Below are 115343 nucleotides of genomic sequence, written 5' to 3' on the forward strand. Positions count from 1 at the left end.
CAATGAAGATGTGATTGAGAAATACTTAGGACGTTAAGGAGCCGACCATGTTAGAAGTCAAAGACGTCAATCAGTTTTACGGTGGCAGTCATATTTTAAGAGATGTTTCATTTCAGGCCCCTGTGGGAGAGTGCTCGGTGGTGTTGGGGCGGAATGGTGTTGGAAAAACCACCTTACTGAAATGTCTGATGGGGATTTTACCGATCAAGTCGGGCCAAATTTTACTTGATGGCAAGGACATCTCGAAGATGAATCCTGAACAACGTGTTCGTGCAGGTTTGGCTTACGTGCCACAAGGCCGTGATATTTTTTCGACCCTAACTGTTGAAGAAAATATCCTGATTGGCATGGCCAAGTTTAAGGGGGCTAAAACCCGAAAAGTACCTGAACATTTGTATGAAATATTCCCCGTATTAGATGAAATGAAACATCGTCGTGGTGGAGATTTATCGGGTGGACAGCAGCAGCAATTGGCGATTGCGCGTGCTTTAGCGTCAGAACCGCGGGTGTTAATATTGGATGAACCCACAGAAGGCATTCAACCTTCTATTATCAAAGACATTGGCCGAGTGATTCGTAAACTGGCGGATGGTGGTGAGATGGCGGTGGTTTTGGTTGAGCAGTTTTATGACTTTGCCGAAGAATTGGCTGATACATATACCGTTATGGCCCGTGGGCAAGTGATTGCACAAGGGGCAGGCAGTGAAATGCCTGCAAAAGGTATTCGAGAATTGGTGGCGATTTAAGTCTCGTTATTTTCCCCTCTGTTGAACAAGTGACAAAAAGCCTCCCTGCTAAAGGGGAGGTTAGTACATTGAATGTTAGATATGGATCTTATTCTACTTTTAGAAATACACCGTTTGCTGAAACATTGTGCCCAAAACCACAGCTCATGGTATTGGTTTCGCTGACACGGATGGTATGTCCAATTTTGGGATCGAAGGCAAACTTTAAATTAATTTTACAGTCATCGACCTGATATTGCGCTTGAGTTCGATTGAGCGGCATGGTGGTTTCAAACTCACCCATATTGGGTCCATAGATGAGACTGCGTATTCCCATATAAAGACCATTAAATTCAATTTGATATACATGCTTAAGCGGTTTTACCTCAATCTGATTCCACTGCCCAAAGCCTGCATACTGTACATATTTGCCCGCTAGTGTTGCTGATTTTTTAGGCGGTGGTAGTTGCTTTAAATTAAATTGACTAGATTTAGACTTAGCATCATGCAAAAACCACGCTCTAGCCCAAAGCGGTTTTCCCAACTTGCTATAACTTAAACCGACATTGTTGTTGGCAATTTCGACATCACGTTCAGTAAGGGATACACCACTTTCGGGTTGATTCATTAAACAAAAAGAAGACCACGTCGCTTGATACTGAAATTGCTCTAACGCTTTTTGATATTGTTTTTGATCATAAAATTTCTTACCAGCATTGGCAGAGATTTTGACTTTGGCGCAACCTTGGCGAAGTTCTTGTTCAAAGGTCTCATCTGCTGAAGCGAGTGTGCTTACAGTCAAAAGTCCAATCAAGAATGGATACTTGAGCATGATTTGATCCCATTTTCGTTATGCTTTGAATAGAACATAGGGAGCTATTCAAAGTAAAGGGACAATATTTAGGGGTTTCCCGACTCTTCGATAAAGAGAGGTGATGGAAACTGAAAAATATCACAATTATGTCCAGTCCCAATTCGATCAATAACGGCAAAATCACTAGGAGATTCCAGTGTTAAAAGTGGATGGTGCCATGTCCCTATATGATAATTCACACCCTGCGAACCATCTGTAATAAAAGCCTGTAATTTACAAATATCAGGTCGATCCGTATCCAAACTTGGCGCAACCAACACTAGAAATTTTTGACCGTGCATCGGGATGAACGCTTGAGAGCCTTTGGGGTGACGTTCCAACATTGAAATTTCAACAGGAAGTGTAGTGGTCTGGATATTTCGAAAGATACTAATACCAACTTTTGCATGGCCCATAATTTCAGTTTCAGCCAAGGCATGATAGCGCTCAGTGTGTGCATCATTAATATGGAAAAAATCATGCCCTCGGCAGCTAATCACATCACCAAACTCGGCAAAATTTTCATTGCTAATCGGTTGAATCAAAATATGATGTGGCATGGGTTTCTTCCAAATGAAAACTGTATTTTCAAAACTGATGCATATATGAAAATATAACAGCATAAATCTAAAATAATAATTGAGCTAATCATGTCAATTTGAATATAAATTAGACAATTTTACCCCATAGACGAATGCGGCTAATGCCACCGTCGGGAATCATATTGACCCGAATATGGGACACTTTGTTCTGTGTTAAAATTTCATTGGCATAACAATGGATATGATCCATTTGCATGGTTTTCGCCTCTAATAAAAAGGGCCAAAACATACTTTGTGGAATCAGTTGTGGGTCGGTAGCATCTTCAATATAAATGGCTTGAACTGAAACTTCAGCTGGGTAATTGCCTTTAAAATGTGCAGTGTCAATTTCAATTTTTTCAATAGAGCCTGCTTGCCCCAAGGCTAAAATGCACCAATCAAAACCAGGTGCCCGACGACGTTTAGTTTCCCAGCCATCGCCCATATTGATCCCTCTACCAGGATTAATTAAATTACGGGGATGTCCAAAATGGGCATCACTATATGCAATGACGCGTCCTCCATTTTCCAATGCCAACAGATCTAATATTTGATTGTGGCCGGTAATTTGGGTTTGCACATCACCATAAACACGAAGACGCGCGATGCCACCATCAGGGTAAATGTTTAAACGAATATGGGTATACACCATTTCAGTTTTAACCTCAAAAATATGGTGCTGGCTAGGTCCCAATATACTGTTTGGTAAAATTTGGTGCCATTCCACATCTTCAAAGTTACCCTTTGGTGCATAACAGGCTTCAATAGCCGCGGAAGCAGGATAATTGCCAGTAAAGAATGTCGTGTCGATATCAAAAGCTTTAATTTTTCCTGCGACTCCAAGTTTGACTATGGCCCAGTCGTAACCTGCATGGCGCTTACGCCGTGTTTCCCAACCATCCATCCATTTTCCGTGATCGTCAAATTTATCCTCCACAAAAACTGGAGCGTCAAATTGCAACATGCGTTTGGCTTCAGCAAAAAAATCATCCGAGCATTCAATCACTTCAGCCCCAATACGCAGATCTGCCAGATTGGTCAATTGTTGTATATTCGTAGGAAGCTCAAAGCTAGGTGCAAATAAGGTTGCCATGAAATAGGTCCGTGTTTAGGGTCATCAATAGGTGATTTTTCGTTTTAAAAATAAAGAAATTTATCTGCCAATTTTACGAAAATGAAATTACTTTCTTTCCTTTATGTAGCACAGCTTATGCCAACTTTTGATGGACATAAATGAAGGGCTCAAAGATGGCATGCTTTTCGCTTTTTCAATCTGAATGATACAAATTTGAAAAAGAGGAACAGATGGAAATTGCAATTATTGGTGCAGGGATGGGTGGTTTAACGACAGGAATCGCATTGAAGAAATTTGGGCATCGAGTCACCATTTATGAGCAAACAGAGCATATTTTACCTGTAGGTGCAGCCATTTCATTGTGGTCAAATGGTGTGAAGTGCCTGAATTATTTGGGCTTAACCCACCAAGTCGCACGCCTAGGTGGGCAGATGGACCATTTGGCTTATGTTGATGGTTTAACGGGGGATGTCATGACCCAGTTCAGCTTGTATCCTTTGATTGAAGAGGTTGGACAGCGACCGTATCCTGTTTCGCGTGCCGAACTACAAAACATGTTGATGGATGAATTTGGGCGTCAGGATATCAAGCTCGGTAAAAAAATGCTGTCTTTAGCAGAGCACAATGATATGGTCACAGTTCGCTTTGCAGATGGAACAGAAATCCAAACAGAATTATTGGTTGGAGCAGATGGAACTCACTCTTTGACTCGAGCGTATGTTCTTGGTGATCAAGTTGAACGCCGTTACGCTGGTTACGTCAACTGGAATGGTTTAGTTGAAATATCTAGTGATTTAGCACCAGCAGATCAATGGACGACATTTGTTGGCGAAGGGAAGCGTGCTTCACTTATGCCAGTTTCTGACAATCGCTTCTATTTCTTTTTTGATGTGCCTCTACCAGTTGGTTTGGAAAATGATCGAAATCAATATAAAAAAAAGTTGAAAGAGTATTTTCAAAATTGGTGTGCGCCTGTGCAAAGCCTCATTAATGCAATGAATGAACAGCAGACTAATCGTGTCGAAATTCATGATATTGAGCCATTTACTGACTTCTATAAAGGTCGTGTGGTGATCGTCGGAGATGCAGCACATAGTACAACGCCTGATATTGGGCAAGGCGGTTGTCAGGCGATGGAGGATGCTATTTATTTGGCACGCGCACTACAAATTAATACTTTGGGCTTACAAGACTCGTTACGTCGTTATCAAAATAAACGCAACGAACGCACAGGAGAAATGGTGCTACGCGCACGTAAACGTTGTGATGTGACCCATATGAAAGATGAAAGTGTAACCCAGGCATGGTATGAGGACTTACGTACTGAGCAAGGCCCTCATATCATGAAGGGAATTATTAGTAATATTGTGGGTAATCCGCTGGATTAGGGGATATTTTTTGTGGCGTATTTAAGCTCGGAGTAAAGGACCACTGTCCTTTGCGTTTTTGTGAAAATTACTCATACAAATTGATTGAGCAGTTGGATTTCAGACGCGTTAAGCTAATGGAAAGTAACAACAATAAGAGCAGCCATATGGACACATTATTATTAAGTATTCAACCCAATGCTTTAGAAATGCTGATTTTAGAGTCGACTGATGTGCAAGATGTATTGGATTCGCAACAGCTTGAATCACGTCTGCTTTTAGGCTCAAACTGGAAGATCTTACAAACGTTGTTGCAGGGGAGTTTTAAGTCTGGAACTTCCTTACTGGCTTTGAGTGTACAAGCTGAACATCATTTATCGGAACGTCAGAAACAACTCACAGAGGTGCGCTATAACACGGCAGTTCGTGTAGTTGAAGTCGAAGAAGCATTAGGGAAACTCGATATTGATGACTTTAAAAAGCATATGCAAACTACGTGTTTAAAGCGCCTAGAGCAGGAGCATGGGATTCGGACTGAGTCGATAGAACTGCAATTTGCGGAGTTGAGCTTGCTGTTTGCTCAACTCAAAAATTTTTATGAACAAGCAGCAAAGCATAATTACGCTGTGATCAGTGTAACCAGTGACAATTTAACGCCAATCTCACTGATTTAACATCAATTGCATCAGTACTAGATCACGCCATTGGCCAAATTTTTGTCCTACTTGTGGCATATAGCCTGTTTGTACGAAGCCGAATTTTTCGTGTAATGCAATTGATGCAAGATTGGCATGGTCAATTCCTGCAACCATGACATGCATTTGCTGTATTTTTGCTTGTTCAATCAAATAGGCTAAAAGTTGTTTACCTAAACCCTGACGTTCATAGTTGGGTGAAATATAAATAGAATGCTCAACGGTAAAACGATAGCCTGAAAAATTACGGAAAGTGGCATAGTCTGCAAATCCTGCAATCACCTTTTTCTCTTGGTCTTCCATTACACAAAATGGAAATTGCTGATTTTTAAAGTGTTGTAACTGTTTTTGAAAATGCGCTAAATCATATGCATGTTCATTCCACGTTGCCATACCATGTAGAACTTCAGCATTGTAAATATTTTGAATGGCAGGCAAATCGTGTTCAGTAGCAGGGCGGATGATAAAAGACATGGAAGGCTGAGTCGTTGTATTGGAGCTTTATCATGCTGCTTTTACATAAAAAAAAGCAAGACAGAAGTCTTGCTTTTGGATATTCACAAAAGTGAATTAGAAGTGGTATTTGATTAATGCACTAACGTCATTTTGGTCTAAACCTTTGATGCCGTATTTGTTGTTCCATACAGAGTGTTCAACACCCACATAAAGACGTGTATCTGGAGAAATGTGTTTACCAACATTCCATTTCCATTGTGTTGTCCAGTTTAATTCACTTGCATGACCTGCATTTTCACCTGTTGACCAGTCAAGGAAGCCATCAACAAGGAAATCTTCAGAACCTAATTTCACTGGAATACCATAGACAGCAGTCATTTGGTAGTCATCAGTTGTTCCTTTCTCATTATCCGCTTTATAGAAGTTCAACTGTGCATATTGGAAATAAGGAATAGCAAGATCAAAACCAATACCATAGAGGTAGTTGTTGAAGTCTGCACCTGAGTAATTCGAGCTGTTTGCTTCCCATGTTCCCGCAATTAAAATATCTTTAATTGGACCAGCTTCTAGTTTAGTTCCTGTAACAGCACTTAAGCTTAGGCGAGGCGAAAGCTCGAAATATGTGCTGTTTTCGAAATCATTGTGAGCACGGTCAGCGAAGCCGAAAAAGTCACCATATTTCAATTTAGCTGTATATTCGACAGTAGCCGTTGTTTGCTGGTTATTGTCATCCATATTTACAGGATGCGCATAGTTTTCACCGTATAAAGCAGTGAGGCTAAAGTCTTGCCAGATCGGCGCAGCTTGAGAAATTGCCGCAGCAGAAGATAATGCTACGAAAGCAGCAATTTGAGTCAGTTTCATGAATATTCCCCAAAAAATCGGATACAAGGATACCGATTATTAAGCAAAAATAAAGCCAAATTTGACGAACGTGATGGAGATGGATCATAAAAAAAGGTTATTTATTACACTTTTTTTACCAAATGGTTTAGTGGTGGGCTTCCTGAAGTATTTTATTTTTAGTGACAGACTTTCTTTTTGAAGAAGGAAGATGATTGAATAATAAATTTAATAATATCGCCATGATACAGGTCGAACTGATCCCAGAATGGAACAGGGTTTGCACCCATTTGGGGAAGTTTATAAAGAAAGAATAATCTATGATTGGAATCATGCCTGCTGCAATTGAAGTTGCAACAATAATTAGATTTTTTTGCTCATTATAGTCAACTTTAGCCAATGTTCGGATGCCACTAGCAGCTACTGTTCCAAATAAAACTAAACCTGCCCCACCTAAAACTGGGAATGGAATAGCTGCAATCAAGCGCCCCATAATCGGTAATAACCCCAAGATCACTAAAATGCCACCACCTGCAGCCACTACAAAGCGGCTTTTAATTCCTGTAATGGCAACCAGACCGACGTTTTGCGCAAAAGCACTTTGCATAAAGGAACCTAAAATGGGTGCTGCCGCACTCGATAGCATATCTGCACGTAAACCTGCTGCAATGCGCTCAGAATCAACCTTCGTTCCAACAATTTCACATACTGCAATAATGTCGGCAGTGGTTTCCGTCATAATGACTAAAGTCACAATCAGCATTGAAAGAATTGCGGTGAATTCAAAAACAGGAAGCCCAAAAGCAAAAACACTCGGGGCTTGAATCCAAGTACCATTGGTGATGTGGCTAAAGTCACCAAAACCTAGAATATAGGCGATGCATGTACCTAGAATGATTGATACTAGAATCGACAACCGGCGCATGGTCGGGCTTTGAAGCATATTCAGTCCAATCACGATTGCTAAAGTTAGGAGAGCCAAACTGATATTTTCAACACTTCCCCAGTTCGGTGCCGTTTTATTGCCACCCATCATCCAACGGACAGCGACAGGCAGGAGGGATAAACCAATGATGGTGATGACGGAACCTGTGACGACAGGGGGAAAAAAGCGAATAATTTTGGAAAAATAAGGGGCTAAGAAAAAGCCAATCAATGATGCAACGATGACTGCACCATAAACTGCGGGCAGCCCTCCACCTGTAGTGACAATCGCCACCATGGTAGCGACCCCTGCAAAAGAAACGCCTTGCACCAAAGGAAGTTGCGCCCCAATGTACTTCACCCCTATGGTTTGTAAAATAGTGGCTAAACCGCCGACAAACAACGCCGCAGCAATGAGTAAACCAATCTGTGCCGCGTTTAAGCCTGCTGCAGTACCAATAATCAGTGGGGGTGCAACAATTCCACCATACATAGTGAGCACATGTTGCAAACCGTAAGCTACACTTTTAGTCGCCCCCAAATACTCATGTTCTGGAGAGAGGCTTTTATTGAGTTTTGTCATATTGTTTTTCCCCATATTCTGTTGGTTTGTGTTGTGCTTAGCTTCCACGGTAAGTGGAATAAGCAAAAGGGCTGATCAGCAGAGGAATGTGATAGTGTTGCTCGGTATTTTGGATATAAAAATGAATCACAGCTTTGGGGAAAAATGTTTCAAGGCCTTGTTTTTCGAAATAATCCTTTGTATTGAACTCAAGTGCATACTCTCCAGAAATGAGTGCTTCTAAGCCAAAATCTGCTGCTTGAATACGACCATCTATATTGGTTTGTGCACAAGCCAATAATTCGCCAACATGATTGAATAATCTCACATCGACCTGAGCTGCAGGTTGACCTAAAGCAGTATCTAAAATATGGGTGCTGATCATGCGGTAAGCTCCTGTGTAAGGCGAAGGATGGCAATTTCAGATAACTGCTGTTTGACGATGCGTTGTTCCGTTTCAGGGTCGTTTTTTAGTCGATAGTTCAGTGCCGTTAAAATATCATTCACATTTAAACCTGAAGCCTTGATTAAGAAGATGTAGCCATATTTTTTTTCATAAGCGATGTTGGCGGTGATCAATGCCTGTTGAGTCTCTTTATTGCTTTGGAGTTGGGCCTGTTCACGTTCTGAAAAAGCTTGTTCGGTTGGGCTAAGTTCAGTTTTGGCTCGCTTCTCTCCAATCCTTGGATGCATATCTAGAGCAGATTGAACCTCGTCCCATGTCCATGTCTGGCTGAGTTGAGCTGCGTAATCAAGTACCTTTTGTATAGATGAAAAGGGGCGGGCTGCAATAATGGCTTGCCCCCAACTTTGAATAGGCACGCAGTGTTTTAATCGGTTTTCGAGTTCGGCAGGGGGGGATTGATTAAATTCGTTCAGATGCACTATTTTGACCTGATGTTTAAAAAGAATAGCTAAAACTTTGCAATATCAGTGCCAAATACAGACAAATTTACACCCCAAAATAGCTAAATAAGCGCCCAAAAGAGGCTCCTATTTACATGATGCTTCACATATTAGGGGCATGATGTTGATACCAATGTTCAGCAATCTCTGAGCGACGACAGATCCAAACTTTTTCATGGCTCTGAACGTAATCGAGAAAGCGTTGTAAGGCTTTAAAGCGACCCGGACGACCGAGAAGACGGCAGTGCATGCCAATCGACATCATTTTCGGACTGCTTTCACCTTCGTTATACAACACATCAAAACTGTCCTTTAAATATTGGAAAAAATGCTCTCCTGTACTAAAGCCACCTGCGGAACTGAACTTCATATCATTGCATTCAAGTGTATAGGGAATAATCAGATGCGGACGTGTGGTGCCATCGGTTTGCGTTAATGTGGTCCAAAACGGTAAATCGTCGCCATAGTAGTCCGAGTCATATTGAATCTGTGGAAACGCTGCGAGCAATTGACGTGTATTGGGGCTGTCTCGGCCCGTATACCAGCCGATGGGAGTTTGACCCAATAATGTTTCAAGTACGCTCAAGGCCTGATCCATATGTTGATACTCGGTTTCAATATCGACATTTTGATAGTGCAACCAACGTTGTCCATGAGAGACCACATCGTATTGGGCTTGTTTGATTGCTTCGACAATAGGTGGATTACGTGCCAGTGCCATACCTACCCCAAAGATGGTCATCGGGAGTCCACGTTTTTGAAACTCCGCATGGATGCGCCAAAAACCTGCTCGTGAGCCATATTCATACATGGAATCCATGGAGCGATGCTGAGCAGGAAAACTCGCTGCACCGACCAACTCAGATAGGAACTGCTCAGAACCAGCATCACCATGCTCAACATGGTTTTCAGCCCCTTCTTCATAGTTCAAAACAAACTGTAGTGCAATGCGTGCTTGATTGGGCCAGTGAGCGTGTGGTGGGGTTCCTGCATAGCCAATTAGGTCACGTGAATAGGCAGAAGTTTGAATAGAATCAATGAGTTCTTGGCCACGTAAGTAAGTGCTTGTCACAATAAGTATCCTTTTCATATTTTTTTTAAAATATCACTTGCATAATTTTGAGTTAGGCCCGATATTCAAAGTAGAAGGACACAGATCTGCAGACTCAAAAGTGTTCATCATTCAATCAGGGGAGGTTGCTTTCCAATAGAAATTGAAGATGGTCGTATGCTGTTAAAACAGTAAGCTACAAGTGTGCCAAGATAAAAAAGTTTTGCACAGAAAAGAGTCAAATAAAGAGAGGATGTTATTTTATGAACATAGAAATCCGTACAGATAAAAACATTCAAAATAGTGACCGTTTAATTAGTTATGTACGTGCAGAGCTCAATCAAGAATTCCAACGTCACAGTGAACGTATTACCCATTTTTCAGTGCATCTGAGTGATGCCAATAGCCATAAAGGCGGAGATGACGACATTCAATGTATGATTGAAGCTCGTCCTGCAGGTTTAAAACCCGTGGTTGTAAATCATAAAGGTCATAATGTCGATACGGCGATTCATGGTGCGATTGATCGCCTCAAACGTAGCCTAGAACATACCTTTGAAAGGAATGATAAACCACGTGCTGGGCAACCTGTTTATGCAGATCAGGATGATGGCCTAGAGGATGAGGAAGAATAAACCTCACGGAATTTTAAAAAGCCCCAGATTTGGGGCTTTTTTCATGTTTGGCACTCACTTTTATCCAACATTACGGATAACAAATGTTCCGTTTATTCGGCATAATAGAATAAAACTGAATTGAAGAGCGTCCTCTCCATGTTAACCGCGCAACAACAAGCTTTCGTGCAAGCACTTGAAGAATTAGATCTTCAGCAAGTTCAACGTTTATTAGCAGATGGATTAAATCCAAATTTTATTGACTCTGAAAAAGGACCTGTGATTTCAGTTTGGTCAGATGGCTTATTTAAATGGTGGGAAGCAATTTGCGAAGCGTATGAAGCGGGTACACCTTTATCAGAACAAGAAAAGCAAGATAGCCTAGCGGTACATTTAGAGATTTTAGAACAGTTAATTCAAGCAAAAGCGAATTTACATTTGTGGGATACAGAGGAAATTTATGGCCCACTTTGGGATGCTGCAAGTGCTGCATGTGCGCCCGCAGTCAAACGCTTATTGGATGAGAAAGTCGATCCAAACACCAAAGATGAAGATGGTTTGACTATTTTATCTTCGATTAGCGATTTGTTCTTTGATTGTGAATTTGATGAAATTAACTGGGCCGAAGCATTAGCTGAAGAAAAGCAAACTTTAGAGTTGCTTCGTCAGCACGGTGCAAAAATGTCAAAAGAATTAGCCTAAACAGCGAGAAAATCATGATGAAATTAAAACATTTGGGTTTATGTGTCACAGCTGGATTCAGTATGAATGCGATGGCTGCAGATTTTTCCTTTGACCGCCCTGGCTCGGGTATGGGCACTGGCATTACGCCTGTGGGTCAGTTGGCATGGGAGCAGGGCTTAGCCAATGCAAATTATGTTGAGTCCACCACTGCCGATGGGGAAAAAGTAAAAACCACCAACTTAAATGCAGATATGTTGTTCCGCACAGGTCTAGCAAAAAACATCGAATTACAATTGGGTTGGGCAGGTCCGTCGTGGCAGCAAGTGAAAGTGGCGGGTAACAAGTCTGAAACAGATGGTTTGGGTGATGTCAGTGTGGGTGTAAAAGCGGCTATTCCACTGGATGATGAACGTTTGAGTATGGCCGTATTAGCTGAAGCGGTTATTGCTACAGGCAATGATGGTTTCACCAATGAAGATGATATTTATAGCCTGACTTCTGCTGTGTCTTATGATTATAGCGATCTTGTGACAACATCTATCACCATGCGTTATGAAGTTCAAAATAGTGATTGGGCAATTTCTGCAATTCCGACACTCGAGTACCAATTTACCGATAAACTCAGTGGCTTCTCTGAATTGGTTTACCGTAAAGCAGAAAGCCAAGACAATGAATATGCGCTGGGTACAGGTTTAATGTATGCGGTCAATCAGCGGATGCAACTGGATGCAAGTGTTGGCGTTGACTTAGATGGTTCAGATAAAAGCTATTACTCAGCCCTTGGCATTTCATACTTATTTTAATTAGAAAAAGAAAACATTATGGAAAAGCATCTTCATCTGGAACAGGGGAAGAACGGAAGAACGTGGTATCTGGTGCTATCAGTATTGATTATCAATCTGTGTATTTGGGCCAGTATTCTAAACGTTCATGCAGAAACTCCACTGCTTTCAGCCAAGGATGCGTTTCCGTTTACAGTGGAGTCCACAACTGAGCATAGCGCTCAGCTACATTGGGATATCCCTGAACACTATTATATCTATCAGCACAAATTTGAAGTGAAACAGGCAGGACAGGTGCTTAAGTTAGAGCTACCTCCAGCCCATGATTTATATGATGAAAACTATGGGCATACCCAAGTTTATTATCAACACGTACAATTTGATTTAAATACACAAGCTTCGCAAACCTATCAGGTGACTTGGCAGGGTTGTGCCAAAGATCGTATTTGCTATCCACCACAAACCATTGAATTTAAAACTGATGTTAATGGCTTGATCAGCCTGCAAGATCAGGCCAGTGGTTCAAAACGGCTGTTAGATTTGGCAGCGCAGTCGAATACTCAAGCGCAGTCCTTAGAGACAAATGTGACATCTGAACAAGTAACATTAAGCGCTGATGATTCCGCAGCCCAAGACCAAATGTGGTCAGAGGAATTGGCTAAGAGCTCGTTGGCTTATGGCTTATTGTTGTTCTTTGGGCTCGGCATCCTGCTCGCGTTTACACCGTGTTCTTTACCCATGTTACCGATTTTAACTTCTCTCATTATACGAGACAGTAAAGGTCTTAAAGCATGGATGATTGCTTTGGTCTTTGTCTGCAGCATGGCGATGGTTTATGCCATTTTGGGGTTGGTTGCATCCTCCGCAGGTTTGAATTTTCAGCGTTGGTTGCAGCAGCCTTCAACCCTCATTGCTTTTAGCCTGCTTTTTGTCTTATTCGCGTTAAATTTATTTGGACTATTTGAGCTTAAACTGCCTCAAGTGCTGGTCAATAAGCTTGATCATATTCAGTCCATGCAAAAAGGGGGTAGTCTGATCAGTGTGGGAATCATGGGTATGATTTCTGCCTTGTTGGTTGGCCCTTGTATGACAGCCCCTTTGGCTGGTGCTTTATTGTTCATTTCACAAACGCAAAGCCAGTGGCAAGGTGCAGTTTTATTGTTCACTTTAGGCTTTGGGATGGGAACGCCACTTCTGCTTGCCAGTATATTGGGGGCTAAAATCTTGCCACGTGCAGGGTTATGGATGAATCAAATTCGGGTGTTATTTGCTTTTATTATGTTGGCTTTGGCGCTGTATTTTATTCGCCCAATGCTTTCTGAGACATGGATGCAACTGCTAAGTTTAGTCCTAGGCTTAAGCTTTATTGGTTATGTGTTATATCGTTTAATGTGGAATAAAACCCAGTTACGTGTGTTATATATCGTGGCGTTGCTGATTGGCGGGTCTTATATTGGCTATAGCCAATATCAACAGAGTCAACGTTTTTTTGAGTCACCAGTGACAGACTCTGCGCATTGGCATGTCGCAAGTACGGCGGCAGAGTTTCAGCAGTTATTAGCACAAGCACCGAAAGGCCAAAAAATCGTGATTGATGTCTATGCGGATTGGTGTATTGCCTGTCAGCCGATTGAACACCGTATTTTAAAATCTGCCACAGTACAACAGGCACTTGCGCCGTATTATTTAATTAAACTGGATTTGAGTCATTATGATGCAACCCATCAAGTGCTCTTAAACCAGTGGGATATTTTAGGGCCACCCACCTATTTATTTTTAGATGCCTCACAACAAGAAATTCGCGGTTTACGTTTAACAGGTGCATTTACTGAGGCTGAACTTTTAGCTCAATTACAACGTTTTTAAACCTGAGGGAGAAGGGTGATGCAACGTTTATATATTGCCAATAAAAACTCCTCCAGTTGGTCAATGCGAGCGTGGTTGGTTTTAACCGCATTTAACATCGACTTTGAAGAGGTACTTGTTCGCTTTGATGCGACAAACCCCAGTTTTAAAGAGCAACTATCCCATATTCATGCCAATGCTCAAGTACCTGTTTTAGATGTAGGAGAATTTAGAATTTGGGACTCTTTAGCGATTTGTGAATATTTGGCTGAGCAACATCCAGACTTAGCACTTTGGCCAAGAGCTAAAGCCTTAAGAGCGCAAGCACGAAGCATCAGTGGTGAAATGCACAGTAGTTTTATGGCACTGCGTGAATTGTGCCCAATGAATCTTCAGATGCAATACAGCACAGCCGAAGGTCAAGCACTTTGGAAGAAGCATGCGGCATTAAGAGCAGATGTTGCGCGGATTGAACACATTTGGGCTAAACGTGCAGACGCGCATGCTTTTTTATTTGGCAATTTCTGTATAGCCGATGCCTTTTATGCACCTGTGGTGATGCGTCTCAAGAGTTATGCATTGCCCGTATCTGAGCAAAGCCAGCAGTATATGCAACAGATAATCAAGCATCCTGCTGTCAGTGCTTGGATCCATTCTGGATTAGAAGAAGCTGTCTAATGACGTGGAATATGAGGGTTATCACGACATTTGGACTCGTATTCAATTTCAGAAGCACCGATTTCAAAATAGCATTTAATTTGATTCCGTCCTCCGGCTTTCGCTGCATAAAGTGCTTTGTCAGCTTGGTTTAATAATTGTTGGGGTTTTAATTTATGTGCAGATAGGGCAATACCGAAACTGGCGGTGATACGAATTGAACGTCCATCTTCATTTTCAATAACCAAAGATTCAATGGCTGCCCGACAACGTTCTGCAATACGGCGCGCACGATGTTGCGAAGAACGCTTTAAGATTAATATAAACTCTTCGCCGCCATAGCGACCTACGATATCCTGTTCACGTAAATGCTCACTCAATTTTTGACCGACTGCAATTAAAACTGCATCTCCCATATGGTGTCCGAACTGATCATTGATATTTTTAAACAGATCGAGATCTAGTAGCACAATTGCATAAGGAGAATGTTTCTCATGACCTAAGTTTTCTAAGTTTTGGCTAATACTGCGTCGGTTAAGCGTGTTGGTGAGGGGATCAATCTGACTTAAACTTTGGATCTGTTGTTCACGATGACGCCACTGGCTAAGTAAAATTTCAAATAAAATTAAGCAAGTGATTAAGATCGGAGTAATGAAATACAACATCGAAAATAACCAGAAGCCATTAAGAAAAAGCTTCCCATCAATGATAAAAAGAGGGGAGTAAGGGACAACGTCAATAAAACTCAGATATCCTGAAAAAACTAAAAAACTCGTGGCAGGAATCAGCATCATATAAATGATTTTGCGTTTAAACAGCACTAAACCCAGCGTCAGTAAACAAATGTAGGCAATCATGGTCATTGGGCTTAAAACCCCAACAAAATAGCTGTCTTGGCAAAGTGAAATCACAAAGATACCGATGGCGACATAAGGTAAAAAGCGTTGCACCCATGCGCGATCCTGTAAAGCATAGCAGGGGTAAATCAGCCCTAAGAGCACCAAACAAAAAATAGAATTCAGCACAAATTGAATGCGAACAAACTCGATATTGACCACCTGCCAGTATTGAGGGTTCATTAGAATAAACGTATCCCAGCCTAGCCAAGCAATATGGATGGTACAGGCTAAAATAAGCATCAAAATACATTTTTTCAATGTACTCCAATTCATAATGACTTCCTCTTCAAGTAGATAGCGAGAAAGTTTATTTTTCGTTAATTTTTTAGAGGCAACGGCTAGTGAATTCATTCAATATTCTTATCCTTTTATTTTCGTATTATTTTTTAATTTAAATATCATTATCATTAATTTTAAAATTGAAATACAAGATAGCACCTAAAATCATAGTAAAAACATCCCTACAAAAAGGGAAAAGTGTTCTATTTTTGAAACATAGTGTTTTACTGAAGTGCATTATTCTGGTAGGGCAATTCTTTTAATATGCTCCTATTAAAGAAAGATTAGTCTGGAATATCCCATGAAAGTTTTACACATTGATTCAAGTATTATGTCTGATGCTTCTGTGTCTCGTCAGTTAAGCCAAGCCATTGTGTCGCAACTTATAGAAAAGCATCCTCAAGCCCAAGTTGAGTATTTGGATTTGGCGACACAACCAATTCCACATTTGGATGCGGAAATCTTGATGGGGCAAAATGCAGAGCAATCGGCTTTAGGTGAACGCATTATTCAACAGTACCTCGATGCAGATGTCGTGGTGATTGGCGCAGCAATGTATAACTTCGGGATTACTTCAACATTAAAAGCATGGATTGACCGCATTAGTGTTGCTGGTCGTACTTTTAAATATACAGAAAATGGTCCTGTAGGTTTGGCTGGTGACAAAAAAGCATATATCGCCAGTAGTCGTGGTGGTGTTTATGGCGACAACAGCCCTGTTGATTTCCAAGAAGGTTTTTTGAAAACAGTGTTTAACTTTACTGGTGTGACAGATGTTGAAATCATTCGTGCAGAGGGTGTGAATATGGGGCCAGAGTTGAAAGATCAAGCCATTACAGCGGCATTGGCACAGGTAAAAACCATCTAATCACAATAAAAAGCAGTTTCATGATTCCTCACTCGGTCAGCCTTAGGCTGACCTTTTTTTCTTGAACTAATGATATCTAGTCTTGGTCGAGTGATTGAGCAAAAGTGGCAATATCGTCCAAGGCCATTTTGGCTTCGGGAAACCATGCATTAAACATTTGGAAGTTATGCCACATGCCCGTGTAGAGTTTAAAGGTCACGTCCACACCGGCTTTTGTTGCTTTATCTCTAAACCGTTGTGCATCATCTAACAGAATTTCTTTTGAACCGACTTGCACGAGAGTCGGAGGCAGATCGGATAAATCATCAAATAATGGAGAGACAAGTGGGTCAGCAGAATCAATTTGCTTGGGTAGATAGTACTCGATGCCTGTTTCAAGGGCTTCAATGGATAACAGCGCATCTAACTGGCGGTTATAGCGAATAGATTCACTGGTTAAACTTAAGTCCAAGAAAGGCGAGAGTAGAATGAGTCCACTAACCTGTGAGAGTTGTTCATCGCGAATACGCAGTGCTAAAGCCAATGCTAGATTTGCACCACAAGAATCGCCAGATAAAATAATGTCTTTGGCTTGTATCCCTTGTGCTAATAAAACTTGGTATACATCTAATAGTGCATCAATGGCCTCAGGATAAGGATGCTCAGGTGACAAAGGATAATCCAGATGGATCACCTGCATGTGCGTGCTTGCAGCAAGGTCTGAGACAAATGCGCGGTGGGTATTCATTGAACCTAAAAAGAAAGCCCCGCCATGAATGTGCAAAATGAGCTGAGTGGCCTCGGTTTCAGCTTTCAGTTCTTCCGCACGCAAGCCTGCAAGACGCAGAGGGCGGATTTGAACGGATTTATTGAGTGGGAATGCACGACACATTTGTTCAATGAGAAAACGCTGACTACTGGGAGAGAGGCTAAATCGACTCGGGGTTCGAATCGTGGTTTTTAAAAACTGCTCTGTAATAATTTGTTTCCATGGATCGGCAATCTTCATAGTTATTCCATTTTATTATTTGTTTTACCTTGAGTTTGTGTATTTACCAACATAATTTACAAGGTTACACTAATTAGTCACATTGAAAAATTGAAAAATTGTTGTGACTTTTTAATAATGATAGTCGTCTATACTAGACTAGGGAAATGACAAAAAATGAAAAAAATTGCACTTGCATTAAGCGTACTGGGATTGGCCGCTCTAACTCACGCAGCAGATCCACTTAATGGCACAGTTTGGAAAACGATTGATGACAAAACGAAGCAACCGCGTGCGGTTGTGAAATTCACTGAGCAGAAAAATGGAACTTTAACTGGCAGTATTCAAAGCATTTTGACACCTGGTGAAGAAAATGCATGTACGAAATGTGAAGGTCCGTATAAAAACAAATCATTGAAAGGTTTGACAATCGTACATGGTCTAAAAAATGTCGGTGGTACAAAATACGATGATGGTAAAATTTTGGATCCGAAAAATGGTAAAACTTACAGCTTAAAAGGTGAGTTAACTTCGGGGGGTAAAAAGCTTGAACTCCGTGGTTATCTTGGCGTTGCTGCTTTAGGTCGTAACCAAACATGGATTCGTGTGAATTAATATATAGTCTAAAAAAGCCGAGCAATTGCTCGGCTTTTTTGTTTTTGTTATGCCTTTAAGGCGCGAATCGCATCTTCATCGAAACCCACAACGAAACCATTTGCTGTCGCAATGAAAGGGCGCTTAATCAGGCTGTGGTGAGTGGTGAGTGCATCAATCAACCCTTGCTCTGAAGCTAAAGCGGTCTGTTGTTCTGCTTCGGTCAGTTTACGCCAAGTGGTGCCTTTTTTATTCAGAACGAGATCAGCACCTAGTTGATCCAGCCATGTTTTTACGGTTATAGCATCAATCCCTTGCTTTTTATAATCATGAAATTCATAGGCCAAACCTAATTCACTCAGTAGGTCGAATGCTTTCTTCATCGAGTTACAATTTTTAATGCCATAAACCTTCAACATGGGAAACCCTTTTGCTTTTAATCTGGGTTTAGAGTAGCTGAAAAAAGAGGATGGCTCTAGTGCCGTGTTTTAATCTGAAAACGTCATGTGTTTGTCATAAAAGGTATTTAAAATAGAAATCAAGAAGAAGAGAATTGTTAAAATGCTAATCTAAGAATAATAATTAAAAAAGAAGAGACTAAAAAAGAGAAAACCCGCATTTAATCATCCTGATCATGCGGGTCTCATTACAACGTCCATTGTCACATCCTTGAGAGCAAACTAAAACTATAGCTTGTTCAATTTCATCCTACGGCTTCCTGTCCTTGTGCTGTCATCCTGACATCGTCCCTTTGCCGTGGAAACATAATGCACTGATTGATTGATCAGAAAAAGACTCAAAAAACGGCAGATAATGTAAGTTAAAAACCCATACTCAGTAAACACTTGTTCACTGAGTATGGGTGAAAAGTGGATATTTCACTAGATTTGATAGTCAATAATAACGGGTGCATGATCGCTAAACCAAGTCTCTTTATAGACCCAAGCATTGACTGTACGGGCTTTCCAGTCAGGGGAGCAAGCTTGATAGTCAATCCGCCAACCCACATTTTTGGCACGGGCTTGCCCACGGTTTGACCACCATGAATAAAGTTCTGCTTCTTGACGAACTTCACGGAAAGTATCGACATAGCCAAGTTCATCATAAATGTGATCAAGCCAAGCACGCTCATGCGGTAAACAGCCTGAGGCTTTTTGATTGCCTGACCAGTTTTTAATGTCGATGCGTTTATGCACGATGTTGTAGTCACCACAGACAATCACGGACTTATTTTCTTCACGCCATTGTTTCAAAATTTGTTTGTATTCTTCTAAAAAGTGATCTTTACGTACTTGTGCTTCTTCGCCAGAAGAACCCGAGGGTAAATAGAGTGAACAAATATGTGCGGTTTGGCCTAAACCTAAGTCAAATTCAGCGGAAATAAAGCGACCTTGAGAATCGGCCAATTCAAAACCAAGCCCATCCGTGACTGAAACAAAGGGTAGACGGCTATAAATGGCAGTGCCTGCATAACCTGGACGTTCGGCAGGGAACAGGTGGGTATGCCAACCTTCAGGTTTAAATTTATCCGTCCATTGTTCGTGAGTGATACGAGATTCTTGCATGCAAATCACATCAGCATCTGATGTGGAGATCCAATCAAAAATCCCTTTTTTTTCTGCAGAACGTAGACCATTTACGTTAATTGAAACCACACGTAAAATTTTTTGATCACTTGGATAGCTACTCTTTGGTATCATGCGCAAGTCTTACCTCAATTTGAAAATTCGGAGCACCGCATGACAACGCAAGCGACATTTAACCCTCAAGCTTTTATCGAACTCGCATTATCACGTGGCGTGCTTAAATTTGGTGAGTTTACTTTAAAATCGGGTCGTGTGAGTCCTTATTTTTTTAATGCAGGTCTACTCAATGACGGAGAAGCCTTGTCTCTCTTGGCTTCTGGCTATGCAGCCAAACTGACAGAATGCAACAATGTTGAGGTGGTTTTTGGTCCTGCATATAAAGGAATTCCTTTTGTTGCAGCGACAGCTGTGGCGTTGTCGCAAAACCATGGCGTGAGTGTGCCTTGGGGGTTTAACCGTAAAGAAGCCAAAGATCATGGTGAAGGCGGGGTCTTGGTTGGTGCATCTGTTGCAGGCAAAAAAGTCTGGATTATTGACGATGTGATTACTGCGGGCACAGCGATCCGTGAAGTGGTCACTATTTTGAAAAATGCAGGTGCGCAGATTGCAGGTGTGTTGGTGGCATTAGACCGTCAAGAAAAAGGTCAAGGTGATTTGTCTGCGATCCAAGAAGTGCAAAAAGAGTTGGAAATTCCTGTACATGCATTGGTGACCATGAAAGATTTGATGAATTATTTAGAGGCTAAAGGTGAGACTGAAGCGTTAGCCAAAATGGAAGCCTACCGTGTGAAATATGGCGTCTGAACGTTGAAATAAAAAAAGGAAGCTACTGCTTCCTTTCTTATTCGCTCTCTTTTTCGGTTGATGTTTGGCTATGCGCACCTTCCCAGCCAATCATCGCAGTTTTACGTGTTGTTCCCCACATATAGCCACCACGTTGCCCTGAAGACAGAATGACCCGATGGCAGGGAATTAAAAAGGCAACAGGATTGTTGCCAATGGCTGTTCCGACCGCTCGTGAGGCACGTTCTTGCCCAATCTCTTGAGCAATCTTTGCATAACTGCTGAGCCGTCCCATGGGGATTTTAAGCAGACTTTGCCAAACCTTGAGCTGAAAGTCAGTGCCTTTCAGGTGCAGTTTAATCTCTGATAGGCTGTTTTGATCTTGCTGAAAAATTGCGAGCGCTTTACGTTGTAATTCATCCTGATCTTCAATAAATGTCGCGCGTGGGAACTGTGTTTTTAGATAGATCAATGCATCTTGATTTGTTTCGGTAAAGGCCATATGGCAAATACCTTTAGGGGTTGAGGCAATCATGACTGAGCCAAAAATGGTTTCGGCAAAGCTATAGTGAATGTGGAGTGCTTCACCGCCATGTTTGTATTCTGCGGGCGTCATACCTTCGATTTGAACAAATAAATCATGCAATCTGCTGGTACTAGAAAGGCCCGTGTCAAAGGTTGCTGCAAAAATATTATGTTCTGTGTGGTTTTTCAAAACAGACTTGGCATATTCCACACTAATATATTGCAGAAATTTCTTTGGACTGACGCCTGCCCATTCGGTAAATATGCGTTGAAAATGGGTGGGACTTAAATGTACGTGTTCTGCAATCTCGGTCAAACTGGGTTGCTGTTTGAAGTTTTGTTCAATGTATTCAATCGCCCTTGCCACACGTGTGTAGTTGGTATGTTCTGTCATGATTACTCACGGAAATCATTTAACTTAAGAAAACAGTAACAAATCGAGTGAGACCTGAAAATCCGTTTCTTGCGCTTTATAACAAAAGGCTCAAAGTGTGTATGGATTGGCTCAGTCGTCCTTCGGCAAGCATAAAAAAACGGAACAGTGACCTGTTCCGCTTGAGTTAAAACTTTATTGAAGGCAGTTTAGAACTGGTAGTTTAAACGCATCAAGAAGCTACGTGGTGTACCTGGCATAGAGTCTGAACGCCAGTATTCTTTATTGGTCAGGTTGCTGACAGCTAAGGTTAGGTTCCATGGATCAGCACTATACCCAATGGCAGCATCGACACGATTGAAACCATCCATCTTGGTCAAGTTGTTGATGTTTGGATAGTAAGAGCCAACATACGTTACACCAACTTCACCATAGAGCTTTTCGGTAGGTAAGTAGCGCACAAACAGGTTGCCTGTATTTTTAGAGGTATTAGAAAGAGTATTTCCTACATTTTCAGGCTTTTCTTTGTCCTTTTTGACTTGAGCATCGGTGTAACCATAACCACCACGGACAAAAAGATTATCCAATACGCGACCAATAAAGCTAAATTCTAAGCCTTTGGATTGATGTTCGCCACCCACAGCCCATACGTCTGGAACATCTGGGTCTGGACGGTAACGGATATTCTTTTTACGAATGTCATAAACAGAGAACTGGGTATTGAGGCGTTCATCGAACCAATCACTTTTGACTCCCATTTCGTATTGTTCGTTATATTGTGGCTCAGCATTAAAGATGTTCATATCTTGGCTTGCTGATGAAATTGGATTGACACCCATAGAGCCGCCAAAGGGCGCAAAACTTTTGCTGTATGATGCATACAGACTTTGATGTTCATTTGGTTGCCAGACTACGCCGACATTTGGGCTAAATGAATCATCATTAATAGATCGTTTACGTTTATCTGCAGCGACATTTGGTAGTTTATTGGTGGTAGAAAAATCATAGCTGTCGTAGCGCATACCAAGCATGATTTTGAATTGTTCATTCAAGCTGATTAGGTCTTGGGCAAAGAAGCCTAAACTTGTGCCTTGATTATAATTGTGTTGACTGATTTTAAGTGGGCCTGTACCGCGACTAGATTGGCGCTCACCTGTGATTGGGTCTACATAACCATAAATTGCAGAACCGTTTTGGTTGGTATTGGCTAAACGTGGTTCTCGTTGTTCATAGCTCCAGTCACTGCCGAATACAAGATTGTGTTTAATTGATCCTGTATTGAATTCACCTTTAATATCAAAGGTGTTGCTGGTGGTTTTATTGTCTGTTTGTTGCCAATAATAAATTTGAGAGATGTCACCTACATGACCTTGGCATGTACCTGCATTACGGATTACAGTAGTCGCTGTTGCACAGTATCCACCTAAATAAAAATGATCAAAATTTTGTTCTGCTTGTCTATAGCTTGCAGCCCAATGGAAAATCCAATTTGGCGCAAATTCATAGCTTAAATCTGAGCGAATGACTTGTAATACATCGTCGACATAATCGCCATTTTGTGCAAAGCCTGTTTTAATGGATGTTCCACTAGGCAAGATACTATAACTTGGACCACGGTCAGGTACTCGCCCTAATTTGTCATAGGTATATTGTGTGGTCCACGTGAGGGTTTCCTCATCATTTTTATACGTGAAACTTGGCGAGATCATCTCAATTTTACTGTCGATGCCTGAACGGAAACTATCTGCTTCGCCGTATTCACCTGTTAAACGGACAGCCCAATTGTCATTTAATACTTGGTTAATATCTGCTGTCGCGCCATAAGTGTCATATGAGCCAACATAGGTACCGACTGAGCTTTTCGAGTCAAAATTGGCGTATTTACTGACCATGTTGACTACACCACCGCCCGCACTACGACCATATAACACCGAGGCAGGGCCTTTTAAAATTTCGATCCGTTCAATATTGGCTGTGCTACGGCGGACTTGACCACTTTCACGAATCCCATCACGGTAAATATCACCCGAATCGGCAGAGAAGCCACGGAGGGTGATGCCATCACCGCGCATATCGTAGCTGGTGGATACCCCTGGTGTGCCTTGTAGCATGACACTGAGGTCATTAGAGCCGTAGATTTTATATTTCTGTACATCAATGGTGTCAATGGTTTGAGGGATGTCTTTTTTCTTTAGACCATTACGGGTGACATTGGCCTGATCATAATCGACATAGCTTTTGATTGGATCAAGTTCACTCATTGCCTCAATTTTTAAGGTGGGTAGAACTGCTGCTGTGCCCGATTTGTTTGTCATCGCTTGAGAGGGTGGGTTCTCATTATTTTGTAGTATTGCTTCATCTGCATAGGCTGCATGTGCACTTAAAATCATAAAGCTGAGTAAGCTATATTTGAATAGAGCGGAGCCACGGAGTGGGTAGGCTTGAAGTTTGGTCATGGGGAAGGCTCAGAGAGATTAAATGGGTAATAAAAGTGAGAATTATAATCATTTACTAAAAATGAACAAGACTTCGTGGAAAATTCATTTTTCCTACATAATTGGATTGGGTTTAAAAGAATGGCTAAAGGTGCTGTTTAATTATTTTAATTAGTTGATAAGTAATAAATTTAAAATCAGAAGGACATTGGAAAAGCGTTATTGAACAGGATTTTCCAGACATTTCTTACAGTTTAAAAGAACGCCGATTTTTTCTTGGCGTCCGTGCTCAGTTAGTACCCACGGGCGGTTTTGCCATGGTGGCGTATGGCGGACATGCTGTGTGTGACCGCAGGCAAGCTCCGCTACCCAATGATGTTCTTCATCGAGATGAAAACCAATAATGGCTTGTTGCATTAAGCATCTCGACCAGCGTGTTGGGTCTGTTCTAAACCATTTAAAAAACGCTGACACAGTTGATGGATAGTCGCCAAATCATGAGGATCTAGACCTAAAGAACATGCCAGTTCAAATGGAATCGCCATAATTTTGTCTTTAGCTAGGAGTGCTTTTTCCAGAAGCACGACTTTTTTCATACGTTCATCTTCCTTGACTGCGACACGCTTTAAAAATTGTTTTTCTTCTAGCTTCTTAATAATGGGGGTTAAGGTGCCTGAGTCAAAAAAAGTTTTTTGTCCAATTTCAGTCAACGTCACATTGTCCTGCTCATATAGAGCCAATAAAACAATAAACTGCGGATAGGTCAGATCATAGGCTTGTAGGCGTGGGCGGTATTGACGGACCATGGCATTGGTTGCGGAATACATGGCAAAACACACGCGGTTTTCTAAAAGTGGGGTGTCAGCCATGTTGCATGTCCTTGAGGATTAGTAGTTAGAAAACAGTATAAATGAAATGGAGGTGGAAGTATATTGCGTGTAATAATCTTGCACACAAGTTAATTGTGTGCAATATTGTTTGCCGCTATAGGTCAACCCTTGAAGCGACTTTAACGAATGATATTTTGATGAATGGAAGAGATGTAATGACGACAATTTATGATTTTCAGGCCGAGCTGTTGGAAGGCGAGCAAAAAAATCTAGCCGACTATCAGGGCAAAGTTTTATTGGTGGTGAATACCGCGAGCCAATGTGGTTTAACCCCACAATTTGAAGGTTTGGAACAGTTATATCAGGACTACCAACAACAAGGTCTTTTAGTTTTAGGTTTTCCATGTAACCAATTTGCGCAGCAAGACCCTGCGAGTAATGAAGAGATCGGCAGTTTTTGTCAGCGTAATTATGGGGTTTCTTTCCCGATGTTTGCTAAGGTTGATGTGAATGGTCCTACTGCGCATCCGCTGTATCAGTATTTAACGTCTGAGGCGAAAGGCATTTTAGGCAGCCAAAGGATCAAATGGAATTTCACCAAGTTTCTGATTAATCAAAAAGGGCAGGTGGTGAAACGTTATGCGCCGATCGTTAAACCTGAAAAAATTGCTCAGGATATTCAACGCCTTTTGGCTTAAGTTGAAGCCATTTGCGAGGAAGGTGGAAATAGCAGTAGATTTACTGTTTCTTTCCACCAAGTAAGCACTTTGAATTTATTTAATAATGCTAATGTATTGTAGCTAATTGAATAAAATAGATTTTTTAATATTTAATTAATACACAACTTGTTGTGCCCAAAGCTGAAAACTTCGCTATACTTTTTGCCAAGTTTTAAAAATATGAGCGTGAGACTTATGCGTGTACTGGTAGTGATGGACCCGATTGAAACGGTGAATCTGAAAAAAGATTCTACGATGGCAATGTTATGGGCAGCAAGCCGTCGCGGGCACGAGCTGGGTTATGCATTACAACACGATTTATATATCGACCAAGGCAAAGCCTTTGGTCTGATTTCTCCCTTAAAAGTGTTTGAAGATTACGATCATTATTATGATTTGGGCGAACCACAAAAAGAGTCCTTGGCGGATTACGATGTGATCTTGATGCGTAAAGATCCACCGTTCGACATGAACTTTGTGTATACCACTTATATTTTGGAACAAGCGGAACGTGAAGGCGCGTGGATTATCAATAAGCCACAGTCTTTACGCGATTGTAATGAAAAATTGTTTGCCACGCAGTTCCCAGAACTCCAAGTCCCTACACTGGTGACTTCACAACAAAGCCTGATCCGTGAATTTATCAAAGAACATGGTGATGTGATTGTGAAGCCCCTCGATGGGATGGGTGGCATGGGAATTTTCCGCTTATATCAAGATGGTGTGAACATCGGCTCAACTCTAGAAATGCTGACTGAAATGGGTACACGTCCGATTATGGCGCAGCGGTATATTCCTGAAATTGTTGAAGGAGATAAACGCATCTTGCTGATCAATGGTGAACCGATTCCCTACTGTTTGGCGCGTATTCCGCAAAACGGTGAAGTGCGTGGGAACTTGGCTGCAGGTGGTTTGGGTCAAGCCCGTCCCTTGACTGAAAATGATAAGGCGATTGCCGCGAAAGTGGGACCCTTCTTACGTGAAAAAGGTTTGGTTTTTGTTGGACTCGATGTGATTGGCAACTATGTGACCGAAATTAATGTGACTAGCCCAACCTGTATTCGTGAGATTGATGCACAATTTGGTACTTCGATTGCCGATACTTTATTTGATGTCTTGGAAGCAGGTAAAGCCAGCTAAATCCACAGAAAGAGGAACCTGAAAAGGTTCCTTTTTTATTTCAATGAATAGGCAAGTTTTGAAATAAGGACATGGCTTACCGCAAAGTGTATAAATTGGGTTGAAGATAAATCACACAGTGCTACATGGCATTACAAATTTTCATTCTGTTCAAATGTTTCAGCTCAGAGGGTATTTCTATTTGCTAAAAATGAGGTTCCCATTCTTTTAGAGTTATATTAAATAATTGATTAAAATCATCTTCAATGTTTTATTTTTAGATATAAAACATGGTGCTGTCGAGCTTAAATGTGTGTGATAGTTTGAGTAAAAATGTATATCTGATAACAAATCTAGTTTAAACTCGAAAATCAGTAGAAAAAAACAATCAAATGCCTGTTGAAAAAAAGTAAATAATCTTTCGCGGTTATGCGTTTGTGATTACAATTGATCGCTTAAAATTGAATTTTGTTTCCATATTTTAGAATTGAAGAATTAGACTGTGACCGAAGCAACACAAACAAAGCCGAAACATGTAATGATGATGGCTGCCGGAACGGGTGGACATGTTTTTCCAGCACTTGCTGTGGCTAAGGAATTACAGCAACAAGGCTGCCAAGTCTCATGGCTTGCTACGCCTACAGGTATGGAAAATCGCCTACTTAAAAATCACGATATCCCGATTTATCAAATTGACATTCAAGGTGTGCGTGGCAATGGCTTAGTCCGCAAAGTATTGGCACCCTTTAAAATTTTAAAAGCCACGCTAAGCGCAATGCGCTATATGAAGCAGCTCAAAGTCGATGCGGTTGCAGGCTTTGGGGGCTATGTTGCTGGGCCGGGTGGATTGGCTGCGCGTGCACTGGGTATTCCAGTGATTATTCATGAGCAAAATGCGATTGCGGGTTTTACCAATACGCAGCTATCACGTATTGCAAAAACAGTATGTCAAGCTTTTCCAAATACCTTTGCTGTACAAGATAAAATTGTGACCACGGGTAATCCAGTCCGCAAAGAAATTACGGAAATTTTAAATCCGTCTTGGCGCTATCAAGAGCGTCAAAAAGCTGGCGTGCCACTGCGTATCTTAATTGTTGGCGGTTCGTTGGGCGCACAAGCATTAAATGAACGCATTCCTGAAGCATTGAAGCAACTCAATGTGCCTTTAAGCGTTTATCATCAGTGTGGTCAAAACCATGCAGAGGCGACACAAGCGCGCTATGCCGATGCACCTGAACAGCTTCAAGTTGAGGTTCAACCTTTTATTGAAGATATGGCTCAAGCCTATAGCGATGCTGACTTAATTATTTGCCGTGCTGGGGCGTTAACCGTGACTGAGATTGCCACTGCTGGTGTGGCTGCAGTGTTTGTTCCGCTGCCGAGTGCAGTGGATGATCACCAAACGGCCAATGCAAAGTTTTTAGCCAATATCGGTGCAGCCAAAATTTGCCCACAAGCAAGTATGACGTCCGAAAGTTTAAAAGAATTATTATTACCCTTGATGAACCGTCAGTTATTGTCTGAAATGGCAGTGAAAGCACGTCAGCAAGCACAACCCGATGCAACCCAACAAGTGGTTCGTTTAATTCAAGCATTGTAAACCGAGTATTTTATGTCACCATCTACACCTGCTGATCAAGCAAAAAAACTTATTAAAGTGCCAGAAATGCGTCGTATTAAGCACATCCATTTTATTGGAATTGGTGGTGCGGGCATGTGTGGTATTGCAGAAGTACTCAAGAACCAAGGCTATAAAGTCTCAGGTTCGGATATCAAGGCGTCAAAGACAACAGCACAGCTTGAAGAAAATGGCATCAAAGTTTATATCGGTCATACGGCTGAAAATATTCAAGGTGCCAACGTGATTGTGGTGTCAACTGCGATTGATGCTGAAAACCCTGAAATCAAAGCAGCACTTGAAACCCGTACACCAGTGGTCCGCCGTGCAGAAATGCTGGGTGAGCTGATGCGTTACCGTCATGGGATTGCTGTTGCGGGAACGCATGGTAAAACCACGACCACAAGCCTAGTCACTTGTATGTTGGCAGAAGAAAACCTTGATCCAACCTATGTGATTGGTGGTTTATTGAACCGTACTGGTGTGAATGCTGCGCTCGGTGCGAGTCGTTTTATCGTGGCTGAAGCGGATGAATCAGATGCTTCATTCCTGCATTTGCAACCGATGGCCACCATCGTGACCAACATTGATGCAGACCACATGGACACTTACGGCGGTAGCTTCGATGTTTTAAAAGATACTTTTGTACAGTTCTTACAAAAACTTCCATTTTACGGCTTGGCTGTGGTGTGTGGCGATGATGCCAACATTCGTGAAATCATGCCGCGTATTGGTCGTCCATTGATCACCTATGGTTTTAATGAAGACAATGACATTCGTGCCGTGGATATTGAACAAGAAGGTATGCAGTCGCACTTTACCGTCTTGCGTAAAGATCGTGAGCCTTTGCGTTTAACCATCAATTTGCCAGGTTTGCATAATATTTTAAATGCACTAGCAGCGATTGGAATTGCGACCGATGAAGGTGTATCTGATGCTGCGATTGCTCGTGCGTTGGAAAGTTTCAGCGGTGTGGGTCGTCGTTTCCAAGTACAGGGCGAATTTGACATTGAAGGTGGCAATGTGAAATTGGTGGATGACTATGGTCACCATCCAAAAGAAGTCGAAGCAACCATTAAAGCTGCACGTGCAAGCCATCCAGACCGTCGTTTAGTGATGATGTTCCAACCGCACCGTTTTAGCCGTACGCGTGACTGTTTCGATGACTTTGTGGATGTACTGTCACATGTTGATCAGTTGTTGCTACTTGAGGTCTATCCTGCGGGTGAAAAACCGATTGTCGGTGCAGATAGTCGTTCACTGGCACGTAGTATTCGGTTACGTGGCGATGTAGAGCCGATCTTGATTGATCCCGTTGAAGGTAATCTGCAACATGCCTTGAAAAAAGTGTTACAAGCAGATGACTTGTTATTGACGCAAGGCGCAGGTAATGTGGGTGCTATCTCGATTGAGCTGGCAAACAATCATTTGTATTTAAAATAATCACGCTTTGTGATTACTCAATCAATAAAACAGTTATAAAGTTTAAGGATATCAACGTGTCAAATGCTTCAAAATTCGGCAAAGTTGCTGTGTTGCTTGGTGGTAAATCTGCTGAGCGTGAGGTTTCTCTAGATAGTGGTACTGCTGTACTTGACGCATTGGTTCGTTCGGGCGTGAATGCTGAAGCTTTTGACCCGCAAGAACGTAGTGTGACCGAATTGGTGGGGTATGATCGTGCGTTTATTGTGTTGCATGGTCGCGGTGGAGAAGATGGTCAAATTCAAGGCGTCTTGGAGTGGTTGAATATTCCATATACGGGAACTGGTGTGCAAGGTTCTGCAATCGGAATGGATAAAGTGAAAACCAAGCAAGTTTGGCAGGGTTCCGACTTACCTACAGCACCTTATCGCATTATTAGCCAAGAGTCAGATTTGGCTGAAGTAGTGGCGAGCTTGGGGCTTCCGTTGATTATCAAGCCAGTACATGAAGGCTCAAGTGTTGGCATGAGTAAGGTTGAAAAAGCAGAAGATTTGGCGGCTGCAATTGCCAAAGCGACGCAACACGATGCTGTGGTGATGGCTGAAAAATGGATTACGGGACGTGAGTTCACCATTTCATTCTTAAACGGTCAACCGTTGCCTGTGATTCGCCTGCAACCGCCTGCGGATGTGGCGTTTTATGACTATGAAGCAAAATATCAACGTAATGATGTGGAATACGGAATTCCGTGCGGTTTAAGCATTGAAGAAGAGCAAAAGTTGCAAGCGCTTTGCCTTCGTGCATTCCAAGCGGTAGGTGCAAGTGGTTGGGGCCGTATTGATGCGATGCAAGATGAGCAAGGCAACTTTTGGCTCCTTGAAGTGAATACTGTACCGGGTATGACCAGTCACTCTTTGGTGCCGAAAGCGGCAAATGCAGTGGGTTACAGCTTCGATGCGCTTTGTGTGCAAATTTTAGAGCAAACACTGACAGGTGCGACTCACTAAATGGCGCAATTACCAGCTTCTATGCGCCGCAAACGCGCAGCGATTACGTCGATACACGATAAACCACCAACGCGTAAGGAAAAGCTTGCGAATTTTGGTGGTTGGGTGATGTTGGTCGTTGCAATAGCGGTCTTGTTGGTTGGTATTTATGGCTTATATCAAGTCATGACAGATGCACGCGTGGCTGAACTCGATGTGGTTGGCGTGCGTTCTGACGCGGAAAAGAGTCAGGTCATGGGGCATGTGTCACCGACCATCACCCATAACTATTTCACCTCAGATTTAGAAGACATTCGCGATCGAACTTTAGAGTTGGCTTGGATTGATCGTGTGGTGGTTTCGCGTGCGTGGCCGAATGCGATTCGCGTTCGTGTCATGCCAAAGCATGCTATTGCACGTTGGGGGACAGGGCGTCTCTTAAGTGATAGTGGTGATGTGTTTAGCGAAGTGACACCGAAAAATAATCAAAATTTACCGTTATTGCATGGCCCAATCAGTCAATCAAAAATGATGATGCGCCGTTATAATGAAATTAATCAGTTATTCCAACCAGTCAACCTGCGTTTAAAAGAATTATATTTAACGGAGCGGATGACTTGGTTTATGCAGTTCGATTCGGGTTTACGTGTTATCGTAGATCAGGATCAAACCATGAGTAAACTACAACGCTTGAGTTATTTGGCTCAAAGTGATTTGAAGCCAGTTTGGGACAAAGTATCCGCTATTGATTTGCGTTATCGGAATGGCTTAGCCATTCAATGGAAGAATACTGCTGCACCAAAGATAGCAAATGGTCATTTTGTTGTAACGATTGATGACACAAGCATTGCAGGTGGAGTGGCAGCAAAGCCATAATACTTGGCTTTAAAACAGAGGCATAAAGCCATAAATTAAACAAACATGTGATGGTAGTAGTAAATAATGAATGAAGCGGTTCCCTCAGTTGTTGCGATTGACATTGGGACGCACAAAGTTTCAGTTTTGATTGGTAAGGTACATGCGCCAGATAATATCCAAGTGATAGGAATGGCAACTGCTCGTAACCGAGGCATGAATAAAGGAAAAATGGTAAGTCTTGATAAAGTCATTACAGCAATAAAAAATGCCGTGCAAGAAGCAGAAGATATGGCCGAATGCCGTGTCCATTCCGCATGGGTATCTATTCCCAGTGCAGAGTTAAAGAGCTTTTATGCATCGGGACGAACACCAGTTGAAAATACTGACCATACAATTACAACAAGTGAAGTGGTTCGTGCATTAGAGTTGGCCAAAGCTAGCCACATGACCTCGGATCATTATCTGGTCAGTGCGGTTCCGTTGGGCTTTGAGCTAGATGACTCACCAGAATGGGTACAGAACCCAATACGTATGTCTGCACATAGTATGATTGGTCATTATCAACTGATGATGTTACCAATTAGTACTATGCAAAACCTTGATCGCGCACTTAAAGGTGCCAATATCGGGGTGGAAAAGTTGGTCGTATCTTGTTTGGCAACGGCAGAAGCAAGTCTGCTCAAAGATGAAAAAGAGTATGGCGTCTGTTTAGTTGATATTGGTGCAGGTACCACCAACATTGCGGTGTATTTAGATGGGCGTTTAGCACTGACGCATACTTTACAGCGTGGTGGTGAGCATGTCACCCGAGATATTGCTGCTGTGTTACAAACAACCACTGAAGAAGCGGAACGAATTAAACTACTCTATGGTTGTGTTGATATTAAATCGGTTAAACCAGACCATATGATTCAGATTCAAGGGATTGATGGTCCGCAAACGATTAGCCGTATTGAGTTGACTGAGATTGTGGTTGCACGTTATGAGGAAATCTTAGGTCAAGTACGCCAAGAACTTGAGCGGAATGGTGCAATCCATGGTTTGTATCATGGTGTGGTCCTAACCGGTGATGCCAACCAAATTGAAGGCATGGTGACGTTGGCACGTCGTATGTTGGGCGTATCAGCACATTTGGGTAATCCGCCTGTGCATGTGACAGCAGACGAGCAAAATATTGCAGCATTACGTCGTTCGCAGTATGCCACAGCAGCGGGTTTGTTGATGTTTAGTCAAAGTGAAACACAAGAAACGATTGTTGAGCCTGAAGATACAGAAAAACTATCGCTATTCAAACGCGTTGGGCGTGCTTGGTCTGGACTCAATGACAAGCTGAAATCTGTTTTTTAAGTTGAATTTTTTTGGAATATTGTTAAGAAGTTGTACAACGCATCGCTTAAACTTGACAAGCTATGGCTTGCACAGCATGCTTAAAAGCAATTTTGTTTATTAAGATCAAGGCAGTATACGGGCTTAAGTGACTGCCAATAACGAATTAGGAAATCTATAGGTCATGGCCTCATTTGAATTTTTAGAAGATGATCAAACCGATAGCAACGGTCAAGCCCGTTTTACTGTGTTTGGTGTTGGTGGTGCAGGTGGTAATGCCGTACAACACATGCTTGAGTCAGACATTCAAGGTGTAAAATTTGTATGTGCCAATACGGACAAGCAAGCGCTAGACCGTATGAATGCACAATTCAAAATCCAGTTGGGTGAACAAAGTACTCGTGGCTTAGGTGCTGGTGCCAATCCGAATGTGGGTCAAGCAGCGGCTGAAGAAAGCCGTGACTTGATTCGTCAGCACCTTGAAGGCACTGATATGGTGTTTGTGACTGCGGGTATGGGCGGTGGTACAGGTACAGGTGCAGCACCAGTGGTTGCTGAAATTGCCAAAGAAATGGGTATCTTAACCGTAGGCGTGGTAACGACACCATTTAACTTTGAAGGTAAGCGTCGCCTTCAATCTGCTGAGCAAGGGATTGAAGCATTAGAAGCGCATGTAGATTCCTTAATCATCATTCCAAACCAACGCTTGTTGAAAGTTTTCCGTGACATCTCAATGAAAGATGCCTACAAAAAAGCCGATGATGTTCTTCTTAATGCGGTACGTAGTATCTTTGATTTGGTGGTACGCCCAGGTCATATTAACCTTGACTTCGCTGACTTGAAAACAGCGATGAGCACACGTGGTTATGCCATGATGGGTGCTGGTTTAGGTCGTGGTGAGAACCGCGCACGTCAAGCGGCTGAACAAGCGATCCGTAGCCCGTTGCTAGATAATGTGACCATCATGAATGCCAAAGGTATTCTGATCAATGTAACGGGCGGCGATGATGTCACCTTTGGTGAAATCGAAGAAATTACCGATGTTGTGAACCAAATTGTCGATCTAGACGAAGGCCAAGTGTTCTACGGCACAGTATTTGATCCAGATGCGCGTGATGAAATCAGTGTCACTGTGATTGCAACTGGCTTGACTCGAAATTCAGCAGATTCTGCTGAGCCCGTGAAACGTCCAAATGCACATGTGCAAGTAGCACAACATGGGCATACAACGCAAGCGGTAGTTGAAGATGATGATGTACCAGCAATCCAGCGTCAGAACCAAGACGCGGCTGCGACAGCAAATTCTGCATCTGCTGTGAGTGCGGCGCGCCCAACACCAATGAGTATTCAAGATTATTTGAAAAATCAACAACGTAAGTAGTGCTTGCCCGTGTGGTAATTCCGCATTATTTGAAGAAAAGGTAGTCTCTGACTACCTTTTTGTTTTTTATCAATGGCTAAATATGCTAACGTATAGCGGTTTAGTGGTGAGATGATATGAAACATGTTGAAACAAAGAACTTTACAACGTGTCGTAAAAGCAAGCGGTATTGGTCTGCATAGTGGGCAAAAAGTTTTAATTAACTTTGTGCCACATCATGCGGACGGTGGAATTGTATTTCGTCGTATTGATCTTAACCCACCTGTAGACATTCTTGCCAATGCAATGCTAATTCAAGAAGCATTTATGTGTTCTAACTTGGTTCAAGAGGATACCAAGGTCGGTACCATTGAACATGTCATGAGTGCGATAGCTGGTCTGGGCATTGATAATCTGATTATTGAAGTGTCTGCATCTGAAGTGCCAATTATGGATGGTAGTGCTGGCCCTTTCATTTACTTGCTCATGCAAGGCGGCCTAAAAGAACTAGATGCCCCTAAAAAATTTATAAAAATTCTAAAGCCTGTTGAAGCACTCATTGACGACAAACGCGCCATTTTCAGCCCACATAAAGGGTTTCAACTGAATTTTACTATTGATTTTGATCACCCCGCCTTTAAGAAAGAATATCAATCAGCCACTATTGATTTTTCAACTGAAACCTTCGTTTATGAAGTCAGTGAAGCCCGTACTTTTGGTTTTATGAAGGATTTGGATTATCTCAAGGCCAATAATTTGGCTTTGGGGGCCAGTTTAGATAATGCAATTGGGGTTGATGAAACAGGCGTAGTGAATGAGGAAGGTTTACGCTTTTCGGATGAATTTGTTCGTCACAAAATATTAGACGCCGTCGGTGATCTTTATCTGCTTGGTCACCAAATTATTGCTAAATTTGATGGATATAAGTCAGGCCATGCTTTGAATAATCAGTTATTACGCAATGTTAAAAGTGACCCAAGTAGCTATGAAATTGTAACATTTGATGACGAAGATCAGTGTCCAATTCCATACGTGAGTGTGACTTAAGTCATTGTCTTTGCTATGTGATGTTATATTGTAACTTTTGATATTGTGATGTATTTCACATTTAAGTAATTGGGTTTAGACCGTATTCAAAGCTGGGTTACTTTTTTTTGCTTGCCAAACGGCGCATTGCTTGGCTAAGCTTAGGGTCGCTCACAAAGTCAGCAGCACCTCGAATTAGATCTTGAGTTTCGGTGCTGAGCGATCTTGAAATAGATTGTATTTTTGCGGGTGTTTGGGATGGGATTCTCAAACGAACTTGGAGTTTTTGTAAGTCCTTAAACTCGTCAAGTTGCGACAGTTGTGCAATATATTGTTTTTGAAGGTAACCAAGTTGACTAATCATCGCTTGATTTTCGCCGGTAATCGTCAAAATACCATATTGATAACAAACAACCTGCCACTGCTCTGGTTGCGGTAGGATAGGTTGGATCAGTTTAGTGAGTTTCTGCCATGCAGCAACTTGCTTTGAGAGAAACGTTAAGTTTCCTGTTTTTATGTGTTTTCTTGTTTGTTGAAAGAGATTCACTGGTTCGGACATACATATTTCCTTCATGTTGATGTCTTAATCTTATGCGTTCTTTTCAGTAGATATCAAGGACGAGATCACGCAAGAAATGTTTGTAAGAACAGTTTGAAGAGGTTTTTTTATGCATATGCGACGTATTTTGTTGGCTTTTTCTTTTGCGGCATCGGCTGCGTCTGTGGCCTTCGCCGATTTAGTTGAGCTCAATACAAATAACGCATCTTCGGATCGAATTGAGCAACTGACACGCACTTTGTCAGAAGGTGCTTATACTGCAGATGATATTGATCTTCCTGCTGAAACGAAAATGTCAGTGCAGCTCCGTGAGAAAACAGTTGAGCTTAACAATGCTTCACTGGCTAAAAAATACGGCTCAGAATCTTCTTCAAAAGGTTTTTCAAACAACCCTCATTCATGGCTAATTGCGCATCCATTACCAAGCGCACGGGTCAGTTCAAATTATGGCGGTCGTACGATGAATGGTCGTGCAGAACGTCATTCAGGCCTTGATCTTGCTGCACCAAGTGGTACTCCAATTTACGCAACAGGCCCAGGGATTGTGACCAAGTCTGGTTGGGGTACAGGTTATGGGCAATATGTTGAAATTAACCATGGTAACGGGTATATCACACGTTATGCACATGCCTCACGTTTAATCGCTCGTGTTGGCGACCGTGTAGACGCTGGTGAGCATATTGCCAATGTGGGCTGTACAGGTCGTTGTACTGGCCCACACTTACACTATGAAGTAGTTAAAGATGGTCAACGTAAAAACCCATCGACTTATCTCGCAATGTTGCCTTAATCCGTTTTGAACGATGATCCAAACTTACCGTTGGCCTGATGTTTGAAAAGGAATACAGGTCTGACGTAACCTAAATTAGCATCAAAAAATCGCATTAAATGTATAAAAAACCGCCTAAATTGGCGGTTTTTTGTTAACTTGGGTAACGAATGGTCAATGACTATTTAGCTGCTAAATAGTAGGGGTGGGCCATATTCAGCTGTAGCGATACTCTTATAGGACGAAAGTATGATACATATTAACTCATAAGATTAGGATATCGAAATAGGTGAATTATGGCGTTTTATGGTGATACTGACGCGCAAGAAACGCAAGAATGGCAAGATGCGTTTGACTCCGTTTTACAACACATGGGGACTGAGCGTGCAGCTTTTCTACTGGAAAAACTGTATCAACAAGCAATCGCTAAACATGTCCCTATTCAGCGTTTAAACACGCCTTATTTAAATACAATTTCAGTGGCTGAAGAACCTGCAATGCCAGGCGATCAAGACATGGAGCGTCGTATCCGTGCGTTGATTCGTTGGAATGCTTTGGCAATGGTACTTCGTGCCAACAAAACGGGTGATGACTTAGGTGGTCACTTGGCCAGCTTTGCATCTTCAGCAACTTTATATGATGTCGGTTTTAACCACTTTTTCCGTGCCAATAATGACAGCTTTGGCGGCGACATGATTTATTATCAAGGTCACTGTGCACCGGGTATTTATGCACGTTCATTCCTTGAAGGTCGTTTAACCGAAGAGCATTTGAATAATTTCCGTCGTGAAGTTGGTGGGATTGGTTTACCTTCGTATCCGCACCCATACCTCATGCCTGATTATTGGCAGTTCCCAACGGTATCTATGGGTCTAGGGCCAATCATGTCGATCTATCAAGCACATATTCAAAAGTACTTGATGAACCGTGGTTTAATTAAAGAAGAAGATCGTAAAGTCTGGGCATATCTAGGCGATGGCGAGATGGATGAGCCTGAAAGTACAGGTGCAATTTCATTGGCTGGTCGTGAAAAGTTAGATAACTTGATCTGGGTGGTGAACTGTAACTTACAACGTCTGGATGGCCCAGTACGTGGTAATGGTAAAATCATTCAAGAACTAGAATCTTTATTCCGTGGTGCGGGCTGGCGTGTCATTAAGGTGGTATGGGGTCGTCATTGGGATCCGTTACTTGCTAAAGACAGCACAGGCGCTTTAAAAGCGGTAATGGAAGAAGCGGTGGATGGTGATTACCAACGCTACCAAGTCAAAGGTGGTGCATACACCCGTGAGAAATTCTTTGGTAAGTATCCTGAAGCAAAAGAATTAATCAAAGACCTGAGTGATGAGGATATTGATAACCTCAACCGTGGTGGTCATGATCCGTACAAGGTATTTGCTGCTTATGCAGAAGCGATGAAAGCCAAAGGTCAGCCGACGGTCATCCTTGCGAAAACGGTGAAAGGCTATGGTTTGTCTGAAGAAATTGAAGCAGTCAACAAGACGCACCAAATCAAAAAGATGCAGATTGACTCTTTGAAATATGTACGTGACCGTTTTAACTTGCCATTTACCAATGAGCAGCTAGAAGAAGTTCCATTCTATCGTCCAAGCGAAAACTCTCCTGAATTGAAATACATGAAAGCACGTCGTGAAGCTTTGGGGGGATATTTACCTGCACGTCGTAAAGAAAGTGAACAGCTCGCGATTCCTGCATTGTCCGTATTTGATGCGGTGTTAAAAGGTTCAGCAGGTAAAGAACAGTCAACCACTATGGTAATGGTGCGCTTGATTTCTTCACTCTTGAAAGAAAAAGCGATTAAAGACCGTGTTGTGCCAATCGTTCCTGATGAAGCGCGTACCTTTGGTTTAGAAGGTATGTTCCGTCAGTTGGGTATTTATGCCGCACACGGCCAAAAATACACACCTGAAGACCAAGAACAATTGATGCATTACCGTGAAGCCAAAGACGGTCACATGTTACAAGAAGGGATCAACGAAGCGGGCGCGATGAGTGCGTGGGCGGCGTTGGCAACCAGTTATTCAACCAATAACTTGCCAATGATTCCAATGTACATGTATTACTCAATGTTTGGTTTCCAGCGTATTGGTGACATTGCATGGGCAGCAGGTGATGCACAAGCGCAAGGTTTCTTATTGGGTGCAACAGCGGGCCGTACCACGCTAAACGGTGAAGGTTTACAACACCAAGATGGTCACTCACACATTTTAGCCAACACCATTCCAAACTGTGTGTCGTATGACCCATGTTTCGGTTATGAGTTAGCGGTCATTGTGCATGATGGTTTACAACGTATGTATGTCAACCAAGAGCGTGTGTTCTACTACTTAACAGTCATGAACGAAAACTACGAGCATCCTGAAATGCCAGTAGGCGCTGAGGAAGGCATCAAACGTGGTATGTACTTGTTCCAAGAAGATGAAAAAGCTACGGTTCAGCTCATGGGTTCAGGCGTAATTCTGCGTGAAGTCATCAAGGCTGCGAAAATCTTACGTGATGAATACCAAATTCACTCAAATGTGTGGAGTGTGACCAGCTTCAACGAATTAGCACGTGATGGTATGGCATGTGAAGAATACAACCGCCTACACCCTGTGACTGAAGATGTGAAAGAGTCTTGGGTATCTCAGCAGTTGCGTGGGAAAGAGGGTATTGTAGTCTCTGCAACCGATCATATGCGTGCTTATAGCGAACAGATCCGTGCGTATTTACCAGATGGTCGTCCATTTGTAGCATTGGGTACAGACGGTTACGGTCGTTCTGATACACGTGCGAACTTACGCAGCTACTTCGGTGTAGATGCGGCGCACATTGTGGTTGCTACCTTGAAGAAATTGGCTGATGAAGGTGAAGTAGATGCACGTTTAGTCAAAGATGCGATTTCTAATTTTGAATTAGATACGGATCGTCCTGTGGCGTGGGCACCGCAAGCAACACCTGAGATTCACGCTGTTGCAGACTACAAAGAGGAGAAATAATCATGCAAATTACGACTCCTGATATTGGTGTAGATAAGGCGACCGTCGCTGAAATCTTAGTGAAAGTTGGTGATCGCATTAGTGTCGATGACAGCATTATTTTACTGGAATCCGACAAAGCCTCTGTTGAAGTGCCGAGCACTTCAGCAGGTGTGGTGAAAAGTATTTTGGTGAACTTAGGTGACTCGGTTGCCGAAGGTGCAGCGCTGATTGAGCTGGAAGCCGAGGGACAAACTGAAGCGCCAGCGGCACAAGCACAGGCTGAAGTTGTACAAGCTGAAGAAAAGCCTGTCCCTGCTGTTGTTGAAACGGTTGCACCAGTTGCGACTACAGCATCACAAGTGATTGATGTGCAAGTGCCAGACATCGGTGTAGAAAAAGCAACCGTTGGTGAAATTTTGGTGTCGGTTGGCGATCAAATTGACGTCGATCAAAGCATCCTTGTGGTTGAATCAGACAAAGCCACCGTTGAAGTCCCGAGTACGGTTTCAGGTACAGTGCAATCAATTAGCATTCAAGTGGGTGACAGTGTTAAAGAGGGTGTGGTGATTCTGACTGTAAAAACAGCAGTTTCAATTACACAAGCGACTGCTGAGCCTACGCAAGTTGCAACGCCTCAAGCCACTGAAGCTCAGCCTGCTGAAGCGGCACCACAAGTTGCTGCTGCGCCTGTAGGTGCAGTTGAAATTGCAGTGCCTGACTTGGGTGTAGACAAAGCGGCTGTTGCTGAAATTTTGGTGTCAGTCGGTGATACGGTTGAAAAAGACCAGAGTATCATCGTGGTTGAGTCAGACAAAGCAACGGTTGAAGTACCAAGTACGACAGCAGGTGTGATTAAAGCGATTCATGTTGCATTGGGTCAAAATGTCTCAGAAGGCGTGGCTTTGGTGACTATTGAAGCTGAGGGGCAAGCCTCTGCACCAGTAGCTCAAGCTGTTGCTCAGACACCAGCGAAACCTATAACTGCTCAAGTTACAACTGCGCCAGTAGAGACGCCTGTTGTACAGACTGCACCACTAGTTCAAGGCGCAGATAAGCTAACCAAAGAGCAAAATGCAGCCAATGCTAAAGTCTATGCGGGTCCTGCGGTACGTAAATTGGCGCGTGAGTTGGGGGTAGTACTGGCAGAAGTCAAAGCCTCTGGTCCACATGCACGTTTAATGAAAGATGACATTTTTGCTTATGTGAAAGGTCGCTTGACAGCACCGCAAACAGCGCCTGTTGCGGCGGTTGCTGCCACTGCGGGCTTACCGAAACTGCCGGACTTTAGTGCGTTTGGTGGTGTAGAAGAGAAAGTGCTGACACGTCTGCAACAAGTCTCTATTCCTCAGTTGTCTTTAAACAACTATATTCCGCAAGTCACTCAGTTTGATTTGGCGGATATTACTGAGCTTGAAGCTTGGCGTAATGATCTTAAAGGTAACTTTAAGAAAGATGGCATTAGCTTGACCATTATGGCTTTCATTATTAAAGCTGTTGCGCACCTGTTGAAAGAAGAGCGTGATTTTGCAGGTCACTTGGCTGATGATGGCAAGTCTGTACTGTTGCGTAATGAAATTCATATGGGCATTGCTGTAGCAACACCAGATGGTTTGACTGTTCCTGTACTGCGTAATCCAGACCAAAAGTCTATCAAAGAAATTGCGGTGGAGCTCGGTGTATTGGGTCAAAAAGCCCGTGATAAGAAGCTTTCGCCGAAAGATCTTCAAGGCGCAAACTTCACCATTTCAAGTCTCGGTGCAATCGGTGGCACAGCATTTACGCCATTAGTGAACTGGCCGCAAGTTGCAATCTTGGGTATTTCACCTGCAACGATGCAACCGGTATGGAATGGGCAAGGTTTTGATCCTAAGCTGATGTTACCATTGTCCTTGTCTTATGATCACCGTGTGATCAATGGGGCAGATGCAGCACGCTTTACCAATAAACTCACCAAGTTACTAAAAGACATCCGTAGCTTGTTGATCTGATATGATTTAAATTTAGAAAACCTCGCCTAGGCGGGGTTTTTATGTTTTGGGATAATAATAAGTGTGATTTTATTGATTCAGGCTTTCTTTTAAAATAATTTTAGACTGATAACGATTCTATTTGAGATGAGGTGCAAGGATGCTGGTGATCTATCGAATTGTATTGCCTATATTATTGATTGTTTTTGTATTAATGGGTTTGTGGGTAAGTTTCTTAGATTTTTCATCAGACTGGGTGATGTATATCGTCATGGGGTTGGAGGTGCTTGCGGCGACTATGGTTTTGGCCATGGAGTATCAAGCCCAAAGTGTTGGTGGTGCAAGTGGCTGGGGTATTTTTGGTTTTTTTTGTTTAAGTGTAAATTTAGCATTTATATTGGGTATTGCTCGTGTGTTGATGTGGACTTACCAAAAATTTTGGATATAGAGATTCAAAAAGTTCTGATTGTTTGGTAAAATGCTATCACTTCATTGGGGAGTAGCCGCTCTTTACGCAAAGTAAAGGGGTGATGATCAACATAATTGTTCAACAGAACATGGTCATCATAGCAAAGAACCAAAAACGACTTTTCAGTCGTGCTTTTGTTGGCAAGACCTTTGATTTACCACTCTGCATCAATCTATTTGATTTTGGCTAGCAGGAGGGGTAGGTCATCGGTATATTTTGCTAGCCAGAGCATTCAACTATGTATGAATTCCTCATCTCCACTTCAATTGTTGCCCTTGCTGAAATGGGTGATAAGACCCAATTGCTTGCGCTTTTACTTGCAGCGCGTTTCCGTAAACCCATCCCGATCTTAATTGCAATTTTACTTGCGACGACGATCAATCATGGTATCTCTGCGGTGTTGGGCCAATGGATTACGACAGTACTTAGCCCCGAAATTCTATTGTGGATACTTGCACTTGGCTTTCTTGGGATGGCGATCTGGATGTTGATCCCCGATGAATTAGGGGACGAAACTGAAAGCATTAATAAATGGCAAAAGTTTGGGGTATTTGGCGCAACCTTTATCTTATTTTTCTTAGCGGAAATTGGCGATAAGACTCAAATTGCGACAGTAGCTTTGGCTGCACGTTTTGACAGTATTTTTTGGGTCATGTTGGGTACGACTTTCGGTATGATGTTGGCCAATGCACCCGCTGTGTTTATTGGCGATAAATTGGCAGATAAATTACCGATTTCGTTGATTCATAAAATTGGTGCAGCGATTTTTTTAGTTGTGGGTATTTCTACACTAGTACAGCATTATTTCTTCTAATTCACTATAAAAATCACCAATCCCGACTTAAAAAATCGGGATTTTTTATTGTTAAATCATCCTCAATTTATTGATATATCAAATGATATTGGTCGCAAATGCATTGTAAGTTTGTGTAAATCCATATATGTTGTAGGCATTAAAAAGTCGTTTAAGAAAAACAGTATTTTGAGGGGATTGGTATGGCATTTGACCGTACAACGTCACAGGTTTTATATGATGATGGCACACATAAATGTATTAGCTTTACCAGCTTGGTCAAAGGTGAAGGCGTTCAGGCGAACCAGTTTTTAATTATTGACCATGAACGTGCTGCAGTGTTAGATCCGGGTGGGGATTTAACCTATGTACCACTCACGATGGAGTTGAATAAATATACTCGTTTGACCAATCTTGATTATGTCATGGCTTCACATCAAGATCCGGACATTATCACCTCAATGCCACGTTGGTTAGTGTATACCGAGGCAAAAGTTGTGGCTTCTAAACTGTGGGCACGTTTTTTACCGCATTTGAACTCTGCATTTATGAGTGAGCGGATGAAAGGCAACTGGTTAGATCGGTTGGTGGAATTGCCTGATCATGGTCAAGTCATCACTTTGGGTCAATCTTCCATTATTGCTGTACCTGCCCATTTTCTACATTCGGTAGGCAATTTTCAGTTTTATGACCCGATTGCCAAGATTTTATTTTCAGGTGATATGGGGGCATCAATGGTGGATGATGCATCTAAACCTTTGGAAAATTTTGCTGCACATATTCCTAAAATGAAAGGCTTCCATCAGCGTTATATGTGTAATAACAAAGTGATCCGTTTATGGGTCAACATGGTCCGCACGATGGATATCGAAATGATCGTACCACAACATGGGACTCCTTTTATTGGTCAAGAGCAGATCCATCAGTTCTTAGACTGGATTGAAGGTTTGGAATGTGGCACAGATTTGATGGACGAGAGTGTATTTACCTGTCCCACTTAAGTGACAAAATAGTCGTAAATTTTGCTTGTTTGGCGACCACAATTTTTTTAATATTTTCTTCCAAAAAAGTTTTTTGAAAACGAGAATATAAAGGATGTTGTCTCAAGTTCCGACGGAAGATGCCTGTTTAAGCTGTGGGGCATGTTGTGCCTTTTTTAGAGTCTCATTTTATTGGGCCGAAGGTATTCCCATGCCTGAGCACTATGTCGAGCCTGTGACGGCTGTGTACTCATGTATGGTGGGAACGAATCAAGCAAACCCGCGTTGTATTGCACTAGATGGAACCATTGGTGAGCAGGTGAGTTGTGGTATGTATGAGCAACGGAGTTCATCATGTAAAGAAGTTCAGATTGCTGACGATCAATGCAACAAAGCACGACGTGCACACAATATGATTCCTTTTGTGCAACTAGACGCAGGCTTATCGGTCAATGATGAAGGGTTTAATCAGGTATGCTAATTGCAAAAAGTGGAGCTAAGGCTCTACTTTTTCATTTTTAAATATGACCTAAATCCTTTGCAAAATAAGAAATAAAAAAAATAAGCGTGAAAATGATAGCTCAAAAATAAAATACGTGTTTTATCATATTCTTTTCTAAGACAAAAAAATAATTTTTGCAATTGCAATGAAATTTAAGGCTATTTTTGTTTATAATAGCGCACGGAAATTACCAGTGAGACTGTTATGTTGACCATCGTTCAAGACGCGTTAACTTTTGATGATGTCCTATTACTCCCTGCCTACTCTACTGTTCTCCCAAAAGATGTCTCTTTAAAGACACGATTCACGCGCGGCATTAATTTAAATATCCCACTTGTGTCAGCAGCAATGGATACGGTGACTGAATCGCGTATGGCGATTGCGATGGCGCAAAATGGTGGTATTGGTATTTTACACAAGAACATGGATATTGCTGCACAAGCTGCAGAAGTCCGTCGTGTGAAAAAATTTGAAGCAGGAATGGTGAAAGATCCAATCACTGTAACACCTGAAACCACAGTGCGTGAATTGATCTCGATTACTCAAGCCAACAATATCAGCGGTGTACCTGTTGTGAAGGATGGCAAAGTAGTTGGTATCGTGACTGGTCGTGATACACGCTTTGAAACGAACCTTGAGCAACCTGTAAGCAATATCATGACGGGCCAAGATCGTTTGGTGACAGTGCGTGAAGGCGAATCGAAAGAAAATATTCAAGCATTATTGCAAAAGCATCGTATTGAAAAAGTTTTGGTTGTGGGTGAACACAACGAACTTAAAGGCTTAATTACGGTTACTGATTTCCGTAAAGCGGAAAGCTATCCAAACAGCTGTAAAGATGACCTCGGCCGTTTACGTGTGGGTGCTGCAGTTGGTACAGGTGCAGAAACACCAAGCCGTGTTGAAGCACTGGTTGAGGCGGGTGTGGATGCGATTGTCGTGGATACTGCACATGGTCATTCTGCGGGTGTAATCGAGCGTGTACGTTGGGTAAAAGCGAATTACCCGCAAGTCCAAGTGATTGGCGGTAACATTGCCACTGGCGATGCCGCTTTGGCTTTATTGGATGCAGGTGCTGACGCAGTTAAAGTCGGTATTGGCCCAGGTTCAATCTGTACCACTCGTATTGTGGCTGGTATTGGTATGCCGCAGATTTCTGCGATTGATAGCGTTGCCAATGCATTGAAAGACCAAATTCCATTGATTGCAGATGGTGGTATCCGCTTCTCTGGCGATATGGCAAAAGCGATTGGCGCTGGTGCGAGCACGATTATGGTTGGCTCACTCCTTGCAGGAACTGAAGAAGCGCCAGGTGAAGTTGAATTCTTCCAAGGTCGTTACTATAAAGCCTATCGTGGTATGGGTTCATTGGGCGCGATGGCAGGGGCAACAGGTTCTGCGGATCGCTATTTCCAAGACTCTAAAGCAGGTGCGGAAAAGTTAGTTCCAGAAGGGATCGAAGGTCGTGTGCCTTACAAAGGCCCGATGGGTAACATCGTACACCAAATGATGGGCGGTTTACGTTCTTCTATGGGCTATACGGGTTCATCTGTGATTGAAGATCTTCGTCAAAATGCGAAGTTTGTGAAAATTACATCTGCGGGCATGTCTGAGTCACATGTCCATGATGTGACAATTACCAAAGAAGCACCGAACTACCGCGTTGGCTAATTCAGCTATACCAATTGTTTAATGTAAAAGCCGTCATAAAAATGACGGCTTTTTCGTTTTGGTGTAAAGTATTTCACAATGAAAAAGGATGATGCAAATCACCCATTAAGAAGTGAGACATACATGAGTTATTTTGGTACCGACGGTATTCGTGGAAAATTTGGCGTTCTCCCTATTACTCCTGAATTTGCGCTGAAGTTAGGATTTGCCGCAGGTAAAGTGATTAAGCGTCATAGTAAAAAAGCTAAACCGGTGGTGGTCATGGGAAAAGACCCGCGTTTATCTGGTTATATTTTGGAATCTGCACTTCAATCGGGTCTTAATGCTGCGGGTGTGTATGTACATTTATTGGGGCCTCTACCAACCCCTGCTATTGCTCATTTGACTCGTGCTCTACATGCAAATTTAGGGATTGTCATTTCTGCTTCGCATAACCCATATTTTGATAATGGGATTAAGTTCTTTTCCAGTGAAGGGAAGAAACTCCCAGATACGCTACAAGAAGAAATCAACCTTGAATTAGAAAATGATATTTTAATTGAAGATACTGAAAACCTAGGTAAAAGTGTTCGCGTTGATGATGCACAAGGTCGTTATATTGAATTTTGTAAATCGTCCTTTCCATACCACTACGATTTAAATGACTTAACGATTGTGGTGGATTGTGCCAATGGGGCTGCTTATCATGTAGGACCAGCAGTTTTTCGTGAATTGGGTGCGAAAGTCATTGCTATTCACAATGAACCAAATGGTTTAAATATCAATAAGGGTTGTGGTTCGACCCATCCAGAAAGCTTACAAAAAGCTGTTGTTGAGCATAAAGCTGATTTGGGTATTGCATTTGATGGTGATGCCGATCGGGTTATTTTGGTGGATAAAACAGGCAAGTTGATTGATGGAGATCATGTCCTCTATATCCTCGCAACGCAAACGCAGAAAAAGCCAGCAGGAATTGTGGGTACTCTGATGTCGAATATGGCCTTAGAGCTTGCCTTAGAAAAAGCAGGTGTTGAATTATTACGTGCCAAAGTGGGAGATCGTTATGTCCTACAAGGTCTAGAGGAAAAAGGTTGGGTTATTGGTGGTGAGCCATCTGGACATATTTTAACACTAGATAAAAGTACGACAGGCGATGCCATCATTGCAGCGTTGCAAGTGTTGACGGTGATGGTTGAGCAGAAGAAAGCCCTGCATGAACTGGTTGCTGAATTTAAGCTTTTACCGAATGTGTTGGTGAATGTCCGTTTAGAGGCGATGTTTGATCCTTATGCAGTGCCTGCTTTGGTGGCTGAATTTGATAAAGCAGAGCAACAACTCAAAGGTCGTGGTCGTTTGTTGATCCGCAAGTCAGGGACTGAACCTGTGATTCGTGTCATGGTGGAAGGGGATGATCTCGATGAAGTTAGTACTTTAGCTCATACATTGGCTGATGCCGTACGTGCGAATGCAGCTTAGAAAGGAGTTGAAAAATGACTGATTTAATTAAAGATCTCAGCGAACTTCGTTTAAGTTACCAAAAAGGTGAGTTGTACGAAGCACGAGTAGAAACCCATCCACATGCCCAGTTTTTACTTTGGTTCAACCATGCACTAGAAGCACAATTGCATGAGCCTTATGCGATGTCGCTGGCAACAGCGAGTGGGCAGGGTCGTCCACATGTGCGGACTGTTCTCTTACGAGGTGCAACCGAAGCTGGATATGATTTTTATACCAATTATGATAGCCAAAAAGGCAATGATTTGGCTGAAAATCCGTATGCAGAGTTACTTTTCTATTGGCAGGAGCAGGAGCGTCAAATTCGCATTGGGGGTAAAGTGGTCAAAATTTCTGAAGCGGAATCGACAGACTACTATCATAAGCGTCCACGAGATAGCCAAATTGCGGCACATATCAGTACACCCCAAAGTGGCGTAATTGAAAGTCGTGAGGTATTGCAACAACGTTTTGAGCAATTGCAAAGCCAAGTTGAAGGTAAATCGGAACTGAATAAACCACTATTTTGGGGTGGCTACCGTCTTGAGCCAGACTACTATGAATTTTGGCAGGGGCGCCCGAACCGTTTGCATGACCGCTTAAGTTATGAAAAACAGCACGATGTTTGGGTGTTGAAGCGTTTGATGCCATAAATGTCATCCATTCAAATTAAGCAAAGACCCTTCATTAGCCGTCCTGAATTATTTCAGGATGTTCCTGCGTTTATTGCAGAAATTTTAGCTCGTCGTGGTGTAGCGTCAGCACAAGAACTGGAATTAAAGCTTAAGCATCTACTAGCACCTAATATGAAAGGCTTAAACGAAGCTATTCAGTTGATAGATGCTGCAATGGATCAGCATCATAAAATCGTCATTGTCGGCGATTATGATGCAGATGGTGCAACCAGTACGGCTTTGATGGTCTTGGCTTTGCGTGAGATGGGGGCACAGGTAGAGTATCTGGTTCCAGACCGCTTTAAATATGGTTATGGCTTAACCCCAGCGATTGCAGATTTGGCATTTACCACCTTTACACCTGATTTATTGATTACGGTTGATAATGGTATTTCCAGCCATGACGGTGTGAAACAAGCGCAAGATCATGGTATGCAAGTGATTATTACCGATCATCACTTGACCACTAAACCCACACCGAATGCTGAAGCGGTAGTCAATCCAAACCAGTTGGGCTGTGGTTTTCCAAGTAAAGCTTTGGCTGGTGTGGGGGTTGCCTTTTATGTTTTAGCCAACTTATCGAGCTATCGTAAAAAACTCAATAAGTCTTCGGCCGTCATGAGTCAGTATCTGGATTTGGTGGCCTTGGGAACTTATGCCGATGTTGCCAGTCTTGATTACAATAATCGTATTTTGGTCGATGTCGGGCTGAAAAGAATTCAGCAGCATTTATGTCGTCCTGGCATCAGTGCATTACTCGAGATTGCAGGGCGAGAGGCTACAACTTTAAAAGCGCAAGATTTGGGATTTGTACTGGGACCACGTATTAATGCGGCAGGTCGCATGGAAACCATGGATATCGGGATTGAATGTCTATTGGCACAGGACTTTGCTACTGCTTATCCATTGGCGGAGCAACTGAATCAGTTGAATGTGGAGCGTCGTCAGGTTGAAGCGACGATGAAGCAGGAGGCTTTAACAGCCTTAGATCAGATTCAACTGGATGATACGGCTTTACCTGCGGCCTTACTGATGTTCGAGCCACATTGGCATCAGGGGGTGATAGGCATTGTTGCGGGGCGCTTAAAAGAACAGTTTCACCGTCCAAGTATTGTGTTTGCAGCAGATGAAGACGGGATACATATCAAAGGTTCAGCGCGCTCGATAGAAGGGATTCATATTCGAGATGCCATTGAGTGTGTTGCTGAGCAATATCCATATTTGGTCAGCCACTTTGGTGGTCATGCAGCAGCAGCAGGATTAACCATTCAAAAAAGCCATTTTGAAGAGTTTAAACAGGCTTTTGAAGCACTGATGGCAGCTCAGGATGAACGTTTATTTACAGCCACTTTATGGACTGATGGTGAGCTCCCTGCGCAAAATATTCAGGTTGAGACGGTCAATATTTTGCAACAACTCAGCCCATGGGGGCAAAAGTTTCCAGCCCCGATTTTTGAAGGAAATTTTCAGATTTTAGATTTCCGTTGGTTGAAAGAAGTGCATTTAAAATTACGCCTTGCTTTAGATAATGGTCAGGTGGTGGATGCGATTGCCTTTAATGCGGCGGACAAATACCAGTTCAATGAGATGAACCATCAAGTTCGTTTGGTCTATGAGTTGGATAAAAATGAATTTCGTGGCAATGTCAGTGTACAACTTCGCATTTTGTATTTAGAACAACATTAAAAAACCGCTCTATAGAGCGGTTTTTTAAATACATTTTTGTTTCAATTAGAAGCGGTAAGCACCACGTAAACCGAATATATTGCCTTCATCAGCAAAGTCAATTGCACTTTCTAGGCTAACCTGTTGTGTGAAGAATTTTTTCGCACGAATGGTAAATATGTCAGCATCTTCTTCGTCTGTATCAGAAAAACCGAGACCAACGCTCAAGGTTTTATCTAAATATAAGTCAGCAGCTAAGTTATAAGCATCAATATCGCCAAAAGATGCACTACCTTCAAAATTCATGTCATAAGCCCCCACTTGAGTAACATATTTGGCACGTAAGGTTGGATCGACATCGTCGCCATAATCATTATCATATCCGAATAAACCGACTGCAACCAATAGGCCTGGAACGGGAAGGTAGCCAAGCTCAGCAGAATAAATTGTTGTATCTAGATCTTCAACATCATCCATTTCATGTTTGGTTTGTCCAATATTCCCGTTGATATAAAAATCTGAGTTTGGCACAAAATATTCGAGTCCAACATTAAAAGCAGTGACTTCATAGATATCATAGTCAATATAAGAAACTGCGCCATTGAGATTACTGGAGCGGTTTAAAAAAGCAGCTTCATTCAGCGGATTGTTTTTGACTTGAACAGGGTTGAAGTAGTAGATGCCATCTACACCAAAACCTGTTGCAGTATCCCCATGATCAGGATCAACGACAGCAATGGTGCCACCAATTTCACCTTGGTAAGCATGTGCAGTCCCGAAGCTCGCAATCAGTGCTGTAGTAAGCGCAAGTTTTTTAAGCATTTTAGAGATTCTCTCTTTGTTATAAGAATAATGACTGTTCTATGACAGTTGCAACGCAGTGTACAAAAAAGTAGCAGAGAGTCAATCTTTATTTATAACAATGCTTTATAGAAATGAAAAAAGCCCATTCGAGAATGGGCTTTTGTTTTCAAACCTTAATTGAGTGGTTTTAGAAGCGGTATTTCGCAGCTACACCGAATTTGTTGTAGTCGTTGTTGCCGACTTCACCAAAACCAACACGGCCTTCAAGGCTGACTTGTGGAGTGAAGAATTTACGAGCATTGATACCGAATTCATTGGTATCAGTGAGATCATTGCTGTAATAGTCAGCCCCTAAGCTTAAAGTTTTGTCGATGAAATAATCGCCTTTAAGGTTGTATTCATCAAGGTCTCCGAAAGCGGCACCTGCTTCTAAGTTTATGTCTTTACCATTACTGAGTGTTGTGACATATTTGGCACGTAAAGTTGGGTCTACGCCATCGTCATAATCGTTATCATAACCCTTTAGACCCGCAGCGATTAATAAACCTGGAGCAGGTAAATAACCGACTTCAGCACTATAGACTGTAGTATCAAAGTCACCGCCATTATCAAAAGAATAATCATCACGTCCAACTTTACCACCGAGGTAGAAGTCTGAGTTCGGAATGAAGAATTCTGCACCAATGCCATATTGCTGACGTTCATCATCACCAACTTCATCGTATTGGTATTTGGCATTTACATTACTGGCACGATCTAAGAATGCTGCTTCTGCAAGTGGCGCATTACGAGTTTGTACGGGGTTAAAGTAGTATGTACCATCCACACCAAAAGAGCCGCTTGAACTACCATTGTCTGGATCAATTAGGCCAGCAGAAGCACCGACTTCTGCTTGGTAGGCATGCGCAGTACCTGTGATTGCCAAAGCTGAAAGAAGTGCTGAAGCAATTGCTAATTTTTTCATGGAATGTACCCCTCGAAAGTGGACCGATATTTAAATTTTTTGTTACAACTTCAGTCTAGGTCAAAATAAAAAAGCGTCAACCAATGGAAAGTTAATGCTCTGTATCCATGGTTACATCATGTAATTTTTCATATTTAAATAATTGATAATAAATTATATTTTTATAATGTTTTGTTTTATTAAAATTGTGTAGATTCTGTGGATCTCATAATTTTTGTCCATATTTTATACAATTTTAGGTCAAAATGTTTAGCCCATTTGTCTGCTGAGAAATGCTCTCAGATTTGTTTTATGTGGTTGCTGAAGCATATAGAGATTTGCTTGCTCATTGAAGTAATCACTTTCTTGACTGAAGGTTAGCTTTCCATCTTATGAAGAAGAGCCAGTTGTGTCGGGTTTGAGATGAATAATCACAGCCACTGAGTGTGCTATAATCAGCGACTATTTTTTCGCTTTATATTGATTGAGAGTAATTCACGTGGAAATTAATCCGTATCTAAACCAATTAAAAGACTTAAACGACCGTGGTCTCACATTACGGGGGTATCTTTGACTACGATCTGAAAAAAGAGCGTTTAGAAGAGGTTCTCCGTGAATTAGAAGATCCAGCGATTTGGAATGATCAAAGCCGTGCGCAAGCGATGGCCAAAGAAAAAGGCGAACTTGAAAACGTCTTAAACGTGTTAGATGGTTTGGCAACACAGCTTGAAGACGCAGAAGCGATGCTCGATTTGGCAGTCGAGGCCGATGATGAGAGTCTGCTGGCTGATGTTCAGGCTGAATTGAATTCTGCAGAAGAAGAATTAGCGAAGCTTGAATTCCGCCGTATGTTCAGCAACCCAATGGACCCGAACCCATGTTATGTGGAAATTCAAGCAGGTTCAGGGGGTACAGAAGCGCAAGACTGGGCTTCAATGTTACTGCGTATGTACATGCGCTGGATTGAACGTCATGGCTTTAAGGCTGAATTGATGGAAGAGTCAGACGGTGATGTCGCCGGGATTAAGTCAGCAACGATTCGTGTGGAAGGTGAATATGCTTATGGTTGGTTGCGTACTGAATCGGGCGTGCATCGTTTAGTTCGAAAATCGCCATTTGACTCAGGTAACCGCCGTCATACCTCGTTCTCTGCTGTGTTTGTGTCGCCAGAAGTTGATGACAATATTGAAATTGATATCAACCCATCTGACGTGCGTACAGATACTTACCGCGCTTCAGGTGCTGGTGGTCAGCACATTAACAAAACAGACTCTGCGGTACGTTTAACCCACGCACCGACAGGGATTGTGGTTGCATGTCAGAACCAACGTTCACAACATGCCAACCGTGATCATGCATGGAAACAGTTACGTGCGAAGTTGTATGAGTTGGAAATGAGCAAACGTAACGAAGCGGCTCAAGCACTTGAAGACTCGAAGTCAGATATCGGTTGGGGCAGTCAGATTCGTTCTTATGTTTTGGATGACTCACGTATTAAAGACTTACGTACTGGTGTTGAAAATTCCAATACAGGTGCAGTACTAGATGGTGACCTTGATAAGTTTATTGAAGCCAGCTTAAAACAAGGTTTGTAATTTAAATAATGAATGAAAGCAAAGCGTTAAAATTTATTTTACAATATATCTAAAAAATTCGATATTAAAATCGAAAAAATACGATATATTAGATAAAAGAAACTGAATCACGCTTTGCTGCCCATTAAACGTGTCTTGAGTATGGATATAGATTTAATTTTTAAAGCCTTGGCTAATCCGACGCGTCGTCAAATTTTGGAATGGTTAAAAAAGCCTGAACAATTTTTATCGAGCGACGAATGTGGTGACTTTAAACGGGGCGTATGTGCAGGTCATATCGAGCGGTTGGGCAATGTGTCGCAATCGACGATGTCGAACCATTTATCTGTGTTACAGCAGGCCGGTTTAATTCAAGTCGAGAAAAATGGACAGTGGTCATATTTTTCGCGCAATGAAGCGTTGATTCAGCAATATATCGAACATTTGCAACGTTCACTTTAATTGAGAAAAGTGGCGATCGAGGCGACTATGGCTGAACTGAATACTCCTTTAACTTTGGGTGATTTACACTTAAAAAACCGCGTCATTATGGCTCCATTAACGCGTAGTCGTGCAACAGCAGACCGTGTGCCCACAGCCATGATGGCAGAGTATTATGCACAGCGTGCAAGTGCAGGTTTGATTATTTCTGAAGCGACCGTGATTTCGGAAGAAGCCAATGGCTATTTGAATACACCGGGGCTATTTAATGAAGCGCAAGTTGAAGGCTGGAAACAGGTGACTCAAGCGGTACATGACAAAGCGGGCTTAATTGTGGCGCAGTTGTGGCATGTCGGTCGTGTATCGCACCCTGATTTATTGGATGGCGAAACCCCAGTTTCTGCAAGTAGCGTACAACAAAAGGGTTATGTCAGTTTATTACGTCCAAAACGTGAATATGTGCTGCCTCGTGCATTAGAGATTGCTGAAATTCAAAGCATTGTTGAGCAGTACAAGCAAGCAGCGGTTTATGCCAAAGCGGCGGGCTTTGATGGTGTGGAACTGCATGCGGCCAATGGTTATTTGATTGATCAGTTTTTACAAAGCTCAACCAATCTACGTAAAGATCAATATGGTGGCAGTGTAGAAAATCGTGCGCGTTTGTTGCTTGAAGTGGTGGATGCATTGATTGAAGTCTGGGGTGCAGGTCGTGTTGGGGTGCATCTAGCCCCACGTGGTGATGAGCATGACATGGGCGATGATGATCCACGTGAAACCTTTGGTTATGCACTAGAGCAACTGGGTCAACGTCAGATTGCGTTCTTCTTTACCCGTGAATATTTGGCTGATGACAGTATCAGTACGTACCTCAAACAACGTTCGGGTGGTGTGCCATTGATTGCCAATATGCGTTTAAGCCGTGAAGATGCGGTTGATCTGTTGGCATCGGGTCAGGCCGATGCAGTGTCTTGGGGTAAAGATTATATTGCCAATCCAGACCTGTATGAGCGTCTGCTGCAAGATGCACCACTGAATGAACTGAAACTGGAAAATATGATTGGAACGGATGTCGCGGCAGGCTATGTGGACTATCCGACTTTAGCTGAAATGGAAACTGCTGCGGTTTAAATTGCTTTTCCGTTAAATTCGCGACAAGATAACAGCGCAATTCATTTCATGGCATGAGTTGCGCTGTTTTATTTTTGCATTGATTTTTGGAGCACGTATTTGGCTACTCCTTTTTGGTATAACGCAGCACTTGCGCTGATCAAACCGCTGTATAAGTCTAAAATAAAAAAACGTGCAGAGAGTACAGAGCAGTTTCAACAAGAATGTCTCGAACGTTTCGGGCCATTTCAACCCGTTAAAAATCGCCAAGCGATTTGGTTCCATGTGGTGTCGGTGGGTGAAACCAATGCAGCGCAGCCTCTCATCGAGCATTATTTAAAAGCGGGTCATCCAGTCTTGGTGACCAATACCACCAAAACGGGTCAGGCACGGGCTAAATCACTCTTTTTAAAAGCACCTTATTTAGACCTGTTCCAAGCGGTATATTTACCTGCAGATCAAAAGCCCTTAGTTCGTCAGTTCTTTGCATTGTATCAGCCTAAACTCTTGGCTTTGGTGGAGACGGAACTGTGGCCAAATTTAATTGCCCAAGCGGGGCAGAGTCAGGTGCCATGTATTTTGATGAATGCTCGTCTTTCTGAAAAATCAGCCAAAGGCTATGCCAAAGTATCTAGCCTGACGCAACCAATGTTACACGGACTAGATCAGCTCTTGGCACAAGATCGTGCAACTGCGGAGCGCTTTATCCGGCTCGGTGCAGTTCAGTCAAAGACGCAGGTGGTGGGGAGTATTAAGTTTGATATTCATGCGCCTGAATCATTTGTTAAACAGGCGGCTCAGCTCAGGCAAGAATGGTCATTGGCTGGACGTAAGATCATCACTATGGCCAGTACTCATGCACCTGAAGAACAAAAATTGTTAAGTGCGTTTAAGCCATATTTGGATGCACAGCCTGAACTGTTGTGTATTGTGGTACCGCGTCATCCAGAGCGTTTTGATGAGGTCTTTAATGTCACGCAAAGTTTAAATTTAAACACCACTCGCAGAAGTACGGGACAAAGAATAGAAGCAAAAACTCAAGTCTATTTAGCCGATTCAATGGGAGAGATGTGGTTATGGTATGCCTTATCGAATACCTGTTTTGTCGGTGGCTCGCTGAATGAACCCGGGGGTGGGCATAATATTTTAGAGCCGATTGCGTTAAATGTGCCAACAGTTTTGGGCAAAAACTATTTTAATTTCCAAAGTATTGTTGATGAGTTTGTACAAGCCGATGCAGTGAAAGTTGTTGATGATGCTGAACAGGCTGCCGCAGTGTTGATGACACTGTTAGAGGATATTGAGCAAGCGAATACACTGAATCAATCTGCACAAAAGATTATGCAGTTGAATACGGGTTCTTTGAAAAAGCATATTCAAGTGATTGATGCTTATTTATAAAATTTGAGTGAGTTTGTCATTACTATAAATACTGTAGATTTTATGGATGGCTTTGCGTAAGTGGCTCCTACTTTTCAAAGATGAAAAGTAGCAAAAATCTTTTGCTGTGCTGAAGGTACATCCTGTACCTCAGCACAGCGGGCGACATCCTTGTCGCCGTTCACGATGGCATGTGCTGATTAGGCCTTCACTGTTTGGATTCTTTCTATTTATTATGAATATCGTTCTCTTAGACCCGCGCCACACTGAATCTGAACTCTGGTCCATTAGTGCCAAGCGTCAGCTTGAACATTTACATCGTCATTTAGAGCTTAAAGTCGGCGATACTTTAAAAGTCGGGATACAAAACGGAAAGCGTTATCTTACGCAAGTGGTTGATGTTTCCGAAACAGCTGTACGTATAAAACCCTTACATGAAGAGTCTGTACCTGCCAAACTGCCAGTGACTTTAATTGTCGCAATGCCACGTCCTAAAGTTCTACGTCGCTTGATTATGGATGCCGTGACATTGGGTGTCGAGAAAATCATTTTATTGCACAGTTATCGGGTCGATAAAAGTTATTGGCAAACCCCATTTTTACAACAGTTGGATCAATATGTGACTTTGGGGTTAGAGCAGGCCGGTGATACGGTTTCACCAAAAATTGAAATTTATAAACGCTTTAAGCCTTTTGTTGAAGATCAATTGCCAAGTCTGATTTCGGCCGATTGTCCTGCCTATGTGGCACATCCCTACAGCGAGACCAAAATGCCGAGTGCAATTCAACATCCCTGTACAATTGTGATTGGGCCTGAAGGTGGATTTATCCCTTACGAAGTTGAATTACTGGTAAAAAACGGCTGCCAAGCGATGAGCTTAGGCAACCGTATTATTCGGACTGAAACCGTGATCCCTTATGTCTTAGGGCGCTTATTTGGCGGTTGAAGCATCCATTGGATAGCTGTCATTCTTCGCTACGCGAACTTCTTGAACAGGGTATGGGATAGAAATATCATGTTCAGCAAAGGCTTCCACGACATATTCTTGTACAGCACTGATTGAGCCAGATACCGTGGTTTCTGTGGTGTTAACCCACCATTGAACTTTAAGGTTAACCGAAAAATCTGCAAGTGCAGCGACGTTCACACTAAAACCCGGCTGACTTAAAATAGTCGTATCTCGGTCTAAAATGCCTAAAATAATATCTTTGGCTTTTTTGATATCATCTTCATAACCAATACCGACCAAGAACTCACAGCGACGACGTGGATAGGCAGTGTTGACCGTAACAGCGCTGGTATACACAGTTGCATTTGGGATCACAATACGACGACCATCTGGGGCGCGTAAGTAAGTGGCACGAATTTGAATATCCTCAACATTGCCTTCCATACCCGAGACGATGATGTCATCACCTATTTTAAAGGGTTCACTCAATAAAATGAGAATTCCCGAAAGCAAATTTTGGAAGATATCTTTAAAAGCAAAACCAATGGCAACTGAGCCAATCCCTAAAGCACTCATCAGCTGACCGGGTGTGAAACCAGGAATTGCAATCACCATAGCAATCAGAAAACCAATAAAGATGATGGCTGAACTGCCGACACGGTTTAGGACTAGAACAAGATTCTGCTTGGTATAGGAGCGATCAGACAGTGCTTTACGAACAAACAGTTTGAACAGCTTAGAGAGTAGATAAAAAATGATAAACGTAATCAGCGCAATACAAAAATAAGGCATACGTTCCCAAAAACCATCGACAAATTTGTCAATCGTCGAATAGGCATCATTATATTTTGCAGTATGTGCGATTACGCTTTGCGTGGTCTTTGCAGTCGCGTCATGTAGCATCTCTGACGTACCTTGCGCAACTTCACTCAAGGTAGGGGTTTGTTCTGACACTGGTCTTCCAATCACTGAAAATTTGGCATATTTTGCCTGAAAATTGTGTGTATTTAATAGAGAAAAACGTATGAGATTGGCGCATTGGCTGATGACAATGCTAAATCAACCATTATCTTCATTTTTAACTCGGTTAAATTTTGGATTAAGGTGTGCTTAGTGCTGCTATATCGGCCATAGAATGCTTAAATGTAACAATATACTTAAAAAAGATCAGATCGCACCTATTTACAGCCTCTTGGGCTGTTCATGTTACGGATTTGACACAGGAACTCATTGAAAGATCACTATAAAATGTGTTTTAAATTGTAGAAATAATATACGACCAAAGCCGTGTTGATCTGTTTAAAAAACAATCGTCATACTGTGGTTATGCAGTCCAATAAAAAACCAATAACTGTGGCATAAGCTCTCGCGATGAGAGCCAGAATATAAGGAAGTATGATATGAAAGAAGTCTATCCTGTACCTGCTGAATTTGAAAAAACTGCACGCACCAATGAGCAAGAATATTTTGAGCGTTATCAAAAATCACTAGAACAACCTGATGAATATTGGGCTGAACAAGCTTTGAAGCTGGATTGGATCAAGCCGTTTAGTCAAGTTAAAAACACCAGTTATGATAAAGACAATTTTAAAATTGAATGGTTTGCAGATGGTCAACTGAACTTAAGCGCCAACTGTCTTGATCGACATTTAAAAGAGCATCCGTATAAACCTGCGATTATTTGGGAAGGTGACCATCCTTCACGCCATAAGATTATTTCCTATACTGAACTGTATGATGAAGTATGTCGTTTTGCCAATGTCCTGAAAAAGCATGGTGTGGTAAAAGGCGATCGTGTGGTGCTGTATATGCCGATGATTTCAGAAGCAGCCATTTCGATGTTGGCCTGTGCCCGAATCGGTGCCGTGCATTGTGTGGTGTTTGGTGGCTTTTCGCCTGACTCATTGGCAAGCCGAATTGATGACAGCCAAGCTAAAATTGTGATTACCGCAGACTCTGGAATGCGCGGGGGTAAACCGATTCCGTTGAAAGAAAATGTAGATGCGGCATTGAACCTACCCGGTACAGACTCGGTACAAAACGTGATTGTGGTACATCGGACAGGTAATCCGATCACGCTGAAAGAAGGACGTGATTTGTGGTATCACATGGAAATCATGACCGTCAACGAGATCTGTCCACCTGAACCGATGAATGCAGAAGATCCACTGTTTATTTTATATACATCAGGTTCAACGGGTAAACCGAAAGGCGTACTGCATACCACAGGGGGTTATTTAACCTATGTGAATAGCACCTTCCGTGAAGTATTCGACTTAAAACAAGATGATGTGTTTTGGTGTACCGCCGATGTGGGCTGGATTACGGGGCACTCTTATGTGCTGTATGGACCCTTGTCGAATGGAACGACAACGGTGATGTTTGAAGGAATTCCACAATACCCAACGTGGGCACGTACAGGGCATATTGTGGATAAGCACAATGTGACAATTTTATACACGGCACCGACAGCGATCCGTGCCATGATGCGTGAAGGGGATGCCTTTGTCCGTGAGAGTGATCGTAGCAGTTTACGTTTAATTGGTTCTGTTGGAGAGCCGATCAACCCAGAAGCATGGAATTGGTATTACACCGTGGTAGGGGAAAGTCGTTGCCCAGTGGTGGATACTTGGTGGCAAACCGAAACAGGCGGGATTTTGATTTCTCCACTTCCGGGTGCGACCCCACTTAAACCCGGGTCTGCAACACGTCCTTTGTTTGGGATTCAACCTGCTTTGGTCGATGCTGAAGGTAACGAGTTAGAAGGAGAGGCTGAAGGCAATCTGGTGATTAAGGATTCATGGCCGGGACAAATGCGAACCATTTGGGGGGACCCTGAGCGGTTTATCGAAGCGTATTTTGCAACCTATCCAGGCACATATTTCACGGGTGATGGCGCACGCCGTGATAAAGATGGTTACTACTGGATCACAGGACGGGTGGATGATGTGCTGAATGTGTCAGGGCATCGCTTGGGTACGGCTGAAGTGGAAAGTGCTTTGGTGGCACATGAGGCAGTGGCTGAGGCTGCGGTGGTGGGGATGCCGCATGACATCAAAGGGCAGGGAATTTGTTCCTTTGTCACTTTACAAGCGGGCACAGCGCAAACGGAAGAACTCCGTGCAGAGCTGATTCAATGGGTGAGAAAGGTACTCGGTCCTGTGGCGACCCCAGATGCCTTACATTGGGCGCCGTCTTTACCAAAAACACGTTCAGGCAAAATTATGCGACGTATTTTAAGAAAAATTGCGGCGAACGAGTTAGATAGTTTGGGCGATACCTCGACGCTGGCTGAACCACAAGTGGTCGAGGTGTTGATTAAAGAAGTATATCCAAACGGCTAAAATCGGCCTAAAAATACCGTCTTAAGCAGACGGTATTTTTATTTAAGCATAAGCAACAACAGGTCTGGATTGCGCTATAAACATGTATATAGGATGCAGTCGAATTAGATAGAAGAGCGATCTTAACGCTGATGGATATTCTCTAAAGTATCGACCATCGTCCGTGTCATTTGATCAATTTCATAATTGACCGCATCCCCCACTTTTACCGATGCCCACGTGGTTAAACGTAAGGTTTCAGGAATCAAATCAACTGAAATTTCATGGCTGTTACGATCAACACGGTTGATGGTGAGGCTACAACCATTCAGACCAATAAAGCCTTTTAAGAAAAAGTATTTGATATTGCCCTCTGGAATGTGGAGATCCACATGTAAGGTCTCGCCGTGACGGCTCAGCTGCTTGACCGTGGCTGTTCCTTCGATATGTCCATACAAGTTGTGCCCCCCATTTTCCATTCCGACTTTGGCTGAACGTTCGATATTGACCTCATCTCCTGCCTGTAAAGTCCCTAAAGTGGTCAGGCGTCGAGTCAAATCCGAGACATCAAAATGGACTTGATTGGCGGCAAGATCAATATGCGTCGCAGTTAAGCAGGTGCCGTTAATGGCTACACTTGCACCGATGAAGACATCGTGAAAAAAGTTGTGGGTATTTGAAACCACAAGGGTGCTAAAGCCATCACCTTGACGGACATCTAAGATTTTCTCTAAGCCTTGTACGATACCTGTGTACATCAGAAGTCTTCCTAATTCGGGGTTTATGTTTAATGTAAATGATCTATCACTTGATGTGGCATTATTTTGAGTGGAGATGCGCTAAAGCTGTATCTTTGATGGGATTCCGTCGCCAATAATAGGGCCGCAAAAATCGGAGCAACAGACGTAATGGCGTCATCCATACGATGCGACTATGGCGACGCTTATTCTCTAAAATGCGTTGAGCCAAATAGTGACAGACCACTTCAGGTGGATCAATAATAAAAAAGAATAGCCTTTTCATTTTGTTCCAGTGCTGCACATTGCCATTTTGCCATGAGGATACCAGTAGGTCGGTTGCTACCATTCCGGGGCTGAGTGTGCCGACTTGAATGTGGGTCTGTTTGGTTTCTTTAAACAGGGCTTGACTAAAGTACCCTACGGCACGTTTGGTGGTAGCATAGGTCGTCATGCCTGCACTCCACTCGCCGCGAGTACCCCAACCTTCCATATTGAAAATTTGACCATAGCCTTGTGCCAGCATGCCGTTTAAGGCCACTTGTGAGCCGAACATACTGCCGAGAATATTGGTTTGAACCACCGTCTGTATGTCTGCTGCTGCGAGATCTTTAAAGTCCAGAGTCGCCGTACAACTGCCTGCATTATTAATCCAAATCTGAACAGCGCCAAATTGTTGAACAGCTTCATCCCAAAGCGTTTGTACTTCATGGATCTGCGTGACATCACACGTGACGGCATGAATCTGCGCAGTGGGAAAGCGATGTCGCAACTGTTGCAGGGTGCGCTGCAAATCTGTGCTATTTCGACTAGATATTACCACGGCTTGTTGTTCTAAGAAGGCATGAGCTAAACCCAAGCCGATACCTTTAGAACTGCCTGTAATGACGATGCAACCTGATTTTGAAGTCATATTGATCCTTTATTTTGTGTACTAAAGGAAGCCGTTTCCTGATTGCGAAGCATACAATAACAAACGGATAAACTAATCATGGCAATATTCATGACCACAGGATTAAAAGCACGAACAAGACTGTCTGGTATCAGAAAAGCGACCAGTGCGAATAAAAACACTAAGCTGAAGATACTGAGGTAATGCAGATATTTACTTGAATTAAATAGGAACAATAAAGCAAAAACACACTCAAGCACACCTGAGAGCTGACCTGCCAGTTGGGCCTGTGCGTAGGAAAACCCAAAAGTTTGCCAAATGGCAATTTCATCGGGATTGATAAAGAGGATTTTAGGGACTAAACCCTGATAGCCCCATAAAAAGGCCAAAGAGAGATTGATGAATTTCAAGAGTGGGTTGTTGTTCATATCAAGGGGTTATTTTTTACTTTGTACGGATTATACACCAATAAAAAAACCCTCAAGCCGAGCCTTGAGGGAAGAATAGAGTCACCTATCATTATTATTTTTTAGTTCGTGTCTGCTGCTTACCGAGCTAAGCAGATTTGGCAGTCTCAACGGATTGCTGTTGAGCTTCCAACTCACGAACCAATGGCAACACTTTGGCACCGAAGTATTCAACCTCTTCGATAAAATGTAAAAAACCTGAAAGGATTAAATCCACCCCAACGGCTTTTAATTCCACAATACGTTCCGCAATTTGGCCTGGTGTACCAATCAAATTGGTTTTAAAGCCATCATTGTATTGAACTAAATCTTCAAAGGTCGATTTGGCCCAATTGCCTTCACCTTCAAGTGTTGCAGCACCCGCCTCACGGGTGGCATCGCCAAAGGCATGAACCGCTTGAATATTCGCTTTATCAATAATTTCTTGCAGAACACTTTGCGCTTCTTCCTCGGTATCTCGGGCAATGATAAAAGCATTCACCCCAATTTTGACCTGATGGCCATTCTGTTGGGCTTTTGCACGAATATCATCAATCTGTTTTTTAAGCTCCTCAGGGGTATTGCCATTGGTGAAATACCAGTCTGAAACCCGCGATGCCATATCCCGTGCAGCACGAGAACTGCCGCCTTGGAAAATTTCAATGTGTGGCTTCTGCACAGGTTTGGGTGACAAGGTGTAGTCTTTGAACTGGTAGTATTTTCCATTGAAACTATAGTTGTCTTGGGTCCAAACACCTTTTAATGCACGAATAAATTCTTCCGAGCGGGCATAGCGTTGGTCATGTTCAGGCCATGCTTCACCAATGGCATCAAATTCGCCGCGGAACCAACCACTGACCACATTAATCGCAATACGTCCTTGAGTTAAATGGTCGATGGTTGCAAGCTGTTTTGCGGCAAGCACGGGTTTCCACGGGCCAGGTAAAATGGCTGCAATCACTTTGAGTTTGCTGGTTTTGGCTAAAATACCGTGACTAAAACTGACCGATTCATGTTGGTTTTCTGCGTTATAACCCGCAGTAAAACGAATCTGAGTTAGAGCATAGTCAAAGCCATTCTTTTCCGCAGTCTGCGCTAAACGGACGTTATAGTCATAGCTCCAATCTGTGCGTTGCTCAATATTACTTACCACTAAGCCACCGCTGACATTGGGAACCCAATAAGCAAACGTAATATTTTTATTCTGTTGTGACATGTGAAAACCCTCTCCATGCTTTTTGCGTTAAGCGACTTGTGGTTTGGCTTTTTTCTGATGCAAGCGAGACTCAGCTGCATCTAAATTTGGGACCGCAGCTGAAGGCAGTACATCGTCTTGTTCAATTTGCGTGTTGATACCCAAGTTCTGATTGGCTAGTTGGGTCTTTTCTTTCACCACTTCTGCACGCTGACCTTTCGCAGGGGCCCACTCTAGGATGGGTAAAGCACGAGCTACCGCAAGAGTAATCCGATCTCGTAATAATTCACTTTGGATGGTATACGCTGGGGTAAAGTCTTTGTCTGTGGCATAGACGCCAATCGGTAAAGTTTGCGCTTGGAAGAAACTGAAGAGTGGACGAAGTTGGTGTTCAAGTACCAGTGCATGGCGTTCACTGCCACCCGATGCGGCAAGTAGTACTGGTACATCGACCAGTGCTGTTTGTTCAACAAAGTCGAAAAAATGTTTAAACAAGCCCGTAAAAGAGGCGCGGTAAACTGGTGTTCCAACAATCAATGCATCAGCAGCTTCGACCGCGGCTAAGTCATCTTGCACACGTTGTGGCAGTTGGTTGCGGTAAATTGCGCCACCAAGTAAATGTCCAATTTCACTAAACTTAATAAAATGTACATGGATTGGGGTTGCTTCACCTAGTTCATTTAAAATTTCTTGCACTAGCGCTTCGGTTTTAGACGGGGTATTTAAACCACCTGACACAGCGACAATATTGAGTGGTTTTTGCAGTAAAGTTGACATAAGAAAAGCCCTAAAATGTTGTATCTCGGAATGGGCTTATTTATCTAATATCTCGGCTTAGACTGTAAAATAAAGAAATAGCGTTAAGTTATCAGATTTTAAGATATATCTTTTTTGTGTTTCAAATGGACTCCAATTTTTTTTCAAACATTTGAAATCAAAATATATATTTAGTTTAAATAAGGTTTTTCATTATGAGTATAAAATTTATATCAAAATGTGATTAGTTATTTATATTGTGGGATTGAACTGAATTTGCTGCCGTTTTAGTGCATAAAGCGTGATAAAGTGAAAAAAAGTTATACTTTGCATATCCTTATCGGCACTTGTATGGTTAGAATAGTCAAGACTAGTGCACTCGAAATCTCTCGTTGCTTATGAATATATTAATCGTTGATGACCATCCGCTGTTTCGCCATGCGTTGATCCAAGCTGTTCGTTATAGCTTACCGCAAGCTCAGATTCATGAGACAGCTGCAGTAAACGAATTCTATGAACGCCTTGAAAAAGGTCCTGAACCTGACTTGGTGTTATTGGATTTAAACTTACCTGGTGCTTCAGGCTTTTCAGCATTGGTACATGTCCGTGCTCAGTATCCATCATTGCCGATTATTGTGGTTTCTGCACATGAAGAAACTTCGATTATTCAACGTTCAATTGCACATGGTGCAATGGGCTATATTCCAAAATCAGCACACCCAAGTCATATTGGCGAAGCCATTCGTGAAGTCTTAGATGGCGAAATTTGGTTACCACCAAATTTACCTGCGAACATGAACTTTGACCCACGTGCAGCGGATGAAACAGCTTTGGCTGAGCGTATTCAGTCTTTGACCCCACAGCAGTTCCGTGTATTGATGATGGTGGCAGAAGGCTTGTTGAATAAGCAAATTGCCTATGAACTTGATGTTTCAGAAGCGACAATTAAAGCACATGTGACTGCTATTTTCCGTAAGCTTGGAGTACAAAACCGAACTCAAGCTGTGCTGGCGATCAATGCTTTAAATATTGAAGAAAAGAAAATCTAAAATCATTGAGATAAAAAAAGCGCTGAAACATCAGCGCTTTTTTTATGTTTTGGACTTAAGCCAAGCAATTTTGTTTACTGGTAACATCTGTACAGAACAGAGGATTTAAAGCACATTGCAGGTCATCAATTTGCTCGTCAGAGACATAGCCCAATTGTTTTAAATAGGCTGCGACACGATCATCCCTTAGACTTAAAAAGGCTGCATCATATACCCCAAGATCGACAAAAAGTGCAGCAGTTTCGAGGCTGTTGAAACGGTCTAAATAAACTTCGTTGTCATACATCAGGAAAATATGATCTTGAGTCCCTTGAGCATTAATAGCTAAGCGTTCCGCTAAAACTTGTGGTGGGGTCTTGATAAAGAGTAGATCCGAAAGTTGGTCAAACTGGGTAGTGTCGAGTTCATCCTGATCGGTTTTGACTTTACCAAGCCATGCTTTAAACACCAGCACTGCACCGCCACGGAGCAGCATACTCCATATCTGATGACGCACATCTTCATTTAAACCGCTACTTTCTGCCTCTAAGGCGAGCAGTAATTGCTGTTCTTGTTGTTGCAGCTTTTCAAACAGACCTAAGCCTTGTGGCTGGTAGGCTACTGGTTGGAACACATCAAAATCGAGTTGTTCAAACACTTGCAATGCGAGTGGGACAGCACTGTGATACAAGGTGTCTAAGGCTTGAACATGGGTTTCACTGAGCTTGCTTTGTTTAAATAGTTCACGCCAGTCAATTGTTGGTAAAAATGCATTGGCACTATATTGACGTAAGAATTGTTGTGACTGATCTGAACCGTGTGGCATGGCTTTAGAAATGTTCATCGTAAAACTCCAATATGAGATATGGATGATCAGTTTCTTGAGCTAAAGAAAGAAGGCACACATTTAGACAAAACTGATCTTTTCTTAGTCCTAGTTATCTGCCAATGCCTTATGGATATGAATACGACTAAAGTCGTATTTTTGATTTTTCAATATATTTAATTAATATAAAACAATGGTTTAAAAAATTGTAACTAAGTATACAAGTGTTCACTAATGTAACTGGTGTATTTTGCCATAGTAAAAGTAAATGTGTAATTTTTAGCCAGTTTAAATGGGCTCAAATATACTCAAAATGATCACTTTGGTTAGTGGGGGCGAAACTTTAGTCATTTGGCTTAAGATTTTGAGGTTCAAAGTGACAAACCTCAAATAGGATCACTTGAGGTTTGTGAATACATGTAGCGAATTTATTCAGTGTTTGAAATTTTTAAACCCGAGAGCCATGCGCGTAATGAGGCGGGTTTTAATGGTTTCTTCAACAATACAATATTCATGTCTTTGACCCGTTGAGGCAGTTCAGGATCTGAATCTGCTGTGATCAAGGCAACAGGCACGTTTTCTTGACGGTTGGCTAAAATAAAGTCCAACCCGATTTTGTCATGATTCAAGTGCTGATCGACCAACCAGACCTGAATGTTTTCTTGCTGAATCATTTCAAACGCTTGTTCAGGTTCAGTCGCTTTAAACACTTGATAGCCCCATTTAGTGAGTAACGTCGACATCCCTTCTAAAATCGTTTCGTCATTGTCCAAACACAGAATTTTATAGGCTTTGGTTTTGAGTGGAACGGCCTGTACAGGTGCAGCAACCACTTTTGGTGGGTCTATGATCGGGACTTCAATCATAAAGCAGGAACCTTTGCCATATTCTGAATAGACATGTACAGGGTAGTCGAGCAGACTGGTCATTCGTTGCACGATGGCTAAACCTAGACCTAAACCTTGTTCACCCCATGGCGAGGTATGACCACAGCGCTCGAATTCTTGAAACAGTTTGATTCGCTGTTCTTCTGCAATACCGGGGCCTGTATCCCAAACCCCAATTCGAATATGACGTGGTTGATCACTGGAACGAAGTACGCCCACTACCACTTTGCCTTTGGCAGTATAGCGCAGGGCATTACTCACAAAGTTTTGAATAATACGACGAATCCACTGTGGGTCGGTATCTATCCAGAATTGCGCATCATGTACGCTGAAACGAATACCTCGTTGTGCGGCAATAGATTTAAACTGCAATTCAAGGTCACTGAGTAAATCATGTAGCGGATAAGCCTGACGGTTGGGTTGAATAGTGCCACCTTCAAGACGGGCAATATCTAATAATGCAGACAACATACTTTCCGCCCCATGTAAGGCACGATCAAGCTGTTGTAAAGTTTTGCGGTCTTCTTCACTTTGTACGCTTTGTTCTAAAGCGGTACTGAACAGACGTGCAGCATGCATCGGTTGCAATAAGTCATGACTGGCAGCGGCAATAAAGCGACTTTTTGACATATTGGCTTTATCGGCTTGTTCACGTGCCAGTTGTTGTTCAGACAATGCATCTGCCAACTGTTGAGTTCGATCTTGAACCCGTGCCTCAAGCATGGCTTCATTTTCACGGAAGGCGGTAATGTCGGCAAAGGTGGTGACAAAGCCACCGCCTTCAATCGGGTTACCGCGCATTTGAATGACACGACCATCTTTACGGATCCGTTCAAACTCATGTGCGCTACCAACTTGCATCCAGTGCATCCGTTTCCGTACATGTTCCTCGACCGAACCTGGGCCACACTCGCCGCGTTCTGCGTTATATCGAATCAAATCAGAAATTGGACAACCGACATAGACAATGTCTTTAGGATAATCAAACAGTTTTAAATATTGGTTATTCCATGCCACCAAACACATGTTTTCATCGACCACACTCACCCCTTGGGTCATGTGGTCAATCATGGTCATGATCAGGTTTTGATTAAAACGTTGCCATTGTGAGGCTTGGTCTAGAATGTTTGCCACTTGGCCAAGTGCGAGACCATTGTTGACCATCGCGGTGGTGAGCAGGGTACGCGCCGACGCAGCGCCGATAGTGCCTGCTAAATATTGTTCGGTAAAACGCCACCACATACCGTTGGCATTGCTGTTTTCATTCAGCACCACATTGTTTTGTGCGCAGAACTGTTGAAATGCGCGCATGGTTGCGCCATCGCCTGTAATCCGTTTGGCTAAGGTGATCAAATCACCGACTTTCAAACGTGCAACATCGTGATGAATGTAGTTGATGTCCGTTGACGTGCTTTGTGTTGGCAGTGGCTTGGTTTCATAATAGAAAAAGCTTTCAGCCTGAATTTGTTCAGCCACGCTTGGACGAAATACACGGGAAATCCAAATGTATAAAATAATATTCAGACCGAGTGCCCACACCACGCCATGGGTAAGCGCGGCAAAGGATTCAAAACCGAGCAGGGCTTCAGGACGTAACCAGTTAATGCCCATTGGTCCGAAATTGAGGAAGCTTTCGGTGAAGTGTGCATATTCAGCCGGTAAACTGCGTAATACAGTGGGTAACAGCAGGGTGTAGGCCCACATGCCAAAACCTGCCAATAGACCTGCATAGACCCCTTGTTTACTACCACCACGCCAGTAAAGACCACCAATGAGAGCAGGTGAGAATTGAGCCACAGCACTAAAGGCCAATAAGCCAAAGACTGATAATTGGTCAATGTCATTGAAGAAATGGAAGAACAAAAAGCCCAGAAGCATGACGGCTAAAATACAGACCCGACGGGTGAATTTCAGTACCAAAGGTAGACGCTTGTCATGACGTGATAGCACATTTGTGCGCCATAAAGCTGGCATGATTAGGTCGTTACTCAGCATGATAGATAAGGCGACGGATGATACCAACAACATACCCGTAGAGGCCGAAAATCCCCCTAAAAATGCCAAAAGAGTTAACCAGTCTTGTCCATAACTCAAAGGTAAAGACAGGACTGCGACATCCGGGATCGCTAAATAACCAGGCGTTGCATGCAGCGCCCAACTGGCAATCGGGATAATCGCAATGATGGTTAAAACTAAATAGACAGCAAACCAGCGCCGTGCCCCGCGAATGTGCTTTTCATCGCGGAGTTCAACCACAGCGACGTGGAACTGACGCGGTAAACAAATGATCGCTAACCCTGCTAATAAGGTTTGAATCCAGAAGGTATCGGGCACACCGATTAGCTGTACTTGATGGAACGTCTCTGCGACGTCTTTAGAGATTTGATGGACATTTTCAGGTGCAGCAAACACGAAAAAGAGGGCCACACAGAGTAAAGCAAATAGTTTGACAAAAGACTCAAAGGCAACTGCTAACATCAGACCGCCATGTTGTTCGGTATTGGCAATCTGTCTGGTTCCAAAAATCATGGCCAAAATGGCCAAAATGCCAGTGAGGAACAGGACACCGTTGGTGGTTGAGGCAATGCTACCTGCTGTTGGTTCTAAAATTACCGCAGCACTGAGGGCAATGGCCCGCAGCTGAAGGGCAAGGTAAGGAATAATGGCAATGACGGCGAGGATAGTCACCATTGAGGCTAAAGGTCCGCTTTTACCATAGCGTGCTGCGACAAAGTCTGCGATGGATGAAATCGCATGGTGCTGGCGGACACGCCCTAAACGACGCCAAATGTCATAGCCCAGTGCAACGAAGAGTAGTGGACCAAGGTAAATGGGCAGAAAGATAATGCCTTCACGAACTGCCGCACCTGTAGCACCATAAAAAGTCCATGATGAGCAGTAGACGCCTAAAGTTAAACTAAACAATAGCATGCGCCCACGCGTACTCAGGCGACTGGCGTGTTTTTCACCAAAAAAGGCGCAGATAAAGAGTAATGCAATGTAGAGGGCCAAGACCCCTATGATGAGCCAGCTGTTCATTTTACCTAAAGTTTTTCCACCATGGTTGCATCATAACGCATCTCGGAGAGAGCCTGCTGTGCTTGTTTAAAATTTAGAGACCAAAGTCTAAATTACAACCAATACAGAAGCTTGCTAATTTAGCAAATGTAATAATTCGAATTAAAAAATTGTATCTACGGTTGGATACAGACAGGAGTGTGGTTATGGACGAGAGACAAGTAGAACAGATTCTACAAAATCCCAAATTCAAGGAAATGGTTAGTCGTAAAAGTAAACTCAGTTGGACATTAACGGGCATTATGTTGGTTGTGTACGTTGGTTTCATGTTGTTAGTTGGTTACAACAAAGAGTTTCTAATGACTTCAGTCAGTGGTGGGGTGACCACGATTGGCATGCCATTAGGCCTAAGCATTATTGTATTGTCTTTTGTTTTATGTGGTGTGTATTCGTATATTTCGAATAACAAACTAGATGCATTAAATGAAGAAGCAATGCGTGAAGTTGAAGCCATTGCGCAAGAGAAAGGACAGCACTAATGAAATGGAATTCATTGAAAGCGCTTACAGTCGCTACGATAACACTGTTGGCTTCAAGCCTAGCAATCGCAAGCCCTGATTTAGGTGAGGCTCAACAGCAGGCGACAAACTGGCATGCCATTATCATGTTCGCAATTTTTGTGGGCTTTACATTGCTGATCACTAAATGGGCAGCAAAACAAACTACCAATACTGCTGACTTTTATACAGCGGGTGGCGGTATTTCGGGCTTCCAAAATGGTTTAGCAATTGCGGGTGACTATATGTCCGCAGCGTCATTCTTGGGTATTTCCGCAATGGTTTTCAGCTCAGGCTTTGATGGTTTGCTTTACTCACTTGGCTTCATGGTGGGCTGGCCAATCGTATTGTTCTTGGTTGCTGAGCGTCTACGTAACTTAGGTAAGTTCAACTTATCTGACGTGGTGTCATTCCGTTTAGCTGAAAAACCAGTACGTACACTTGCTGCGGTGAGTTCATTGGTGGTGGTTGCATTCTATCTGATCGCTCAGATGGTGGGTGCAGGTCAGCTGATCAAACTGTTATTTGGTTTGAACTATAACATTGCGGTGGTGATTGTGGGTCTTCTAATGATGGCTTACGTGATCTTCGGTGGGATGTTGGCAACGACTTGGGTGCAGATTATTAAAGCTGTAATGCTTTTGTCTGGTGCAACATTCATGGCTTTCATGGTGATGAAAGGCGTGGGCTTCAGCTTCTCTGAAATGTTCTCTCAATCAATTCAAGTTTTCTCTAAAGTTCATGATATTTCTTTAGCAGAAGCGGGCAATATTATGGGCCCTGGTAAACTTGCAGCGAACCCAATTGATGCGATTTCTTTAGGTCTTGCATTAATGTTCGGTACAGCAGGTCTTCCACACATCTTGATGCGTTTCTTTACTGTTAAAGATGCTAAAGAAGCACGTAAATCAGTGGTTGTTGCAACAGGTTTCATTGGTTACTTCTACCTATTAACTTTCATCATTGGCTTTGGTGCGATCCTTTATGTATCGAATAACCCTCAGTTCCTTGATGTTGCGAAAATGGCAGTAACTGGCAAGCTTGAGCTTGTAGGTGGTAACAACATGGCTGCGGTGCACTTGTCTGACGCTCTTGGCGGTGACTTGTTCATGGGCTTCATTTCAGCGGTAGCATTCGCAACAATTCTTGCCGTAGTAGCTGGTTTGACATTGTCTGGTGCTTCAGCAATTTCACATGACTTGTATGCAAACGTATTCAAGAAAGGTCAAACAACCCCTGAATCTGAACTTCGTATGTCTAAAATCGCGACTTTAGGTCTTGCTATTTTTGCGATGATTTTAGGAATTCTGTTCGAGAAGCAAAACGTAGCCTTCATGGTGGGTCTAGCATTCTCTGTAGCAGCATGTGCAAACTTCCCAGTACTTGTACTTTCAATGTTCTGGAAAGGTTTAACCACACGTGGTGCGGTGATTGGTGGCGTGGTTGGTCTAGCAACTGCAGTAACATTGATTATCTTATCTAAAGCGGTTTGGGTAGATACCTTGGCTATCTCTGAAACCCCAGTGAACCCATTCAATGGTCCAGCAATCTTTGCTATGCCATTGGCGTTCTTCTGCTGCTGGTTGTTCTCTGTGACTGATAATTCAGCACAAGCTCAAGCAGAACGTAAAGCATTTGATGCGCAGTATGTACGTTCACAAACAGGTATTGGTATCTCAGGTGCTTCAGATCACTAATCTGAACCTGATAAAAAAGCCCCAACTGATGGGGCTTTTTTTTTGTGGGTAGCTCTGAACTTTTGACCGCAAACTGTCTTTTATCTAGACATTGTTAGATGGAGGTATTAGCGGAAAAGTAAGTAAGATGAAAAGGAACGTGATGACATCTACAAAAACCATGAGCTTCCTATTTTATTCATGTTAAATTAACCACGTAGAACAAAAATGAACCACACTGGGCTTTAAAAAATAATAACTTGGATGGCTAGATATGCAGGTATTGGTCGACTTTTGGAAAGGTTTCCGCTTACTCCCTTCAGCATGGCTGCTGTTACTGCAATTTATGATGCTGATCTTGGCGATGCTGAGTGGACATAGTTTGTCTTTGCGTGTCTTGGTTTGGGGCTTAGGTGTATTGGTGTTATTGATGATTGCCAAAGTCATACGCCAAACCCCAGTATTTACCATTCTAGGGCTGAGTTTTGTCGGTGGAGCCCTGTTCTTTTCCTTATTGATTTTGTTGGGTGCCACGCATCCGATGCTCTTGGTGATTAGTCATGCCTTTGAAGCAATGGCGTATTTTATTGCGGCCTATGGCTTGTTGCGCTATATGTTCGCAGACCGTTATCTGACCAAAGATGAGCTTTTTGCAGCGGGTGCAGTGTTTACCCTTATCGCATGGGGCTTTGCTTTTCTATATAGCATTTGTCAGATTTTGGAGCCCAATAGCTTTTTAAATCCCAATGTGGTGGGCGCACAGTCATGGCTAGATTTATTATTTTTAAGTTTTAGTTTGCAGTCGGCAACGGGCTTGTCTGATTTAATGCCGCTAACACCACTGGCCCGTATGATTGCCATGTTACAGATGTTTTGTGGCGTCATGTATTTTGCGCTAATTGTCTCTCGTTTAATCGCATTGCAATATATTCAGCATCGACCCAATGATCATAAAGAAAATTAAACTGTTACAGGATTCGCACTGCCTTATTTTTAAACATAAATTATGATGGTTCTGAATCGTTAAACTTTAAACAATTCACTTTTCAGTCTGAATCAGACTCGTCTCATTAACCATCTTGGTTATATCTTTGTATTAAAAATAATTTTCTGGGGGAATTATGCCTTCCATAAAACCATCATTGTTTGCGAACGTCAAACAGAATGTATTTCTTAGCACGGTCGTGATTCTAGTGCTTTTTCTAGCCTTAATTCTTTTTGACCCAAGCGGGTTTGAGGCTTTGACCAAACATTTAAATCAATGGATTATTGATTCATTTAGCTGGTTTTATGTCTTAGCCGTTGCATTATTTCTCATCATACTGGTATTTATTGCACTCTCCGACATGGGGAAGATCAAACTTGGTCCAGACCATAGTTTACCTGAATATAGCAGTGGTTCTTGGTTCGCCATGCTATTTACCGCGGGTATGGGGATTGGTCTCATGTTCTTTGGTGTGGCTGAACCCGTGATGCACTATGTCAATCCGCCCACGGGCGATGGACAAACTGTAGATGCTGCACAACAAGCGATGCGCATCACCTTTTTCCATTGGGGATTACATGCATGGGCCATTTATGCGCTTGTGGGCTTGTCACTGGCTTATTTCTCTTTCCGACATAATTTGCCTTTAAAAGTTCGCTCCGCTTTATATCCTTTGGTCGGTAAAAAAATTTATGGTGCAACGGGAGATGCGGTTGATACTTTTGCAACCTTAGGCACTATTTTTGGGATCGCTACTACACTTGGATTTGGGGTAACTCAAATTAACTCGGGACTGAATTATTTATTTGGTATCCAGCAAAATATCGGGATTCAGGTCGGACTGATTATCTTTGTCACTTTTTTGGCTTCACTCTCGGTCGGTTTTGGTTTAGATAAAGGCATTAAACGTCTGTCTGAACTGAACTTAGTACTCGCATTGGTGTTATTACTGTTTGTCTTTTTTGCCAGTTCTTCTATTTATATCCTACAAACTAGCATTCAAAATGCAGGGCAATATGTTTCCAACTTATTTGCCATGACCTTCAACTTATATGCCTATCAACCGAATGGTTGGATTGGTGGTTGGACGATTATGTATTGGGCTTGGTGGATTTCGTGGTCGCCTTTTGTGGGGATGTTTATTGCCCGAGTGTCTAAAGGTCGAACCATTCGCGAGTTTATTGTTGGGGTGCTGTTCATTCCTACAGGTTTTACGCTGATTTGGATGGGCTTTATGGGAAATGCGGCACTGTTCAGTATTATTCAAGAAGGCCACACTTCTTTAATTACTGCGGTACAACAAGATTCATCGGTTGCACTATTTGAATTTTTAACTCATTTGCCTTTCGTTCAAATATCAAGTCTGATTGCGACCGTTCTGGTGGTGTTATTCTTTGTCACTTCTGCTGACTCAGGTTCATTGGTGATTGATTACTTAACTGCAGAAACAGAAAATTCACCTTTATGGCAACGGTTGTTTTGGACCATTCTGATTGCTTTACTGTCGATTATCCTACTGATGGCAGGTGGGCTGTCCGCCTTACAATCGGCCACAATTATGAGTGCTTTACCGTTTACTTTGATTATGCTGTTGGTCTGCTGGGGCTTATTGAAAGCACTACGTTTAGATGTCACCAAAATGCGTGCACTGCAAGATGCGCGAATTACCCCTCGTGCGATTCAAAATCCACGCAGTTGGCAACAGCGTCTAGGTCTGATTATGCATTATCCGCATACTCAGCTTGAGGTGGAGCAGTTTATTGAACAGCGGGTGCAAGCTGCTTTTTCGGCGGTACAAAAGGAATTCCAGCGTCGTCAATTAGACGTGACCATTCAACAGATTGAGCATGGCTTGCAGTTACGCGTAGATCACCATAATGAAATTAACTTCATCTATCAGGTGGTTGCCCGTGAAACGCAACCGCCAAGTTTTATGGCGGATAGACTGGAGGAACAGCAGTTTTATCAGGCTGAGGTTTTCTTAAGAGAAGGTGGGCAGAATTATGATGTGATGGATTGGACTTTAGAAGATCTACTGCAAGATATTATTGACCAGTACGAACGTCATTTACATTTCTTAAATTTAGTCAGAACCACAAACTAAAAAAAGGACGCTTCAAGCGTCCTTTTTTTTTATTCAGTTTCTAAATTGAATTAGAAGCGGAATTTAGCATTTACGCCAACAGTTTGTGTATCGAGATTTTCGATTTCTTTAGCGTTAGCATTTACATAGCTTGCGCCTACAGCAACTGCTGGAGTGATGAAGTAGTTAACGTTTGCACCCCAAGCTGAGTCAGGAGTACCTGCAAAGCTTGATTCAGCATAAGATGCGCCTACGCTCAATTTAGGCGTTAAGTACAAATCAGTTTTTAATTGGTAAGCAGTGTCGTCGCCATAAACAAGACCAGCTTCTAAACCAAGTGCCATGTTTGTACCGTCGATGTTACCTACATATTTAGTACGTGCAGTGATTGCGTCTTGGTCTTCACCAATTGTTGCGGTTTCACCAACAGCTTTAACAACACCATTGCTCATTACATTGAACGCATCAAGAGCAAATTGGTCAGCAACGCTAGTATAGCCTACAGCAACCAAGAAGTTCGGAGCAGCTAAAGCACCCACTTCAAGTGCATAACGGTCACCATTGTCATCAGGTGTTTCGCTGTTTTTACCATCTAAAATAGTGTGGCTGTAAGATGCGCTTGCATATACAGGAACAACTTTAGTTGGGATATACGCTTCAGCTTTTGCGCCGTAGTTGTGAGCGATGAAATCAGTACCTTCAGAGCCTAATTCAGCATAGTTATATGCCAAAGAAACATTTGAAGCTTGGTTTAAAAAAGCAGCTTCAGCTAAAGGACCTTTAGATGAATCAACATCTTTAAAGTAGAAAGTACCTTGTAAACCGCCAGTAAAATCTTTGTCATTTGCATCAGATGCATCGATGTATTCAGATTGACCCTGTACTTCGAATTGGTATGCTTGAGCACCGGTCATGGCTAATAATAAAGCAGTGGCTAAACCGAGTTTTTTCATGATATTTACCAGTTTGTTAACATTGGATTAAACAATGAACATTCTATTGTAACAATTTATTAAGTCAATGAACTCTAATGACATTATAATATTGAGTAAATACTCTAATTATGATATTGAGTAAAAAATGCTCAAATAAACAGATCCATGTCAACCAAAAAAAACTTATGTCAGAACAATAGGGTATATCTATTTTATAAAACAGAGAATGCGCAATATTGAATTATCCTGAACTGATTCTTTAATTGATAAATTAGATTGAATTAATAATAACAAACGGTAAAAAAACTAATAAAGTCCCCTTTAAACACTTCAATTTTGTGACATAAATCATGTAAATGCTTAAATTTAGTGCATTAAAACGGTTTTTTGCTTGCATAATGTACATATCTGCAAGTCATTTGTGAGAATTCTCACAATTTTTGTGCAATTATATCAATTCATAGTGCTTTACTTGGCTTTACAATCGAGCAGATTTATTTCATAATTATTTTAGCGAATCATTTAACAATATTGTTGTTTTCTGAGAAGCTAATTCTCCTCAAACAGTTTTTGTTTATATGCCCAACTTTCCCCAAGGTTGGGCTTTTTTTTATTTAAAATTCAGAGACTTTTATTTTATAAGCAGGCAAGGGGTTAAAATATTTTTTGAACCAAAATTGTGCATTATTTTGTTCGATACATTCATTCATATTTTAACATGGCATAAAAAAAACCCAATCTTTTGAGGAGATTGGGTTTTCTTGCCAAAACTTGTGGGAAAATTAGAATATTTGCTGAGAGTATATTCTAATTCGCCCCAATGTTGTGCATTATGCACCATAATGTTGCGTATGTAAATATGACATCTTCAAATGTAAGCGTCTAAAAAAATATTGAAAGAAATTCATCTTTAACATGAAAGTTATTAATGATTGATTTCCTTAGCTTTCATTTGTATTTGAGTATGGGCCTCAAGGAATTTTGCATGAATGAATACTAAAAACTAGGCAAAACAAAGAATTAATGACTTAAATAAGATATATATTGTTTGTATAATGAGCATTATTGATTATATTTTTTTCTTTTTTCAGAATAGGGGGCGTAGTTTAAGTATGCGAGAAGTACGCTCTGAACATCTGAGTAAAAAGTTATATGTCGCAATGAGCATTATTATTTTGTCATTGTGTAGTCTTTCTATTCCCTTGATGGTCAAAAGTTATAATGATTATATAAAAGCTAACCAAGCACTCATTGAGATACAAGCTTTGCAAGCAGTAGCTGACCTTGCCAATAAAATTTCGCGAGAGCGTGCACCAGCGAACAAAGTGATGTCGAGTAATCAACAAGACTTTGCTAAACATGTCTTGGAGCTAAAAGCATATCGGGCTAATGTCGATGAACAAATGCGTAGTACCCAGAAAATTCTTAAAAAATCGGGGTTTTCTAATTTAAAATTAGACTTATTTTCTCAGCTCGAACAAGCATTAGCACAGGGAAGACAGCAAGTAGATCAATATGCAGCTTTGCCACGTGAGCAACGCAATGCAGAAAAAATGGATCAAGCTATTTTAAAAATGTTTACGGCTTGGGAACGTAGCCATGATGTTTTAAAAGATGTAATTGCCGTTTCAGAAGGAAAAGACACGGCCATTTCAAATTTTTATACGCAAATTTTGTTATTGGCAGATTTAAGGGATCAAGCTGGGCGGGCAGCATCAAATGTCATGGCGCATGTAACCTTTGAACAACCGATTCCTGAAACCAACTTGGCACGTTCCTTACAAACACGTAAGCAAGTCATGTACTTGTGGGAGCTGATTGATACACTCCAACCTGAACGTGATAAAACCCCTGAGTTCAAGGCATTACATCAAGCTGTTTATAATGAGTTCTTAGCCAAAGGATTGTTGATTGTTGAGCGATTGATGAATGAAAGTATTTATCATCGGCCATATTATTTAACGGGAACACAACTTACCGAGGTGATTGTTGATAAGTTCACTACGGTTGTGGATTTGCAGAATTATTTGCTCAAATATAGTGTGGAAAAAGCCACACTTGAAAAACGTAAGGCTAAAAATGTCTTGCTCACGACTGTAAGTATTTCATTAGTCTCGATTATTGCTGCGTTATTCACTATGATTTATGCACAAAAAAGAGTTTTTGCTCCATTAATTCAGGCGCGGGAAATCCTTCTCGATTTGTCTAATTCGAGTATGCGTTCTAACGATTTAGAGTCTAAAGATCAATCCGCCAATGTACATTCATTGTTTACAGCGATACAGCAGCTTAAACACACGCTTCAGCAACGGGATGCATTGGAATTTCGGTTGAAAAATATTGCACATTTGGATTCTTTAACAGGCGTCGCAAACCGTTATGCGCTTAACGAGTACATTAAGCTTTTGGAAAATCAGCCGACGCAGTTTTCTGAAACTTGTTTAATGATGATGGATATTGATTATTTTAAACAAGTGAATGATGTTCATGGGCATTTGGTGGGTGACCAAGTCATTCAGTTTGTGGCTGAGAAATTAAAAGATAATATTCGGACTTCTGATTTGTTGGTGCGTTATGGCGGCGATGAATTTATTGTACTCATTGAAAACATTAGCATGGAACGTGCTTTAAAAATTGCTGAGAAGATTCGCTGTGAAATTTATGAAGCAGCATCAATGGATTCAACACGTAGTCCAGATTTGAGTGTGACCATAAGTATTGGTGTTGCGATTGGAGCTGCGAGTTGGACTGAACTTTTGGAGAAAGCCGATCGTGCCTTGTTTCAAGCTAAAGAGCAGGGGAAAAATAAGGTGGCGAGTTAATGTATCGGAGATATTTATATCCACATAATGAGTAAAAATAGACTTCTTCCATAAATAAAAAGATGATCATTTTTTTATTTATGGAAGAGGTCTATTTTAAATGTAATTTAAAGTTTTACTATTTTGGGTGTCATTGCATAATAATAAGTCGATAAATATTATTTAAAGTGGATTCTGCTTTAGTGTAACATTATTTTAAATGATCCATCATATGCGGGTACTTTATCCATCGGTAAGAATTAACATTAAACTCTCTAACATAGGTGAAATCAGACCAAATTAATTTACTTCCTTTGGTCCATTTTAGAGACTGGATGCGAGCGTTCACTCGTAATTTCTCGTCTTCTGTCGCGGGCCTTAATTCTCCTTTAATAAAAGATGATAGCCAAAATAATTTGCTTGAATTTACAGCACTGATACAAACATTTTTATTTTGCTTTAAGTTTTCTGCTAATTGTTGAGAGAATGCATCAAATAGAAATCCTGTTCCATCATCATTCAAAAAGACAGTTCCAATTGGAGTAATATTTGGTATCCCATCGCGAGAAACACTAGCAATATTCGCATGCATATTTGCTTGCTGTGCTTTAGAAAAAACATTTTTAATTGTATTCCAGTTATTTGTATCTATAACCATTCTTATTTTTCCTTATTCTATATTTGTAGATATTTTTAAAATGAAATTGAATAAATCATTAATTGTAATTTTTTTAGGCGACAGTTATTGAATCTCCCCTAACCCCTCTTTGATAAAGAGGGGAACACCATTTGATTAGTAATGGGAACTCCCTCCTTTTTAAAAGGAGGGTTGGGGAGGATTTACTACTTCAACATCGGCTTCAAAAACTTCGCTGTATGCGAAATTTTATTCTTCGCAACCTGTTCAGGCGTTCCTTCCGCGATAATCATCCCGCCACCTGAACCTCCTTCTGGACCTAAGTCCACAATCCAGTCTGCGGTTTTAATCACATCCAAATTATGTTCAATCACCACAATGGTATTGCCCTTATTACGCAGTTCATGCAAGATATCTAAAAGCTTAGCAATGTCATGGAAATGTAGACCTGTAGTTGGTTCATCCAAGATATACAGCGTTTTACCCGTATCACGTTTCGCTAGTTCACGAGCCAGCTTCACACGCTGTGCTTCACCACCTGATAGTGTAGTTGCAGACTGGCCTAAGCGAATATAGCCTAAACCGACTTGATTCAAGGTTTCCAAACGACGGTGAATGACAGGAATCGCGTCGAAGAAATGCATGGCATCTTCCACCGTCATTTCCAACACATCCGAAATATTCTTGCCTTTATAACCGACTTCTAAGGTTTCACGGTTATAGCGTTTACCATGACAGTTATCACAAGGCACATACATATCAGGTAGAAAGTGCATTGCGACTTTGATCATGCCGTCACCCTCACAGGCTTCACAGCGACCACCTTTCACGTTAAATGAGAAACGCCCTGCGGCATAGCCACGTGCTTTGGCTTCTTGGGTCTGTGCAAAGAGTTCACGAATTGGGGTGAATAAACCAGTATAGGTTGCAGGGTTGGAGCGAGGTGTACGACCGATCGGACTTTGGTCGATATCAACCACTTTATCAAGGAATTGCAGACCATCTATCGAGTCAAACTTTTCTGCAGTTAAAGTGGTTGCACCATTCAGTTGAGTCGCTGCCAAAGGCAATAATGTACGGTTAATCAAGGTTGATTTACCCGAACCAGACACGCCTGTGACACAGGTCATCACGCCTAAAGGAATAGTTAAATCTACATTTTGTAGGTTATGACCCGCAGCACCCATCAATTTAATTTGTTCATCAGGCTTTGGTGGTTCAGTACGTTTTTTCGGAACTTCAATTTTCAGTTTACCTGATAAATACTGACCTGTGAGCGAGTCTGTATTCGCGAGAATTTCATCATACGTCCCTTCAGCAATCACATGACCACCGTGAATCCCTGCACCTGGGCCAATATCAATAATATGGTCTGCTGCCCGAATAGCATCTTCATCATGCTCAACCACTAACACTGTGTTGCCTAAGTCGCGTAAGCGAACCAAAGTTTCCAGCAAACGGTCGTTATCACGCTGATGCAGACCAATAGATGGCTCATCGAGGACATACATCACGCCCATTAAACCTGCGCCAATTTGTGAAGCTAGACGAATACGTTGCGCTTCACCACCAGACAAGGTTTCTGCTGAACGCGATAGGCTTAAATAGTTTAGACCCACAGAGACCAAGAAATGCAGGCGCTCACGAATTTCTTTAAAAATCTTATCGGCAATTTCACCTTTAGCCCCATCAAGATTTAAGTCCTGATAATAGCTTTCAGCATCGCCAATCGACATTTTGGTAATTTGGGCAATGGTTTTGTCTTTGACACGAACATGACGTGAAATTTCGTTCAGACGTGAGCCACCGCAGGCATCACAGGCCGCATTGGATAAATACTGTGCCAAATCATCACGAACATAGTTACTTTCAGTTTCGCGGTAACGACGTTCTAAGTGCGGCAAAATTCCTTCAAAGGCTTGTACGCGGTTATGTTTACGACCACGTTCATCTATGTAACTGAGATCAACTTTTTCTTTGCCTGTACCATAGAGGAATTTCTTTTTGGTATCGGCATCTAGTTCATTCCAAGGCGTATCCAAAGAAAAACCAAAATGCGCCGCCACTTTTTCAATCATGCTGTAGTAGTACGGGCGTTGTCTGTCCCAACCACGAATCGCGCCTTGGCTAATCGAAACATCGGGGCTTGGAATGAGTTTTTCAGCATTAAAATGGCTACGAGTCCCTAAACCATCGCAGGTTGGACAGGCACCAAAGGGGTTGTTAAATGAAAATAAACGTGGTTCCAGTTCTGCAACAGCACGGTCACATTCAGGACACGAGTGTTTAGCCGAAAAGACCCGATCGGGATGTTCACCGTTCATCCACGAGAGAATGGCAATATCACCACCGAGACGTAGAGCAGTTTCAAAAGATTCTGCAATACGGTTGCCGAGGTCATCACGGACTTTGAAACGATCCACCACCACTTCAATGGTGTGCTTTTTCTTTTTATCGAGTTCTGGGATCGGGTCGAGATCTACAATTTCACCATCGACACGGGCACGCACAAAACCTTGACTTTGTAGTTGTTCGAACAGGTTTGAATATTCACCTTTACGTTCCCGCACGACTGGCGCCAGCAGCATCAGGGCGGTCCCTTCATCTAATCCTTTTACTGCATCGACCATTTCCGACACAGTCTGAGCCACCATCGGCAAATCATGTTCTGGGCAAAACGGTGTGCCGACACGTGCGTAGAGTAGACGTAAATAGTCATAAATTTCGGTAATGGTGCCCACCGTAGAGCGTGGGTTGTGGCTGGTCGACTTTTGTTCAATCGCAATTGCAGGGCTTAAGCCTTCAATTGAGTCAACTTCAGGTTTTTCCATTTGTGATAGAAACTGGCGCGCATAGGCCGAGAGCGATTCGACATAACGACGCTGACCTTCGGCGTACAGTGTATCAAATGCAAGCGACGACTTACCTGAACCAGAAAGTCCCGTGATCACCACGAATTTGTCGCGGGGAATATCAAGGTTCACATTTTTTAAGTTATGGGTACGTGCGCCTCGAATACGGATATGACTTTGGCTCATAAAACTATCTCGAAATTGTGCAGATAAAGGAGGTATATGATAACGACTTATGCTTTGTTCAAGTGTTACAGATGATTTTATAGCGACAAATTATGTCGGCTAGAAGAAAAAAATGCTGCTGATAGACTGTAGCTAGATTTGATGGTCGAGACAAGTCTCAAAGTAGAGTGACAGACTGAGAGTTGGAGATGAAAAGTTTGATATAAATATAGGAATAGAAGAAACATTAAAAATGTCAGGTGTATGGCAAAGCTAAAATGCTGTTGTCATTTGTATCGTTTGTCATACGCCTGAATGAGATCGTAATAGTGATGCTCTTATGCTGCGACTAACATGCGATGGCATAGCTACGTTCAAAGATTGAATCGACTGTTTCAAAAGCAAAAGGACGCGCGATGTCATGATGAATTCGCGCATAAAAATTAACCTCATGCTCAAGGGTTTGCAAGAAAGTGTCGTAGTCATTTTCAAAGTCAGGTAAGTCGAGTAAATCTTGTTGCCGACTTAAAAGACAATGATATTTTTTAATAAAAGCTAACATCAGTTTTTGAATGTGTGGATTGGTATAATAAATCAGATAGGTCGCGGCAGAACCGCAGTGTAAACAGCCTTTTTCAAGATAAATTTCTTCGTTATTTAGCCAGCAGCATTGTACGGTAAAAAATGCACGAATGGCTTCAGTACCTAGAGTATCAGGATGCATGGGAATGGCCCTCGAAAGTTAATTATGCAAATGATAATTATTATCATTGGTAAAGTTTAGTTTTAAATCCTTAAAATAGCAATCGCGTCATCTGAAAAAATACAATGTTTGTTCCATAAAAAAGCCCCTGAAGGGTTCAGGGCTTTTGGGATCATTTGAGCTTTTAAGCGTGGTCTAAACCGAGCCATTGCTGTTGTTTGTAAGCGCTGTCCCAGAATAACCATTCCAGTTCAGCCCCTTTACGGTAGGCTTTATGCATTTTCTCAATGGTGTCAGCATCACAACGTGCAGCTACTTTATCAATGGTTGCAATCACATTGCGCACAGCTTGATTGAATTCTTCTCCTGCATAAGTATCAATCCAGGCTTGGTATGGGTTGTTAGCGATAGAGTTGCCCACAATGTCTTTACCGACTTCAGCATAAATCCAAAAACAAGGTAAGAGTGCTGCTAACACCACAGGATAGCTTTCAGACCATGCTGTTGCGGTTAAAAAAGAAGTGTAATGATGACAAGCTAAAGTCAAAGGGGTTTCTTCAAATTGTTGTTTTGAAATCCCAAAGTTTTTCATAAAACCATCGTGCAAGCTGCGTTCGACTACAATTGCTTCTTTGGCCCCTTGGCTAAACTGAATAATGTCATCAGCATCATAAGCTTTGGCGCCACATACGGCGAGCGCGCGACCATAAGCCACCAAGTAATGTGCATCTTGGATGACATAATGACAAAACGCTTCTTTATTCAAGCTACCTGAAGCCAATTCTTGGTTAAAAGGCAAAGCCAATGTTTTTTGATATAAGTCGACATTACGTTGCCAAACATCTTGAGAAAAAGCCATTAATTTATCCTGAGAAAAGCCGAAATATGGGCAAGACTATAACAACTGTTGACTCGGAAGAACAATCCAACACTGTGTGGTGAGGAAATAAGTAAAAATTAACGAAGATGTTTTGGTTTCATCTACAAAAACGGTCATAATTGCGACCATAAAACTCAACCTGATTTTTAAGTTTTAGTTAATTTCCAAATTTTTTAAAGGTCGATCTGTCATGATGAAACATTTTGGTTTCTCTATCATTTTTACGATCGTGTGTCTTGCGTTGTCTGCGTACTGGGGTTTTACCCATGGACCAGAAGCGGGCTTAAAGACCATGTTTACTGCACTGACTATTACTGCCATTTTAGCGGTGATGGAAGTCTCTTTATCTTTTGATAATGCTGTGGTCAATGCGTCCGTGTTACGTGGTTGGGATCATTTTTGGAAAATGTTATTCCTTACCGTGGGGATTTTAGTCGCTGTATTTGGTATGCGCTTAATCTTCCCTGTCGCAATTGTGGCGGTAACTGCAGATATGGGCTTCGTTGAAGTCGTTCAATTGGCGTTAAATGATCCGAAGACTTATTCACAACGTTTGATGGATCATCATCCTGAAATTGCTGCATTTGGTGGCGCGTTCTTATTGTTAGTGTTTCTTAACTTCTTTTTGGATGAAGGTAAAGATACGCACTGGTTCCGTTGGTTGGAGCGTCGTTTGGCAAACTTGGCCAATGTCCCTGCAATGTCTGTATTCTTGGCCTTGATTGCACTCTTGGTGATGGCGGCGAATGTTGATGAAGCCAAACGTCTAGTCGTGACTATGGCAGGAATCTGGGGCATCGTGGTTTATATTGGTGTACAGGTACTGAGCCATTTACTCGGTGGCGAGCCTGAAATTGATGAAGATGGTAATGCAATTGTGCATGATGCCAATGGCGCAACGACAGGTGTCGTTAAAGCGGGTATCGGTGGTTTCTTATACCTCGAAGTTCTCGACGCATCGTTCAGTTTCGATGGTGTGATTGGTGCCTTTGCCATTACTTCTGATGTCGTGATTATCATGTTGGGCCTTGCCATTGGTGCGATCTTTGTGCGTTCGATGACCATTTACTTGGTCGAAAAAGGCACCTTGGATGCTTATGTCTTCCTTGAACATGGTGCGCACTATGCAATTGGTGCTTTGGCATTTATTATGCTGGCAAGTGGTACAGGTCTTCATGTTCCTGAAATTGTTACAGGTTTAATTGGTGTAGCCTTTATTGTTTGGGCCGTGATTGCGTCTATCCAATATCAAAAACATCAAGCCGTTTAAAGCAGCTTGTTTTGAACCGAAGAAAAGCGCAGCTCAGGCTGCGCTTTTTGTTTTTCAGATCAGGAACGCTTTTATTAAATATAAAATTCATGTCGCTAGTCGGATTGAATAGCCTATAATCTTGATCCAAGATTAATTCAATACAGTCTGTCTTCGTTTATGATGAATGCTTTAGAACGTCGTTCAACTTTTGCCTTAAGCAGTATTTTTGCCTTACGCATGTTGGGTTTGTTCATGATCATCCCTGTCTTTTCTGTAGCAGGGCAGACTTATGAATATGCAACACCTGCACTGCTCGGTTTAGCTGTGGGGATTTATGGTTTAACCCAAGCTATTCTACAGATTCCGTTTAGTCTGATTGCTGACCGTTATAGTCGGAAGCCTTTGGTGGTTTTTGGGCTGCTTCTGTTTGCTTTGGGCGGTGCAATTGCGGCAATGTCAGACACTATTTATGGGGTGATTATTGGTCGTGCTATTGCCGGTGGTGGTGCTGTTTCTGCTGTGGTGATGGCGCTCCTCGCCGATGTGACCCGTGAAGAAAACCGCATGAAAGCCATGGCAACCATGGGGATGAGTATCGGGGGTTTCTTTTGCTGTAGCCTTTAGTTTGGGGCCGTGGCTTACAGGTTTGGTGGGTATTTCAGGTTTGTTTTGGGTAACGACGATCATGGGCTTGGCCGCCATTTCAATGTTGCTGTTGGTTCCAAAAGTTACCCGCCACCATCGAAATTTTGATCAAGGTTATTTGGCTCAGCTCAAACAAGTTTTAAAAATGGGTGATCTGAACCGCCTGCATGTATCAGTGTTTAGCTTACATTTATTGCTGACAGCAATGTTTATTTATGTCCCATCACAGTTGATTGATTTTGCCAAAATTCCACTAAATTCGCATGGTTGGGTGTACTTGCCATTGTTGGTAATTAGCCTGTTTTTTGCTTTCCCAAGTATTGTATTGGCTGAAAAATACCGCAAGATGCGTGGCATCTTTTTAACTGCGATTGGCGGTATTATTTTAGGCCTAGGCATTCTAATTTTTGGTTTTGAGTCAAAGTATATTTTGCTCACGGGTTTGGGCTTATTCTTTATTGCTTTTAATGTTATGGAGGCGTTGTTGCCCTCATGGTTATCGAAAGCCGCACCAATTCAGTCTAAAGCCACCGCGATGGGCGTAAATGCCAGCAGCCAGTTTTTAGGCGCTTTTTTTGGTGGCGTTACAGGTGGACAATTATTGTTATTAAACAATACTGCTTTGGGCTGGAGTATTCTGACTGGACTTGCCATTATTTGGTTATTGATTAGTTTTGGTTTGGCGCAGCCACGCTATTTATCTTCGATGGTGCTACGTTTACCTGAACATAAACAAACAGATGAATGGACTTCCCAACTTTTAGCGATTCGTGGTATTGAAGAGGTCGTGGTGATGTCTGATCAGCAAGTGGCGTATGTCAAGGTCGATAAGCAGCAAATAGATGATGCGACGCGACAAGATTTAACGCAGTTGTTAGGGAAAGAGGTAGCCATTTAAGCATAACTCTTATAAAGTAAATAATAGAAATAGATAGGAAGTAAACATCAGATGCGCGGTGTAAATAAAGTTATTTTAGTGGGCACATTAGGCCGAGATCCAGAGACGAAAACTTTTCCAAATGGTGGTTCGTTGACTCAGTTTTCAATTGCAACCAGCGACTCTTGGACAGATAAAAGTACAGGTGAGCGTAAAGAGCAAACTGAATGGCATCGTATTGTGTTACACAACCGTCTAGGTGAAATTGCGCAACAATACCTGCGCAAAGGCTCAAAAGTGTATATTGAAGGTTCATTGCGCACGCGCCAGTGGACAGACCAAAATGGTCAAGAGCGTTACACCACAGAAATCCGTGGTGAGCAAATGCAGATGCTAGACAACAACCGTCAGCAAGGTGAGCAAATGCAAGGCGGAAATGATGGTTATGCACAACCACGTTTCAACAATAACCAAGGTGGAGGTTATAACAATAACAACCAAGGCGGTTATGGTGGCAATCAAGGTGGTAACAACCAACAAGGTGGTTATGCGAACAATAACCCAAGTGGTTTTGCACCAAAAGCAGCACCTCAGTCTGCGCCTGCAACAGCACCAGCGGATATGGATGATGACCTTCCGTTTTAACTGGTATCAGGTATAAACCTTGTACAAAGTGATCAAAAAGAACTTGATTGATATCAAGTTCTTTTTTTATGTGCAGAGAAACTCAGATATTTTGGATAAGGCACTTTGTTTATTTTAAAGGGCTTAAAAATTGAAATTAAGACAATCAAAAAGCGAAGCCTCTGGATGGATGTGTTGTGGGACAGGCTTTATCGGCTATACCGTTTTTATATTCTTTTTGCTCTCAGAAAGAACACATGGCATCCATTATTTTGAAAATCTTGCTTTATTTAATCAAAATATACTGTATTTTTTGGCCTTTCTCTTAGTTACGTTATCTATAGGGAAAAAGCGTCTATTTACAGATGGGCATGGAAATAGCCCCGTATGGGTGGATAGGTATGTTGCCCCATTTGTATTTTTTTTATTAGGTGTCATATTCCCTGCGATGTTTTTTATTCTGATAATTAAATAAGTTAAAGTGATCATTTAATATCGTAGATCTTGTATCAATGAATTTATACAGTTGCATTTTCAAGGGCTTTTCTGTTATGGATGTGCCTGCATTAAAGTGTCTTCATTGGAAACTCACAGTTAAATATTTGTTTTTTTATACTGTATTTTATTTTCTAAATATTGATCTGATAATTTAATTGTAATTCATCAGCATTTTTACCTCTAATTCCCCAGTTTTCTTTTGGGGTTTCAAATATTGTGATTTCAATATCATTGAAATCAATTCCACATAAATCATTAATGTTTTGAAATAGTGTGTTAATAAGGGCTTTTTTTGCTTCTTTTGTCCTGCCCTCAAACATAGAGATTTCGATAATGATGTAAGATTCTGTACGGTCTGATGGGTAAATAAAATGTTCTGATTCTAATGAAATGAAACGTTGAAACTTTTTTTCTATGGGATATTTCAGTGTTTTGGTTAACGCTTGGTGAATGGCAATACTTAGATGATCTCGATGTCTTTTTATGGTTTTATTTAAAGCATAGATTTTAATTTGGGCCATGACTTTCTCTATTTTTTAAAATGAAATTAATGGGGATAGATCATCATTCATCTTAACAGAGTGTATGCAAATTCATTTGAAAAAGATCATTGTTAGTTTGTACGCATTTAAGATGAACGGATTGAAAACCCACCATCGAATAGTGGGTTTTGGTCGCAAATTTTATTTTTTCAGTGAAACCCACATTGTAATTGTGGCACGAAAAACCAGTTCTTGAGCAGTGTTTTTAACTTCAACATTGACCACATAATCACTGCCTTCATTCCAAACAAAATTGGACTGTGCTGGTGTTGCCACTGCGACTAAATCAGTCGATGCTTTCTGTATATATTCTACTTGCATGCCTTTTGGAATCCAGCGGTGCGTATTGGGTACGGTCACATCGGTCATGGTGCCTCCGGCGAGTTCTGCCATATTACACATCGCAATGGCATGTACAGTACCAATATGATTCAACACAGCACGGTGTTTTTTTATGCTCACTTCGCAGTAGTCTGGGCGCAGTTGTTCGAATAATGGGGAGATACTGCTGAAATAAGGCGCCTTTAAACACAGCAATTTTGAAAATGTCCATTTCCCAGCAGGTTTGGCTTCTAGGGTTTTCCATATTTTTAAGGCTTGACTCATGGTGATGTCCTTCATGCATTATTTGAAGAATAATATTCTCATACAGAATATTATTCTGTATTTGGCTGATTTGACGACTCTGCTACACAAAAGAGCGAGTCTTGATTTATGATGAGCACAATAAAAAAGGAATGATGATGCAAAACATAGCCTTACTTGAACGAATTTATCCTGGTCGACGTGCGGAGCTTAAACGTCAGATTTTAAATTGTGCTTTACAACAGTTTATTCAGCAGGGTATCGAAAGCACGACCATAGAGATGATTCGAGATGCTGCTGAGACCAGTGTTGGGGCGATTTATCATCATTTTAAACATAAAGAAGGCATCGTTTCGGCTTTATATATTTCGGCTTTAAAGGATCAAGCGACTCAACGTATGCACGCTTTGCAACAGAGTCAAAACCTTAAACATGGACTGTATGCCGTTATTCATAGTTATCTGGACTGGGTAGAGCAGTATCCTGATTTTGCACGATTTTTATATGCAGCCAGTTACAGTGTGCAGCAAGGGATACATGCCGAAACGTTAAAGCAGGAAAACTTACAGCGTAATTTGCAATTAGGTCAGTGGCTGGCGCTTCAGCCTGATGCCGAGTACATGACTGCTGTGCCAGTTGAACTTCGCCTTTCTCTGATGATTGGACCAACAGAAAGCTACTGCCGTGCTTGGTTATCTGGTCGAGTAAGCCCTTTACCTACAGATTATGCAAACGTTTTAGCTCAAGCAGCATGGCAGTCTTTAAACGCATTTCAGATGTAAAACTTGATAGTGACAACTGTGAAAAGGGTAAAACTTAACGAGGGTTTTCTAATCTAAAAAACCGATAAATTTCATAAAAACTTACTGTTTCACCAATTTTTAATTTGCACGTATTCTAGCTTCATTACTTAAGCACATTCATTCATTTTTGAGGAAAAATACATGAGTTTAATCAATACTGAAGTTAAAGCGTTTAATGCAACAGCGTACCAAAATGGTGAATTTATTGAGTTGTCTGAACAAAACCTTAAAGGCAAATGGTCTGTTGTATTTTTCTATCCTGCTGACTTTACCTTTGTTTGTCCAACCGAATTAGGCGATTTAGCTGATCATTATGCTGAATTCCAAAAATTGGGTGTGGAAATTTATGGTGTATCTACAGATACTCATTTTACCCATAAAGCATGGCATGACACTTCGGATGTGATTGGTAAAATTCAATATCCATTGATTGGGGATCCGACTTGGACATTGTCTAAAAACTTTCAAGTACTGATTGAATCTGATGGTTTGGCTGATCGTGGTACATTTGTGATTGATCCCGAAGGAAAAATCCAAATTATTGAAATTAATGCAGGCGGTATTGGCCGCGATGCTTCTGAATTGTTACGCAAAGTGAAAGCTGCGCAATATGTACATGCGCATCCAGGTGAAGTATGTCCTGCAAAATGGAAAGAAGGTGAAGCGACGTTGGCTCCTTCAATTGATTTGGTCGGTAAAATCTAAGTAGATCGAATGATACAAGGTCGTGCATCGTTCCAATCTATTGGAGCGATGCGCATAAAAAAATCAGCCCAGTGGCTGATTTTTTTTATGTTGAGTACGGTTATTTTTTAAAGGTGATAGCCTTTACTGTTGGTGGCAAAGTCGCGTAGGCCTTGAATCAAATGTTCAATCAGTTTTTCCATGACCAAGCGCTGTCCTTTGCGTGAAGCATAGACCAGTTGCACGGTGCCAATATTGGAACACCAGTCAGGTAAAATATGAACCAATCGACCAGTTGTAATGTCATCTTCTACGGTTAAGTAGGGCAGATTGGCAATGCCTAAACCATCTAAGGCTGAATAATAAATGCCTGCTACGTCATTACTTTTTATCCGTGGGGTCAAAGGAATGACGATTTGTTCTTGGGTCTCAATATGATGTAATAGCCACTGATATTGGTTCTTTTGTACCCCAAGCGCGAGGGTTGGGAAATCATTCAATTCTGTCGCAAATTGAATGTTGCGTCCTTGTAGAAGTTCAGGGCTGGCAACTAGGCAATGTGTAGTTCTTACGACATCACGTACCACAATGCTGGAGTCTTCATTGGCTGTGAAATTGGTACGAATCGCCAGATCAATATCATCATGTAGGACATCCACACGACGACTGGTGAGCTCCATTTCAACTTGAACTTTGGGATATTGTTTTAGAAACTGATTGAGCAAACTGCGAATTTGATAGCGCATCATGACCGAAGGGCAACTCAGTTTGATTAAACCCTGAGGTTCGCTTTTCTGTTTCAGTAAAACGTTGTTGGCAGTTTCAACTTGCTGAATAATTTGTTGGCATTCTTCAAATAATTCCTGACCCAAAGGTGTCACTTTAAAGTGACGGGTTGAGCGTTGAATGAGGTTCACATTATATTTAGCTTCAAGGTCTAAAATGCGGCGACTGAGCTTCGATTTGGTGATATTTGAGGCCTCACTTGCAGCACTAAACCCCCCGTGTTTGACCACAAGATAGAAATAATAATAGTCGTCAAATGAATGCATGATGTGTTTAAGCCTGTATAGATTTACGACATATCGCAGTCTGTTATGAATGTCTTACACTGTATCATTGCGGATGGGTAAGCACGACGAAAAAGTGATCTGAAGATCTAATGCTGGCCTGTTCAGTTTTCTTGTCATGAGCCCCTTAATTTTTGAGTCCGTAAAAAAGTATCTTGCAACATAGCGTGTTTCACTGCAGAACTTGCCAGATTCCTTTGATGCGGAAATAGATCGCAGGACGCTGACTTGTTTAAACTGTTTTTGCCTTGAATCGTGCCAGATAAAAGTTCTACCTATCAAATAACATGATGAATTTAAAAATAAAATGCCAATCAATTTCTGAACTGATTGGCATTAATCCAAAGATCGCTTCTTCGCTCAGCAGATTATTTGCTCGCTGTATTTTTGCTATAACTTTGAATCAGGTTTTTATAGTCTGGGATGTGTGCTGCAAAAAGAGCGCCTAAGCCTTCAATATCATTACGCCAGTCACGGTGTAATTCACAAGCTGCACCAAACCAAGACATCAGTTGAGCACCGGCTTGTGACATACGATCCCATGCGGCATCACGCGTGATGGGGTTAAATGTTCCTGAAGCATCAGTGATGATAAATACTTCAAATTCTTCTTCAAGTGCTGAAAGTGCAGGGAATGCCACACAGACCTCTGTCACCACACCTGCAATGATTAACTGTTTTTTACCTGTTGCTTTGACTGCTTTGACAAAGTCTTCATTGTCCCATGCGTTGATTTGTCCTGGACGTGCAATATAAGGAGCATCTGGAAACATATCGACCAATTCTGGGACTAAAGGGCCGTTTGGACCATCTTCAAAGCTGGTGGTTAAAATGGTGGGAAGATTAAAATATTTTGCTGCTGCGGCAAGGGCAAGCACATTGTTTTTAAATTTATCAGGGTCAATATCACGGACCAATGACAGCAAACCTGCTTGATGGTCAACTAACAGCACTGCTGCATTATCTTTGTCTAAACGAATATATGGCTGAGTCATTTTTCTATCCTCTATGTGGTTATCTATAAAACCGAAAAGCCAAAGATCTGTTTATTTTCGCTTCTCGATTTAGCACCATCCTAGTGATGAAAATGGGACAATAAAATAAGCCAAACGAGATGCTTAATCTTAAAAATAGGAAAATTTGAGCAAAAATATGCCATCACAATAAAAGATGGCTTTGTTTTTCAAATGGTTTTTATAAAAGCAGGATGGTTCTAATGATATTGTCCTACTGGTGTGATTGTGTGTATTGGCACAGAGCTATAAGTGAACTGAGGAAAGGGGTAGTATAGATTGCATATTCATCCTATCCATATAGGAGTTCCAAGATGAAAAAAGTAATAGGTGTATATCGCAATCAAAACATGCATTGGGTCGGTGACGGTTTTCCAGTTAAAAACCTGTTTTCATACGACCGTTTAGGCCAAGCCATTAGTCCGTTCTTACTGTTGGACTATGCTGCACCATACAAATTTGATCCGACTACGACTCAACGTGGTGTGGGTTCACATCCACACCGTGGTTTTGAAACCGTTACTATTGCATATAGTGGCGAAGTCACACATAAAGACTCGAGTGGTGGTGGCGGTACGATTAACACAGGTGATGTACAGTGGATGACCGCAGGTGCAGGTGTGGTGCATGAAGAGTTTCATTCACCTGCCTTTGCTGAACATGGTGGTCTGTTTGAAATGGTGCAACTTTGGGTGAATTTGCCAGCCAAAGATAAAATGACTACGCCACGTTACCAAGCTTTGACTGTTGCGGAAATTCCACGGATTGAAATGGATGATAATGCTGGACATATCCGTGTTATTGCGGGTGAGTTTGGCGGTCATCATGGTCCAGCGCAAACTTTCAGCCCAGTCAATGTATGGGATGGAGAACTCAAAGCAGACTACGAAACTTTTGTGCATGTTCCTGTGACTCATAACACCATTGTGGTTGTGCTCAGTGGTGAAGTGCTGATTAATGGCACACAAAAAGTGGTGGATAGTTCAATTGTGATGTTCGCTCAAGATGGCGAAGCTGCAATCCAGTTTCAAGCACTCACAGACACTAAATTTTTGGTGTTGACGGGTGAGCCACTCAATGAGCCTATCCAAGGTTATGGTCCGTTTGTGATGAATAGCAAAGAGGAAATAGTGCAGGCTTTTGATGATTTTAATCGTGGAAAGTTTGGTGAAATTCCAGTTGCTGTGGTGGACTAAGCACTGACTGTCTAAAAGAAGAAATCCCTACTCGGTCAAGAGTAGGGATTTTTTATGCGCTGTATCTTTCTAGTTTTAGCTCGTTTTGCATAGTTACCTATGCAATATTGTGTGATGTAGTTATCATTTTTATGTGTGGCGTATCTTAGCGCCTTTTGCGGATGTTGTAAAACATCTATTTTAAAAATAGTTAATTTATATCTATTGTTTTTAAACAACTTAAATTTTAATTTGGAACAAGATTCAGAAAAGCATAAATTTGTTTACATGCTTCTTTTTAGTGTAATGGAATGTAATTTCAGCTGATTGTGTATTTTAGACAAGGTGCATGAAAAGATGTGATTCTGGTATTTTTTAATAGCCCTATTTTTTCGACATTGGGTCATAATTTCAGTCAATATAAGTCAGATTGACGGATCATAATTTTGGATATTGCAGTTATTGGTAGCGGCATGGCTGGTCTTGCTACCGCAAGAATTCTGAAGGATGCAGGGCATAATATTACTATTTTCGAAGCGCTGACTGGGCGTGGTATGGATAGCCACAGTACAGAGTTTGAAGGTGGTTTGATTGATGCTCCCTTACGTGTCATGAACCCGCACTTATGGAAAAATACCTTGAGTCTTGCGACTTATTTGGGCATTAAAACCTATCCTGTGCGTACCTATATGGCATGTAGTTGGCTGTTTGAAGATCGTACTGAAACGTGGTTAACCACGACGCGAAGTCGCATCGGCAATTTTCCAATTATTAATAATCGCAAAGGTCTCCAACAGTATGGATGGCGTTTGGTTAAAGGCATGTTGCAACTTAAAACTGCGATTGCTAAGTTCTTCAAATCTAAAGATCAAGACATGACTTTGGCTGAGTTTATTAATCAGCATGAGATTGAAGAAGTATTTTGGCATGGTGCAGTTATGCCAGTGCTTTATACCATTTGTACTTGCAATCCAAAAACCATTGGTGAATGGCCTGCCAAACCATTGTTGATCTTTTTACGTCAATTGACCGATGGCGATGCTTTACTACGTCTACAAGGCGGAACCCCAGCTTTGGTGGATAAGTTGATTGAAAATATCAATATTCAAAGTGGCTCGGCCATTACCAAAGTTACAGAGCAAGCTGAAAAGGTTTTGGTAGAAAATAACAAGGGCGAACAGCAATTATTTGATCGTGTGGTGGTTGCAACCCCAACGACCAAAATTGAAGAATTTTTAGATTCTGCACAATTTGTCGATGATATTGCATTGTTAAGACAATTCCGTTTTGAGCAAGGTCAACTGGTCATTCATACCGATTCTTCTGTGATGCCACCAAAGCGTAAAGATTGGTCAGTGCTCAGTTATATGATGGATCGTAAGTTTACTCGTCAACAGTTCACAGTCTGGCTTAACTCAGTAGAACCAAGTCTGGTTGGTAAAAATGCGGTGTTCCAAACGTGGCAGCCCGTGACGGAAATTGATCCGAAAAAAGTGATTTCAACCGTAACCTTAACCCGTGCCGTGGTGGATTCAAAAACCGTCGCGCTGAATAAAGAATTACAACAGCGTCATAAAATGGCAAACCGAAAAGTCTTTTTCTGTGGTTCATGGTCGTGTGATGGTTTACCGATTTTAGAATCAGCAGTGACCTCTGCAATGCATATTGCAGAAATTTTTGGTGCACCATTGCCGTTTGTAGGATTAAAACCTAAAGTTGAGGTTGCCCCACAACTCGGCTACTAAAGCATGAAATGGCTCCAAACTTTACAGCAATATTTTCCAAAGCATAAGTATGCAATTGATGCCAAACAATTGGGAGATCACGCTGTACTGGCTTGGAGCAATCTCGGCTATTGGGAGGATGGTCAATCATCTTACCCTGAGGCTGGCCAAGCTTTGGCCATGCGCCTTGCAGATCGGTTACAGCTAGATGCCAATGATCGGGTTTTGGATTTGGGCTGTGGGCAGGGTGCGAGCCTATTGCTGTGGCGACAGCATTACCATGTTCAGCAACTTTGCGCGGTTGAATTACAAGTCGAATGTGTGCAGCGCATACGACACACTTTAAATTCAAATATACAGATCATCCAAAATTCTTTTTTAAATTTAAATTCAAAGACATTCTCTAGACCTTTTGATGTGGTGCTGTGTCTGGATGCTGCTTATCACTGTGATTTAAATTTATTCCTGCGATCCACCCATTCTATTTTAAATTTAAACGGCCGGATTGGATTTCATTATCTGATGCTAAGCGATGCATTTTTGAATTTAAATCGTTTTGAGAGGCTTCAACTGAAAATGCTGTTAAAAGCTGCGGACGTTCATTTAGGTCATCTTCAATTAGAAGCAGACTTGATGCACAGCATTCAAGCACAGGGTTATCAGCAGATTGAAATTGAGGATATATCTGGTGCGGTATTCTCAGGTTTTTCAAATTATTATCATGAGCACTTGGCGCAAAATGTAGTTAAAAACTTGGATGATTTGAAAATTCAAATGACAGCTAAACTTTGCCAAAAATTATTTGAACAGGGCATCGTGCGCTATGCTCAAATTACAGCAATTAAAGATATTTAAAACGAAATAAAAACCTAAAGACTAGAAACAACAAAGCCTCACTAAAAAGCGAGGCTAAGTATAAAATGGTGCCGGCACACGGATTCGAACTGTGGACCTACTGATTACAAGTCAGTTGCTCTACCAACTGAGCTATGCCGGCAACGTGGAAAGAATAATAGCGGATTTTGTTGAAAACGCAAGCCAAAAAGTGAGCGATTGAAATACACATCATCTTTTGTACAAACGTTCACCCACCATCGGGTGGGTGAACGTTCAGAATAAAGCAGTAAGCTAGAATGAAACTGTTTTTTTAAAAAGCGTTAAGTGAGTACATGGAACTTATTTGCTCCTTAAAATTTGATCGAGGTCTTGGGCACATTCTTCCAACGTAAAAGCCATATCGAGTTGCATTTGAGGTTTGAGTTCATTGGCCAGCGTTCTCCATTGTTCAATCAGACGAATTGCTTTTTGAATTTTGTGTTTGTTGACATCCTTTGCAAGGGTTGGGGTATAACCGCCTCGTTTAGCGTTTTTAATTTGTTTGACATAATTGGTGCTGTTATTCATTCCGACTCCCGAATAGCAGTTTTATTGGTCAATTTCGTGTTTCGCTAGTTGTATACCGCAAATTCATTGTGCTTGATGAACATTGCATCTAGATGATAAGTGATGATTTATTTTTAACCTCCCTGCTTATTTGTTTTAGCCCAACTTTCAGTTAGGTTCAAGCATTTATTCTTTAATGAATCTTTATTTTTGTGGTGAAATTTCTCCTAATGGCTAAAGCTTGTGTTTCATAAAGCAGACTTTATGCCAAGTTGAATTTGCACTTATATCTGCATAAAAAGAGTCTGAATCTGAATGAAGAGCGTCACACTTATGCTAAAAGACGAGGAGTGAAATGAGCAGAAATGCAAAAGGAATGTATAGATTGAAAGGGAGGAGTTGGAATTCAGTTTATTCTTTACATGTGGATTAGGGTTTTAAATGCCTATGGATAGAGGCTGAGCACCATTTTTTGAATGTTGTGTAGTGCTCAGTGTTTTATGATGTGATACTCAGTGTCGCGTTCATCCTATGCAGGATTAATGATGGTGATGATGGTGTCCGTGCTTATGTTCATGCTCATCATAATCTTGTCGTATACAGCAGCCTGCAACATATTGGCTGCTTCCATCTGTATAGAATTCTTCTTTCCACACGGGCACTTCGTGCTTAACACGTTCAACAGCTTCTTCACAGGCTTGAAATGCTTCTCTGCGATGTGGAGCATAAGCAACCGCAATAATTGCTTTATCTCCAATATCTAACTTGCCAATACGGTGCACAACGCGAACATAGTACAGACCATATTTTTCTTGTATTTCCTGTTCAATGGCTCGAATCATCTTCTCTGCAACAGGAGCATAGGCGGTATATTTTAAAGCCTGAACCGCTCGCCCTTCATGATGATTGCGGACGGTTCCGATAAAAATCCCAGTTCCACCACATTCAGGAAAAGCCTGAATTGTATCAAAATGATTTAAATCAAGAGCTGTGTCTTGAATACGTGGAAACACAAGCATATTAGCCTCCTGCGACTGGCGAAAGTAAAACCAAAGTACAGTCTTGAGTCAAGACTGTTTGACGAGGAATAATGTCTTCACCTATAGCACAGGCACAGCGTTCTATCATGTCAGCCACAGATGGATAGTGTGTTTTAATTTGGTTTAATACATCCGTAACTAAACTGTTTGATGCACAGTTCAAGTTTAGATCAGCAGGCAGGTGTTTTTCGATGGCACCGTAAGCTTCGATTTTAATATGAATGTCCTGCATGATGAGTTCCGTTTAATGGGTTCAAAACAATTTGTGATTCAGTCGTTTTCAATAGGTCTGGATGCACTTTAGCACTATTCAATTCGCTCCTCAAAATCTCAAAGGTCATTGTCTTCAGATGGATTCATATTCGACTTTTTGCTTCAAATTTGCTATTTCAGAATGACCGCCTGAATTGAGTCACTCAGCGTCATTTTATGCCACTTTTCTGGTAGGCCTGCATTTCTTCAAACGAATTTAAGCTATGAAAAGTTGAATGCTGATTTTGAATATTCACTCTTTGAGGGCATAGATTTGCAAAACATTGTTTTAAGCTAAGCTGTTGGCGCTCTAAATGCTGATTGAATGTATCGAGACTGCTGCGTTTCAATAAACAAAAAGGATAAAGTGCTTGCCCATTGAACGCGACGTAAGCAACGGAAGATAAAGGATGGTGTTTGAGTGCTTGATGCAGCTGAAGCAGGATGTCTTGTGGAATTTCGGTAATGTCGCATGGAACACATAAAATATAATCAGATTGAACATATGACCATGCACTTTTCATGCCGACTAAGGGGCCTAAGAAACCATCTGTATCATCTTTGAAATAGCGAATATCAGGAATTAACGCCAGATAGCTGGCATAGTCACAATGGCTATTGATCCAAACTTCCTGAACTTTGTCCTGAAAAGCTTTATATATTTTTAACAGTTGAATGTCGTGATCAAAGCATTGCAGGAGCTTGTTGACGCCATTCATACGTGTGGCTTGTCCACCAGCTAAGATGATCAAAGCTGTCGCTGGGTAAGGTTGCATTGCATGTACCTGATTTTCAAAATGAGAGAGTCTCTCTCATTTTGAAATCTTTTGTGCTGCGATGATGTGCAATCAAAGTTAAAGCTTTGATTGTCATTATGCATCGGCAGCATTGTTATTGTTGGTTAGAGATAAAGACCATCAATCGACCTCATATCGAAATAAAATCAACATAGTCCATTGAAACGGGAGCATCGGCTCGGGCAGGAATTCGAACAATCACATTGGCCTGATTCAAATTGCTCAACATGTGTGATTGTTGCTTTCCGAGTTTGGCAACCGTCAATTGTCCATGTTCGTTCACATTTAACACCATACGTAACAACTGCTCGCGACTGTCTTGTTTTACGCTATCAGTGAAACGTGCTTTTTTCCATACAGGAGCAGGGGAGTCGATCCCTTGCAGTGCCGCCAATACTGTAGAAACATGTACGGCAAGGCAGGTCAGTACCGCCGCAGGATTGCCTGGTAAACCAATTAAGTAAGAGATATGGTTATCTGCTTGATATTCAGCAAAATATAATGGTTTTCCTGGTTTTTGTGCCACCTGCCAAAAGATTTCTTTTGCCCCTAAGGCCATAGAAACAGGACGAATCAGGTCATAATCTCCAACAGAAACGCCACCTGTGGTAATAACCAGATCATAACCATTCATTGCATTGGAAAGCGATTGAGAGAGTAGACTCTCATCATCAATCACATGTTCTAAATGCACATCTGTTAAACCTTGTTCGTTAAGCCATGCCAAGATCATTGGGGCATTGGCATCAAAAACTTTAGATTCATTATCCAATTGGCTACTGACTTCATCCCCTGTAATCAGAACGGCAATTTTGGGTTGGCAGTAAACCTGTACATCCTGAACACCCGCCATACTGAGTGCAGCAATTAGGCCATTGCCTAAGCGTTGCCCTTTTTGTGCAAGCTGAGTTCCAATACTCAGTTCTTCGCCTTGGTAACGAATATCTGCACCTTTTTCTAAAGCTTGATTTAAAACAGCGAGATTATGGCTACGGGTGATAATTTCTTGTCGTGCTACGGTATCTGCTGAATGGGGGAGTTTGCCTCCAGTAAAAATACGAACAGTTTGTCCTGATTGTATTTCAATGTGCTCTGCAACACCTGCCCGAATTTCTCCAATGACCTCAAAACTTGTGACCCCTGCAAGCAAGTCCTCCGAGCGAAGAGCGTAACCATCGACTGCACTTTGGGTAAAGAGTGGCAGGGCAACCGTTGATTCTACATCTACGGCTAAAACATGCCGATGCGCCTGTGCTAAAGGTAAAGTCACGCAAGGTAGTGTTTTGACTGAACGATAATGCGCAAGGGCTTGATCAAGGGTAATTAAACCGACACCTGAACAACTCATTCATAACCTCCCGGATGAGGTAGATCACGGCAAACATCAAAAATATGAACCAATGCAGGTAGAATCGCAGCCATGGATTCACTGGCACCACCACGACTTCCCGGCAATGTAATGACCAATGAGCGGTCAATAAAACCTGCAACACCTCGAGACATTGCTGCATAAGGAGTGCGTTTTTGACCAAAAGCCCGTGCAGCTTCCATGAGTCCATTGAGCTCACGTTCTAGCAAAGGTTGTAAGGTATCGACCGTAATATCTCTTTTGCCGATTCCAGTTCCACCTACAGTAATCACGCAGGCATAGGATTGGGTCAGCTCTAAGACCAAATCTTTTAGCTGAACTGCTTCGTCAGGTAAAACTTGATAATGAATAGGATCGAAACCTGCTTCGGTTAATGTATCTACGACTGAACGACCTGCTGTATCAGGTTTACGGCCTGCTGCAACTGTATCTGATAGTACCAAAACGGCTGCCGAGACTGGCTGGCGTAAATGGCGTTTGAAGTGTGATTTTCCACCTTTTTTCAGGTCTAATTTGCACTGTTGGATAATCAACTCATGTGGTTCACAATGCGGTTTAAGCATGTCATAAATGGTCAATCCAGCAAGACTGGCAGCAGTGAGTGCTTCCATTTCTACACCTGTGGGTCCAATGGTTTCAACTGTTGCTCGAATCACGACACGATCGGTCAAAAGCTCAAAGTCGACATCAGCACGGTAAATGGGTAGGGGGTGACATAGTGGAATCAGTTCATCGGTGCGTTTTGCCGCTAAAATGCCTGCAATGCGTGCAGTTTTCAGCGCATCGCCTTTTTCAGTATTGCCATCGGCAAGAAGTTGTAAACAATGTGCTGGAGCAAGTAACTCAGCACTTGCTGTTGCCACTCGGTAGCTTTCTGGCTTCATGCCAACATTTTTCATAAAATATTCCGAAACATTAAGGAACCGACAGGCAGTTCAGCAGTTTGATCAGTAGACAACGTTTATGACGTATTTAGATAACACAAAAATAAATGCGGATATAGTCGAATGACTGTCGAACTCAAAATTAATCAACTTATTAACCACCTATGGCATGCATACTGATTTTGCGTGTTGGAGCCTGTTGATGTTCGATAAAGCCGGCTTTTTTATGCCATACCGCATTCAAAATATGAGTTTGCAATAAAGAAAGATCTGGTTGTTGAAGTAAATGCCGTAGCGGAGTGCCTGTATTGGCAAATAAACAGCTAAAAAGTTCGCCTGTCGCAGTCAATCTCAAACGATCACAACTCTGACAAAAAGGTTTGCTGATGGTGGAAATGATGCCTAGTTTATAATGCCCATTGAGTAAATAAAGCGTTGCAGGGTCATGTTGTCTGGCTTGTATTTCAACTTGAAAATGAGATCTAAGTTTTTGAATAATTTCATCTTCAGTAATCACCTTTTCTGCACGCCAGTGATCGGGTTGGTCTAAAGGCATATATTCAATAAAACGTAATTCAAATTCTTGTTGGTAGGCCCATTGGGTGAGTTCGACAATCTCATGATCATTCTTTCCTGCCACCAAGACACAGTTGAGTTTGATTGGGATACCTGCTTGTTGCGCCGCAGAAATTCCCCTTAACACAGGCTCAAGTGGGCGCTGGGTCATGTCTTTAAACGTATCTGGATGGATGCTGTCGAGGCTGATGTTGAGATCATCTAAACCAGCTTGCTTTAGCCCTTGAGCATATTTTTGAAGATAAAAAGCATTGGTGGTCATAGAAATACGTTGTAGACCATGGGCTTTGAGGTGATTTAAATCATGAATAAAATTGACAATACCTTGGCGCATTAACGGTTCGCCACCTGTAAGGCGAATGTGTCGAATACCTAGACGCACCATAACCGCACAAAATTGTAAGAGCTCTTCAAAATTCAAGATATCTTTTTTAGCCAACCACTCTGGGGTGTCTGGCATGCAATAACTACAACGAAAATTACAACGATCGGTCAGTGAAATTCTGAGTTTATGTTTATGACGGCCGAACTGATCGACCAACTGTGACAGTCTGCTCATGCCAAGAGCGGGTGTTACTGTTGTTGTAGTCGAACCATCCATAGTTACTCCACGGGTATAAACACACCTTTGGGTTGTGATCAGAAGAGTATGAAATGTTTTATTTTAAATATCAAACAAACGATAGATTGAATTAAATTTATCCTTATTTTCAATAACTTGAGTGGTTTCCTTTAAATGGAGCTACATGTGAGAGAGGGTGTTTGTAATAAATAGAGTGTTGAAATTTAATCCTAAAAGGGGGATATTTTTTATCAAAAGTGTTGTTCAGGGTTGTGCCACACAAGTCAAAGAGTTTTTAAAAGTGCAGGAAAACGGCATCAATAGATAACACGTCCAAGCAATTCGCAAATGATATGAGCAAGTCATTTTTATAGTTTAGAAAATGGATAGAGGACGGTCAGATGGAAAATGTTGAAAACAAAAAGCATGACGATGAGCAGACGAATTATGCACGAATAGAGCCGTATAACAATCCTGCGGGTGGCTGGGGAGCGCTATTAAGTGTAGCCCGAAATTTAAAACGACAAGAGGTCTTCAAAAAAGGCGCCATTACACTTCTCAATATTAACCAACCGACAGGCTTTGACTGTCCCGGCTGTGCGTGGCCTGAAAAAAAAGATGCACATGCCTTTAACTTTTGTGAAAATGGGGCGAAGGCGGTTGCTTTTGAAGCCACATCCAAGCGTGTTACGCCTGATTTTTTTGCCACGCATACGGTCAGTTGGCTTTCAGAACAAAGTGATTTTTTCCTTGAAGATTCAGGTCGTCTAACTGACCCAATGCGTTATGACCCTGTTTCTGACAAATATATTCCAATTTCTTGGGATGAAGCTTTTGCCTTGATTGCAAAACATCTACATGCTTTAGACAACCCAGATCAAGCAACGTTTTATACTTCGGGTCGTGCCAGTAATGAAGCCGCGTTCCTGTATCAGCTCTTTGTTCGTGCTTATGGAACCAATAATTTCCCCGACTGTTCGAACATGTGCCATGAAACCACCAGTGTTGGCTTATTGCACTCGATCGGACTCGGTAAGGGCACTGTCACATTGGAAGACTTTGATATCGCCGATGCGATTTTTAGCTTTGGACATAATCCGGGCACCAACCATCCGCGTATGCTCGGGACTTTACGTGAAGTGTCGCGACGTGGTGGCAATATTGTGGCCATTAACCCCTTAAAAGAACGCGGTTTAGAACGTTTCCAAGACCCTCAAGCGCCTGTTGAAATGATGACCAATGGCAGTACACCCATTAGTCGTTATTATTTCCAACCTAAAGTGGGAGGTGATTATGCGCTCATGTTCGGGATGTTGAAACATTTACGTGAGTGGGACATTCAAGCACTGGCAGTTGGCAAGAAGAGTGTTTTTGACCGATCTTTTATCGAAATGAATACGGTCGGTTTTGATGCCATGATGGCAGAAGTAGATCGAACGCCATGGGCCGATATTCATGCACACACGGGACTTAGTCCTCAACATTTAGAATCTTTATCTAAAATGTATTTGGATGCGAAAACGGCCATTTTCTGTTGGGGTATGGGGATTACCCAACATCGACACGGGACTGCGAATGTTCACATGCTTGCAAACCTAATGTTAGCAAGAGGGCATATTGGTCGATCTGGCGCAGGTCTAGCACCGATTCGTGGTCACAGTAATGTGCAAGGTGACCGAACTATGGGGATTAATGAATTACCCAGCACAAAATTACTCGACAATATTGATCGTGTTTTTGGGATTAAATCCCCACGTCATCATGGTTTTGGTGTGGTGGATACGATTAAGGCCATGTATGAAGGGGCGGTCAAAGTCTTTATTGGTTTAGGGGGAAATTTTGCTGTTGCAACACCAGATACACCCTATACCGAAGCAGGTTTGCGCCGTTGTAATTTAACGGTACAAATTGCTACCAAGCTCAATCGTAGCCATTTGGTCTGTGGTAAAGAGGCATTACTTCTACCTTGTCTGGGGCGTACCGAAATTGATATGCAACTGCATGGCGCGCAGGCCGTGAGTGTGGAAGATTCAATGAGTAATGTGCATCTATCTGCAGGGCGTAATGAACCGGCGTCCGAGAATCTACTTTCAGAGCCTGACATTGTGGCGCGTATGGCAGCAGCCGTCTTGCCAGAGAGTGATATCAAGTGGCAATGGTATGTAGAAAGCTATGACCGTATACGCGATTCGATTGAAGACGTGTTTGATGAATTCCATGATTTTAATGCTCGGGTCTATCAGCCGGGTGGTTTTCACTTAGAGCATCCTGCCAATCAGCATGTGTGGAATACGCCTGTTGGTAAGGCACAGTTTTTAATTACGCCACTGGCTGAAGTGTATGCCGATAAAGAGAATAAATACGCTGAACAATATACAGGAGCTAAAGTCTATACCTTGATGACTACGCGTTCTCATGACCAATACAACACCACCTTGTATGGACTCGATGACCGTTATCGTGGGGTATTTGGTCAGCGTCGTGTATTGTTTATGAATGCTGATGATATTGCAGAAGCAGGTTTTATGGCCGACCAATGGGTAGATATTGAAAGTATCTACTCCGATGGGATTAAACGTGTGGTACAGAGCTTTCGCATCGTGCCATATAACATTCCACGAGGCAGTTTGGCGGCCTATTACCCAGAAACAAACCCACTGGTGGCACTCAGTAGCCATGATAAGTACGCCAAGATTCCTGCCTCGAAAAGTGTGCCTGTGATTTTGCATGCGGGCCATGCACCTGAGCATTTTAATTTGGCACAAGAGGTTGATCCTGAGCACGCTAATGAAATTATGAATCGAGTGGGTTAGACCATAGCCAATGGAATGGCACTTATTTTATATGCTGTCATTTCAATCTTTTAAATGAAGTGCTTTGCAATATGGAAGATAAAAAACAGCATGGATATTGAGACAAAAATGTTGAATTCACAAGGGTATGAAACCGTTGAGATCCAGCGTTTAAATGAAAATAAAGCAGTAGAACAGTCGGATTTTGTGGTGCAAGAGTATCCTATTGCATTGGTTTATAACGGTATTCCTCATGCGGTGATGATGGCAACACCAGCAGATGTTGAAGTGTTTGCGAAAGGATTTAGTTTGTCAGAAGGTATTTTGAGTAGTTTAAAAGAATTATATACACTGGATGTTCAAGATACCCAGTTTGGGATTCAGGTCGAGATGGATATTTCTACTCGCGCCTTTATGATGCTGAAACAACATCGACGCATGATGGTGGGGCGAACAGGCTGTGGACTCTGCGGTATTGAAAGTTTGCAACAGCTACATTTGAATCTGCCAAAAATTACCACTGTCGTTTCAGATGTATGGCTGACGCAAATTCCTTATGCAATTTCACAACTGAATATTCGCCAAAAAATTACCCAAATGACGGGTGGGGCACATGCGGCGGCATGGGTTGAGGCGGGGGAAATTGTGGCGCTATTTGAGGATGTCGGACGGCACAATGCTTTAGATAAGTTACTGGGATATATGGCGCAAAATCATCATGATGTGCGTCAGGGTTTTGTGGTCATGACCAGTCGGGCAAGTTATGAACTCATTCGTAAATGTGCTCAACTCAATATTGGTTTATTGGCGTGTATTTCAGCACCGACCTCAATGGCCATAGAAATGGCTAAAAGATCTGGGTTGCAGTTGGCAAGTTTTTGTCGTGGGGATGGTTTTGTTTTATATACTTAAGCTGAATCTGAGAGAAAATACCTTACAGAGGCTATGCGGAGGCATTCGCTACACTGTTTGAGGTTGAATCATATTGTATATATTTTTTTAAATAATATTAAAGGCTTATTGGTATTTGTCGAGTTGGTGGTTGCTCAGTATTTTTGCGCTTGGATGATCTCTAACTTATCCCGAAAGCCTCGTGTGCTAAAAATCACACAGGTCGAATTGAAATGTGATTTAAATCTATTTCAAACCCAGGGCAAGATGACGTAAGTTAGCCTTATATCAAGATTTATTTCGAACAGACCTTAACTTTATGTTGTAAAGTTAACTTTTATAGAAAACAAAATAGTTTGTCTTTAAGTTAGATTTATTTTTTAAATCATAGCTATTTGTTTCAATGACTTATTTTTATTTGAGTGACAGTGATGCATGATGCCAAATTAAAATTACAGCTTAGAATTTTATGGGATGAAGAAATTGCCATAGGCCCAGGCAAGGCTCAACTTTTAGAAGCAATTCAACGTACAGGTTCAATTTCACAAGCCGCAAAAAGTATGAATATGAGCTATCGCCGTGCATGGCAGTTGGTTGAAACCATGAATCATAGTTTTCAACAAGCCTTAGTGGAAACTCAAAAAGGAGGAACACATGGTGGTGGAGCTCATGTTACCAATTTTGGTGAAGCTATTTTAAGCCAATACCGACAGATGGAACAAAACGCACGTCATGTCATTGAGTATGACTTTCAAGCGATTGCCCAATTTCTTAAACAATAGTGGATAACATCCAACAATAATCTTTAGACAGCTGAATGTTTTTAACATGCAGCCGTCTAAAGATTATGAGGGTCAGATTGAATACAAGACCTTTGTCTGATCTGTCAGCTTATAAGCGCAATACTTATCACGTGATTAGAACCCTAACCATCTCGTTTGAATGATAAATAATCGTTGTCTGGAATTGACGTTGCATATATATCCATATATTTTTAAAAACATATCGGTCATTTTGTAATGTAAAAGGGGAAGATGGTGCTGCTAAACTTTAAGAAGAAAAGTATTCAAATGCTATTATGTTGTGGGCTTATTGTTGGTGTGCAAGCACACGCAGAGCAAGCCATTACTGTTTATGCTGCAGCCAGCTTAACCAATGCAATGACAGATTTAGATGCATTATTTGAAAAACAGAAGAACATCCAAGTCAAAACTTCTTATGCAGGATCGTCGACTTTAGCAAAACAAATTGAGGCGGGTGCACCAGCAGATGTATTTGTTTCTGCTGATGAACAATGGATGAATTATTTACAAAATAAAAAGCTCATTGAGCCAAATAAACGAGTGAATTTACTGGGTAATCGACTGGTTTTGATTTCACCTAAATCGAAACCTGTAAAAATTAAAATGGATAAAAGTTTTGATCCATCTACCGCATTTCAAGGCAAACTCTGTACAGGCGATACCAAAAGCGTCCCTGTGGGAAAATATGGCAAACAAGCACTGACATCGCTGGGCTGGTGGTCGAAACTGGAACCTCGTTTGGTTGAAACTGAAGATGTCAGAGCCGCACTTAACTTTGTGGCACGGGGTGAATGTCAGCTTGGGATTGTTTATGCGACAGATGCCGCGATCAGTAAAGATGTGACGGTCATTGGCGTATTTCCGATCAATACCCATACTCCAATTATCTATCCTTTAGGCTTAGTCAAAAACAACCCAAACGCTGTAGCTTTTTATCAATTCTTACAAACGAAGCAGGCAAATGTAGTGTTTAAAAAGTATGGCTTTACTGTTTTATCGCCAGCGAAGTGATGATGCTTGCCTTATCCACTGAAGAAATTGAAGTACTCAAACTTTCCTGTCAGGTTGCTGCCACCTGTCTGGCCTTTAGCCTGATCCCTGCATTAGCGGTGGGTTGGGTGTTGGCACGTAAAGACTTTTTTGGTAAATCTTTATTTGAAACCTTGATTTTTTTGCCACTGGTTTTACCACCTGTTGTTCCAGGCTATTTACTTCTACAAGTCTTTGGAAGTAATGGTATTTTGGGGAGGTATCTGGAACCGTTTGGATTGAATTTTGCATTTAACTGGAAAGGCGCAGTTTTGGCTTCAGCCGTGATGGGCTTTCCACTCTTGGTTCAGTCGATTCGTTTGGCCATTGAACTGGTGGATCAACGTTTGGAAATGGCGGCCAAAACGTTAGGCGCTTCATCCTTCGGCACATTCTTTTATGTTACGTTGCCTCTGGCCAGTAGTGGGATATTGGTGGGGGCTATTTTGTGTTTTTGTCGCAGTCTGGGCGAGTTTGGTGCAACCATTACCTTTGTGGGCAATATTGCTGGAGAAACGCGAACTTTACCTTTAGCCATGTATAGTTTAATGCAACAACCTGATACCGAACCTGCGGTGTGGCGGCTGATTATATTGTCATTAACGGTGGCTTTTTTTGCTTTGTGGTTTGCCCAATGGTTTCATCGTTATCAGAAAAATAAGCGAGGGCATTAAGGCCATGATTGATTGTCATATTCGGCTCAATTTAGGCAAATTTGAACTCGAGCAAAGCTTTAAGTCCGAACAGAATGTAGTGGGTTTATTTGGAGCTTCGGGTTCAGGCAAAACCAGTATTTTGCATGCAATTGCAGGTTTAAATACACCAGTAAGTGGTTGGATTAAAATCAAAAATCAGACGTGGTTTGATGCAGAACGTAAGATCAACTTGAAGCCACAGCAACGCCGTGTCGGTTTGGTGTTTCAGGATGCGCAATTATTTCCGCATATGAACGTCATGCAGAATTTATTGTTTGGTTATAAACGTATACAGCCTGACAGTCGACGATTTGACCCAGATTATATTGTTGAATTACTTAAACTCAATCATTTGCTGAGTCGTATGCCAACCAAGTTATCGGGGGGCGAAAAGCAACGGGTAGCCTTAGGTCGAGCACTATTATATTCACCTAATTTATTGTTATTAGATGAGCCTTTATCTGCACTGGATGCAGCCCATAAACAAGAAATTATTCCCTTTTTTCAGAAAGCTCAGCAGGAAACTGCAATTCCAATGCTCTATGTTAGCCATGACATGGACGAAATTAAACAACTTACCCAACAAGTTTGGCTGTTGTAGGATTGATGCAACGGCCTGATTAAGATAGGGGACCGTTGCGATTTGACTTACCAATCTACGCGTTTGAGTAATATGTCTTTATACATTTTAAAGTCACAGACTAAGCTAAAGAATGGTTGTTTAAACGTGGCTGGTTTATTATGTTCAAAAAAGAAATGACCGATCCACGCAAAACCATAGCCGACAACAGGCAGAGCCCACAGGACTTTTGGATTTTTAGTCATCGTTGCGATGGCAGCAACTCCAATCACGCACGTTGTTCCAACAAAGTGTAAACGTCGGCAAGTGGAATCTGCATGCTGTGAAAGGTAGAAAGGATAGAATTCTTTGAGGGTTTTATAACGCCCATCACTTCCAATCATTTGTACAGTAGGGTTCTGAACCCGAGTTGCAGAAAGCTCGGCGCTGTTCACGAGATCTTGTGTATTATTTTTAACTTGGGTTTGGGTATTATGTAACATTTGCTCTTCCTTTAGTATTTACAAGATGTATTTTTAAATAGCTTAGTGCGCATGGTCTTGAACGAATATGCTATTTCCAAGGAAGGAGTCGAGTGTAGTGTCGCAAAACCAAAGCCAAGTTTATGCTTGGGACGGGTGTATTTTGTATGTGACCCGCGAACACTTAAATAATGCCCATGCCCATTTTCCTGCGTTATTGCAAATTGGTCTAGGCACACCGTTTGCGATTACTTTGGGTCAACACGTTAGAAGTTATCACGATATTGTCGTTATGGCGCCGAATGTAAATCACAGCACCGACTCAGAAAACCAGCCTTATCTTGCTCTTCTAATTGACCCAGATCATGCGTTGTATCGTTACTTACATCCCTTGTTAAATGGGGAATCTTTTCGCTCTTTGCCTGCATCAAGTCTTGCGTCTTTACATCCTCAGTTTCAGCAACTCATCGCAGGTCAGTTCAGTTTCGATCAGGCCAAACAGTTGGTTTTGGATATATTGTCTTGCTTAAATCCAAACACGTTACCGAGTTTGCCTTGGGATATTCGAGTGTTACAGAGCTGCCGCTATATTCAACAATGTGTTCCACAGCAGCACCCCACAGTGGCTGAAGTCGCTGCTCATGTAGGGTTATCTGAATCGAGGTTGATGCATTTATTTAGCCAGCAGTTGGGAATTTCGATGCGACGCTACATTCTATGGCTACGTATTCGCTATGCCATAAAGCTTTGGGCGGCAGGAAAGAGCTTAATTGAGATTGCATTGGGAGCGGGTTTTTCCGATCAGGCGCATTATACGCGAACCCTGCGTAGCATGGTCGATTTTGCCCCGTCTATGCTAAAAGCAAAGACCCTTCTTGTGAGTGATGCAATTTCAAATGAGGGAAAAACAAACTTGAGCAAGCATTTTATCACTCCTTGAAATAGCAGAATCATTCAAGACTTATAAGTGTGTATTAGAAACAATGCTTTTGTTTGGCGTTGATGGTCTGGAGGGATTAACAGTTTGGCACGGCTAAACTTTTCTTTGAGAGCGTCATACCAACATCATGGATAGATCAACATAGAGATATAAAAATGACAAATTTAAATGCGATAAAAAGTATAAAAGATGTTGTATCTGAAAAAGAGTGGGATGCGCGTTGTCAGCTTGCAGCGCTGTACCGCTTAATTGCACATTTTCGTATGACCGATTTAATTGATACTCATATTAGTTTACGCGTACCCGATGCAGACGGACATTTTCTGATTAATCAATATGGTATTCCTTTTGAGAAAATGACAGCTTCACATTTGGTGAAAATTGATTATGCAGGCCATACTGTTGCTGATTATGATCAGGGAAAATTAGTCAATACAGCAGGCTTTGTAATTCACTCTGCTATTCATGATGCGCGACAAGATGTGCACTGTGTGATTCATACTCACACTGCAGATGGTATAGCTGTGTCTGCACAAAAGCAGGGCTTATTGCCTCTATCACAGCATGCGTTAAAGTTTTATAAAAAAGTAAGCTATCACGAATATGAAGGTGTGGCGTTATTAACCGAAGAACGTGAACGTCTGGTTAAAGACTTAGGGCAAAATCGAGTCATGATTTTAAGAAATCATGGTTTGTTATCGACTGGTGATTCGGTTCAACGTGCTTTCCATGAAATTTACTTTCTTGAACGTGCTTGCCAAGCTCAGATTAAGGCGATGGTGGGTGGTGTGGAACTGCATCTTCCTTCTGAAACCGTGTGTCAGCACACGGCCCAACAGTTTGAAAGTGAAATGATTGAAATGGTGATGCTGAAAGCATGGAATGCAGCTCTGTCGCTGATTGAACATCAGCGAGATGACTATTGCGTATAAGTCGGTTTTGACTCTAATGCATGATTTGATTTGATTTATTTGTACTTTGGATGTGATGAGATAATTATCATAAATTCATTGCTTTAGGATGTTTTTGTTCAATTGATCAGCTATTTTTAGCGATGGGTGATATACGGCTTAAAGCTGTTTTTATTCTAACAGTCTGTATTTGAAAATAGTTGTTCTTATACTTCATTGAGTTATTGTCTTATTCGCTATTTCTTGTCATAAAAAGATATTTTGTATTTTAGTTTAAATTGGGTTTTCTTATTCATATTCCTCAATAGCTACAGGATTTCAATAGATGTTGTTAGATATGATTAGACATAAAAAAGGCTTAAACTATTGCAGTTTAAGCCTTTTGATATCCCGTTGGATGCTACGAGAAACTAATTTGGCGAAAGAGGGATTCATATTTTTTATTTAATTAATTGTAATATATTAAATAAAAATAATTTTTATTATATTAGTCCCCCAATCATCCCCCATTGTATAATTTCTTGAGTTAATTTTGTATTACATCTGAATGGTACTGCTACCTTTAGAATTGAAAATCTAACGTTGATTAGAAATTTATTTGTTTATTTATGCGTAATATTTTCTTTAAACTTTGGTCAAAATATCTTTTTAAGATTAGAATTTTATCAGATATAACGCCAAAAGGCCTAATGTTTGATCATTAGGCCTAATCGTTTTAGATTTGTTGATCTTAGTAAATGATACTACTAAATTTTGGAGAAATTACTTTAGATTGATAGTAGTAATAATTCAAAGGATAGAGCATTTGGTGAAATAAAACTTTCCATTGCTCTAAACTAATGATTGGGCCTGGATTATTTTCTAAGCCAATGGTATGCATGCTGTACCAGCCTTGATTCATGGCAATTGACGATGATTCATCATTACCGAATTTATCAATCAATTGGCTGTAATCAACCTCGAGACTTAATTGTTTTTCTACTGAAAAATAAATTAGTAAATTTAAATAATAAACTCCTGATAACGATCGTTGAACACGCCATTGGATGCAATACAAGTTGTGATTGTTTAATCGCTGAAGCTGGCTAATAAGCTGCGTTTTAAGTTCATAAATTTTCTTTTCAATTTGACTTGGCGCAAGGTTTGCACAATCACCTAATAAGTTCATATTGAAAAATAGTTTTCTTACTTGTAACTTAGAATACTTCTTAAGTAAACGACTGACTATTTTAGAATTTTCAGTGCGCTGCTCCCTAATAAGTTTGCTTCTATAGGCGTTATCAAGTTGCACATCTCTAGACGATTTATAACCGCGGATTTCATTCCATAATGCATCCAATTCAGAATGTATCTGTGCCTTATAAAAATGTTGGTTGATGCTTGACAGCTCAAACCATTTGTTTTGGTTGAGCATATTTTGAATTTTACGGAGTACGTAAAGTGAAGTACTCTTCCCATTAGCAAGCTCGTTTAATGTTAGAAAGGAGTTTGACTGAGCCGTTGTATTCATAAGCTTACGAAGTGTTAAGTCAAATTGATAGAGTTGGAGTGTGGGGGTCAGTATTTCATTCCTAACATGAAATGGTTTTGAATTTCTTAAGCTAACTTTATCGACAAGATTATCTAGCTCTTCTAAACACTTTAAAGCCGAAATATGAGCGAAATCAGTGCATGGTTCAATGGCATTCATTTGTGCTAATTGATCAATATTCATGTTGGCTACCTTTTGTTGCTGATTTTCCAAGTCCTTTGGTTAAATTCCTCTTTTTGCTTTTCCACTTATGTATAATTATTTCGGGCACCTGCACAAATTTTCTTGGGCGACCTAAAGTTTTTGTTTTACTTGGAGGCTGACTAGTCTGAAAGACACGAATTTCACCAGATTGCAGACGCTTATCAATGATGAACTGGTCTTGTTTACAGATATACAGTAAGACTTGATCAAGGTTGGTAAAGAATTCTTTGTCATAATGACGAGCTAAACCAATTGCCAGATGGCGATATTTTATTTTGTCGAGATGGCAGTTGTAATAAAAGCCTTGGTCTAAAGTTAATTGGTTCCAGTATTTACCGATCGTACTGGCGTAATAACTATCATTCTTGAATCGATTACCATCCATAAAAAAGATGCAATGATAGTGATAGCCTTTTTTTTGACCAAACTCCAGCTTCCAAATATAACCTACAATATTCGGTAAGTTTTTGTCGTGATGGAATCTTTTCATGAACCGTGAAAAATGAACTTTTATCTCATCAATGGTCGATGTAGATTTGTTTTTCCAACAAAAGTCTATACGTAGTATCAAAAGCTTACTAAAATTTCTTTTCAGGCTATTCACGAGCTTGGTTGCACGTTCGTATTGACGTTTGGCTTTTCTAGCTCGCTCATATTGCGCTGTTTTAAATTTAGCTTGATCTGTTCGAAGTGTGATCTCATACACTAAACTATTCTTAAGTACGGCAGCCGACCTAGAGCCTTTAACTAAGCCATTATCATTTGCTAAGATAACGAATTGTTGGTTGGGCTTAGCATTCCAGAATATATGTTCATCGTCAGGGTGAATATATGGCGCGACAGCAACTTGATATGCTTCAATAAAAACATCTAAGTGTTCGCAGGTATAATTCGAATCACAAAGATCTCGAATTGAAATGAAACTAGAGAGAGCTTTTTCTAGGAAGCGATTATGAGCAACTATAGACTTTCCAGTTTTATCCAAAAGAAAAAGGTTATGCATAGGGTCTTTACTTATAGCTTTTACAATACGAATGATTGTAAAAAGCATATAAAGTGCAGGGTCATTTACGATGTGAAAATGTCTATCATCTTCTTGATATGTTGAAAGTTCTATAGCATTAAATATGCTTTGGTCATCTAGCGATATGTTCACTTGCTATGTCCTTTGTATATTTGATTAATGTATTAGTAATTAAATTAAAAAACCTAAATTCACGAAATGCAGACATGGCTGTTCTACAGGGATGGGCATGAGCATCATCCCTTGTATCTAAGAAAAAGAGTGGGGTAGTTTTTTAGGAAAGTTATGCCTGACAGGATTAGTGTTTAGGTCGAGTCTTAAGCCATTGCTCAACTTCATTTTCAAGCCAAGCAACACTACTCATGCCTAATTTGTAAGGCTTAGGAAACTCTTCATCATGACGTTTAGATTTAGTATCTAGTTTGTCGTAAATGGTTGATCGGCTAATTTTGCATTTTTCTGCAACATCTTTAAGTTTTAGCATTTTTAAAGTAGGTGCTAAGTCCTCTATATTGTGGTGATTTTGCATGGATACTTTGTCTGATTACACAACGAAATTGTTGTTGAGTAATTAAATGACGTATAAAGTGTAAGAACAATCCTTAAAAACTTTACACTATGGGAAATCATAAATTTAAAAGCGAAGGGCCTGAAGTTACAAAAAAAATTTTTGAAATTTTGATGCGAATTGTCGTTGTTTATTCATTTGAACGAGTGAGAATTAGACAAACCTATATTGAAGATTGTTTATGGTATGAAGCAAAAAACTTTGAAATTGAATCCGCCGCTGACAGTTTTTTAAGTTCATGTCCCCCGAAGATAGATACTGATAAGCTTCATGTAGACACAGA

At 41.6% G+C, this 115343-nt stretch carries 109 protein-coding genes, 1 tRNA gene, 1 pseudogene and 1 riboswitch (2 of these 112 only partly in view); of the genes and pseudogenes, 62 read left to right on the forward strand and 49 right to left on the reverse strand.

The window, feature by feature from the left end; all coding sequences use genetic code 11:
- Together urtD and urtE are read left to right on the forward strand one after the other, a co-directional pair.
- Window positions 1-37, forward strand: the final stretch of a protein-coding gene (urtD, locus tag ACZ8ZH_RS00455) for an urea ABC transporter ATP-binding protein UrtD (protein ID WP_086210297.1). 782 nt of this gene lie to the left of the window's left edge; only the last 37 of its 819 coding nucleotides appear in the window; its start codon lies beyond the left edge, outside the window; its stop codon occupies window positions 35-37.
- Between the two features lie 10 nt (window positions 38-47).
- Window positions 48-746 carry an urea ABC transporter ATP-binding subunit UrtE gene (gene urtE, locus ACZ8ZH_RS00460; RefSeq protein WP_086210296.1) on the forward strand — a complete coding sequence of 233 codons (699 nt, stop codon included), beginning with the start codon at window positions 48-50 and terminating at the stop codon, window positions 744-746.
- A gap of 88 nt (window positions 747-834) precedes the next feature.
- Here the strand turns inward: urtE and ACZ8ZH_RS00465 are convergent, their stop codons facing one another.
- From ACZ8ZH_RS00465 to alc, 3 genes are all read right to left on the reverse strand, one after another.
- Entirely contained in the window at window positions 835-1557 is a 723-nt protein-coding gene (locus ACZ8ZH_RS00465) for a hypothetical protein (RefSeq protein ID WP_119063323.1), read from the reverse strand.
- A 68-nt stretch (window positions 1558-1625) separates the two neighbouring features.
- The gene (locus ACZ8ZH_RS00470; RefSeq protein ID WP_119063322.1) at window positions 1626-2138 is read right to left on the reverse strand and encodes an ureidoglycolate lyase; all 513 of its coding nucleotides are present in this window, start codon (window positions 2136-2138) and stop codon (window positions 1626-1628) included.
- 109 nt (window positions 2139-2247) lie between these two features.
- Window positions 2248-3252, reverse strand: coding sequence for an allantoicase (gene alc, locus ACZ8ZH_RS00475; RefSeq protein ID WP_119063321.1), 1005 nt, complete (start codon window positions 3250-3252; stop codon window positions 2248-2250).
- 212 nt (window positions 3253-3464) lie between these two features.
- Between alc and hpxO the strand changes: the two genes are divergently transcribed.
- Both hpxO and ACZ8ZH_RS00485 read left to right on the forward strand, forming a co-directional pair.
- The gene (hpxO, locus tag ACZ8ZH_RS00480; RefSeq protein WP_119063320.1) at window positions 3465-4622 is read left to right on the forward strand and encodes an FAD-dependent urate hydroxylase HpxO; all 1158 of its coding nucleotides are present in this window, start codon (window positions 3465-3467) and stop codon (window positions 4620-4622) included.
- A gap of 146 nt (window positions 4623-4768) precedes the next feature.
- Window positions 4769-5275: a DUF1877 family protein gene (locus ACZ8ZH_RS00485; RefSeq protein ID WP_086210291.1), complete on the forward strand. Its 507-nt coding sequence runs from the start codon at window positions 4769-4771 to the stop codon at window positions 5273-5275.
- Here the strand turns inward: ACZ8ZH_RS00485 and ACZ8ZH_RS00490 are convergent.
- From ACZ8ZH_RS00490 to puuE, 6 genes are all read right to left on the reverse strand, one after another.
- A complete protein-coding gene (locus ACZ8ZH_RS00490; RefSeq protein ID WP_119063319.1) occupies window positions 5264-5770 on the reverse strand; it encodes a GNAT family N-acetyltransferase in 507 nt (168 codons plus the stop codon). The genes ACZ8ZH_RS00485 and ACZ8ZH_RS00490 overlap by 12 nt on opposite strands.
- Before the next feature lie 96 nt (window positions 5771-5866).
- The gene (locus ACZ8ZH_RS00495; RefSeq protein ID WP_119063318.1) at window positions 5867-6616 is read right to left on the reverse strand and encodes an outer membrane protein OmpK; all 750 of its coding nucleotides are present in this window, start codon (window positions 6614-6616) and stop codon (window positions 5867-5869) included.
- A 127-nt stretch (window positions 6617-6743) separates the two neighbouring features.
- Window positions 6744-8102, reverse strand: coding sequence for a nucleobase:cation symporter-2 family protein (locus tag ACZ8ZH_RS00500; protein WP_119063317.1), 1359 nt, complete (start codon window positions 8100-8102; stop codon window positions 6744-6746).
- Window positions 8103-8139: 37 nt separating this feature from the next.
- Window positions 8140-8466, reverse strand: coding sequence for a hydroxyisourate hydrolase (uraH, locus tag ACZ8ZH_RS00505; RefSeq protein ID WP_110974606.1), 327 nt, complete (start codon window positions 8464-8466; stop codon window positions 8140-8142).
- The gene (uraD, locus tag ACZ8ZH_RS00510) at window positions 8463-8966 is read right to left on the reverse strand and encodes a 2-oxo-4-hydroxy-4-carboxy-5-ureidoimidazoline decarboxylase (RefSeq protein WP_119063316.1); all 504 of its coding nucleotides are present in this window, start codon (window positions 8964-8966) and stop codon (window positions 8463-8465) included. The genes uraH and uraD overlap by 4 nt, the downstream gene beginning before the upstream one ends.
- A 124-nt stretch (window positions 8967-9090) precedes the next feature.
- On the reverse strand, window positions 9091-10059 hold the full coding sequence (gene puuE / locus ACZ8ZH_RS00515; RefSeq protein WP_119063315.1) for an allantoinase PuuE: 969 nt from the start codon (window positions 10057-10059) through the stop codon (window positions 9091-9093).
- Between the two features lie 242 nt (window positions 10060-10301).
- Between puuE and ACZ8ZH_RS00520 the strand changes: the two genes are divergently transcribed.
- The 5 genes from ACZ8ZH_RS00520 to ACZ8ZH_RS00540 all read left to right on the forward strand — a co-directional run bounded on the left by ACZ8ZH_RS00520 (window position 10302) and on the right by ACZ8ZH_RS00540 (window position 14641).
- A complete protein-coding gene (locus ACZ8ZH_RS00520; RefSeq protein WP_086210284.1) occupies window positions 10302-10673 on the forward strand; it encodes an HPF/RaiA family ribosome-associated protein in 372 nt (123 codons plus the stop codon).
- 138 nt (window positions 10674-10811) lie between these two features.
- The gene (locus tag ACZ8ZH_RS00525; RefSeq protein WP_086210283.1) at window positions 10812-11354 is read left to right on the forward strand and encodes a hypothetical protein; all 543 of its coding nucleotides are present in this window, start codon (window positions 10812-10814) and stop codon (window positions 11352-11354) included.
- A 14-nt stretch (window positions 11355-11368) separates the two neighbouring features.
- Window positions 11369-12139, forward strand: coding sequence for a transporter (locus ACZ8ZH_RS00530; protein WP_119063314.1), 771 nt, complete (start codon window positions 11369-11371; stop codon window positions 12137-12139).
- Between the two features lie 18 nt (window positions 12140-12157).
- Window positions 12158-13984, forward strand: coding sequence for a protein-disulfide reductase DsbD (dsbD, locus tag ACZ8ZH_RS00535; RefSeq protein ID WP_119063313.1), 1827 nt, complete (start codon window positions 12158-12160; stop codon window positions 13982-13984).
- Between the two features lie 18 nt (window positions 13985-14002).
- A complete protein-coding gene (locus ACZ8ZH_RS00540) occupies window positions 14003-14641 on the forward strand; it encodes a glutathione S-transferase family protein (protein WP_119063312.1) in 639 nt (212 codons plus the stop codon).
- On the opposite strand, the gene ACZ8ZH_RS00545 is transcribed toward ACZ8ZH_RS00540, so the two are convergent.
- Window positions 14638-15870 (reverse strand): GGDEF domain-containing protein, encoded by a 1233-nt coding sequence (locus ACZ8ZH_RS00545; RefSeq protein ID WP_162900248.1) that lies wholly within the window; start codon window positions 15868-15870, stop codon window positions 14638-14640. The two genes, ACZ8ZH_RS00540 and ACZ8ZH_RS00545, sit on opposite strands and share 4 nt — an antisense overlap.
- A gap of 229 nt (window positions 15871-16099) precedes the next feature.
- On the opposite strand from ACZ8ZH_RS00545, the gene ACZ8ZH_RS00550 reads away from it, so the two are divergent.
- Window positions 16100-16666: an FMN-dependent NADH-azoreductase gene (locus ACZ8ZH_RS00550; protein WP_119063311.1), complete on the forward strand. Its 567-nt coding sequence runs from the start codon at window positions 16100-16102 to the stop codon at window positions 16664-16666.
- 76 nt (window positions 16667-16742) lie between these two features.
- Here the strand turns inward: ACZ8ZH_RS00550 and ACZ8ZH_RS00555 are convergent, their stop codons facing one another.
- The gene (locus tag ACZ8ZH_RS00555) at window positions 16743-17654 is read right to left on the reverse strand and encodes an alpha/beta hydrolase (RefSeq protein ID WP_119063310.1); all 912 of its coding nucleotides are present in this window, start codon (window positions 17652-17654) and stop codon (window positions 16743-16745) included.
- 156 nt (window positions 17655-17810) lie between these two features.
- Here ACZ8ZH_RS00555 and ACZ8ZH_RS00560 point away from each other — a divergent pair, with 156 nt between their 5' ends.
- Complete coding sequence (locus tag ACZ8ZH_RS00560; RefSeq protein ID WP_086210277.1) at window positions 17811-18248, forward strand: DUF2147 domain-containing protein; 438 nt, start codon at window positions 17811-17813, stop codon at window positions 18246-18248.
- A gap of 47 nt (window positions 18249-18295) precedes the next feature.
- Here the strand turns inward: ACZ8ZH_RS00560 and ACZ8ZH_RS00565 are convergent, their stop codons facing one another.
- Both ACZ8ZH_RS00565 and ACZ8ZH_RS00570 read right to left on the reverse strand, forming a co-directional pair.
- On the reverse strand, window positions 18296-18646 hold the full coding sequence (locus tag ACZ8ZH_RS00565; protein ID WP_119063309.1) for a Spx/MgsR family RNA polymerase-binding regulatory protein: 351 nt from the start codon (window positions 18644-18646) through the stop codon (window positions 18296-18298).
- A gap of 462 nt (window positions 18647-19108) precedes the next feature.
- Window positions 19109-19927, reverse strand: a complete 819-nt coding sequence (locus ACZ8ZH_RS00570; protein WP_110974615.1) for an exodeoxyribonuclease III — start codon at window positions 19925-19927, stop codon at window positions 19109-19111.
- Window positions 19928-19966: 39 nt separating this feature from the next.
- On the opposite strand from ACZ8ZH_RS00570, the gene pyrE reads away from it, so the two are divergent.
- Entirely contained in the window at window positions 19967-20617 is a 651-nt protein-coding gene (gene pyrE / locus ACZ8ZH_RS00575; protein ID WP_119063308.1) for an orotate phosphoribosyltransferase, read from the forward strand.
- Between the two features lie 37 nt (window positions 20618-20654).
- On the opposite strand, the gene ACZ8ZH_RS00580 is transcribed toward pyrE, so the two are convergent.
- From ACZ8ZH_RS00580 to ACZ8ZH_RS00595, 4 genes are all read right to left on the reverse strand, one after another.
- Window positions 20655-21515, reverse strand: coding sequence for a methylated-DNA--[protein]-cysteine S-methyltransferase (locus ACZ8ZH_RS00580; RefSeq protein WP_086210273.1), 861 nt, complete (start codon window positions 21513-21515; stop codon window positions 20655-20657).
- Between the two features lie 188 nt (window positions 21516-21703).
- Window positions 21704-23950, reverse strand: coding sequence for a TonB-dependent receptor (locus ACZ8ZH_RS00585; RefSeq protein WP_119063307.1), 2247 nt, complete (start codon window positions 23948-23950; stop codon window positions 21704-21706).
- Window positions 23951-24148: 198 nt separating this feature from the next.
- A complete protein-coding gene (locus tag ACZ8ZH_RS00590) occupies window positions 24149-24346 on the reverse strand; it encodes a DUF3565 domain-containing protein (protein WP_110974618.1) in 198 nt (65 codons plus the stop codon).
- Window positions 24346-24798, reverse strand: a complete 453-nt coding sequence (locus tag ACZ8ZH_RS00595; RefSeq protein WP_086210270.1) for a MarR family winged helix-turn-helix transcriptional regulator — start codon at window positions 24796-24798, stop codon at window positions 24346-24348. Before ACZ8ZH_RS00595 ends, ACZ8ZH_RS00590 begins: the two co-directional genes overlap by 1 nt.
- A gap of 176 nt (window positions 24799-24974) precedes the next feature.
- On the opposite strand from ACZ8ZH_RS00595, the gene ACZ8ZH_RS00600 reads away from it, so the two are divergent.
- The 9 genes from ACZ8ZH_RS00600 (at window position 24975) to lpxC (ending at window position 35214) form a co-directional block, all read left to right on the forward strand.
- Window positions 24975-25457, forward strand: a complete 483-nt coding sequence (locus tag ACZ8ZH_RS00600) for a glutathione peroxidase (RefSeq protein WP_086210269.1) — start codon at window positions 24975-24977, stop codon at window positions 25455-25457.
- A gap of 216 nt (window positions 25458-25673) precedes the next feature.
- Window positions 25674-26618 carry a glutathione synthase gene (gshB, locus tag ACZ8ZH_RS00605; protein WP_086210268.1) on the forward strand — a complete coding sequence of 315 codons (945 nt, stop codon included), beginning with the start codon at window positions 25674-25676 and terminating at the stop codon, window positions 26616-26618.
- Between the two features lie 481 nt (window positions 26619-27099).
- Entirely contained in the window at window positions 27100-28197 is a 1098-nt protein-coding gene (murG, locus tag ACZ8ZH_RS00610; protein WP_086210267.1) for an undecaprenyldiphospho-muramoylpentapeptide beta-N-acetylglucosaminyltransferase, read from the forward strand.
- Window positions 28198-28209: 12 nt separating this feature from the next.
- Entirely contained in the window at window positions 28210-29658 is a 1449-nt protein-coding gene (gene murC / locus ACZ8ZH_RS00615; protein WP_086210266.1) for a UDP-N-acetylmuramate--L-alanine ligase, read from the forward strand.
- A gap of 56 nt (window positions 29659-29714) precedes the next feature.
- Complete coding sequence (locus ACZ8ZH_RS00620) at window positions 29715-30644, forward strand: D-alanine--D-alanine ligase (protein ID WP_086210265.1); 930 nt, start codon at window positions 29715-29717, stop codon at window positions 30642-30644.
- Window positions 30645-31499, forward strand: a complete 855-nt coding sequence (locus tag ACZ8ZH_RS00625) for a cell division protein FtsQ/DivIB (RefSeq protein ID WP_086210264.1) — start codon at window positions 30645-30647, stop codon at window positions 31497-31499.
- Between the two features lie 66 nt (window positions 31500-31565).
- Window positions 31566-32828 carry a cell division protein FtsA gene (gene ftsA / locus ACZ8ZH_RS00630; protein WP_470247798.1) on the forward strand — a complete coding sequence of 421 codons (1263 nt, stop codon included), beginning with the start codon at window positions 31566-31568 and terminating at the stop codon, window positions 32826-32828.
- Window positions 32829-32991: 163 nt separating this feature from the next.
- The gene (gene ftsZ / locus ACZ8ZH_RS00635) at window positions 32992-34188 is read left to right on the forward strand and encodes a cell division protein FtsZ (RefSeq protein ID WP_086210262.1); all 1197 of its coding nucleotides are present in this window, start codon (window positions 32992-32994) and stop codon (window positions 34186-34188) included.
- 123 nt (window positions 34189-34311) lie between these two features.
- The gene (gene lpxC / locus ACZ8ZH_RS00640; RefSeq protein ID WP_086210261.1) at window positions 34312-35214 is read left to right on the forward strand and encodes a UDP-3-O-acyl-N-acetylglucosamine deacetylase; all 903 of its coding nucleotides are present in this window, start codon (window positions 34312-34314) and stop codon (window positions 35212-35214) included.
- Window positions 35215-35311: 97 nt separating this feature from the next.
- On the opposite strand, the gene ACZ8ZH_RS00645 is transcribed toward lpxC, so the two are convergent.
- Window positions 35312-35752: a DciA family protein gene (locus tag ACZ8ZH_RS00645; protein WP_086210260.1), complete on the reverse strand. Its 441-nt coding sequence runs from the start codon at window positions 35750-35752 to the stop codon at window positions 35312-35314.
- Window positions 35753-35861: 109 nt separating this feature from the next.
- On the opposite strand from ACZ8ZH_RS00645, the gene ACZ8ZH_RS00650 reads away from it, so the two are divergent.
- The 11 genes from ACZ8ZH_RS00650 to recJ all read left to right on the forward strand — a co-directional run bounded on the left by ACZ8ZH_RS00650 (window position 35862) and on the right by recJ (window position 49717).
- Window positions 35862-36542, forward strand: a complete 681-nt coding sequence (locus ACZ8ZH_RS00650; RefSeq protein WP_086210259.1) for a M23 family metallopeptidase — start codon at window positions 35862-35864, stop codon at window positions 36540-36542.
- Between the two features lie 275 nt (window positions 36543-36817).
- Window positions 36818-39520 (forward strand): pyruvate dehydrogenase (acetyl-transferring), homodimeric type, encoded by a 2703-nt coding sequence (gene aceE, locus ACZ8ZH_RS00655; protein WP_110974621.1) that lies wholly within the window; start codon window positions 36818-36820, stop codon window positions 39518-39520.
- Between the two features lie 2 nt (window positions 39521-39522).
- The gene (locus ACZ8ZH_RS00660; protein ID WP_119063306.1) at window positions 39523-41490 is read left to right on the forward strand and encodes a 2-oxo acid dehydrogenase subunit E2; all 1968 of its coding nucleotides are present in this window, start codon (window positions 39523-39525) and stop codon (window positions 41488-41490) included.
- Between the two features lie 139 nt (window positions 41491-41629).
- The gene (locus tag ACZ8ZH_RS00665; RefSeq protein ID WP_119063305.1) at window positions 41630-41917 is read left to right on the forward strand and encodes a hypothetical protein; all 288 of its coding nucleotides are present in this window, start codon (window positions 41630-41632) and stop codon (window positions 41915-41917) included.
- 34 nt (window positions 41918-41951) lie between these two features.
- Window positions 41952-42093, forward strand: a riboswitch (yybP-ykoY riboswitch).
- An 83-nt stretch (window positions 42094-42176) separates the two neighbouring features.
- The gene (locus tag ACZ8ZH_RS00670) at window positions 42177-42752 is read left to right on the forward strand and encodes a TMEM165/GDT1 family protein (RefSeq protein ID WP_119063304.1); all 576 of its coding nucleotides are present in this window, start codon (window positions 42177-42179) and stop codon (window positions 42750-42752) included.
- Window positions 42753-42934: 182 nt separating this feature from the next.
- On the forward strand, window positions 42935-43732 hold the full coding sequence (locus ACZ8ZH_RS00675) for an oxygen-binding di-iron domain-containing protein (RefSeq protein WP_110974623.1): 798 nt from the start codon (window positions 42935-42937) through the stop codon (window positions 43730-43732).
- Between the two features lie 94 nt (window positions 43733-43826).
- Complete coding sequence (locus ACZ8ZH_RS00680) at window positions 43827-44192, forward strand: YkgJ family cysteine cluster protein (RefSeq protein WP_086210253.1); 366 nt, start codon at window positions 43827-43829, stop codon at window positions 44190-44192.
- Window positions 44193-44417: 225 nt separating this feature from the next.
- Window positions 44418-45884, forward strand: coding sequence for an IMP dehydrogenase (guaB, locus tag ACZ8ZH_RS00685; protein ID WP_063454399.1), 1467 nt, complete (start codon window positions 44418-44420; stop codon window positions 45882-45884).
- A 123-nt stretch (window positions 45885-46007) separates the two neighbouring features.
- Complete coding sequence (glmM, locus tag ACZ8ZH_RS00690) at window positions 46008-47339, forward strand: phosphoglucosamine mutase (protein WP_119063303.1); 1332 nt, start codon at window positions 46008-46010, stop codon at window positions 47337-47339.
- A gap of 14 nt (window positions 47340-47353) precedes the next feature.
- Window positions 47354-48010, forward strand: coding sequence for a pyridoxamine 5'-phosphate oxidase (pdxH, locus tag ACZ8ZH_RS00695; protein WP_119063302.1), 657 nt, complete (start codon window positions 47354-47356; stop codon window positions 48008-48010).
- Window positions 48011-49717 (forward strand): single-stranded-DNA-specific exonuclease RecJ, encoded by a 1707-nt coding sequence (recJ, locus tag ACZ8ZH_RS00700; RefSeq protein ID WP_119063301.1) that lies wholly within the window; start codon window positions 48011-48013, stop codon window positions 49715-49717.
- 45 nt (window positions 49718-49762) lie between these two features.
- Here recJ and ACZ8ZH_RS00705 read toward each other — a convergent pair whose 3' ends face one another.
- Both ACZ8ZH_RS00705 and ACZ8ZH_RS00710 read right to left on the reverse strand, forming a co-directional pair.
- Window positions 49763-50518: a putative porin gene (locus ACZ8ZH_RS00705; RefSeq protein WP_119063300.1), complete on the reverse strand. Its 756-nt coding sequence runs from the start codon at window positions 50516-50518 to the stop codon at window positions 49763-49765.
- Window positions 50519-50687: 169 nt separating this feature from the next.
- A complete protein-coding gene (locus tag ACZ8ZH_RS00710; RefSeq protein WP_086209161.1) occupies window positions 50688-51464 on the reverse strand; it encodes a putative porin in 777 nt (258 codons plus the stop codon).
- Between the two features lie 478 nt (window positions 51465-51942).
- Here ACZ8ZH_RS00710 and prfB point away from each other — a divergent pair.
- From prfB to ACZ8ZH_RS00735, 5 genes are all read left to right on the forward strand, one after another.
- Window positions 51943-53038, forward strand: a protein-coding gene (gene prfB, locus ACZ8ZH_RS00715) for a peptide chain release factor 2 (RefSeq protein WP_110974628.1) whose coding sequence is annotated in 2 segments (ribosomal slippage) — window positions 51943-52014 and window positions 52016-53038 — 1095 coding nt in all. Because the reading frame shifts where the segments join, the coding sequence is not laid out codon by codon here.
- Between the two features lie 141 nt (window positions 53039-53179).
- A complete protein-coding gene (locus ACZ8ZH_RS00720; RefSeq protein ID WP_086209159.1) occupies window positions 53180-53479 on the forward strand; it encodes an ArsR/SmtB family transcription factor in 300 nt (99 codons plus the stop codon).
- 27 nt (window positions 53480-53506) lie between these two features.
- Window positions 53507-54586 carry an alkene reductase gene (locus tag ACZ8ZH_RS00725; RefSeq protein WP_119063299.1) on the forward strand — a complete coding sequence of 360 codons (1080 nt, stop codon included), beginning with the start codon at window positions 53507-53509 and terminating at the stop codon, window positions 54584-54586.
- 99 nt (window positions 54587-54685) lie between these two features.
- Window positions 54686-55966, forward strand: coding sequence for a 3-deoxy-D-manno-octulosonic acid transferase (locus ACZ8ZH_RS00730; protein WP_119063298.1), 1281 nt, complete (start codon window positions 54686-54688; stop codon window positions 55964-55966).
- A 214-nt stretch (window positions 55967-56180) separates the two neighbouring features.
- Entirely contained in the window at window positions 56181-56891 is a 711-nt protein-coding gene (locus tag ACZ8ZH_RS00735) for a 16S rRNA (uracil(1498)-N(3))-methyltransferase (RefSeq protein WP_119063297.1), read from the forward strand.
- Here the strand turns inward: ACZ8ZH_RS00735 and ACZ8ZH_RS00740 are convergent.
- Window positions 56877-57848, reverse strand: a complete 972-nt coding sequence (locus tag ACZ8ZH_RS00740) for a mechanosensitive ion channel family protein (RefSeq protein ID WP_119063296.1) — start codon at window positions 57846-57848, stop codon at window positions 56877-56879. The genes ACZ8ZH_RS00735 and ACZ8ZH_RS00740 overlap by 15 nt on opposite strands.
- A gap of 446 nt (window positions 57849-58294) precedes the next feature.
- Here ACZ8ZH_RS00740 and acs point away from each other — a divergent pair, with 446 nt between their 5' ends.
- Entirely contained in the window at window positions 58295-60238 is a 1944-nt protein-coding gene (acs, locus tag ACZ8ZH_RS00745) for an acetate--CoA ligase (protein WP_086209155.1), read from the forward strand.
- 122 nt (window positions 60239-60360) lie between these two features.
- Here the strand turns inward: acs and ACZ8ZH_RS00750 are convergent, their stop codons facing one another.
- The 5 genes from ACZ8ZH_RS00750 to msuE all read right to left on the reverse strand — a co-directional run bounded on the left by ACZ8ZH_RS00750 (window position 60361) and on the right by msuE (window position 64264).
- A complete protein-coding gene (locus ACZ8ZH_RS00750; RefSeq protein ID WP_119063295.1) occupies window positions 60361-60975 on the reverse strand; it encodes a riboflavin synthase subunit alpha in 615 nt (204 codons plus the stop codon).
- A 61-nt stretch (window positions 60976-61036) separates the two neighbouring features.
- Window positions 61037-61867 (reverse strand): SDR family NAD(P)-dependent oxidoreductase, encoded by an 831-nt coding sequence (locus ACZ8ZH_RS00755; protein WP_119063294.1) that lies wholly within the window; start codon window positions 61865-61867, stop codon window positions 61037-61039.
- Complete coding sequence (locus tag ACZ8ZH_RS00760; protein WP_086209152.1) at window positions 61864-62274, reverse strand: DoxX-like family protein; 411 nt, start codon at window positions 62272-62274, stop codon at window positions 61864-61866. Before ACZ8ZH_RS00760 ends, ACZ8ZH_RS00755 begins: the two co-directional genes overlap by 4 nt.
- Before the next feature lie 127 nt (window positions 62275-62401).
- The gene (gene sfnG, locus ACZ8ZH_RS00765; RefSeq protein ID WP_086209151.1) at window positions 62402-63508 is read right to left on the reverse strand and encodes a dimethylsulfone monooxygenase SfnG; all 1107 of its coding nucleotides are present in this window, start codon (window positions 63506-63508) and stop codon (window positions 62402-62404) included.
- 27 nt (window positions 63509-63535) lie between these two features.
- The gene (gene msuE, locus ACZ8ZH_RS00770; protein ID WP_086209150.1) at window positions 63536-64264 is read right to left on the reverse strand and encodes an FMN reductase; all 729 of its coding nucleotides are present in this window, start codon (window positions 64262-64264) and stop codon (window positions 63536-63538) included.
- Window positions 64265-64641: 377 nt separating this feature from the next.
- On the opposite strand from msuE, the gene ACZ8ZH_RS00775 reads away from it, so the two are divergent.
- Complete coding sequence (locus tag ACZ8ZH_RS00775; protein ID WP_086209149.1) at window positions 64642-65292, forward strand: response regulator; 651 nt, start codon at window positions 64642-64644, stop codon at window positions 65290-65292.
- Between the two features lie 55 nt (window positions 65293-65347).
- Here the strand turns inward: ACZ8ZH_RS00775 and ACZ8ZH_RS00780 are convergent, their stop codons facing one another.
- A complete protein-coding gene (locus ACZ8ZH_RS00780) occupies window positions 65348-66115 on the reverse strand; it encodes a hypothetical protein (RefSeq protein WP_119063293.1) in 768 nt (255 codons plus the stop codon).
- Between the two features lie 410 nt (window positions 66116-66525).
- A complete protein-coding gene (locus ACZ8ZH_RS00785) occupies window positions 66526-70023 on the reverse strand; it encodes a hybrid sensor histidine kinase/response regulator (RefSeq protein ID WP_086209147.1) in 3498 nt (1165 codons plus the stop codon).
- Window positions 70024-70208: 185 nt separating this feature from the next.
- Here ACZ8ZH_RS00785 and ACZ8ZH_RS00790 point away from each other — a divergent pair, with 185 nt between their 5' ends.
- From ACZ8ZH_RS00790 to betT, 4 genes are all read left to right on the forward strand, one after another.
- Complete coding sequence (locus tag ACZ8ZH_RS00790) at window positions 70209-70541, forward strand: DUF485 domain-containing protein (protein WP_086209146.1); 333 nt, start codon at window positions 70209-70211, stop codon at window positions 70539-70541.
- Entirely contained in the window at window positions 70541-72256 is a 1716-nt protein-coding gene (locus ACZ8ZH_RS00795) for a cation acetate symporter (RefSeq protein WP_086209145.1), read from the forward strand. Before ACZ8ZH_RS00790 ends, ACZ8ZH_RS00795 begins: the two co-directional genes overlap by 1 nt.
- A 253-nt stretch (window positions 72257-72509) precedes the next feature.
- On the forward strand, window positions 72510-73199 hold the full coding sequence (locus ACZ8ZH_RS00800; protein ID WP_086209144.1) for an ion channel: 690 nt from the start codon (window positions 72510-72512) through the stop codon (window positions 73197-73199).
- A 157-nt stretch (window positions 73200-73356) separates the two neighbouring features.
- The gene (gene betT / locus ACZ8ZH_RS00805) at window positions 73357-75324 is read left to right on the forward strand and encodes a choline BCCT transporter BetT (protein WP_086209143.1); all 1968 of its coding nucleotides are present in this window, start codon (window positions 73357-73359) and stop codon (window positions 75322-75324) included.
- A 50-nt stretch (window positions 75325-75374) separates the two neighbouring features.
- Here betT and omp33-36 read toward each other — a convergent pair whose 3' ends face one another.
- Window positions 75375-76259 carry a porin Omp33-36 gene (gene omp33-36 / locus ACZ8ZH_RS00810; RefSeq protein ID WP_265733399.1) on the reverse strand — a complete coding sequence of 295 codons (885 nt, stop codon included), beginning with the start codon at window positions 76257-76259 and terminating at the stop codon, window positions 75375-75377.
- A 1091-nt stretch (window positions 76260-77350) separates the two neighbouring features.
- On the opposite strand from omp33-36, the gene ACZ8ZH_RS00815 reads away from it, so the two are divergent.
- Window positions 77351-79060, forward strand: a complete 1710-nt coding sequence (locus ACZ8ZH_RS00815) for a GGDEF domain-containing protein (protein WP_470247799.1) — start codon at window positions 77351-77353, stop codon at window positions 79058-79060.
- Window positions 79061-79250: 190 nt separating this feature from the next.
- Here the strand turns inward: ACZ8ZH_RS00815 and ACZ8ZH_RS00820 are convergent, their stop codons facing one another.
- From ACZ8ZH_RS00820 to tenA, 4 genes are all read right to left on the reverse strand, one after another.
- Window positions 79251-79697: a pyridoxamine 5'-phosphate oxidase family protein gene (locus tag ACZ8ZH_RS00820; protein WP_119063291.1), complete on the reverse strand. Its 447-nt coding sequence runs from the start codon at window positions 79695-79697 to the stop codon at window positions 79251-79253.
- A gap of 185 nt (window positions 79698-79882) precedes the next feature.
- A complete protein-coding gene (gene uvrA / locus ACZ8ZH_RS00825) occupies window positions 79883-82714 on the reverse strand; it encodes an excinuclease ABC subunit UvrA (RefSeq protein ID WP_119063290.1) in 2832 nt (943 codons plus the stop codon).
- A gap of 328 nt (window positions 82715-83042) precedes the next feature.
- Window positions 83043-83417, reverse strand: coding sequence for a hypothetical protein (locus tag ACZ8ZH_RS00830; protein WP_119063289.1), 375 nt, complete (start codon window positions 83415-83417; stop codon window positions 83043-83045).
- Window positions 83418-83580: 163 nt separating this feature from the next.
- Window positions 83581-84255, reverse strand: a complete 675-nt coding sequence (gene tenA / locus ACZ8ZH_RS00835) for a thiaminase II (protein ID WP_086209137.1) — start codon at window positions 84253-84255, stop codon at window positions 83581-83583.
- A 211-nt stretch (window positions 84256-84466) separates the two neighbouring features.
- Here tenA and ACZ8ZH_RS00840 point away from each other — a divergent pair, with 211 nt between their 5' ends.
- The 4 genes and pseudogenes from ACZ8ZH_RS00840 to ACZ8ZH_RS00855 all read left to right on the forward strand — a co-directional run bounded on the left by ACZ8ZH_RS00840 (window position 84467) and on the right by ACZ8ZH_RS00855 (window position 88149).
- Window positions 84467-85546 (forward strand): DUF475 domain-containing protein, encoded by a 1080-nt coding sequence (locus ACZ8ZH_RS00840; protein WP_086209136.1) that lies wholly within the window; start codon window positions 84467-84469, stop codon window positions 85544-85546.
- A gap of 159 nt (window positions 85547-85705) precedes the next feature.
- Window positions 85706-87071, forward strand: a pseudogene (locus tag ACZ8ZH_RS00845) (MFS transporter).
- Window positions 87072-87122: 51 nt separating this feature from the next.
- Window positions 87123-87695 carry a single-stranded DNA-binding protein gene (gene ssb / locus ACZ8ZH_RS00850; protein WP_086209134.1) on the forward strand — a complete coding sequence of 191 codons (573 nt, stop codon included), beginning with the start codon at window positions 87123-87125 and terminating at the stop codon, window positions 87693-87695.
- Between the two features lie 130 nt (window positions 87696-87825).
- The gene (locus tag ACZ8ZH_RS00855; RefSeq protein WP_139841354.1) at window positions 87826-88149 is read left to right on the forward strand and encodes a hypothetical protein; all 324 of its coding nucleotides are present in this window, start codon (window positions 87826-87828) and stop codon (window positions 88147-88149) included.
- Between the two features lie 154 nt (window positions 88150-88303).
- Here the strand turns inward: ACZ8ZH_RS00855 and ACZ8ZH_RS00860 are convergent, their stop codons facing one another.
- Together ACZ8ZH_RS00860 and ACZ8ZH_RS00865 are read right to left on the reverse strand one after the other, a co-directional pair.
- Window positions 88304-88693: a tautomerase family protein gene (locus ACZ8ZH_RS00860; protein WP_086209132.1), complete on the reverse strand. Its 390-nt coding sequence runs from the start codon at window positions 88691-88693 to the stop codon at window positions 88304-88306.
- Between the two features lie 162 nt (window positions 88694-88855).
- Window positions 88856-89320 carry a hotdog fold domain-containing protein gene (locus tag ACZ8ZH_RS00865; protein ID WP_086209131.1) on the reverse strand — a complete coding sequence of 155 codons (465 nt, stop codon included), beginning with the start codon at window positions 89318-89320 and terminating at the stop codon, window positions 88856-88858.
- Window positions 89321-89457: 137 nt separating this feature from the next.
- Here ACZ8ZH_RS00865 and ACZ8ZH_RS00870 point away from each other — a divergent pair, with 137 nt between their 5' ends.
- Complete coding sequence (locus ACZ8ZH_RS00870) at window positions 89458-90081, forward strand: TetR/AcrR family transcriptional regulator (RefSeq protein ID WP_162900247.1); 624 nt, start codon at window positions 89458-89460, stop codon at window positions 90079-90081.
- Between the two features lie 162 nt (window positions 90082-90243).
- On the forward strand, window positions 90244-90807 hold the full coding sequence (gene ahpC / locus ACZ8ZH_RS00875; protein WP_086209130.1) for an alkyl hydroperoxide reductase subunit C: 564 nt from the start codon (window positions 90244-90246) through the stop codon (window positions 90805-90807).
- 107 nt (window positions 90808-90914) lie between these two features.
- Here the strand turns inward: ahpC and ACZ8ZH_RS00880 are convergent, their stop codons facing one another.
- Together ACZ8ZH_RS00880 and ycaC are read right to left on the reverse strand one after the other, a co-directional pair.
- Window positions 90915-91838, reverse strand: a complete 924-nt coding sequence (locus tag ACZ8ZH_RS00880; RefSeq protein WP_119063288.1) for a LysR substrate-binding domain-containing protein — start codon at window positions 91836-91838, stop codon at window positions 90915-90917.
- 386 nt (window positions 91839-92224) lie between these two features.
- A complete protein-coding gene (ycaC, locus tag ACZ8ZH_RS00885) occupies window positions 92225-92851 on the reverse strand; it encodes an isochorismate family cysteine hydrolase YcaC (protein WP_086209128.1) in 627 nt (208 codons plus the stop codon).
- A gap of 332 nt (window positions 92852-93183) precedes the next feature.
- Here ycaC and ACZ8ZH_RS00890 point away from each other — a divergent pair, with 332 nt between their 5' ends.
- From ACZ8ZH_RS00890 to ACZ8ZH_RS00900, 3 genes are all read left to right on the forward strand, one after another.
- Window positions 93184-94065 carry a pirin family protein gene (locus ACZ8ZH_RS00890; protein ID WP_110974229.1) on the forward strand — a complete coding sequence of 294 codons (882 nt, stop codon included), beginning with the start codon at window positions 93184-93186 and terminating at the stop codon, window positions 94063-94065.
- Window positions 94066-94490: 425 nt separating this feature from the next.
- Window positions 94491-95789, forward strand: a complete 1299-nt coding sequence (locus tag ACZ8ZH_RS00895) for an FAD-dependent oxidoreductase (protein ID WP_213033324.1) — start codon at window positions 94491-94493, stop codon at window positions 95787-95789.
- Window positions 95790-95792: 3 nt separating this feature from the next.
- A complete protein-coding gene (locus tag ACZ8ZH_RS00900) occupies window positions 95793-96623 on the forward strand; it encodes an SAM-dependent methyltransferase (RefSeq protein WP_119063286.1) in 831 nt (276 codons plus the stop codon).
- A gap of 66 nt (window positions 96624-96689) precedes the next feature.
- On the opposite strand, the gene ACZ8ZH_RS00905 is transcribed toward ACZ8ZH_RS00900, so the two are convergent.
- From ACZ8ZH_RS00905 to moaA, 8 genes are all read right to left on the reverse strand, one after another.
- Window positions 96690-96765, reverse strand: a tRNA-Thr gene (locus ACZ8ZH_RS00905).
- A 179-nt stretch (window positions 96766-96944) separates the two neighbouring features.
- Complete coding sequence (locus ACZ8ZH_RS00910; protein WP_004691623.1) at window positions 96945-97172, reverse strand: hypothetical protein; 228 nt, start codon at window positions 97170-97172, stop codon at window positions 96945-96947.
- A gap of 518 nt (window positions 97173-97690) precedes the next feature.
- Window positions 97691-98170 carry a molybdenum cofactor biosynthesis protein MoaE gene (locus ACZ8ZH_RS00915; RefSeq protein WP_119063285.1) on the reverse strand — a complete coding sequence of 160 codons (480 nt, stop codon included), beginning with the start codon at window positions 98168-98170 and terminating at the stop codon, window positions 97691-97693.
- Window position 98171: 1 nt separating this feature from the next.
- Complete coding sequence (locus ACZ8ZH_RS00920; protein ID WP_119063284.1) at window positions 98172-98423, reverse strand: MoaD/ThiS family protein; 252 nt, start codon at window positions 98421-98423, stop codon at window positions 98172-98174.
- Between the two features lie 190 nt (window positions 98424-98613).
- Window positions 98614-99219: a molybdenum cofactor guanylyltransferase gene (mobA, locus tag ACZ8ZH_RS00925; protein WP_086209123.1), complete on the reverse strand. Its 606-nt coding sequence runs from the start codon at window positions 99217-99219 to the stop codon at window positions 98614-98616.
- Between the two features lie 151 nt (window positions 99220-99370).
- Entirely contained in the window at window positions 99371-100588 is a 1218-nt protein-coding gene (locus tag ACZ8ZH_RS00930; protein WP_086209122.1) for a molybdopterin molybdotransferase MoeA, read from the reverse strand.
- Window positions 100585-101508, reverse strand: a complete 924-nt coding sequence (gene moaCB / locus ACZ8ZH_RS00935) for a bifunctional molybdenum cofactor biosynthesis protein MoaC/MoaB (protein ID WP_086209121.1) — start codon at window positions 101506-101508, stop codon at window positions 100585-100587. Before moaCB ends, ACZ8ZH_RS00930 begins: the two co-directional genes overlap by 4 nt.
- Window positions 101509-101647: 139 nt before the next feature.
- The gene (gene moaA / locus ACZ8ZH_RS00940; protein ID WP_119063283.1) at window positions 101648-102670 is read right to left on the reverse strand and encodes a GTP 3',8-cyclase MoaA; all 1023 of its coding nucleotides are present in this window, start codon (window positions 102668-102670) and stop codon (window positions 101648-101650) included.
- Between the two features lie 362 nt (window positions 102671-103032).
- On the opposite strand from moaA, the gene ACZ8ZH_RS00945 reads away from it, so the two are divergent.
- The 6 genes from ACZ8ZH_RS00945 to ACZ8ZH_RS00970 all read left to right on the forward strand — a co-directional run bounded on the left by ACZ8ZH_RS00945 (window position 103033) and on the right by ACZ8ZH_RS00970 (window position 109442).
- The gene (locus tag ACZ8ZH_RS00945; RefSeq protein WP_119063282.1) at window positions 103033-105444 is read left to right on the forward strand and encodes an FdhF/YdeP family oxidoreductase; all 2412 of its coding nucleotides are present in this window, start codon (window positions 103033-103035) and stop codon (window positions 105442-105444) included.
- 90 nt (window positions 105445-105534) lie between these two features.
- The gene (gene fdhD, locus ACZ8ZH_RS00950; RefSeq protein ID WP_119063281.1) at window positions 105535-106335 is read left to right on the forward strand and encodes a formate dehydrogenase accessory sulfurtransferase FdhD; all 801 of its coding nucleotides are present in this window, start codon (window positions 105535-105537) and stop codon (window positions 106333-106335) included.
- Window positions 106336-106745: 410 nt separating this feature from the next.
- The gene (locus tag ACZ8ZH_RS00955; protein WP_086209117.1) at window positions 106746-107096 is read left to right on the forward strand and encodes a winged helix-turn-helix domain-containing protein; all 351 of its coding nucleotides are present in this window, start codon (window positions 106746-106748) and stop codon (window positions 107094-107096) included.
- A gap of 288 nt (window positions 107097-107384) precedes the next feature.
- Complete coding sequence (gene modA / locus ACZ8ZH_RS00960) at window positions 107385-108128, forward strand: molybdate ABC transporter substrate-binding protein (protein ID WP_416332342.1); 744 nt, start codon at window positions 107385-107387, stop codon at window positions 108126-108128.
- A complete protein-coding gene (modB, locus tag ACZ8ZH_RS00965; RefSeq protein WP_119063279.1) occupies window positions 108128-108820 on the forward strand; it encodes a molybdate ABC transporter permease subunit in 693 nt (230 codons plus the stop codon). The genes modA and modB overlap by 1 nt, the downstream gene beginning before the upstream one ends.
- Before the next feature lie 4 nt (window positions 108821-108824).
- Window positions 108825-109442 (forward strand): ATP-binding cassette domain-containing protein, encoded by a 618-nt coding sequence (locus ACZ8ZH_RS00970; RefSeq protein WP_086209114.1) that lies wholly within the window; start codon window positions 108825-108827, stop codon window positions 109440-109442.
- Between the two features lie 47 nt (window positions 109443-109489).
- On the opposite strand, the gene ACZ8ZH_RS00975 is transcribed toward ACZ8ZH_RS00970, so the two are convergent.
- Entirely contained in the window at window positions 109490-109903 is a 414-nt protein-coding gene (locus ACZ8ZH_RS00975; RefSeq protein WP_119063278.1) for an Mpo1-like protein, read from the reverse strand.
- A 67-nt stretch (window positions 109904-109970) separates the two neighbouring features.
- Here ACZ8ZH_RS00975 and ACZ8ZH_RS00980 point away from each other — a divergent pair, with 67 nt between their 5' ends.
- Both ACZ8ZH_RS00980 and ACZ8ZH_RS00985 read left to right on the forward strand, forming a co-directional pair.
- Complete coding sequence (locus tag ACZ8ZH_RS00980) at window positions 109971-110822, forward strand: helix-turn-helix transcriptional regulator (RefSeq protein ID WP_119063277.1); 852 nt, start codon at window positions 109971-109973, stop codon at window positions 110820-110822.
- 155 nt (window positions 110823-110977) lie between these two features.
- Window positions 110978-111754, forward strand: coding sequence for a class II aldolase/adducin family protein (locus tag ACZ8ZH_RS00985; protein ID WP_086209111.1), 777 nt, complete (start codon window positions 110978-110980; stop codon window positions 111752-111754).
- Window positions 111755-112463: 709 nt separating this feature from the next.
- Here ACZ8ZH_RS00985 and ACZ8ZH_RS00990 read toward each other — a convergent pair.
- From ACZ8ZH_RS00990 to ACZ8ZH_RS01000, 3 genes are all read right to left on the reverse strand, one after another.
- Entirely contained in the window at window positions 112464-113447 is a 984-nt protein-coding gene (locus ACZ8ZH_RS00990) for a hypothetical protein (RefSeq protein WP_470247800.1), read from the reverse strand.
- On the reverse strand, window positions 113437-114624 hold the full coding sequence (locus ACZ8ZH_RS00995; protein WP_470247801.1) for a rolling circle replication-associated protein: 1188 nt from the start codon (window positions 114622-114624) through the stop codon (window positions 113437-113439). Before ACZ8ZH_RS00995 ends, ACZ8ZH_RS00990 begins: the two co-directional genes overlap by 11 nt.
- A gap of 166 nt (window positions 114625-114790) precedes the next feature.
- On the reverse strand, window positions 114791-115021 hold the full coding sequence (locus ACZ8ZH_RS01000; RefSeq protein WP_470247802.1) for a helix-turn-helix transcriptional regulator: 231 nt from the start codon (window positions 115019-115021) through the stop codon (window positions 114791-114793).
- An 89-nt stretch (window positions 115022-115110) separates the two neighbouring features.
- On the opposite strand from ACZ8ZH_RS01000, the gene ACZ8ZH_RS01005 reads away from it, so the two are divergent.
- Window positions 115111-115343, forward strand: the beginning of a protein-coding gene (locus ACZ8ZH_RS01005) for a hypothetical protein (protein WP_470247803.1). The gene runs 1138 nt beyond the window's last position; the window shows 233 of its 1371 coding nt (coding positions 1-233); its start codon is at window positions 115111-115113; its stop codon lies beyond the right edge, outside the window.

Source organism: Acinetobacter sp. SW-226 (assembly GCF_055632855.1).

Bases quoted from the DNA above. Each gene is read 5' to 3' on its own strand.
- urtE (WP_086210296.1), top strand. From the start codon at position 48: ATGTTAGAAGTCAAAGACGTCAATCAGTTTTACGGTGGCAGTCATATT.
- ACZ8ZH_RS00465 (WP_119063323.1), bottom strand. From the start codon at position 1,557: ATGCTCAAGTATCCATTCTTGATTGGACTTTTGACTGTAAGCACACTC.
- ACZ8ZH_RS00470 (WP_119063322.1), bottom strand. From the start codon at position 2,138: ATGCCACATCATATTTTGATTCAACCGATTAGCAATGAAAATTTTGCC.
- alc (WP_119063321.1), bottom strand. From the start codon at position 3,252: ATGGCAACCTTATTTGCACCTAGCTTTGAGCTTCCTACGAATATACAA.
- hpxO (WP_119063320.1), top strand. From the start codon at position 3,465: ATGGAAATTGCAATTATTGGTGCAGGGATGGGTGGTTTAACGACAGGA.
- ACZ8ZH_RS00485 (WP_086210291.1), top strand. From the start codon at position 4,769: ATGGACACATTATTATTAAGTATTCAACCCAATGCTTTAGAAATGCTG.
- ACZ8ZH_RS00490 (WP_119063319.1), bottom strand. From the start codon at position 5,770: ATGTCTTTTATCATCCGCCCTGCTACTGAACACGATTTGCCTGCCATT.
- ACZ8ZH_RS00495 (WP_119063318.1), bottom strand. From the start codon at position 6,616: ATGAAACTGACTCAAATTGCTGCTTTCGTAGCATTATCTTCTGCTGCG.
- ACZ8ZH_RS00500 (WP_119063317.1), bottom strand. From the start codon at position 8,102: ATGACAAAACTCAATAAAAGCCTCTCTCCAGAACATGAGTATTTGGGG.
- uraH (WP_110974606.1), bottom strand. From the start codon at position 8,466: ATGATCAGCACCCATATTTTAGATACTGCTTTAGGTCAACCTGCAGCT.
- ACZ8ZH_RS00520 (WP_086210284.1), top strand. From the start codon at position 10,302: ATGAACATAGAAATCCGTACAGATAAAAACATTCAAAATAGTGACCGT.
- ACZ8ZH_RS00525 (WP_086210283.1), top strand. From the start codon at position 10,812: ATGTTAACCGCGCAACAACAAGCTTTCGTGCAAGCACTTGAAGAATTA.
- ACZ8ZH_RS00530 (WP_119063314.1), top strand. From the start codon at position 11,369: ATGATGAAATTAAAACATTTGGGTTTATGTGTCACAGCTGGATTCAGT.
- dsbD (WP_119063313.1), top strand. From the start codon at position 12,158: ATGGAAAAGCATCTTCATCTGGAACAGGGGAAGAACGGAAGAACGTGG.
- ACZ8ZH_RS00540 (WP_119063312.1), top strand. From the start codon at position 14,003: ATGCAACGTTTATATATTGCCAATAAAAACTCCTCCAGTTGGTCAATG.
- ACZ8ZH_RS00545 (WP_162900248.1), bottom strand. From the start codon at position 15,870: ATGAATTCACTAGCCGTTGCCTCTAAAAAATTAACGAAAAATAAACTT.
- ACZ8ZH_RS00550 (WP_119063311.1), top strand. From the start codon at position 16,100: ATGAAAGTTTTACACATTGATTCAAGTATTATGTCTGATGCTTCTGTG.
- ACZ8ZH_RS00555 (WP_119063310.1), bottom strand. From the start codon at position 17,654: ATGAAGATTGCCGATCCATGGAAACAAATTATTACAGAGCAGTTTTTA.
- ACZ8ZH_RS00560 (WP_086210277.1), top strand. From the start codon at position 17,811: ATGAAAAAAATTGCACTTGCATTAAGCGTACTGGGATTGGCCGCTCTA.
- ACZ8ZH_RS00565 (WP_119063309.1), bottom strand. From the start codon at position 18,646: ATGTTGAAGGTTTATGGCATTAAAAATTGTAACTCGATGAAGAAAGCA.
- ACZ8ZH_RS00570 (WP_110974615.1), bottom strand. From the start codon at position 19,927: ATGATACCAAAGAGTAGCTATCCAAGTGATCAAAAAATTTTACGTGTG.
- pyrE (WP_119063308.1), top strand. From the start codon at position 19,967: ATGACAACGCAAGCGACATTTAACCCTCAAGCTTTTATCGAACTCGCA.
- ACZ8ZH_RS00580 (WP_086210273.1), bottom strand. From the start codon at position 21,515: ATGACAGAACATACCAACTACACACGTGTGGCAAGGGCGATTGAATAC.
- ACZ8ZH_RS00585 (WP_119063307.1), bottom strand. From the start codon at position 23,950: ATGACCAAACTTCAAGCCTACCCACTCCGTGGCTCCGCTCTATTCAAA.
- ACZ8ZH_RS00590 (WP_110974618.1), bottom strand. From the start codon at position 24,346: ATGCAACAAGCCATTATTGGTTTTCATCTCGATGAAGAACATCATTGG.
- ACZ8ZH_RS00595 (WP_086210270.1), bottom strand. From the start codon at position 24,798: ATGGCTGACACCCCACTTTTAGAAAACCGCGTGTGTTTTGCCATGTAT.
- ACZ8ZH_RS00600 (WP_086210269.1), top strand. From the start codon at position 24,975: ATGACGACAATTTATGATTTTCAGGCCGAGCTGTTGGAAGGCGAGCAA.
- gshB (WP_086210268.1), top strand. From the start codon at position 25,674: ATGCGTGTACTGGTAGTGATGGACCCGATTGAAACGGTGAATCTGAAA.
- murC (WP_086210266.1), top strand. From the start codon at position 28,210: ATGTCACCATCTACACCTGCTGATCAAGCAAAAAAACTTATTAAAGTG.
- ACZ8ZH_RS00625 (WP_086210264.1), top strand. From the start codon at position 30,645: ATGGCGCAATTACCAGCTTCTATGCGCCGCAAACGCGCAGCGATTACG.
- ftsA (WP_470247798.1), top strand. From the start codon at position 31,566: ATGAATGAAGCGGTTCCCTCAGTTGTTGCGATTGACATTGGGACGCAC.
- ftsZ (WP_086210262.1), top strand. From the start codon at position 32,992: ATGGCCTCATTTGAATTTTTAGAAGATGATCAAACCGATAGCAACGGT.
- lpxC (WP_086210261.1), top strand. From the start codon at position 34,312: ATGTTGAAACAAAGAACTTTACAACGTGTCGTAAAAGCAAGCGGTATT.
- ACZ8ZH_RS00645 (WP_086210260.1), bottom strand. From the start codon at position 35,752: ATGTCCGAACCAGTGAATCTCTTTCAACAAACAAGAAAACACATAAAA.
- ACZ8ZH_RS00650 (WP_086210259.1), top strand. From the start codon at position 35,862: ATGCATATGCGACGTATTTTGTTGGCTTTTTCTTTTGCGGCATCGGCT.
- aceE (WP_110974621.1), top strand. From the start codon at position 36,818: ATGGCGTTTTATGGTGATACTGACGCGCAAGAAACGCAAGAATGGCAA.
- ACZ8ZH_RS00660 (WP_119063306.1), top strand. From the start codon at position 39,523: ATGCAAATTACGACTCCTGATATTGGTGTAGATAAGGCGACCGTCGCT.
- ACZ8ZH_RS00665 (WP_119063305.1), top strand. From the start codon at position 41,630: ATGCTGGTGATCTATCGAATTGTATTGCCTATATTATTGATTGTTTTT.
- ACZ8ZH_RS00670 (WP_119063304.1), top strand. From the start codon at position 42,177: ATGTATGAATTCCTCATCTCCACTTCAATTGTTGCCCTTGCTGAAATG.
- ACZ8ZH_RS00675 (WP_110974623.1), top strand. From the start codon at position 42,935: ATGGCATTTGACCGTACAACGTCACAGGTTTTATATGATGATGGCACA.
- ACZ8ZH_RS00680 (WP_086210253.1), top strand. From the start codon at position 43,827: ATGTTGTCTCAAGTTCCGACGGAAGATGCCTGTTTAAGCTGTGGGGCA.
- guaB (WP_063454399.1), top strand. From the start codon at position 44,418: ATGTTGACCATCGTTCAAGACGCGTTAACTTTTGATGATGTCCTATTA.
- glmM (WP_119063303.1), top strand. From the start codon at position 46,008: ATGAGTTATTTTGGTACCGACGGTATTCGTGGAAAATTTGGCGTTCTC.
- pdxH (WP_119063302.1), top strand. From the start codon at position 47,354: ATGACTGATTTAATTAAAGATCTCAGCGAACTTCGTTTAAGTTACCAA.
- recJ (WP_119063301.1), top strand. From the start codon at position 48,011: ATGTCATCCATTCAAATTAAGCAAAGACCCTTCATTAGCCGTCCTGAA.
- ACZ8ZH_RS00705 (WP_119063300.1), bottom strand. From the start codon at position 50,518: ATGCTTAAAAAACTTGCGCTTACTACAGCACTGATTGCGAGCTTCGGG.
- ACZ8ZH_RS00710 (WP_086209161.1), bottom strand. From the start codon at position 51,464: ATGAAAAAATTAGCAATTGCTTCAGCACTTCTTTCAGCTTTGGCAATC.
- ACZ8ZH_RS00720 (WP_086209159.1), top strand. From the start codon at position 53,180: ATGGATATAGATTTAATTTTTAAAGCCTTGGCTAATCCGACGCGTCGT.
- ACZ8ZH_RS00725 (WP_119063299.1), top strand. From the start codon at position 53,507: ATGGCTGAACTGAATACTCCTTTAACTTTGGGTGATTTACACTTAAAA.
- ACZ8ZH_RS00735 (WP_119063297.1), top strand. From the start codon at position 56,181: ATGAATATCGTTCTCTTAGACCCGCGCCACACTGAATCTGAACTCTGG.
- acs (WP_086209155.1), top strand. From the start codon at position 58,295: ATGAAAGAAGTCTATCCTGTACCTGCTGAATTTGAAAAAACTGCACGC.
- ACZ8ZH_RS00750 (WP_119063295.1), bottom strand. From the start codon at position 60,975: ATGTACACAGGTATCGTACAAGGCTTAGAGAAAATCTTAGATGTCCGT.
- ACZ8ZH_RS00755 (WP_119063294.1), bottom strand. From the start codon at position 61,867: ATGACTTCAAAATCAGGTTGCATCGTCATTACAGGCAGTTCTAAAGGT.
- ACZ8ZH_RS00760 (WP_086209152.1), bottom strand. From the start codon at position 62,274: ATGAACAACAACCCACTCTTGAAATTCATCAATCTCTCTTTGGCCTTT.
- sfnG (WP_086209151.1), bottom strand. From the start codon at position 63,508: ATGTCACAACAGAATAAAAATATTACGTTTGCTTATTGGGTTCCCAAT.
- msuE (WP_086209150.1), bottom strand. From the start codon at position 64,264: ATGTCAACTTTACTGCAAAAACCACTCAATATTGTCGCTGTGTCAGGT.
- ACZ8ZH_RS00775 (WP_086209149.1), top strand. From the start codon at position 64,642: ATGAATATATTAATCGTTGATGACCATCCGCTGTTTCGCCATGCGTTG.
- ACZ8ZH_RS00780 (WP_119063293.1), bottom strand. From the start codon at position 66,115: ATGAACATTTCTAAAGCCATGCCACACGGTTCAGATCAGTCACAACAA.
- ACZ8ZH_RS00785 (WP_086209147.1), bottom strand. From the start codon at position 70,023: ATGAACAGCTGGCTCATCATAGGGGTCTTGGCCCTCTACATTGCATTA.
- ACZ8ZH_RS00790 (WP_086209146.1), top strand. From the start codon at position 70,209: ATGGACGAGAGACAAGTAGAACAGATTCTACAAAATCCCAAATTCAAG.
- ACZ8ZH_RS00795 (WP_086209145.1), top strand. From the start codon at position 70,541: ATGAAATGGAATTCATTGAAAGCGCTTACAGTCGCTACGATAACACTG.
- ACZ8ZH_RS00800 (WP_086209144.1), top strand. From the start codon at position 72,510: ATGCAGGTATTGGTCGACTTTTGGAAAGGTTTCCGCTTACTCCCTTCA.
- betT (WP_086209143.1), top strand. From the start codon at position 73,357: ATGCCTTCCATAAAACCATCATTGTTTGCGAACGTCAAACAGAATGTA.
- ACZ8ZH_RS00815 (WP_470247799.1), top strand. From the start codon at position 77,351: ATGCGAGAAGTACGCTCTGAACATCTGAGTAAAAAGTTATATGTCGCA.
- ACZ8ZH_RS00820 (WP_119063291.1), bottom strand. From the start codon at position 79,697: ATGGTTATAGATACAAATAACTGGAATACAATTAAAAATGTTTTTTCT.
- uvrA (WP_119063290.1), bottom strand. From the start codon at position 82,714: ATGAGCCAAAGTCATATCCGTATTCGAGGCGCACGTACCCATAACTTA.
- ACZ8ZH_RS00830 (WP_119063289.1), bottom strand. From the start codon at position 83,417: ATGCATCCTGATACTCTAGGTACTGAAGCCATTCGTGCATTTTTTACC.
- tenA (WP_086209137.1), bottom strand. From the start codon at position 84,255: ATGGCTTTTTCTCAAGATGTTTGGCAACGTAATGTCGACTTATATCAA.
- ACZ8ZH_RS00840 (WP_086209136.1), top strand. From the start codon at position 84,467: ATGATGAAACATTTTGGTTTCTCTATCATTTTTACGATCGTGTGTCTT.
- ssb (WP_086209134.1), top strand. From the start codon at position 87,123: ATGCGCGGTGTAAATAAAGTTATTTTAGTGGGCACATTAGGCCGAGAT.
- ACZ8ZH_RS00860 (WP_086209132.1), bottom strand. From the start codon at position 88,693: ATGGCCCAAATTAAAATCTATGCTTTAAATAAAACCATAAAAAGACAT.
- ACZ8ZH_RS00865 (WP_086209131.1), bottom strand. From the start codon at position 89,320: ATGAGTCAAGCCTTAAAAATATGGAAAACCCTAGAAGCCAAACCTGCT.
- ACZ8ZH_RS00870 (WP_162900247.1), top strand. From the start codon at position 89,458: ATGCAAAACATAGCCTTACTTGAACGAATTTATCCTGGTCGACGTGCG.
- ahpC (WP_086209130.1), top strand. From the start codon at position 90,244: ATGAGTTTAATCAATACTGAAGTTAAAGCGTTTAATGCAACAGCGTAC.
- ACZ8ZH_RS00880 (WP_119063288.1), bottom strand. From the start codon at position 91,838: ATGCATTCATTTGACGACTATTATTATTTCTATCTTGTGGTCAAACAC.
- ycaC (WP_086209128.1), bottom strand. From the start codon at position 92,851: ATGACTCAGCCATATATTCGTTTAGACAAAGATAATGCAGCAGTGCTG.
- ACZ8ZH_RS00890 (WP_110974229.1), top strand. From the start codon at position 93,184: ATGAAAAAAGTAATAGGTGTATATCGCAATCAAAACATGCATTGGGTC.
- ACZ8ZH_RS00900 (WP_119063286.1), top strand. From the start codon at position 95,793: ATGAAATGGCTCCAAACTTTACAGCAATATTTTCCAAAGCATAAGTAT.
- ACZ8ZH_RS00910 (WP_004691623.1), bottom strand. From the start codon at position 97,172: ATGAATAACAGCACCAATTATGTCAAACAAATTAAAAACGCTAAACGA.
- ACZ8ZH_RS00915 (WP_119063285.1), bottom strand. From the start codon at position 98,170: ATGCTTGTGTTTCCACGTATTCAAGACACAGCTCTTGATTTAAATCAT.
- ACZ8ZH_RS00920 (WP_119063284.1), bottom strand. From the start codon at position 98,423: ATGCAGGACATTCATATTAAAATCGAAGCTTACGGTGCCATCGAAAAA.
- mobA (WP_086209123.1), bottom strand. From the start codon at position 99,219: ATGCAACCTTACCCAGCGACAGCTTTGATCATCTTAGCTGGTGGACAA.
- ACZ8ZH_RS00930 (WP_086209122.1), bottom strand. From the start codon at position 100,588: ATGAGTTGTTCAGGTGTCGGTTTAATTACCCTTGATCAAGCCCTTGCG.
- moaCB (WP_086209121.1), bottom strand. From the start codon at position 101,508: ATGAAAAATGTTGGCATGAAGCCAGAAAGCTACCGAGTGGCAACAGCA.
- moaA (WP_119063283.1), bottom strand. From the start codon at position 102,670: ATGGATGGTTCGACTACAACAACAGTAACACCCGCTCTTGGCATGAGC.
- ACZ8ZH_RS00945 (WP_119063282.1), top strand. From the start codon at position 103,033: ATGGAAAATGTTGAAAACAAAAAGCATGACGATGAGCAGACGAATTAT.
- fdhD (WP_119063281.1), top strand. From the start codon at position 105,535: ATGGATATTGAGACAAAAATGTTGAATTCACAAGGGTATGAAACCGTT.
- ACZ8ZH_RS00955 (WP_086209117.1), top strand. From the start codon at position 106,746: ATGCATGATGCCAAATTAAAATTACAGCTTAGAATTTTATGGGATGAA.
- modA (WP_416332342.1), top strand. From the start codon at position 107,385: ATGCTATTATGTTGTGGGCTTATTGTTGGTGTGCAAGCACACGCAGAG.
- modB (WP_119063279.1), top strand. From the start codon at position 108,128: ATGATGCTTGCCTTATCCACTGAAGAAATTGAAGTACTCAAACTTTCC.
- ACZ8ZH_RS00970 (WP_086209114.1), top strand. From the start codon at position 108,825: ATGATTGATTGTCATATTCGGCTCAATTTAGGCAAATTTGAACTCGAG.
- ACZ8ZH_RS00975 (WP_119063278.1), bottom strand. From the start codon at position 109,903: ATGTTACATAATACCCAAACCCAAGTTAAAAATAATACACAAGATCTC.
- ACZ8ZH_RS00980 (WP_119063277.1), top strand. From the start codon at position 109,971: ATGCTATTTCCAAGGAAGGAGTCGAGTGTAGTGTCGCAAAACCAAAGC.
- ACZ8ZH_RS00985 (WP_086209111.1), top strand. From the start codon at position 110,978: ATGACAAATTTAAATGCGATAAAAAGTATAAAAGATGTTGTATCTGAA.
- ACZ8ZH_RS00990 (WP_470247800.1), bottom strand. From the start codon at position 113,447: ATGAATATTGATCAATTAGCACAAATGAATGCCATTGAACCATGCACT.
- ACZ8ZH_RS01000 (WP_470247802.1), bottom strand. From the start codon at position 115,021: ATGCAAAATCACCACAATATAGAGGACTTAGCACCTACTTTAAAAATG.